Below are 114991 nucleotides of genomic sequence, written 5' to 3'. Positions count from 1 at the left end.
CGCGCGTCGCTTTCCGAGCTGTTTCACGCGCCGTATCGCTCGCGTCTCATCATGCTCATCGTCTTCAACTTCTGCCAGGCGATCGGCTATTACGGCTTCGCCAACTGGGTGCCGACGCTGCTGATCGGGCAAGGCATCAACGTGACGAAGAGTCTGCTGTATTCGTTCATCATCGCGTTCGCGCTGCCCATTGGTCCGATGCTCGCGATGTTTTACGCCGACCGCATCCAGCGCAAGTGGCTGATCGTCGGCGGTGCGCTCGTCGTGATCGCGAGCGGCATCGCGTTCGGACAGATGAAATCGCCTGCCGCGCTCATCGCGCTCGGCGTGTTGATCTCGCTGGCGGGGCAAACCATCTCGGTCTGCTATCACGCGTATCAGACCGAGCTTTTTCCGACGGCCGTGCGTTGCCGTGCCAGCGGCATCGTGTATTCGGCGAGCCGCGCCGGCGCGATGATGTCGGGTTTCATCATCGCGTTCCTGCTGAAGGACTTCGGCGTGCCGGGCGTGTTCACGGGCATTACCGTGTTCATGTTGATCGTCGCGCTCGCGATCGGCCTGTTCGGACCGAGGACCAACGGGCTGCGCCTCGAAGAGCTGAATCACTGAGCTTGACCACAGCGGCTTGCAGGTATGGTCCATGCTCCAGCGGCAAGGTCAGACGCCGTGTTTCATCGCCCATGTACACGGCGCGTACCTGGATAGCGGCGGAGTGATCCGATGATACGGTCGTACAACCACAAGGGCTTCGTGCTCGAAGTCGCGGTCGCGACAAGTGGCAGGCTCGTGCCGCCGCCCGGCGCGGTCCACTATCTGGCGAGCGTGACCATCAGCCGGTCAGGAAGGCCCGTCACCGCGTTTTCGCCGCTGTGCATGGACGGCAAGCACGCTTCGAGTTTCAACTCCGCCGAAGACGCGCTGATGTGCGCGCATACGGCGGCACGCGCGCTCGTCGACGATTGGATGCGAGCCGCGTCGTAACGGCCTGAGGATTCGGGGTCGAGCTAGGCGGCGGCGCGTCGGCTCTGTTGTCCTTCCTGAACATCCGCGGCGGACGAGGCCGTATTCAGCGCGTTGTCCAGCAACGCGAGCCTGCGTTGAAGCGAAGCGACGCGCTGGCTTTGCGACGGTACCAGATCGTATTCCGCATCCAGTTGCGCGACGCGCATGTCCCAATATCGGGTCGGCAAGCGGTCTGAAGTCGCGCTGCGTTCGACGAAATTCGCCAAGATCATTTCCAGATGTTGAAGCTCGCGCTCCGCGAGTTGAGCGGGGCGTCGCTGTCGAAATGCTGGGACGGTGGTTGCATTGGCGCTTCTCTTCATATCGCGATTTCCGGCTAGATTTACACAGACCTCTATTTAAGCAATTCATGTTCCGGACAGGCGATTCAAACCAATTCAAGATGTTTCGAATTGAAACGATGGTGTTCAAATTCGCGAAGTGCCCGTCCGCAAAGGTTCACAGGCCGGTAACATATTTTTGGTGCAGTGTCCGGCTGCGCGCTGAACGTTGGTGGATTCCGTGCGCGGCGCGCGTGAATACTGCGCAAACTTTTCAAATACATCGGGATATTCCGCGAAACATATCGCGTATCATGGCCATTTTAGCCTAAATGCGAATCGTTCCTACGCGAAAGACCTGCCTGCCGAAAGCAATTCGACAGCAGAGCGGGACGCCCTTTAATCGTTCGGAAAACTGAATGTCTTTCTGACGGGAGATGCGCGGCTTCATGGCGACGCGATCATAAAAACTCGGCATCGCTTATGAAAAGCGAATTGAAACGGAGCGGCCTCCTCTCGCGAAACCGCTCCGTGTCCTCAGAATAACTTCTCGGAGTTCTGTTGACGCGGGAAGCTTAACAACCACCTCGGCGGATATAAACCGCACGCCGCGCAATGGACTAATCCGCTATGCGCACTAATGACGTCGTCGATCCGCAACAGGCGAGACGCCATTAGCTATATGGAATTGCCGCTAAGCGATTGACCTTAAAAGACTATGAAGCGCTGAGCCCGCCGCTTCGCGGAATCAGCAAAAGATTATTGCGTGCGATACGCGGACACATTCGCATGCTCGTCGCATAAAGTGTGTCCCAGTTTCCAGAGGGTGAGCGCAGACCAGGATGGCCCGCCAAAACCCGGACGCTTTCGCATTAAACAGGACACTCAGAGAACCATGAAAAAAACTCTTCTCATCGCGGGCATTTTCGGCACGTTCGCAGCGGCAGCCCACGCACAGAGCAGCGTCACGCTGTACGGCACGCTGGACGCGGGTCTCGTCTATACGAACAATTCCGGCGGCCATAACAACTGGCAGCAAGGCAGCGGCGCGCTTTCCGATACTTACTTCGGACTGAAAGGCACCGAAGATCTGGGCGGCGGGTTGCACGCGCTCTTCAAACTGGAGAGCGGCTTCAACCTCAATAACGGCCGATATACCGAAAGCAATACGATGTTCAACCGCCAGGCTTATGTCGGTTTGCAACACGACCAATACGGCACGGTGACGCTCGGCCGTCAATATGATTCGATGGTCGATTATCTCGCGCCGCTCTCGGACACGGGCTCGGGCTACGGCAATAATCTCGCCGCGCATCCGTTCGATAACGATAACCTCGATCATTCGCTCTCGATCAAGAACTCGGTCAAATATCAAAGCGCGAATTTCGCGGGCTTCAAGTTCGGCGGCCTGTATGGTTTCTCGAACGACGCCGGCCAGTTCGCGAATAACCGCGCGTGGAGCGCGGGCGCTTCTTACGGCAACGGCCCGCTGAATTTCGCCGCCGCTTATCTGCAGACGAATAACTCGCGCAATAGCGCGAACGCGAATGGCGCGGTGTCGGCCGGTCAGGGCAACAACGCCAATCTGACGGCCGAGTTGCAACGCACGTTCGGCGCGGGCGTGAACTACACCTACGGCCCGGCGCAAGTCGGGTTCGTGTGGACCAACACGCACTACGACCAACTGCTGGCTGCGTCGCAAGGCGGCACGTCGATCGCGATTCCCGGCAACACCAACCTGCATCTGAACAACTTCGAGCTGAATGGCCGCTACGCGCTGACGCCGGCGCTCGCGCTGGACGCCGCGTACACGTACACGGACGGCAAGGTCACGGGCAGCAACGGCTCGGGCGATCCGAAGTGGCACACGGTTTCGCTGCAAGCCGATTACTCGCTCTCGAAGCGCACCGACGTGTACGTCGAAGGCGTGTATCAGCACGCGTCGGGCGATCTGGGCAACGCGGGCGCCAACGTCGCGATGATCAACACGCTGTCGCCGTCGTCGACGCAGAATCAGGTCGCAGCGACGGTCGGTCTGCGTCACCGCTTCTAAGCGCGGCGCTGTCCGCAAGCCACGCGAAACGGCCGCGATCGACGAGATCGCGGCCGTTTTTTTGCGTCTGCTTGCGTCTATTTCTTCTCCTGCTCCACGCGCTTCAAAAGCTGTCCGATATCGTGCCCCGCGCCGCCCGTGCCCGCGGCGAGACGCGCGAGCGCGGTCGCAGCCGTATCGCGCCGGACGCCGCTCTCAGGACGAAACTGCTTCGGCAGCGCCATATAGAAGGTCGCGCCGCTATCGGGCGTGCCTTCTGCCCACGCCTTGCCGCCATGCCGCTCGATGATGCGCCGCACGTTCGCGAGCCCGATGCCGGTGCCGTCGAACTGGTCGTTCACGTGCAGCCGCTGGAACACGCCGAACAGCTTGTCGACATAACGCATGTCGAAACCGACACCGTTGTCGCGCACCAGATACACGACGTGGCCGATCAGCTCGCCCGTGCCGTCATGCGCCGCGACTTCGATCATCGGCTGCTCGCGCTTGGCGCTGAACTTCACCGCGTTGGCCATGAGGTTCGCGAACGCCACGTGAAGAAAGACATGATCGGCTTCGATGGGCGGCAACGCGTCCACCTTCCAGTGAACGCGCGCCGACGCGTGTTCATCCATATCGTTCTGAATGACCGCGTGCACGAGCGCGTGGACGTCGACCTTGTGCGGACGCAGCGCCGCGCGGCCGAGTTGCGCGAACGAAAGCAGATCGTCGACGAGACGGCCGCCGAAACGCGCCGACGTGACGATGCGCTCCAGATAGCCGCGTCCGCGCTCCGATAACTTGTCGCCGTCGATCTGCTTCAACAGATCCGCGAAGCTCACGATATGGCGTAACGGCGCGCGCAAGTCATGCGACACCGTGTACGAAAAGCCCTCCAGCTCGTGATTCGCGCGGCCGAGTTCGGTCGCGAGCTGCGCGATTTCTTCCGCGCGCCGCAGCACGATGCCGAGCACCGCCGCGCGGAATTCGAGCGCGATCTCGCGTTCGGCGGCGCGCCACGGCAGCGAGCGGCCGCGCACGACATCGGTCCAGGTATCGAAGCTCTCGCGCGGCGAAAGCGAGGAAGCGAGTCCCGTCAGCTTCGCGCGCGGATCGCCGGCCCATTCGATCGTCTGCACGACTTCGCGGCGAAACCAGATCACGTAATTGCGATAGATCTTCGAGATCGACACCGCGAGAAAGCCCGCCACGTCCGGCGAGCCGGCGAGCGCGGGGCAATCTTGCGACGCGCGGTCGGACATCACGACGTCTTCGCTCTGATCGTCGAGCCAGTCGACGAGCGCGGTGACGCCGTGCTCGCCGGGCGTCATGCCGACGAGCGACGTGCGGCCTTCGAAGATCACCGCCGCGCCCGACGAGCGGGTGAAGCCGAGCAGATCCGAGGCATCGCCGACGAGCGCTTCGACGAAGCTGTCGGAATTCGCCATCGACGAAAGCAGTTTCGAAAGCATGCGGCGCAGTTCGAGCCGGTAATGCGATTCCGCCTGCGTCTCGCGCGCCTCGATTTGCAGCGACACGATCTGCGCGACATGCTCGCAAGCCGTGCGCACTTCGAACGGCGGCAGGCGCGGCGTCGCGTGATGACAGGAAATGAGGCCCCACAGCTTGTCGTCGACGATGAGCGACATCGACATGGATGCGAGCGTGCCCATGTTGCGCATGTATTGCAGATGCACCCCCGACACGCTGCGCAAGGACGCGTAAGTGAGATCGGTCGGGCGGCCGGTCGCCGGATGCAGCGCGGGAACGAGCGGCGCGGCTTCGTAGTCCGCGTTCGAGATGAGGCGGATGCGGTTCCTGCGATACAGCTCGCGCGCCTGCGCCGGAATGTCCGACGCCGGAAAGTGCTGATGCAGATACGACGGATAACCCGGCTCGACGGCTTCGGCGAGCACGTTGCCGTGACCTTCGTCATCGAACCGGTAGACGAGCGTGCGTCCGAATCCCGTGATGCGCGCGATCTCGGTCGCGGCGAACTGGCAAAGCTGCTCGACGGTGCGCATGGATTGCACTTCGGTGACGAAGGAGCGCACGAGCGGGTACATCGTCGAGAAGACGTCGGCGGTGTCCTGGGCGGGCTCGACTTCGACGAACAATAGCCCCTCATGCCGATGCACGACGATCGCGACCGGACCGCGCGGCGTCCATCCATCGAGCACGAGATTGCCGACGTGGATCGCGGCACCGTCACGCGTGAGCTGCTTCAGGCCCGCGCTCGCGCGTTCGGCCGCATGCTCGCCGAGCACGTCGGACAACGCGCGGCCGAGGCACGCGTCGGCCGCGATAGGCGCGAACTGCGCGACGTTCGCGCTCGCCTGCGCGATGTGGCAGTGCGCGTCCACGCTGAAGAGCACGCCGTGAGGCTGAATGCCGCCTGGAATGTGAATCGGCTCGCGTGCGCATGATGCATGCGCCGATGCCTCGGGCGTTGCAGTGTCCGCGATGTCTGCGGTTGAGGATTTGTCCATCTTCGTCCTGGCAATGCGGTTGCGGCTGCTCGTCGCGCCGGTCATCTTCGAATCATAGATGCGTTGAGCGTTCGGAAGGAAGGCTGGCGGCACGTCGTGACAAGCATCGTGCGCGAGCGGTGATTTCTACTGACTCGTGTGCTTGCGCCGGGTCATTTCTACGCGCGATAGAGAAGCGGCGGCGCGTCACGCGCACGTCTGCTGCATGAAGCGTTCCGCGGCGCGCGACGCGCTGATACCATGCGAAGCCCGACCACGCGAGACAACGCCGGAGCAGACATGGAACATGTTCGCCGCGCGCGCCTGAGCGATTGACACGCGCCCGACTCGCCGCGACGTTGTTGTCCGCGATCGTCGGCATCGTCGATGCACGCGATGCCGACGCGCAGTCGTATCGCGATGTCGCGCCGATCGCGCCGCCCGCACCCGGCGGACCGCGCGCGTCGCCATCGCCGCCGGAGCCGGGTGAGGGCTCGCAGGATATCGCGATTCGCGATCTGCGCGGCATCGCGTTCGTGCGGCCCGATGCTTCTTCTCCGATGCAGTCGGGCGCGAATGGCGCGATCACATCGAGCGGCGTTCCCTTGCTCACGCCGGAGTTTCTCGACGGCTTCTCGCAGGATCTTCACAAGCTGCTGACATTCGCGCGTCTCGCCGGGATTCGCCGCGCGGTCGTGCAGCGCTATCGCGATGCGGGCCAGCCGCTCGTCGATGTGTATGTGCCCGAGCAGGACGTGAGCAATGGGGTCGTGACTATCGCCGTCGCGGAGTTTCGCGCGGGGCGTGTGATGCCGAAGGGCAATCGCTATTTCTCCGACGCGCTGCTGATGCGCGAGATGCCGCTTGCGAGCGGCGAGCCGATCCGCGAAGCCGATGTTGCTTCAGGGCTCGCGCTGCTCAACGCGAACCCGTACCGGCGTGTCGATGTTGTCTACGCGCCCGGCGCCGCGCTCAATACGACCGATGTGGTGCTGCAAACCGAAGACCGCTTTCCGTTTCGCATTTACGGCGGCTATAACAACGATGGCGTGCGCGATCTCGGCCGCGATCGCATTCTCGCGGGCTTCGACTACGGCAATCTGTTCGGCATCGATGCGCGCATCGGCTATCAGATGACCGCGAGTAACGATCTGCTGAGCGGCAATCCGGATATCGAAGGGCGGCCGGATCGTCCGCGCTACATCGCGCACGCGTTCAATGTGGTCGCGCCGCTGCCGTGGCTCGATCGCGTCGAACTGTTCGGCGTGTTTGCCGAAAGCACGCCGCGTTTGCCGGACAGTTACGGGCAGACCGGTTTGAGTTCGCAGATCAGCTTTCGCTATGACTGGCGCTTGCCACCGCTCGACAACGCGGGCGCGTGGCAACAGCAAGTGCAGATCGGCTACGACTTCAAGCGCTCGAACAACGACCTCGAATTCGGCGGCTTTCAGGTGTTCAATGCGAACACGCATATTCATCAGTTCGTTTTCGCCTACGATCTCCTGCGCAGCGATGCCTCGGGCGATACGCATCTGAATGCGTCGCTCTTCGTGAGCCCCGGCTATTTCGACAGCAACAGCAACGACGCTGCCTACGATGCCGCGCGCCTCGGCGCGACGCCGCGTTATCAGTACATGCAGTTGTCGGCGCAGCGCGATATGCCGCTCGGGAAGTCGGGCTTTTCGGTGTCGGCGCGCGGGCTCGTGCAATGGACGGGCAGCACGCTTTTGCCCAGCGAAGAACTCGGCCTGGGCGGCGATGCCACCGTGCGCGGTTACGAGCCGTACTCCGCGCAAGGCGATCGCGGATGGAACGTGCAGACGGAACTGCGTGCGCCGGCGATATCGGCGGGCATCGCGGCGATGCAGCCGTTCATGTTCTTCGATGCGGGGCACGTGTGGAACCGGATCCCCGAATTCGGTGAGGTGAACAATGCTTCGCTGGCGGGTGTCGGAGTGGGGATTCGCGTGCAGGTGGGGCGGTTCGTCAGCTTTCGCGGGACGTATGGGTTTCCGTTGAAGGCGGTGGTGCCGAATGGATCGAAGGCGCCGGTGGGGGAGGTGTTTCTGGTGATTGGGAGTTAGGCGTGAGACGGCGCGTATCTCGCCGTCTCACGATCCGCTTTACGGCTGCGCCTGCTGCCACTGCAGCACCGGATGCGTCGCTCCCGCCGGCATCGCCCAGACCCCGCCCGCCGGGATATTCCAGTCGAGGTAATTCGACACGTTGCTCATCTGCGCGGTGGTCATCCCGTTCGCATCCGGCGGCACGGTCCCCGAGTTCGATCCCGCGGCGCTCGTGCGTATCGTTGTGTCCTTGTTCCAGTAGACGTTGTTATGAATCGCGCCCTGGTTGTACGCCGCAATGCCGCCGTACGCATCGCCCGGAGGCCCGCCGCCGCCGACCTGGCCGACCGCGAACGATTCGTTGATGACGCCCGTCGCGCCGTTGACGTACACGAGCCCGCCGCCGCCGAATCCGCCGACGCCGCCCGTCGCGTACGACTGCGTGATGAGGCCCGTGTTGAACGCGACGAGCCCGCCCGTCTCGCCATGCGTGCCGGCGAACGTCGTGCCGGTCGCATACGACTGCGCGATGGTGCCGTTGTTCACGCCGACGAGCCCGCCCGCCGGCGTCTGATAGCCGACATCCGCCGTGCTCGACGAGCGCTCGATGATCCCGTTGTTCACGCCCGCGACTCCGCCCGCGCCGCGGCCGCCGAAGCCGTTCTGACTGACTGAGCCCGTCGTATTGACGTAGGTGATCAGACCGTCGTTCTGCCCCGCGAGCAAGCCGAGCCCGCCCGATGAATAGCCGCTCGTCCTCGCGTTCGTGAGATTCATGTTGCGCACGACGCCGCTCGCGCCGATCACGCCGAACATGCCGTAGTAATCATCGTTGAGATTCGAAGTCGACGTGAGCTTGTCGATCGTGTGGCCGAAGCCGTCGAACTGGCCGGTGAACGGCGTCGACGTCGCGCCGATCGCCGTGAAGGAGTTCGGATACGCGGTCACGCTCGCATCGATATCCTTGCCGAGCGCATAGTTGCCCGCGAGGTCCTGCGGCACCTTTTGCAGATCGCCGAGCGTGTTCACGAGCCTGTACCCGATCGCCTGCGTGACGAGCCCGCTATACGGCGCGGCCGTCCATCCGCTGTTCGTGAGCAGCGTGCCGGGCGCGTACGTGCCGTTCATGTCGTAGAGCGCGCTCACGATGCCGCCGCTCTTCGACCAGTCGATCGTGCCGCCGTTCGTCACGCTGCCGCCGTTGTCGATGCCACCGGCATCCGCGCGCAACGTGAGATTGCCGTTGCCGGTGTTGGCGATGGTCGCGCCGGGAACGATGGTCACGCCATGCGCCGCGCCGAGCGTCAGCGATCCACTGCCGTTCCATTGGACGTTGCCGGTCACGGTGACATCGCCGCTGGCGGATTCGACATCGACCGATGTGCCGTTCGCCAGGCTGCGCGCGAGCGTGTCGCCGCTCGTCTGATCGACGGTGAAGGTCTGCGCGCCGAGCTTCCACGCGCGCGCCTGAACGTCCGCGCCCGCGATGTCGAGCGTGTTGCCGCGCGTCTCGACCGTGCCGCCGCTGCCGTCCGCGTTGGCCGCCACGATCGCGCCGTTCGCGTGCACCGTGCCCTTGTCGGCGACGAGCCACACGTGGCCGTCGCGCGTCGCGGTGCCGGTCGCGCGGATCGCGGCGCTGTTGCCCGCGAGCGCGTAGACGTTGCCGTCGGCGGCTTGCAGATTCGCCTGCGCCGCCTCGATCGCGCCGCCGTTCATCGCCGTGCCGCCGCTGCCCGCCTGCACGAAAACCTGCTGTCCACCCGAGGCGTCCCGCAGCAATACCTGATTGCCCGTCGCGATCTCGACCGTGCCGTTCGGCGCGCTGATGCTGCCGCCGTTCACCGCCGCCGTGCGCGACACGAGAAACACGTCGCCGCCGCTCGATCCGATCTTGCCGAGATTGATGACCATGCCGTCGCCGCCGCCCGAGAGCGTCAGCGGGCCGCCCTGCATGAACGCATCGCTGTCGATGTTCAACGCCGACGCGACGAAGCGCCCGCCCGTCGCGACGACACCGCCCGGCCCGACCAGCACGCCCTGCGGATTGACGAGATACACGCTGCCCGTCGCGTTGAGCTGGCCGAGGATGACGGAGGCTTCGCCGCCCGTCACGCGATTGAGCGTCGCGCCGTTGCCGTTGTTGAACGTGACCTGCCGCCCGCCGCCGATCGAGAAGCTGCTCCAGTCGATGACCCCGCGCGATGTCGTCTGATTGATGGTGAGCGACGCCGTGTCGCCGCCGATCGCACCGCTGCCCGCGACGAACTGGCCGCCGCTCGGCAAGGGCGGCGCGGCATCGGCGAGGCTCGCGCACGACAGGCCCGCGACGAGCGGCACGAGCATCGCGAGCGGACGCAGGCGCGCGCGGCGACGAATGCGGATTCGGGAAAGAAGCGGACGAATGTTGCGCTGCATGGGCCTTTCTCCGGTCAGTGTCGATCGTTCTGGTCGTTCTGGTCGTTCTGGTCGATTTGGCCGCTGACGGTGTAGCCGCTTGTCGCCCCGGCGATTCTGGAGTCACGGCCGGGAGGCGCGAACATCGACGTGCGAGCAGGCGCGCCGATGGTAGCGCCCGGCGTTACGCGTCAATGTGGGGTTCCGCACATTCATGCGGCTCAAAAAAATGCCAGTACGCGGACGCGAGACGTGCCGGGCCTCAAGCGCGGCGCGGCATGGAAATTGAGCGCGGCGGCGGGAGAACCTGAAGGGGAATTGAAAGCGCTGTCAATGCGAAGGCTTGCGCCGGCTGGATAGCTCGATCCAGCATTCGTGATAGATGCGCTGCACGAGCGCGCTTTCGTAGTCGAGGTCTTCGCCTTCGAGAATGCGCTCGATGTCGCCGCGCGAGGCGTCGGCGTCGAGCATCGCGGAGAAGCGTGCGGCGAGCGCCTGCGCTGCAACGGAAAGCCGCGCGGTTTCGATCCACTCCGCCGCGCGATGATGCCGGTCGAGCCAGCGATGCGCGGTGCGTACCTGAAACGACGCATCGGGCCAGTCGCCTTCGATGTAGTACGCGCCGAGCAATCCGCACGTGAGCCAGCACAGCAGATGAACCCGGTCGTCGGGCCCGAGGGGATAGCGCACTTGACTCATGATGGCGGCATCGAAATGACCCATCGGAATGACGCATCGACGATAGCATGCCGCGCGCGAGCGCGGCATGCGGCCCGCGTATGGTGCGGCGCGGCCGCCATGCGCGCTCGGGCAGCTCAAGACGAGCCGCCCGATTCGACAGCGGAAAGCGTCAGAACGCGTGCCGCAGCGCGACGCGCGCGACGAACTGCTTCGAGTTCGACGACAAACCCTGCGTGCCCGGAATGAAGGCCTGATCCATCACGGAATCCGTCGAGCTCCCCGCGATCTTCTGATAGGCGCCCTGCACGTACACGTCGGTGCGCTTCGACAGGAAGTAATCCGCCATCAGCCCCGCCGAGTGGATGTGCGGCTTCACGGTGCCGGCCGTCGAGTCGTAGGTTTCCATCGAATAGACATACTGCGCGCCGACGAAGAACGCCGGCGTGAACTGATATTTCCCGTTCACTTCGAAGTTCTGATATTTGAGGTTCTTGAGCGTGTTGCCCGGCGATGCGAGCGGCACGCCGATATACCCGTTCGTCACCGGATCGCGATAACTCGAATTCGTGTACGCGAATCCCGCGGTCGCGTTGCCGAACGTGTAGTTCACGCCCGCGCCGAAAATCTGCATGCGCGCCGCGATGAAGCTCGCGTCGTTCGTCGCGATCGCGCCGTTCGCGGTCAGCCCCGTGCCATCGGCGCGCAGATAAGCCGCGCCCGCCAGCAATCCGCCATTCGCATACGACGCGCCGACGCTGTACTGCCGGTTGTTCGCGAAGCCCGTGTCGTTGCTGAAACTATACGTGCCGCCGAACTGGAACCCGCCGATGGACGGGCTCGTGTACTTCACCGTGTTGTTCACGCGGAACGAGTTGTCGGTGTTGTCGTTGTCGAACGGATGCGCGAAGAGATAACCGGCCCAGTTGCCGTTGGCGGTCGTCGGCGCGAGATAGTCGACGACGGAATCGTACTGGCGTCCGAACTTGACCGATCCGAAGCGCTCGTTGCTCACGCCGACATAAGCCTGCCGCCCGAACATGCGCCCGCCCTGACCGGCCGCGCCGTTGCTCAGATTCACGCCGCTTTCGAGTTGAAACAGGGCCTTCGTTCCGCCGCCCAGATCTTCGACGCCGCGCAGGCCCCAGCGGCTGCCTGCCGCATAACCGCTCGTCAGTTCATACACGTGATTGCCGCCGACGTTGCTCGTGTAATCGAACCCTTCGTCGAGGATGCCGTACAGCGTGACGCTGCTTTGGGCATGAACGGACGTGGCGATGCACGCGAGCGCAGCCAGCGAGATTGCTTTGATTCTCATGAAAGTCTCGAATCTTTTACTTTTTGATTAAGAAGTCCAAACCGTCGATAAGGCGGGACCGCGAGCGACGGATTGTGAGCGATGCAAGGTGGACTGCAAAAGGATTTAGTCGAACAGCAATCGTGAGTTTTTTGAATGTTCATCCAGCGAATTCTTCGCTTGTCGTTGCAGCGCGACGCGCGGAAGAATGCGTCGCAAATGCGTTGCATTGTCGCGGCGCTGCCCGGTATGCGGGAGCCCGACGGAAACCCGCACTGCGATCAAGGAACCGCCAGACATGAAGCTAGAACGGAATTTTGTGAACGGACGTTTCATCGAGCCCGTGAACGATCAGGTCACCGCCATCCTGAATCCCGCGACCGAAGAGGTGCTCGGCCATGTTCACAACGCCTCGCGCGAAGAGGCGCTTCGCGCCGTCGATCAGGCCGCCGCCGCGCAACGCCTGTGGCGCGTGATGCCCGCCGCCGAGCGTGGCGCGCACATGCAGCGTCTCGCGGACGCCATCGTCGAAGCGTCCGCCGAAATCGGCGCCGCGCTCGCGATGGAATCCGGCAAAAGCCTGCTCGATGCGACCAACGAAGCCGTCTACGCCGCGCAGATCACGCGCTATCACGCGGAATGGGCGCGCCGTATCGAAGGCGAAGTCATTCCGAGCGATACGTCCGACGAGAACCTCGTCCTGCATCGCGAGCCGATCGGCGTCGTTGCGTGCCTGATCCCGTTCAACTTTCCGATCTACACGCTGATGCGCAAGATCGCGCCCGCGCTGATCGCGGGCAACACGGTCGTCGTGCGCCCGAGCAACAACACGCCGACGTCGGCGTTCGAGCTGGCGCGGGCGGTCGAACGCGCGGCGCTGCCCGCGGGCGTCGTCAATATTCTTTCGATGGATCACGCGACGGCCGAAGCCGTCTGCACGCATCCGAAGATCGGCATGATCACGCTGACGGGCAGCGTCAACGCGGGCCGCAAGGTGCTCGAATATTGCAAGGCGAACATCGCGAAACCTTCGCTGGAACTTGGCGGCAAGACGCCCGCGATCGTCGAGCCGGACGCCGACTTGCAGAAGGCCGCGCGCGAGCTCGTCGCGTCGAAGCTCACGCATAGCGGCCAGCTTTGCACGGCCATCGAACGCGTGTATGTGCACGAGAGCATCCACGATGAATTCGTCGGCTTGCTGCGCGAGCAGATGAAAGCGAAGCAAATCGGCAATCGCGATGAAGACGCGAGCCACATGGGTCCGCTCGTGAACAAGGCGTCGCGCGACGGCGTTCACGCGATGGTCCGGCGCGCGATCGAAGCGGGCGCCACGCTCGAAACGGGCGGCGAGGTGCCGAACCGCAAGGGCTTTTTCTATCCGCCGACGCTGCTGTCGAACTGCCGTCAGGACATGGAGATCGTGCAGGAAGAAACCTTCGGTCCCGTGCTCGCGGTGCTGAAGTACGCGACGATCGACGAAGCGCTCGCGATGGCCAACGATCATCAGTTCGGCCTTTCGTCGGTGCTCTACACCGAGAACTATCGCACGGCGATGAAGGTCGCCAATGCCATCGAAGCAGGCGAGCTCTATATCAACCGCACGCCTGCGGATCCGTATCAGGGTTTCCATGCCGGCTGGAAGCGCTCCGGCATCGGCGGCGACGACGGCAAGCACGGCATGCTCGAATTCACGCAAACGCGTCTCGTCGTCATGAAGTACTGATTCTCGCGGCCGGCGCGCGCCGGTCCGCACTCGATCCATCATCTAACAAAAAACACAGTGAAGGCGCGTCGTCGCGGCATGCGTTTGCCGTGACGCGGCCCTTTAAGGAGAGCACGTCCGTGTCATCGAATCCCGCTCAATCCGCTCAGAGCGTCGCCGCGCCGCGCGAAGCCTCGCGCACCGACCGCTATATCCAGCTCGCGCTGCTCGTGATCGCCGCTGGCGCCATCTATCCGATTCTGTATCTGCGGCAGGTCTACCAGCCGACGATGCTCGAAGTCTTCCATATCTCCGAAGCGCAGCTCGGCTATCTCTACTCCGCGCTCGGCACGATCTTTCTGGTGTGCTATCTGCCGAGCGGCTGGCTCGCGGACCGCGTCAGGCCGCGCGTGCTCATCAGCTTTTCGCTGATCGCGACGGGCGCGCTCGGGCTGTGGTACTCCACGGCGCCGTCGTTCGGTTCGCTGATCGTGATCTTCGGCGGCTGGGGCCTGACGACGGGCCTCACGTTCTGGGCCGCGATCATCAAGCGCGTGCAGATGATCGCCGCCGCCGACGAGCAAGGCCGCTTTTTCGGCTTCCTCGACGGTGGGCGCGGCCTGATCGAAGCGCTGCTCGCGACCATCGCGATTTCGCTCTTCGCGTGGATGACGCAGACGCGCGGCGCATCGACGGAAGCGGGCTTCCGGCTTGTCGTCTATATGTACGCGTTCCTGTGCATCGGGCTGGGCGTGGTGCTTGGTCTCGTGCGTGATCCGCAAGCCGGCCAGGCCGCCGCGACGGCGAAGCGCGAGAAGCGCAACGTGCTGCGCGACCTCGTTTCGCTGATGAAGAATCCGCAACTCGCGCTGCTCTCGGCGATCGTGTTCTGCGGCTATCAAGTGTTCTGGTCGACGTACAGCTTCTCCGCTTATCTGCACGAAAAGGAAATCGGCCTGACGGTGGTCGCGGCAGGTTTCATCACGACCCTCAAGCTGTGGATGCGGCCGATCGGCGGCATCGGCGGCGGCTTTCTCGGCGACCGCTTTTCGAAGACTTCCGTGCTGATCGTCGCGCTGTTCTCGGCTTCCGCCGCGCTGCTCGTGCTGATGGCCGCGCCGGGCATTTCGAGTCATGCGGTCGTTGCGGTGCTCGTGCTGTTCATCGGCGTGATGACGTATGCGATTCGCGGGCTCTACTGGTCGTTGCTCGATCAATGCAAGGTGCCGCCCGAAACGATGGGTCTCGCCATCGGTCTCGTATCCGTCGTCGGCTATTCGCCCGATGCGGTGCTGCCGCTCATCAACGGTTATCTCACGCAGAACTATCCGGGCGTGTACGGCTATCAGCTTTACTTCGGCTACATCGCCTTCATGTCCGCGCTCGGCGGCGTGGCGGCCATCATGTTCAAACTTCGACTCGGGAAGCAGGGAGCACAACAATGAAGATCGCCGCGCTGGAAACGCATATCGTCGCTGTGCCGCCGCCTCATATCGGCGGGATGTACTGGATCTTCGTGAAGCTGCGCACGGCGTGCGGCATCGAAGGCGTCGGCGAAATCTATTCCGCGACGTTCCATCCGAAAGCGATGACGCCGATCATCGAAGATGTCTTTCAGCGCTATCTGGAAGGCCACGATCCGCATCATGTCGAGCGCTTTTATCGCGAAGCGTATTCGAGCGGCTTCACGCAGCGCCCCGATCTCACGATGATGGGCGTCGTCAGCGGTCTCGAAATGGCGTGCTGGGACATCATCGGCAAGGCGGCGGGCAAGCCCGTCCATGAACTGCTCGGCGGCCGCGTGCATGAGCGCCTGCGTTCGTACACGTATCTGTATCCGAAGAATAGCCGCGGCGAGTACGACTACGACGATCCCGATCTCGCCGCCGAATGCGCCGCGCATAACGTCGCGAAGGGTTTCACGGCCGTCAAGTTCGATCCGGCCGGCCCGTACACCGCGTATTCGGGCCATCAGATTTCGCTCGAAGTCATGGACCGTTGCGAAACGTTCTGCCGCAAGGTGCGCGAAGCGGTCGGCAGCAAGGCCGATCTCCTGTTTGGCACGCACGGCCAGATGGTGCCGTCGTCGGCCATTCGACTCGCGCAGCGCCTCGCAAAGTTCGATCCGCTGTGGTTCGAAGAGCCGGTGCCGCCGGGACAGGAAGGCGCGATGGCGCAAGTCGCCGAGAAGACCAGCATTCCGATCGCGGCGGGCGAGCGCCTCACGACAAAATACGAGTTCTTCAAGCTGCTCGACGCGAAAGCCGCATCGATTCTGCAATTCAACGTCGGGCGCGTGGGCGGCTTGCTCGAAGCGAAGAAAATCGCGAGTCTCGCCGAGGTCTATTACGCGCAGATCGCGCCGCATCTCTACAACGGACCCGTCGGCGCGGCAGCGAGCATTCAGGTCGCCGCGTGCTCGCCGAACTTCCTGATCCAGGAAAGCATCGAGACGTGGGGCGGTTTCCACGCCGAAGTGCTCAAGACGCCGATCCGCTGGGAAGACGGTTACATCGTTCCGTCGACGGAGCCGGGTCTCGGCGTCGAACTGAACATGGACGTCGTGCGCGCGCATACGCCGTACACGGGCGAGCGGCTGCACTTGCAGATGGCGGCGAAACCCGCCGACGTGAAGGATCTCGCGCCCGCGAAGGGCTGAGCGCAAAAGGCGAACAGACACATCATGGAATTCGATTACATCATCGTTGGCGCGGGATCGGCGGGCTGCATCCTCGCGAACCGGCTGACCGAGTCGGGCGAGCATTCGGTGCTGCTGCTCGAAGCGGGCGGCGCGGACGATTCGTTCTGGTTCAAGATTCCGGTCGGCTTCACGAAGACCTACTACAACCCGGAATACAACTGGATGTATTACAGCGAGCCGGAAGCGCAATTGAAGGACCGCTCGCTGTATTGTCCGCGCGGCAAGGTGCAGGGCGGTTCCGGTTCGATCAACGCGATGATCTACGTGCGCGGCCAGCCGCATGATTTCGATGACTGGGCGCGCGCGGGCAACGCGGGCTGGAGCTATCGCGACGTGCTGCCGTATTTCCGCCGCCTCGAATCGCACTGGGCCGGCGACACCGAGTATCACGGCGCGCACGGCAAGATCGGCATATCGTCGATGAAGGAAGAAGCGCACCCGATTTGCGGAACCTTCCTCGAAGGCGCGCGGCAGGCGGGCTATCCGGTGACCGGCGACATCAACGGCGCGGATTACGAAGGCGCGACCGTCTACGATCTCAACGCACGCAAGGGCGAACGTTCGTCGAGCAGCTTCGAATATCTGCATCCGGTGCTCGGGCGCAAGAACCTGCGCGTGGAGCGCAAGGTCAGCGTGAGCCGCGTGCTGTTCGACGGCAAGCGCGCGATGGGCGTGATGGCGACGCGCAACGGCGAGTCGATGCAGTTCCGCGCGAAGCGTGAAGTGATCTTGTCGGCGGGCGCGGTCGATACACCGAAGCTGATGCAGCTTTCCGGCCTGGGCGATAGCGCGCTGCTCGCCAAGCACGGCATTCCTGTCGTGCATGAGTTGCCGGCGGTCGGCAAGAATCTGCAGGATCACCTGTGCGTGAGCTTTTACTATCGCGCGACGGTGAAGACGCTGAACGACGAGCTCGGTTCCCTCTTCGGCAAGGCCAAGGCCGCGATGCGTTATCTCATCTCGCGCAAGGGGCCGCTCTCGATGAGCGTCAACCAGTCGGGCGGTTTCTTCAAGGGCGATGACGACGAGACCGAGCCGAACCTGCAACTGTATTTCAATCCGCTGTCGTATCGCATTCCGAAGAGCAGCAAGGCGCAACTGGAGCCGGAGCCGTATTCGGGCTTCTTGCTGTGCTTCAACCCGTGCCGGCCGACGAGCCGTGGATCGGTCGAGATCGCATCGGACCGCGTGGAAGATGCCGCGAAAATCCGCATCAACGCGCTGACGACGCCGAAGGACATCCGCGAAGCCGTGCAGGGCAGCAAGCTCGTGCGCAAGATCATGAATTCGAAGGCGTTGCGCGCGATCACGGCGGAGGAAATTTCGCCGGGGCCGGACGTGAAGAGCGACGAAGCCATGCTCGATTACTTCCGCGAGCAATCCGGCTCGATCTACCACCTGTGCGGCTCCTGCGCGATGGGGCCGGACGCGGGCACGGCGGTCGTCGACGAGCGTCTGCGCGTGCACGGCATGCAGGGCTTGCGGATCGTGGACGCATCGGTGTTTCCGAACATCACGTCGGGCAATCTGAATGCGCCGGTGATGATGGTCGCCGAGAAAGCGTCCGACATGATCCTCGACGAAGCGCGCGCGATCGTCTCCCAGGTTTCCGCGCCGGCCGAGTCCGAAGCGATCGCCTGATCCGCGCGGGGCGTGAGGGCATCGCGCCGCTTTCGCGCCCCAAAGCGGCATAATTTGGCTCGATTCGTAAAATGCTGCCCGAGAGCGGCATGTTCCGGCGTCGATGCGTGCTAAAAGCGCGCGTCGAACGCGAGGAAAGGAGATCGACTTGAAGCGAAAGATGCCCGCCCTGAATGCGCTGAGGGCCTTCGAGGTGGCCGGACACACCGGCAGCTTCACGCGCGCGGCCGAGATGCTGCATGTGACGCAAAGCGCGGTGAGCCGGCAGGTGCGCCAGCTCGAAACGCAGCTCGGCGAGCCGCTTCTTTTGCGGCGGCATCATCACCTCGAACTGTCGGCGACGGGACGACTGCTGCTCCAGGCGCTCAAGATGTCGTTCGACCGCATCGAACTCACGGTGCGCAGCATTCAGGAAAAGACGCATCTGAAGCGCTTGCGCATCAACGCGCCGCCTACCTTTTCCAGCCGCTGGCTGATGCCGCGGCTCCAATCCCTGCGCGCCGCCGCGCCCGAACTCGAAATCACGCTGACCACGCGCCTGAGGGACGATCTCGTCGAATCGGGCGCGCTCGATTGCGCGATCCGCTTCGGCAACGGCGAGTGGGACAGTCTCGACAATCAATTGCTGATGAACGAGCGGCACATCGCCGTGTGCGCGCCTTCGCTCATCGGCGAGCGTGATACATCCGATATCGACCTGAACGCATTCACGCTGCTGCACGTGCTCGCGGCCAGCGACCAGCGTTATCTCACGTGGCAGCACTGGCTCAAGGCCGCGAATCTCGACAATGTCGATACGCGCGGCGGCTACGAGTTCGATCTGCTCGATCATGCGATCCGCGCGGCCGTCGACGGATTGGGCGTCACCATCGCGGATCGTCACATGATCTCGCACGAGTTGCGGCAGGGCACGCTCGTGCCGATCGTTGATGTCGAAGTGGACGGGCATCAGTCGTACTGGCTCGTCACGCGGACCGGTCAGGACGATTCGCCGCAAGTCGCGCTCTTTCGCGATTGGCTGCGCGAGGAGATCGAGAAGCAGACGCGCGGTCGTGGCGGGAAGCGAGCACGCGTCTAGAAGGAAAAGATCATGCGGCGACTGCCATCTCTGACCGCGCTGCGCTTCTTCGAAGAGAGCGCGCGCCATATGAGCTTCAATAAGTCCGCCGCCGCGTTGTGCGTGACGCCGGGCGCGGTGAGCCGCCAGATTCGGCTGCTGGAAGATGCGCTCGGCGCGAAGCTTTTCGATCGCGATCACAAGGGCATACGTCTCACGAAGCAGGGCGCGGAACTGCTCGCGTGCTTGTCGCAGGCGTTCGATTCGATCGAGCGCGTGACGCGTTCGCTCTCGACCGCGCAACGCGGCGCGCGCAGGCGTCTGACCGTGAGCGCGCCGCCGACGTTCGCGACGCGCTGGCTTTCGCCACGGCTCGGCTCGCTGATGGACGCGGTCCCCGACATCGATCTTTCCGTTCGCACCGATGCCACCGATGATCGTCAGTGCAGCATTCGCTTCGGTTACGAGGCGCGGGCGGATCATCGGTCGGAGTTGCTGTTCATCGAGCGGCATGTGCTCGTGGGCGCGATGAAGTTCGCGGGGCAATCGGTCGAAGCGCTGCTGGAGCGGTTGCCGGCGCTGCATGTGCTGCATAACGATGCGCGGCTTACGCTGTGGCCCAACTGGCTCGATGCGGCCGGCTTGCCGCGCGCGTTCGGCGAGGATGGCATCGAATTCTCGACGCTCGATCAGGCGATTCACGCGGCGCGCGCGGGATCGGGGCTGGCGGTGGTGGACCGGAACATGATCGCCGATGAGTTGCACGATGGGTCTCTCATGCTGCTGTCGGCGGTGGAATCGGCGGGGCCTTATGGGTACTGGCTGGATATCGCGGCTGAGTATGCGGGTTCGGATTGTGTGCAGGCGTTTGGGGAGTGGTTGCGCAGCGAAGGGGCGGAGTGAAGGCCTTCGCCGTGCGCCGCTTATCTGCAATTGATCTTCGTTGTGCCGGATGCGTCGACGCGATAGAGATATTCATCGGCCCTTTGAGAAAGTTCGAAGTCACGCGTCGTCCTGTCGGGAACTAACTGAGAGCGTCGCCATAGCTCATCCATACGCATAGCATGCCTGATCATTGAAAAAGCACAAGAGCGGGTGTGATTTTGTCCGAGTTGGGGCGCAATGGTCTTGTCAGGTCGGATGCGATTCGCTATCTTCGTTTCCCGAATAGATGGATCGAATCGCGGATGCCGCCAACGCTTGCTCTTTAGCAAGCTTCGATGGCACTGCTTAGGAAAGCGAGGTTATCAATGGCCGACGTGCTGGATAAAGCCCTGCAGCGGGTTGCAGGGCAAGTAGTGACCGGGCGGCAGGAATACCACCTGGAAGTCTTTGGCGCAGAAGAGAAGGCGCAGGGCTTTTCGGTCTTGTCGTGTAACGTGCGTGAACGCATGGGCGAGCCCGTGGTGGCCACCATCGTACTGACGCACCCGAACCGACTCTCGCGCAAGCATTTTCTAGGCAAGGATGCAAAGTTCTCGATGAGTCCGCTGGGCGGTATGCCTCACTGCTTTTCGGGGTTCGTCGCGTCGTACAAAACCCTCAAGACCACGGCCGAATTCACCAAGTATGAAATTGAGTTGAAATCTCATTTGGGTCGGCTTGAGGGTGTCAGTCGCTTTCGGATTTATCAGCATCAGACCGCGCCGGAAATCGTGGTGTCCAAGCTGCGCGAGCACGGCATTCCGGATCACCTGATCAGTGTCCGTTTGCGTGGTGCTCACCCCCAACACGCATTCCGGTTCCAGTATGGGCAGAGCGACCTTGCCTATATTCAGATGCTGTGTCAGAAGGCGGGCATCTATCTCTACATTCAAGAGACGGAATATGGCGACCAGATCGTGCTCGGCGACGACATCGATCACTACATCTACGATCCTGAGCTCAACCTGTCCTACCGCGAAGCGTCCGGGCAAAATGCCGCGCGCGCATCGGTGTACGAATTGTCGGTTCAAGCGACGACCGTAGCCAAATCCTTCGCGGTCGCGGAATATAACCCCGAGCAGGCCTACGAACGCTTTTTTGATGAAGCGAACGTCGCGCCCGAGGATCCCACCACGTACGGCACGCCCTATGTGTTCGGCACGGGGCATCGGGATTTTGCCGGAGCGAAGTTCGAAGCGCAACTGCGCCATGAAGAAGCGATCGCCTGGCAGGTTGTGATCGAGGGTAAGAGTACCGAACCGGCGCTGCAGACCGGCCGCGTTTTCCATACCGACGAGACACTCGATGATGCGCCCGACGGGCTGATGGTCATCGAAGTGACGCACACCGGCGCACGGGACCAGGCCTATACGAACGCATTCAAGGCCATTCCTGCGGATCGGCGTTTCCGGCTTCGACTCGACGCGACGTCGTGGCCGCGCGTGGCGGGTACCCTCAGCGCCCGTGTGACTTCACCGGACCGGTACAAATATGCCTTCCTGAACGCGGCAGGCTACTACACCGTCCGCTTCGACTTCGACTTCGATGGTTGGCCCAAAGGTGGCGAAAGTGTGCCGCTGCGTTTGATCAAGCCCTTTGCAGGCGCCTTGCAGACGGGTTTCCATTTCCCGGCGCTGGACAACACCGAAGCCGTCATCACCTTCCGTGATTCCGATCCGGATAAACCCGAGATCATGGGCTTTCATCACCATAGCCAGGCGGTGGACCTCGTCACGAGCGACCGGCGGTGGATCTCGCGCGGGATGATCCGCACGCAAAGCAATAACAAGCTGCGCTTTGAAGATTGGCAGGGACAGGAGGGCATCAAGCTCAGCACGGAGCACTCAGGTAAGTCGCAGCTGAATCTTGGTTATCTGGTTGACAACACACTTGAACAGCGTGGCGAAGGCTATGAGCTTCGAACTTCGGGTTACGGCGCCGTTCGCGGCGGTAAGGGCGTCCACGTTACGGCGTACGATCAGCCGGCGGCATCGGGCAAGCAACTCGACATGCAGCAGACCGTGGCGCAACTTGAGCAGGCGCTCGAGCTTGCGAGAGCGCTGGCCGACTCGGCCCGCGCGGCCAAGGCAGAGCCTGCTGATACCGACGCGCAGCAATCGGTAAATCAGCAACTCGATGGCCTGAAAGACGCCGGATTGCTCGCGAGCGCTCCGGCATCCATCGGACTGATCGCGGGACGGGGCGTTCAGGTGGCCGCTAAAGAGAGCATCGCCGCGGTGGCGGGGAAGAACGTCGATATCAGCGTGATGAAGCGTTTTGCCGTTGCGGCAGGCGACCTCGTATCAATCTTCGCGCAGAAGCTCGGCGTGAAATTGTTTGCGGCTAAAGGCCCTGTGGAGATTCAGGCGCAGAGCGATGCGATGTCGCTTGTGGCGGACAAGGACCTCACAATTTCAAGCGTCAATGGCAAGGTAACTGTCGCCGCTGCGAGGGAACTCATTCTCGAGTGCGGTGGTGCGTTCGTCCAGTTGAAGGACGGCAACATCACGCTAGGTGGACCGGGAGATCTTTTCTTTAAGACCATCACGATTCAAAAGCAGGGGGCGGCTTCGGTCTATTCGAAGCTAGGGCCTTTGCCGGCCCAACCTCAACAAGGACCGGTGAAGTTCAACATGCTGCTGAGTGACATGCCGGGGCCAAATGGTCATCCACATACCAACACATCGTGGCGCATAGTGCAAGCAACGAGTGCTGAAAGCGCGTTGATGTCGCCAGAGTCAATTCTAAGCGGCATGAGCAGTGAGACCGGGCAACTTCTCCTTTCCGATGCGGATCAGACAAAATTGCATGAGGCTTATAACAGCGGTCCCGGCCAAGTGTGGCTTACCTATGCCGGTCAGGCGCGCGCCCTTGTGTTGAATACTCGGGTTGATGCTTTGCCTGATAGCTCGAAGTTCTATGCCGCAATGGATGCGTTGGGCTATAGCGACCGAATGTTCATAGCGCAGCAAACCGACATCGATGAGACATCGCGCCTTGTGGCGTGTGAGGAACTCCAAACAAATGACGTGCAGGTCTTGTTCAGAAAACTTAAAGGAATGGCGTAGAAATGATCGTCAACGCTAAAGAAAATCCGACGGGCAATCTTTTCGATCATGAAGTGCCGACGATACGCCAACTTGTGGACAGCGCGTCAAATGCCTATAAGGCGTATGCGACAGAGAACGTCTGGGTGTTGAACGGACCGCAGCAGTTTGCCTTGCCTCGATATGGAAACAAAGTTACCCCCTTCACGTCCGGAGAGGACTACTTTGCGGATCTATGTGACGCTATCGCCACGGCGCAAAGCACCATCTATATCGCCGATTGGATGATCAACTGGGACGCTCAAATGAAGCCCGGCGGCGACGGTGCAAACGTACGGCTATTCGATGTGTTGCTGGCGTCCGTGAAGTCCAATGCGGAACTCAAGATCTACGTGATGCCTTGGGCACATGCGGTGCCCGTGCAAACATACGACAAGTCGACCAAAACAGTATTTGAAGCAATCAATAAACTCGCTGGTAGGGAATGCGTGTGGGTGACGCTAGCGGGTGCGCTCGCTGATGATGATTCCGGTTTCTTTAGCCACCATCAGAAGTTTGTCGTAATCGATGAAAAGATCGCATTCGTGGGCGGAATGGACTTGTGCTACGGTCGTTTTGACGATGCGACCTTCGATCTGAAAGCTGACGCAAAGGGACGAGCTGGGATGAACCGTTACAACGGTTGCGCTCCGCACCTTGGCGCCGTGCGCCCGGACCAGGTAGTCAATCCCTTCAAGTTTGATGCGTGCATGCTCAAGCGGGTTGAAGCGGGCGCTTTGCAGGTCGAGTATCGGGGCGAACTACCGGGCTTGTCTTCGATAAGCTCTCCCGGGCCAAGCTATATGACATTGGATTCTACGATCCAACCGCGTATGCCTTGGCAAGATGTAAATGTGCGAATTGAGGGACCATCTGCTTACGACGTTGCTCGCAATTTTGTGATGCGCTGGAACAGCGAGGGTTATCACGTAGAGAGTCAGTCTGTGCACAGAAACGCGGGCAGCACAGTGCCGTCGAGGCGTGTACGCGGTAACAAAATTCTGCTGAGTTTTCCTCCGGAGCCCGACCAGGAAACGGGACATTGCGGTGTTCAGGTTCTGCGCAGTGCGCCGGAAAGAATGAGGAAGACTGAATATTCTTATTCAACTTTTGCCGATCGAGCAAACCTGCGACCCCCTTCGGGCAAGCAGTGTGAAATTGCATTGGCGATGCGCAACCTGATTCGTCAGGCTACGTCTTTCATCTACATTGAAAATCAGTTCTTCGTGTCTGGGTTCGTCTCAGAGCTTGCGCATACGAATCTACAAGCTAGCGATATCGTGACATCGCAACCTCTGTCCGCGCCGGCGGCGTTGATTGCGGGAAAAGGGATGGCGCAGTGGGCGACCAGAAAGTTGGCGAGTCATGCGTTCGAGGCACCGAAAAATTTCATATGCGAAGAATTAGGAAATCGTATCGGACGCACCATCATGGCGGGCGTGAAAGAGCATTTTCACGTCATCATTACCTTGCCGGTCCACCCGGAAGGCATGCTCAATGATGGCACGATCATGACGCAAGTTCATTGGACCATGCAATCACTTGTGTTTGGTTCTTTTAGCTTGCTCAACCGAGTTCGCCGATTTATTAAGGCCAAACAACTCTTCGATAACAAAGTAGAAGATTGGAAGAAAGTCTTAAGTGACGTAAATGATCTGCGCTATCAGGATGTCGACATGGATGATTGTCGAGAATACGTGACGTTACTCAATCTGCGCAACTGGGAGAAGTTGGGTGATCGATACGTCACCGAGCAGATCTACGTGCACAACAAAACGATGATCGTCGATGACCGGTATGCAATCGTGGGGAGCGCTAATATCAACGACCGGAGTATGCTAGGTTCGCGGGATTCCGAATTGGCTGTGTTGATTGCAGATACAGAAGCTGAACAGTACGACATCGATGGCAGCGGACAAACGAAGATCACGCGCAAATTTGCCCGCACATTGCGCATGGCGTTGTGGAACAAGATCTTCGGCGTAACTGGAAATGTAAGGCCGGCGGATTCGTTGAGGCAGGCGGTCGAGCAACCCGCAGATCCGAAAAGCTGGAAGGCTATTCAGCAGGTAGCAGATGCGAACACGGCTCTGTATGAGGCGGCGTTTCCGTTTATCCCGAGAAACAATTCCTATGGTGCCGAAGATGATCCCAAATATGCGTCGATATGGCCATCGTTTGATTCTTCAAATGTTAATCCTGAAGAGGCGGCAAGGCGCGCATCACGGTCGATGCCGTTCGACTCCAATTTTTGGAATGAGTCGCAACATATGCCCAAAGCCTCGTCTTTAGCAGGTGTTCGAGGCTTTGTTACGTCTTTGCCGATTTTTTGGACTAAGGGGGAAAATAACAATATGCGATATGCAACATCTTTGGTCGCAGAGAGCGAGCCAGAAAGGATGCCGACTGATGTTTCAATGGCACTGTCGCATAAAAAAAGTGAAGAGGATTCGGCATGAAAGCAGCAAGTGCGATTCAGCCAAATTTAAGACGATTGTGGCGTGCTACTTTCCTTTTTGGATTTCTCGCTTCACCTGTTCTGGCCAATCAATTCGAAGAATGTGTCGGGCGTTACCAGTTGGCGTTACCAGGAATCGCGCAACCGGCTACTGTGACGCCGCGGGTGGTTGACAGAAAATATGTAGAAGAGCCAATCCAGTTTCCGGACGGTCAACCTGCCAATCTTTCAACATTTCGTGTAAATGGTCGATTTGAGATTACAAGAGAATTGACTTTGGCTGAGTATGTAGCTTTCAAAGACGTTCTAAAAAGGCGGATTGACGAAGCTGGCAGAGACAATAAGGATCTGCTCAGGATTGAGATGTCAACAGACCGTCCTCATGCCTACGCCTACTTCGGTTCTGCTTCATCCGGGTTCAGTATTTATGCAGACGGTCAAATGGTCACATTCCGCACCGCTGGATATGGAGATAATGCAGAAGCAGGAAAAGCGAAGATCCAGAAAATTTTGAACGGGTTAGCCTTTAGAAAAGATTTCGAAGTTCCAAGAGGCGCTGGTGTCTGTCTACCTGGGGTTTTCGTCGCATTAGAGGAGAACGATCATCGGGATGTTGGTGTCACGTACCGGCTAAAAGAACATCCTGATGTTACAATTCTATTCAAGGACAAGACCAGCGCCAAGCCGATCGAAATGGTTGACGTCCATAACATGCCAGTCGGGCGACGAACGAACCTCACGTCACGCGAGCAAAACGAATTCGTCTGGAAGTACTCCGGTTTGGGAAGGGCTGTCAAGCTTGATCATGATCCGCTGCCTTTTCAGAACGTTGAACTGGACGGTCGCAAAGGGGTGTCGAGTTTCGGCACTATCACGCGAGACGACGGCACGATTGATTTTGCCTACCTTGCCACGGTACAGGGCGACCCGAATGCTGCGGTCGATACGCCCGACCTGATGCTTCTGGTTCAACGTACAGCGAAGTACGCAAAAGGAAGCCCACCGGTTTCAAAAGATGAGCTTAAGAAGATTGCGAAGGACATCGCCGCGTCCGTCATACGCCGGCCTGTGCAATGACAAAGTGGTGATCGCCACAGGGATGCGTTGACGCTGCCCGTTGAGCAGTGTCAACGCACTTTCTTCACTTAACGTCCGCAGCTGCATTGAACAGAAATGGACTTCTATCATAAAGCGACATAAAGACGCAGACCATCAGAAGCGTTTTATAGTTCGAATCAGTCCACGTCCCGATGTAGAGCGCGATATGCAGAAATGCATCATTTATCTCTCTGCTGCCCTTGATGACGCTGCTCGAAAGATCGAACAAGGTGCCAAGTCCATTGATCTGCTCTCTTGATCGAACACAATCTTCCGCATAACGCATATGTCTCCGACGAAATCGAGAGCGATTCGTGTGCTCGTTTTTGTTGCACTGGTCTTCAGTCCTCCGCTTGCGATGTATTACTTTTTCCTTCCTATCGTTGTTTGCATCAGAGAGTGGGGCGAATTCGCCAGCGATTGCCGTGATACGCTGTTTCTAACATTGATGATTCCGATGCCGATCTTCGCTCTAATTTGGTTCCTATCGCTCTTGGGTTTTTTACCTTGAATCGATTGGTCGCGCGAAAGTAATCTCAGAACTTCGCTTCCCGATCGGACAAGCTTCGACGGTACGCTTTTCCGGAGTTCATTCGTAGGACGATGCGGCTAGAACAAAAGCCGGATCGTCCCCCAAACCTCACCCCCCACTCGCCTGGCTCAACGTCAGATGCTTCGTCTCCGGCGCCCACGCGATCGACACGATCATCCCGACGAGCAACACCGCCGCGAGCGCCATCATCGTCACCTGAATGCCGGCCTGTGCGATACCGATCGGCAGCAGGAACGTCCCCACCGCCGACCCCAACCGGCTGCATGCGATCGACAACCCGACGCCGCACGCCCGCGCCTCGGTCGGAAAGCACTCCGGCGGAAACACGCCGACGAGATTCGAGAAAGCCGACATCGTCAATGTGAAGATGCCGAACGCGACGATCATCCCTACATTCGCCGATGACGGCAGCACGCTCAACGCAAACAGCGAAAGACAGCACACCGCAAACGACCCGATGAGAAACGAGCGCCGCGAAAGCCTGATCGTGAGCCAGATTCCGAGCAGCGCCCCCAGCACGAGAAAGGCGTTGAGCAGCAGATCCGCGCCCGAGCCTTCGGGCAAGCGAATCGCCGTGAGAATGCTCGGCAGGAACGTATAGATCGCGAAGTAGGGAATCACGAGGCACACGAAGAACGCGCAATTGAAGACCGTGCGGCGAATCAGATCGGGCTTGAAAAGCCGCGCGAAGCCGCCTTTCCCGGCGAAGTGCTCGCCCGTATCGGCTTCGAGCGTGACGTTCGGGCCGAAGTGCTTGCGCACGATATGCATCGCTTCATCTTTGCGGCCTTTGCCCAGTAGCCAGCGCGGCGACTCCGGCGTGCCCATCCGCAAAATCAGCACGAGAAACGCAGGCACCCCAGCGGAGGCGAGCAGCCAGCGCCACGCATCGGGCGACGCGTCCGCGTAATGCATGCCGAGCACGTTCGCGATCACATAGCCGATCGTCCAGATCACGCTGAACGAGCCGAGCAGCGTGCCGCGATGCTTGCGCGGCGAGAACTCCGCGAGGATCGCATGACCGACCGCGAAATCGCCGCCCATGCCGAAGCCGATCAGCACGCGCAACGCGACCAGCATCGCGGGTGTCGTCGCATAGAACTGCGCGAACGCGGCCGCGGTGATGATGATGAAGCTCAACAGGAAAATCTTCTGCCGGCCGACTTTGTCGGACAGCCAGCCAAACACGAGACTGCCGAGAAAAATGCCGATCAGCGCCGATGAACCGAGCAGGCCCATCCAGAATGCATCGAGCGGAATCTGCTTATTCAGCGACGACAACGCGTATCCGATCGTGCCGAGCGCATAACCTTCGGTGAAATGCGCGCCGAACGTCAGGCCCGCGATCTTCACGTGAAAGCGGTTCAGCGGCACGTCGTCGAGCGCGATGCGCTCATGCGCGGCATTGACAAGCGCGACGGTGCGCGGAGCGAGCGTTTGCGCGCCCAGGCTTTGCGTATCCAAGAGTTTCTCCTCCACTTCCGAGTGGAGCGGCGCATCGTACGCCGCTTGAAAACCGCGCACGCGAGTAGCTTTATCGTTCGTGCGTGCGCGGTGAATCGATGAATCAGCGACCGAGTCCCGCCATCATCAGGTACTTGAGCTCCATGTATTCATCGAGCCCGTACTTCGATCCTTCACGGCCCAGTCCCGATTGCTTCACGCCGCCGAAGGGCGCGACTTCCGTCGAGATGATGCCTTCGTTGATGCCGACCATGCCGCTCTCCAGCGCTTCCGCCACGCGCCACGCGCGGCCCAGATCGCGCGTGTAGAAGTACGCGGAAAGGCCGAAAGGCGTGTCGTTCGCGGCGGCGATGACGTCGTCTTCCGTTGCGAAGCGCAAGCATGCGGCCACCGGACCGAAGGTTTCTTCATCGGCGATCAACATGGACGGCGCCGCATCCGCGAGCACGGTCGGCTCGTAGAACGTGCCGCCGAGGGCATGCGGCTTGCCGCCCGTCAGCACCTTCGCGCCCTTGCTCACGGCATCGGCGACATGGGTCCGCACTTTCTTCAGCGCGGCCTCGTTGATGAGCGGTCCCTGATCGAACTCGCCTTCGAGACCGTTTCCGACGCGCAGCTTGTGCACCGCGCGCGTCAACGCCTGCGTGAACGCATCGTAGACGCCGTCCTGCACGTAGAAGCGATTCACGCAGACACACGTCTGCCCGGTATTGCGGAACTTCGACGCCATCGCGCCCTGCACGGCGGCGTCGATATCGGCGTCGTCGAAGACGATGAACGGCGCGTTGCCGCCAAGCTCAAGCGATAGCTTCTTGAGCGTATCGGCGGATTGCTTCGCAAGCAGCTTGCCGACGCGCGTCGAGCCCGTGAACGACAGCTTGCGCACATCGGGCGATTCGGTCAGCACCGCGCCGATGGCGGCAGCATCGCCGGACACGACGTTGAACACGCCCGCCGGAATGCCCGCTTCTTCTGCCAGCACCGCGAGCGCGAGCGCGGAAAGAGGCGTTTCTTCCGATGGCTTCAGCACCATCGTGCAGCCCGCCGCGAGCGCGGGACCGGCTTTGCGCGTGATCATCGCGAGCGGGAAGTTCCACGGCGTGATGGCCGCGACGACGCCCACCGGCTCGCGCGTCACGATGATTTTCGAGTTCGGCTTCGGACTCGGAATCACGTCGCCATAACTGCGCTTCGCTTCTTCCGCGAACCATTCGAAAAAGCTCGCCGCATACGCGACTTCGCCGAGCGCTTCAGCCAAAGGCTTGCCTTGCTCACGCGTGAGCAATTCCGCAAGCGTGTTGCGATTCGAGAGCATCAGCTCACCCCAGCGTTTCACGCGTGCGCCGCGTTCCTTCGCGGTCAGCGCGCGCCATGCGGGGAATGCGTGCTTCGCCGCGTCGATCGCCTGCCGCGTCTCTTCGCCGCCGCCGCGCGCGACGTTCGCGATCACATCGCCTGTCGCGGGATTGCGCACGGCATACGTGCTGGCGCTCTCGCGCCATGTGCCGCCGATGTAATGATCCGATTGGAGCAGATTGGTCATGCCGCGCGCTCCAGTGCGTTGTCGAAGACGCCTTGTGCAGCACGCGCCTCGCGCGCGATGCGCCGTCCCGCCGTGTAATCGTTGATGAGATCGCACGGCGTGTAGTTGCGCTCGAGTTCGTGCAGTTCGTCGTCGTCGAGCTTCGTGTCGAGCGCGGCGAGCGCGCTGTCGAATTGCGCCACCGAATCCGCGCCGACCAGCATGCTCGAAATGCCGGGCCGGCTCAGCACCCACGCCTGCGCGATCTGCGCCGCCGGCAGACCACGCCGCGCCGCCACGTGCGCCACCGACGCCGCGATCTCCAGCGACGCGCGATCGCCATACATTTGCGCGGTGAAGAAGTCGGTCTGATTGCGCGTGGACTTGGCGTCCGATGTCAGAAGGCCGCGCGCGAGCGGGCTGAACACCGACACGCCGACGCCCTGATCGATGCAGTACGGCACCATCTCGCGCTCTTCCTCGCGATACGCGACGTTCAACTGCAACTGCATGTTGATCGGCTTGTGCCAGCCGTTTCTCTCGCACGCCTGCATGATCTTCGCGAATTGCCACGTGTACATCGTCGAAACGCCGATATAGCGCGCCTTGCCCGCGCGCACGATATCGTCGAGCGCGCTCATCGTTTCCTCGACGGGCGTGTTCACGTCGAAGTAATGCAGCATGTAGATATCGACGTAATCCATGCCGAGACGCGAAAGCGACCCGTCGATGCCATCCATGATGTGCTTGCGTGAATGGCCGCCCGCGTTCGGATGGCTCGCCATGTCGTAGCCAACCTTCGTCGTGACGACGACTTCCTCGCGGCGCGCGACGCGCTTCAGAATGCGGCCGACGACTTCCTCGCCGACGCCCGTCGAATAGAAGTCCGCCAGATCGATGAAGTTCACGCCGCGCTCGATGGCGTGCTTCACGATCGGCTCGCTTTGCGCCTCATCGAAAATCCACGGCTTCCATTGCGGCGTGCCCATGTTCATCGTGCCGAGGCACAGGCGCGAAACCTTCAGACCGGACTGGCCGAGACGCACGTATTCCATTTGCCAGTCTCCTTACTTTTTCGGCGTATAGAACGGGTTCGACACGTCGCGCGCCGCCCTGAACACGGTTTCCTTGCGCGGCAGGCCTTCCATCGCGGCGATGATCGCGTTCTTGCACGCGCGATAGTTGTTCTCGAAGACGGCGTCGAGATCGTCGGTCTTCGGATTGACCCAGTTCGCCGACACGACGACCCAGTCGTTTTCCGCTTCGGGCGGCAGCGTGCCGTTTTCGAGCGATTCCGCCACCGCCTTCGCGATGCCCGCCTGCGATGCGCCCCAGGTCGCGTTGCCGTGGAAATCGCCGCCGATCTGCGCCTTGTTGACGTAGAGCGTGAGCGGCTTGGTAGGCACGCCGGGCTGCGCGATCACCACGAACGGCGCGTGGCCGGCGGACGGCGTCGCGAGCGCGGTCGCGAACGCCTGGCCCGCGGGGCCGTTGCGCGGCCCGACCAGCACGTTGATGTGGGCGAGGTTCACGCCCGGCCCTTCGAAGCCTTCGCCGATGAAAAGCGTTTTTTCCATTTGTCTCGTTCCTTGTGTCCGATGGCGCCACCGATGCGGTGGATGTCGGGCATTCTGCGGCGGGCTTCGCGCGAGGGGGAATCGAGGATTTCTGAGGATGGCGTTGATGAAAGCTCAACTCGGGAATCACCCGTAGGCCGGATCGTTGCGGTTTGCTTGCAGCTTTCAATCTCTTAAGCGACCCATAAGGTTCGAATGCCGAGAATGGTGTTTTGTCCCTGAATGCGGAGCATTCCGGCGAGTCCAGCCGCCTCCGCCGTCTCCGCAGACGCGCATGCCCGCCACAGAGCCCATTTCCCTGCCGCAGGCCACCGACGTCGCCTGGCGCTATTTCGATCTCGCCAAGGCGCGTGTGCAGATTCACGCACCGCCCGCGCCGGGCGAAGTCTGTCTTTGGCTCGTGCCGACGGAATTCCGCTTCGCGTCGGCCTCGAATATCGGTAACTGGCTCAGTCCCGCCGAACGGCGGCGCGCGAAGCTGCATCCGAATTCCGCACTCGGCCGGCGCTTCAGCGTCGCGCGCGCGACGCTGCGTCTCGTGCTGTCGCACATGCTCGGCTGCGCACCGCAAGACGTGAATATGAACGATGAGCCCGATGAGCGCATCGTCGTCACGCATTCGTCCGGCGAACGCACGGTTCATGTCGATGTCGCGTATTCGGGCGTCTGGATCGTGATTGCGGTCGCATCGGCGAGAATAGGGCTCGGATTGACGGTCGAGACGACCGGCGCGTCCGATGCCGCCGCCAGAAAAGCCATGTGGGACGAGGCGGCGCACATCGGCAGGACACGCGGCGAACGCGCCGACGCGCGCGACGATGCGCCAGAGCCGGACTGGCACGGCCTTACGCTGCCGATGCCCGGCGGTTTTTGCGGCGTGCTCGTCATGGACGCGCCCGTCGCGCGGGTGCAGGCGTTCGGCTGGGATCGGCCGCTCGAAGCGGAGAGCAGCGCGCAAGCGTCCTGAGCCCGCGAGCGGCGGGCGACATGGGAGAACCGGGACATCATGGATTACACGGCGCTCGCGCAACGCCATGCGGTCGCGATCATCGCGATCGTGCTCTTCATCGTTCCTTTGGGCGCGGCTTGCGCGTGGACGCTGGCGGCGCGTGAACGCCGCGTATCGGGCTCGACGATCATCGTCGCGGCGCTGGCGACCGTCGTGCTCGGCGCGGCCGGGTTCATCGCGATCGCGACGCGCATCGCACAGGGCACGGCGTTTTCAGCGGCGGATCAGCGGCTGGTCGACGCCGTGCGCGACGGCATGCCCGCTCCTGTCGCGCGAGGGTTCGCCATTCTCACGCATCTCGGCGATCCGTGGTTCCTCACGCTGCTGTGCGCGCTCACGTGCGCCGCGCTCGTCATCGCGCGCCGCTTCGGTCTCGCCGTGTACCTCGCCGCGGCGACGAGCGCGGGCGGCCTGCTCAATCAGGCGCTCAAAGCGATGATGCGCCGCGACCGCCCCACCGGCTCCTCCGTGCCACTGCCCGAAAGTTTCGCGTTTCCGAGCGGGCACACGTTCGGATCGATCGTCTGCTACGGCATGTGTGCGTACGTGCTGCTGCGTCTCGCGCCGACGCGCCGCGATCCGCTCATCGTTGCAATGGTGTGTTTCATCGTGCTCGCGATCGGGACGAGCCGTATCGTGCTCGGCGTGCATTTTCCAGGCGATGTGATCGGCGGCTTCGCGTCGGGCGGCGCGTGGCTCGCGGCGTGCATCGGCGCGGCGGAATGGGTGCGCCAGCGACGCACGGGCGCACTTTCAGACTAGTTCGATTGAACCTTACGTTCGATGCCCGTAGCTTCTAGCCTTTTGCGAAAGGCTGAGGCGATGATCAAATCGAAACTGTTTCTGGCATTGGCACTGCTCGCTGTCCTGCTCGGTCTGAACGGCTGCGCGGCCTTCATCCCCGACCCAAACCCGCAGGAATACATGAGCCGCGTGAAGATCGGCATGACGCGCGCGGACGTCGAAGACAATCTCGGCCCGCCCGATGGCAACTGGGGTCCGTGGCATTCGCTGTGCACGGAATACGCTTTCGGCAAGAACGGCGTCGATCGTTACGCTGTCTACTACAACAATCAGAATCGCGTGGTATTCACCGAACACGCGGGCTGCAACGTAACGCGCGCGAAGCAAGTCGGTCTTCGCTGAGCGCCGTAAAACGCAAAACCCCACGCAAACGCGTGGGGTTTTCGTTTGGGCGAACGCTTCGGCGCGTCAATGCGCCGCGGGCCGCCACTTCAGCAAACGCTGCTCGACCGCCGTGAGCAGGTAATCCGCCGCCAGCGCGACCACGGCCAGCACGATCATCGCCGCGAACACGCCGCTCGCATTGAACGCGCCTTGCGCCGTCGAGATCAAAAGGCCGATGCCCTGCTTCGAGCCTAGAAACTCGCCGACCACCGCGCCGACCAGCGCGAAGCCGAAGCTCACGTGCAGGCTCGCGAGAATCCACGACAGCGCGGACGGAATCACCACCGACGTCGTCACTTGCCGCCGCGACGCGCCGAGAATCTGCGCATTCGCGATCATGTAGCGATCCGCCTCGCGCACGCCCTGGAACGCATTCGCGAAGACGACGAAGAACACCATCACGACGGCGAGCGCCACTTTCGACGCCATGCCGAGGCCCAGCGCGATCACGAACACCGAGCCGAGCACGACGCGCGGAATCGAATTGGCGATCTTGATGTAGAGGCTGAACACATCCGAGAGCAGCTTGTTGCGGCCGAGCACGATGCCGCAGACGATGCCGCCCACGGAGCCGATGAGAAAGCCGAGAATCGTCTCCTCCAGCGTCACCCAGACTTGCGTGAGCAACGGCCCTTGCGAGGTGCCCTCGACGAACCATTCGATGATTTGCTCGAAGATCGCGGACGGCATCGAGAAGAAGAACGGGTCGATCCAGTGCAGGCGCGCGGAGAGTTCCCAGCCGCCGAGCACGAAGACGAGCACGGCGATGCGCAGCCCGATCACGAGCGCGTGGCGCTGCTTGATGCGCTTCTGCGCTTCACGTTCGACCTGCGCGAGCGCGGCCGGATCGATGCCCGCGGGCATCGCTTGTTGAGGCGTGGACATATTCGATGTTCCTCGTGGGCAAGTTCAACCGATCTGCACTTCTTCGCGCAGGTCGTGCCAGATGTCGCGCGAAATTTCGATGAAATGCGGGTGATAGCGGATTTCCGACGTGACGCGCGGACGCGGCAGGTCGATCTCGTAGACCTTCTTGAGCGTGGCGGGCCGCGCGGTCAGCACGAACACGCGGTCGGCCAGCGCGATCGCTTCCTCCAGATCGTGCGTGACGAACACCACCGAGCCCGCATTGCCCGACCACAATTGCAGCAGCTCGTCCTGCATCAGCGTGCGCGTCTGCATGTCGAGCGCGGAGAAGGGCTCGTCCATCAGCAGGATTTCGGGCTTGTTGATGAACGTCTGCGCCAGCGCGACGCGCTTTCGCATGCCGCCCGACAACTGATGCGGATAGTGCTTGCCGAACTTCTCCAGCCCGACGCGGCGCAGCCATTCGTTGGCTTCGTCGTAGGCCGCGGATCTGGAGCGGCCGCGATACAAGGGACCGGCCGCGACGTTGTCGAGCACCGAACGCCACGGGAACACCGCATCCGCCTGAAACACGAAGCCGATGCGCGGATCGATGCCATCGACCGGCTGGCCCATCACGCGCACGGTGCCCGTCGTCGGCTTGAGCAGGCCGGTGATCATGCTGAGAGTCGTGGATTTGCCGCAGCCCGTCGGACCGACGATCGCGACGAATTCGCCCTTCGCCACCGACATGCTGAAATCGCGCAACGCGACGGTCGCGCGGCCATCCGGCGAGATGAAGCGGCACGACACGTTGCGCAGTTCGATCGCGGGTTGAGCCGATTGTGTGGATTGATTCATCGTGCGAGCCTCACTTCGATGCCGTCGCCGTGCCCGACAGGTATTCGTTCGAATACGTGCGCGCGAGGTCGATATGCTTGCCCTTCACCGACGGATTGAACGCGGCGAGCACCTTCAACACCGTCCCGGGACCATCGGCGGGCATCTTGCCGTCCTTTGTGAACATCGGCAGCGAGGCCTTCAGCGCGCCCACGTACAAGTCCTTGTTCTTCGCGTAATAGTCCTTCGGCATCTTCTCGGTGATCTCTTCCGCGCTGTGCGTCGCGATGAAGTTGAGCGTCTTCGCGAACGCGCGCGAGAGCTTCGCGGCGTCGGTTTTATGCGATTCGGCCCATGCGCGCTGCACGTAGAAGCTCGATGCCGGATACGTGCCGCCGAGCGCCGCGCGCGTGCCTTCGAGCGTGCGCATATCGACGAGCACTTTCGCCTCGCCGGTCTTGAGCAGTTGCGAGACGGTCGGCTCGGTGGTCATGCCCGCGTCGATGCGCTCCTGCTTGATCGCCGCGATGAAGCTCGCATCCGCGCCCACCGGCAGGAGCGTGTATTCCTTCGAGGTCACGCCCCCGCGCTGCGCGAGATATTGCGTGAGAAAGCTCGTCGATGAACCGAGGCCCGTCACGCCGAGCGTCTTGCCTTTGACGTCGGCCATGCTTTTGATTTTGTCGGCCTGCTTCGTCGACACCATTTCCACTTCGCCCGGCACCTGGCCGAAGATCACGAGCGCCTGCACTTCCTTGCCCTTGCTTTGCAGGTCGATGGTGTGATCGTAGAAGCCGACGACGCCTTGCACCGCGCCCGCGAGCAACTCGTTTTCGGCATCGACGCCGGCGGGCTGCGAGAGAATTTCGACGTCCAGCCCTTCGTCCTTGAAGTAGCCAAGCTGCTCGGTCAGCTTCGCGGGCAGATAAATGATCTTGGTCGCGCCGCCGACCATGATGGAAATTTTCTCCGCATGCGCGGACACGGAAGCGGCTGCGAGTGCGAAGGCAATACCGGACAAAACGGCGATCTGGCGCAGAGTACGCATCGGGAGTCTCCTTGGTGTGGGCCGTTGAATAGCGAAAGGCCCGCTTTTCGAATGTGTGCGGCGATTATAGGAACGGGAAACCTTCTGTAAGCTTTCTGCGCCGATGGCAAAACATGGGTGTTAACCCGATGCTTCATCGTTCGTCGAAGCCCTACAATCGCGCCACCATGAAGCTGCTCCTCATCGAAGACAATCCGACGCTCTCGCTCTGGCTCGCGAAGATGCTGGAACAGGAGTCGTTCGCACTCGAAGCCGTGCAGGATGGCGAATCCGCCGATCAACTGCTGCGCACCAATCAATACGATGTCGTGCTGCTCGATCTCAACCTTCCGCGTCTGTCCGGCAAGAACGTGTTGCGCCGCCTGCGTCAGCGCGGCGATGCGACGCCGGTGATGATCCTGACCGCGAGCGGTTCCATCGACGAGAAAGTGGAGTTGCTCGGCGCTGGCGCGGACGATTACCTCGTGAAGCCGTTCGAGGTGCGCGAGCTCGTCGCGCGCGTGAAGGTGATGATCCGGCGGCGCACGTCATCGACGGCCAATGAGGTTGTGTGTGGCGATCTCGTCTTCGATATCGACACGCATCAGTTCACGCTCAAGGGTGCGCCGCTCAACGTGACGCCGCGCGAGCGCAGCGTGCTCGAAGCGTTGATCTTGCGGCTCGGCAAGACGGTGTCGAAGGCATCGCTTCTGGACGCGATCTTCACGCATGAAGATCAGCCCAGCGAAGACGCGCTCGAAATCTATGTGTCGCGGCTGCGCAAGAAGCTCGATGGCAGTTCTGCCGCTATCGTCACGCTGCGCGGGCTCGGTTATCTGCTGCGCAAAAAGGACGATGACCAATAGTCTTCGCGTCCGTCTCCTGTGGTGGCTGCTGGTGCCGCTCGCGATCTACGTGTTCGTGACCGGCAAGGCGGCCTACGACAACGCACGGCACACCGCCGATCTCGTTCAGGAGAACACGCTGCTCGCGTCCGCGCGGATGATCGCGGGCGAAGTGGAATGGTCCGATGGCCGCCTGCTCGTCGATATTCCGCCTGCCGCGCTGGAAGTGTTCGCGTCGCCGCAAGGCGATCAGGTGTTCTACAACGTGAGCGTCGACGATGGCCGTCTGCTCGCGGGCGTGCCCGATTTTCCGGCGCGTCAGGCGGCGCGTCACGACTCGCCCATCTATTACGACGCCGATCTGCACGGCAAGCCGATACGCGCGGTCGGGATCGTGCGCCAGATGTACGACAACGGCGCGATCCGGCGCGTGCTCGTATCGGTCGGCAAGACGCAGGCTTCGCGCGATGCGATGCTGCGCGAGCTGTGGCGTCCGCAACTCGTGCGGCAGATCGAGATGGTGTTGCTCGCCGTGGCGCTGGCGTGCATCGGCCTGACATTCGAACTGCGGCCGTTGCTGAAGGTGAAGGAAGAAGTGATGGACCGCGATCCGATGCAACTCGAGCCATTGCGCGTCGAGCGATTGCATACGGAGTTGCGGCCTATCGTCGAGGCGATCAATCAGTGCATCGCGCGGCTCGGGCTTCAGGTGGCGGCGCAGCGGCGCTTCATCGCGGATGCGGCGCATCAGTTGCGCACGCCGCTCACGCTGCTGGAGACGCAGTTGCAGTTCGCGCGGCAACATCGCGATATCGAGCCGACGCTTTCAGAAGCGCTGGCGGCGATGCAGCGAAGCAACCGGTCGATGGTAGGTCTCACGAACAAGCTGTTGCTGCTCGCGCAGGCGGAAGCGGCGGACTATACGCAGCTTGCGAGACAGAAGGTCGATCTGGCTTCGATCGCGCAGGACGTGGTCGAAGATCTGGCGATGTTCGCGCAAAAGCGGGACATCGATCTCGGCGCGGAGCTGGTGGAATCGGCGTGGATCATCGGGCATGAAGCGTTGTTGTCGGCGCTGGTTTTCAATGTCGCCGAGAACGCGATTCGCTATACGCAGCCGGGCGGGCATGTGACCGTTTGCGTCGCACGTGATGCGCAACGTGTGACGCTGACCGTCACCGACGACGGTCCCGGCATTCCCGCCGAAGCGCGCAGCCGCGTGTTCGAGCCGTTTTATCGCGCTTCCTCCGATACCGAAGGGACGGGACTCGGGCTCGCGATCGCGAAGGAAATCGTGCAGGCGCATCGGGGGGAGATTGCGCTCAAGCATCGTGAGCCGCCGAAGCGCGGCGTGATCGTCACGGCGGCATTTTTCGTCGATCTTATGTAATGACCATTTCATTTTCATGGTGGATTAGAAAATATACTTTCCCGTTGATGCATGGCGATCGAAGCGGGGAAGAAGATGACGCGATTCGGGCTGGGGATATTTGCATTATTGTTAGGGATGCTGCTGAGCGCATGCAGTGGAAGCGATAGCGGCGCCGATACCGCGAACGCCAGCGCTCAGGACAGAACCACGGTCAAGGGCTATGCGTTATCGACTGTGATGTGGAAGCAGGTTCCCATCGGCGTCTGCTGGGACATGAGCAATGCCGATTTCGCGACGTATACCACTCAACGCAACTGGAGCCGCCTCGCGGTCGAGGCGAGTTGGGAGGCGCACTCGGGCGCCACGTTCACCGGCTGGCAGCAGTGCACGAACGATCCGAACTATTACGGCATACGGATTTCGATCGATGACAACGCCGCAAATGGCCCGCATACGCAAGGCCTCGGCACTAATTTAAACAACGTGGTGGGCGGCATGGTGCTCGACTTCACCTTCCGGAACTGGAGTCCCAGTTGCGCGGGCCGCGAAGAGTATTGCATCCGCAATGTCGCCGCGCACGAGTTCGGTCACGCGCTCGGTTTCGCGCACGAGCAAAATCGGCCGGACACGCCATCGACATGCAACGAGCCTGCGCAAGGCACCTATGGCGACATGGTGATCGGCGCGTGGGATCTCGCATCGATCATGAATTACTGCAATCCTGACTGGAACGGTAATGGGCAACTCAGCGCGACGGATATCGTGATGGCGCAGATGTTTTATGGGGCGCGGTGAGGGGCGAGCGACATAGACGACGCATTCTCGCTGCCTATCGGATCAGCTCACTGTCTTGATGCAATGATTTTTGTCAACGCTATGTAATGTACATTCTATTTTGATTTCGCTTCAAAAATATACTTCTCCTGCCATTGCGCCAGATGCATGGCCGTGATCATGGAGAAGAAGATGAGACGAATCATAGCGCTGATAATTGCTTTATTGTTAGGAATGCTGCTTAGTGGGTGCGGTGGCGGCGATAGCAGCACCGCTGCGCTTAGCTCTACTACCAAGAGTTCGGTCGAGGAGGCGAGCGCGCAGGATAAGAGCACGGTCAAGGGCTATGCGCTATCGACCGTCATCTGGAAGCAGATTCCCATCGGCGTTTGCTGGGACATGAGCAGTGCGGACTTCGCGCAGTACGCCAAGGAGCGTAGCTGGACTCGTCTCGCCGTCCAGGAGAGCTGGGAGGAACATTCTAGCGTGGAGTTCGCCGGATGGCAGCAATGTACGAACGATCCGAGCTTCTATGGGATTCGGATATCGGTCGAAGATATTGCAGGGAGCGGACCGCATACCCGCGGCCTCGGGGCGATGTTGAATAACGTAGTCGGAGGGATGGCGCTCAATTTCACGTTTGCGAACTGGAGCCCGAGTTGTCGGGGCCGCGAAGAATACTGCATTCGCAATGTTGCCGCACACGAATTCGGACATGCGCTGGGCTTTGCTCATGAACAGAATCGTCCGGATACGCCGTCGACGTGCAAGGAGCCTGCGCAAGGCACCATTGGCGATACGATGATCGGCGCATGGGATCTTGCCTCAGTCATGAATTACTGCAACCCGGAGTGGAACGGTAATGGAAAGCTGAGCGCGACGGATATTGCTATGGCACAGAAGTACTATGGGGTGCCGCTACTAAAGGGAAGCTTTTATGTAGGGAAGACGTGGACCTCTGCTCCGGCCAAAGTCGTAGCTTATGATGCATCGACGCTTGCGGAAAAGGCCACGTTCGAATTTCCTGATCACTCGTTTGCTGGCATATTCTCGAGCGGTGACGGAACGCGCGCGCATGTGGCTCTTCGCAAAGCGCTGAACATGAGTTACTACGTGGCAACCATCGATACAGCGACCAATAAGGTCCTGAGCATGACGGATGAACTGATTACATCCAGCTCGGCGGACAATGATCTTCTGCCTTCGCTGGATGGGCGTCAGTTCTACGTCGCTGAGAGCCGAGATTCCGCGATTGGAATTATCGACACGGATTCTGGAAAGGCAACGAAAAGGATCGTGCTGTCGGGATACAGTCCGCGCAAATTCGCGACCGCAAAGGACGATCGCGGAAGCCTTTACGTCTTGGCCGACAACAGCAACACATGGCCACGTATGCGCGAGATTTTGCGCGTCGATCTCGCGAGTGGGGCGATTACACGATCATATCCTGCCGGCTTTACTCCACTGGGAAATCCGAGTACTTATTATAAAAAGCCTGAACTCGCCGCGACACCTGATGCGAAGAAAGCCTATTTCGTTCTCTTTACGGCGCCAGCCGAAGGCAATCTGACCGAACTTGATTTGGCAAGCGGCACTATGCGCACGTTAACCGACTTGCCAGTCATAAAGCCGACCTTCCTCTCGGCAGCCACTAACGAACAAATCCTGTTTGGCGACGACAGCAGTGGAAATCCGAACTTGATCACGCTCTATGACGTGAGCAAACGAAAAACGACGCCTCTCCTTACGGCGACTTATTTGCAGCAGGTTCAATACGAACCCAGAACACGGTCGATCTTTCACGCTAACGGCGTATCTAGTTATGTGAATCAGTTGCGGCCACTGGCAACAGGCGATGGCTACAGCAATACGGATCTTCGCCTATTTGCTCCCGTGCATCCTCAGACAATTTCCTTCGTGTTCGCCCGCCGTTAGCCTCCAGGAGCTAAAGATGAGCGGCAAGCTTCGAAACCTTCAAGGCTTGCCCGGTCACCTTTTACGGAGTGGTCTCTGTCAGCTATTTTTGGATCCAAAATCCTTGATTCAATTTTGAGATAAGCGCACAATCCCCCGGTCAGCATCCCACAGTCACCGGAGGGAGCCACCATGACCGACCGCGCCAGCCCCGTTGCAAACCCCTACACCGCAACCGACGCCCCCCGCGCCGCATCCAAATCCAGCCGCGCCGTCACGGCCGCGGTCGTCGGCAACATTCTCGAATGGTTCGATTTCGGCACCTACGCGTTCCTCGCGACCGTCATCGCCAAAGTGATGTTCCCGACCGGCGACGATTTCGCCGCGATGCTCGGCACCTTCGGCGCGTTTGGCCTGGGCTTCGCGGCGCGTCCGCTTGGCGCGATCATCTTCGGCTGGCTCGGCGACAAGAAAGACCGCAAGTGGACGCTCACCTTCGTCATGCCGCTGATGGCCGCCGCCACGCTGTTCATGGCGCTGCTGCCGACCTATGCGTCCATCGGCATCATGGCGCCGATCCTGCTGGTGGCCGCGCGCATGCTGCAAGGCATCTCGGTCGGCGGTGAACTGGGCAACGCGGTCGCGTTTCTCGTCGAGTGGGCGCCGCCGAACAAGCGCGGCTTTTACGGCAGCTTCCAGCAATGCAGCACGCTCGGCGGCATGTTGCTCGGCTCCGGCGCAGCCGCGCTCATGACGACGCTGCTCAGTCAGCAAGCGATGCTCGACTGGGGCTGGCGCGTGCCGTTCATCGTCGGTGCGATCGTGATCGGGCCGATCGGCTGGATCATCCGCAAGCGCAGCGAGGAAACGCCCATCTACCAAAGCGCCTCCGACGAAGCGCCCAAGTCGAAAGGCCGCGCGCCCGCGCTGCTCGGCCTGCAAGCCTGCGGGCTCGTGATTGTGTGGACTGTCTCGCTCTACGTGCTGCTCAACTACCTGCCGTCGTTCACGACGAAATACGTCGGCATTCACGCGTCGACGGCGCTGTGGCTCAACACGGCCGGGCTCGTCGTGATGACGATATCGATTCCCTTCTGGGGCGCCGCCTCGGATCGCTTCGGCCGCAAACCGATCTACGCCATCGGTTGCATCGCGTTCCTGGCGCTGCCGTATCCGATCTTCCATTTGATGCTCGAATACAAATCGGCGGCAATGGTCGGCGCGGTGCAGATTCTGGGCGGCGTGATCATCGGCATCTTCTCGGGCGTCGGTCCCGCCGTGCTCTCCGAACTCTTTCCAACGAAAATCCGCACGACGTGGATGTCGATCGGCTACGGCATCGCGAACGCGGTATTCGGCGGTTTCGCGCCGATGATCGCCATCGGGCTCATCAAGGCGACCGGCTCGCCGCTCTCGCCCGCGTATTTCGTGATGCTCGCCGCGCTGCTTTCGACGCTCACGGTCCTCACCATCAAGGAGACGGCGCACGCGCCGCTGCAATGACCAACGAAGCAATGGCGGATGTCGTGGTGGTCGGCGCGGGCATCGTCGGGCTGGCCTGCGCATGGGCCGCCTTGCGTGACGGCGGCGACGGTGCGCGCGTGACCGTCATCGATCGGGATTTCGAAGGCGATCGCGCGTCGCACGGCAACGCGGGCGGCATCGCGGTGACGGAAAGCACGCCGATCGCCGTGCACGGCATGTTCACGAAGGCCGCGAAATGGCTGATGGACCCGCTCGGTCCGCTCGCGCTCGACTGGAAGCACGTGCCGAAGGCGTTGCCGTGGTTCATTGCGTTTCGGCGCGCGAGCGAGCCGGCGCGCTTTCACGCGATTTCGCACGCACTGGCGCTGCTGAACAACCGCGTGTACGACGACATCGTGCCGATGTTCGACGATATCGGCGCGAGCGCGATGCATTATCGCCGTGGCGCGCTCACCGTCTACGAAACCGATGAAGCCTTCGCCGCTGATCAAACCGAATGGGCGTTCAAGCGCGAGCTCGGTGCGCGCTGGCATGCGCTGAACGCGCAGCAGGTCCGCGAATGCGAGCCATCGCTTGCACCGGTGTTCAGACATGGCGTGTTTCTCGACGACTGGTCGCATATCGGCGATCCGCGCCGCATCGTCACGCTGTTGCGCGAGCGTGTGCGTTCGCTCGGCGCGCGCTTCGTGACGGGCATCGCGCGCGCGGTCGAATCGCCGGATACGGTCTTGTTGGCGAACGATGAGCGTGTGCAAGGACGGCGCATCGTGATCGCGGCGGGCGCGTGGTCGGCCGCGCTGGCGAGATCGATCGGCGACAACGTATTGCTCGAAAGCGAGCGCGGCTATAACGCGACGCTGCCGCGACATGGCATCGAACTGACGCGCGAAGTGATCTTCGCGGAGCGCAAGTTCGTCGCGACGCCGCTCGACGTGGGCTTGCGCATCGGCGGCGCGGCGGAGTTCGCGGGCATCGATGCGCCGCCGAACTATCGTCGCAGCGACGCGTTGCTCGCGCTCGGCAAGCGCTTCATTCCCGGCATCGACGATACGGACGCCGCGAAGTGGATGGGCCATCGCCCCGCGACGCCCGATTCACTGCCGGTGATCGGCGCATCGCCGCGCGCGCCGTCCGTCGTCTATGCATTCGGCCACGGTCATCTCGGGCTGACGCAATCGGCGACGACCGCCGCGCTCGTCGCCGATGTGCTCGCGTGCCGCACGCCGCGCGTGCCGCTCGCGCCGTATTCGATCTCGCGTTTCGATAACTGAACCCCCTGAAGGAGCAACCATGCAAGTGAACTGGAATGGCGTGTTTCCCGCAGTCACGACGAAGCTGAAACAGGACGGCTCGCTCGACCGCGATGCCATCGTGAGCGGATTGAATCGGCTCATCGAGAACGGGGTGGGCGGCGTCGTGATGATGGGCATGGTCGGCGAGAACGCGCAGCTCACGCCCGAAGAAAAGCGCACGGTGCTGAAGATCGCCGTCGAAACGGCGAACGGGCGCGTGCCCGTGATTTCCGGCCTCGCGGAACTGAACACGGCGAACGCGACACAATTTGCAAAGGATGCCGAAACAATCGGCGTGCAGGGATTGATGGTGTTTCCGGGCCTCACCTACCGCTCGGACGATCGCGAAACGGTCGAATACTATCGGTCGATTGCACGTTCGACGAAGCTCGGCTTGATGATCTACAACAACCCGCGCGGCTATGGCGTCGACATGCGCCCCGATCTGCTCGCGCAACTCGCGGATGAACCGAACGTCGTTGCGATCAAGGAAGAGACCTACGACACGACGCGCGTCACCGATCTCTATGCGCGTTTCGGCGATCGCTTCGTCGTGTTCTGCGGCGTCGACGATCTCATCGTCGAATCGGTCGCGCTCGGCGTGAAGGGCTGGGTCTCGGGCATGGCGAACGCAATGCCGAAGGAATCCGTCGACTTGCTGAATTACGCCGTGAACGGCGAGTACGACAAGGCGCGCGCGCTGTATCGCGCGTTGATCGACCTCTTCCATCTCGACACGCACGTGAAGCTCGTGCAATACATCAAGCTCGCGGAAAACATCACGGCGGGCTATCCGGAATACGTGAAAGCGCCGCGCCTGATGCTCGAAGGCGATGAACGGCAGCGGACCATCGAGATCGTCGAGAAGGCGATCGCCAATGTGCGGGCGCTCGCGCAATGAAGTCGACCTTCTTCTGCATCGACGGACACACGTGCGGCAATCCGGTGCGCGTTGTCGCGGGCGGCGCGCCGACGCTCGAGGGGCGCGACATGATCGAACGGCGCGCCCATTTCCTGCGCGAGTTCGACTGGATCCGCACCGCGCTGATGTTCGAGCCGCGCGGCCACGAGGTGATGTCCGGCAGCATTCTCTATCCGCCGACGCGTCCCGACTGCGATCTGGCGATTCTCTTCATCGAAGTGAGCGGCTGCCTGCCGATGTGCGGGCACGGAACCATCGGCACGGTGACGACCGCCATCGAACATGGACTCGTGCGGCCGCGCGAGCCTGGCGTGCTGCGGCTCGACACGCCCGCGGGTCTCGTCGTCGCGCGGTACCGGATGAATGGCGAGCATGTGGACTCGGTGCAGCTCGTCAACGTGCCGTCGTTTCTGCATTCGCAAGACTTGGTCGTAGAAGTCGATGGCATCGGCGAGATTCGTTTCGATGTCGCATACGGCGGCAACTTCTATGCGATCGTCGAGCCGCAGCGCAATTACGCCGGTCTGCATGCGCTGAAGCCATCGGATATCCAGCGCCTGAGCCCTGTTTTGAGGCAAAAGGCCAACGAGAAGTACACGTTCGTGCATCCGGAAAACGACGCGATACGCGGCCTCAGTCACGTCATGTGGACGGGCGAGCCGACCGTCGATGGCGCCAGCGCGCGCAACGCGGTGTTCTACGGCGACAAGGCCATCGACCGTTCGCCGTGCGGCACGGGCACGTCGGCGCGCATGGCGCAGCGTGTCGCGAAGGGGCAACTGAAGATCGGCGAGCGCTTCGTGCATGAAAGCATCATCGGCACCTTGTTCGATGGCGTGCCGATGGAAGCCGCGCGCGTCGGCGAATTCGACGCAATCGTGCCGGCCATCGAAGGATGGGCGCGCGTGACGGGCCATAACACGATTTTCGTCGACGACCGCGATCCGCTCGCGCACGGATTCCTGCTGAAATAAACGGAGACTCACGTCATGCTGGTACTGAAGAACGCACGCGTGCTCGACGTCGATCACGAACGCGACGACGGCCGCTATTCCATCGTCATCGACGGCGACACGATCCGCGAAGTCACGCGCGAGCCGGTGCACGCGGACGGCGCGCAGGTCATCGATGTCGGCGGCAAGACGGTGATGCCCGGCATGATCGACTGCCACGCGCATGTGATCGCATCGGTCGCGCATCTCGGCAACAACAGCCGCCTGCCGAACACCTTCGCCATCTTGCGCGCGGTGCCGATACTCGCGGGCATGCTCGATCGCGGCTTCACGACCGTGCGCGATGCGGGCGGCGCGGACTACGCGCTCTCGCGTTCGATCGAGGATGGCGTGATCGCGGGGCCGCGTCTGTTCGTCGCGGGCAAGGCGCTCTCGCAGACCGGCGGCCACGGCGATTTTCGCGAGCGCTTCGACAACTCGGACCCCGATCCGTGCGGCTGCAATCGGAACATGGGCGCGATCGGGCGCGTGGTCGACGGCGTCGATGAAATGCGCCGTGCCGTGCGCGAGGAAATGCGCGCGGGCGCGCATCACATCAAGATCATGGCGTCGGGCGGCGTGGCGTCGCCGACCGATCCCATCGGCAATCTGCAATTCTCCGTCGATGAAGTGAAGGCCGCCGTCGAGGAAGCGGAATCGCATCAGACGTATGTGATGGCGCATGCGTACACGCCGAAGGCGATCGCGCGCGCGGTGAAGCTCGGCGTGCGGACGATCGAGCACGGCAATCTCATCGACGAAGCAACCGCGAGCGTGATGGCCGAGCACGGCGCCTATGCCGTGCCGACGCTCGTCACGTATGACGCGATGTCGAAGGTCGGCGCTCAGATGGGGCTCGCGAAAGACACGCTCGACAAGAACGAATCGGTGCGCAAGCGCGGCCTCGAAGCGCTCGCGATGCTGCACGCGCGTGGCGTGAAGATCGGCCTCGGCACCGATCTGCTCGGCGACATGCACCAGTACCAGAGCGATGAACTGTCGATTCGCGCGGATATCGTCGGCGCATTCGAAGTCATTCGTCAGGCGACGGCGCTGGGCGCGGAAATCGTCAATATGAAGGGCAGGCTGGGCGTCGTCGCGGCGGGCGCGTATGCGGATTTGCTCGTCGTCGATGGCGATCCGCTGAAGGATATTCGCGTGCTGACGGGGCAGGGGGAGCGCATCGCGGGCGTGATGAAGAACGGCGCGTGGGTGCGCCAGACTTTGCTGTGAAACTGCGTGCTACGATGCCCCAACCTTACGAATAGCACCGAAAAAGCCCATGTCTCCCGTCGCCACGAATCCGAACGCAAGCGACTCCACGCACAAGATCGTGCGCACGACGACGGTCGAACTCGTCACGACCGCGCTTCGTCAACGCATCCTGTCGGGCGATCTCGCGCCCGGCGAAGTGCTGCGCCAGGAAGCGCTCGCCGATGAGCTCGGCGTGAGCCGCGTGCCGATCCGCGAGGCGATCACGCGGCTGACCGGCGAAGGCCTGCTGACGAAGGAGCCGCACAAGGGCGCGTATGTCGCGGAGCTTTCGATAGAGGAAGTGCAGGAGACGTTCGAGATTCGCTTGCGGCTGGAGCCGTGGCTCTTTTCGCAGGCGATTCCGCATATCACCGATGCCGAAATCGCGAAAGCCGCAAGACTCGTCAGCGAAATGGACGACGCGGAATCAGCGCTCTGGGGTCAACTGAACTGGCGGCTGCACGAGACGCTCTATCTTCCCGCGCGGCGCGATATCACGCTGCAGATGCTGCGCGTGCTGCACGATCGCAGCGACCGCTATTTCCGCTTTCAGGTCGTGCAGGTGCCGATTCGCGAGCAATCGCACGACGAGCACATGAGCCTCATCGATGCATGCCGCAAGCGCGATGCGAAGCGCGGCGCAAAGCTGCTCGAACAGCACGTGAAGACAGCGGGGCAGCAGATCATATCGGTCGTCGAGACGATCATGGCGCGCTGAAGCATCGGATCGGCTTCATTCCATCCACCCGCGCGGGGTGGTCCCGCGTAGTGATGTATCGGGCTTACTGACGGATCTATCAAACCGGAGGCAAGCCGTCATGGGCGTATTGAGCGGAGTTCGGGTTCTGGAATTCGAGGCGATCGGTCCTGCGCCGTTCGGCTGCATGTTGCTGGCCGACATGGGCGCGGATGTCTTGCGTGTCGACAGGCCGGTCGCGGCGGGCGATCTCGGCCCGAAGATCAGCGGCAAGCACAAGAACGTGACGGGACGCGGCCGGCGTTCCATCACGCTCGATCTGAAAGAGCCCGCTTCGGCCGATACCGTGCTCGAACTGATGTCGAAGGCGGATATCGTCGTCGAAGGATTTCGTCCGGGCACGATGGAGCGGCTTGGCATCGGTCCTGACGCGGCGCTCGCGCGCAATCCGAAGCTCGTGTACGGGCGCATGACGGGCTGGGGGCAGACGGGGCCGCTCGCGCATCGCGCGGGGCACGACCTGAACTACATCGCGCTGTCGGGTGTGCTGTCGGCGATCGGGCGCGCAGGCGAAGCGCCGGTTCCGCCGCTCAATCTCGTCGGCGATTACGGCGGTGGCGGCATGCTGCTCGCGCTCGGCGTGGTCGCGGCGCTGGTCAACGTGCAGCGCGGCGGCGCCGGACAAGTGGTCGATGCCGCCATGATCGAAGGCGCCGCGCAACTCGGCACGACGATCTTTGGCCTGGTCGCATCGGGGAACTGGCGCGAGGCGCGCGAGAGCAATCTGCTCGATGGCGGCACGCCGTGGTACGACAGTTATCGCACGCGGGATGGGCACTACATGGCCGTCGGCGCGGTGGAGTCGCGGTTTTATGCGGAGCTGCTGGAAAAGCTCGGGCTGGCCGATGCCGATTTGCCGGCGCAGCATGATCGAAAAGGATGGCCGGTTTTGAGGCAACGCTTTGCGGCAGCCTTCGCGGAGCGGACGCGAGACGAGTGGTGTCGCGCGTTCGACGGCAGCGATGCCTGCGTGGCGCCGGTGCTGGGATTCGCGGAGGCGCCGGAACATCCGCAGAATCGCGCGCGCGGGAGTTTCGTCGAATTCGACGGCGTCGTGCAGCCCGCTCCGGCGCCGCGGTTTTCGGGGACGCCGTCGGAGATATCGCGGCCAGCGCCGCAGCGAGGCGAGGGCGGGCGTGATGCGTTGCGGGAATGGGGGTTTGACGACGAACGCATCGCGGGATTGTAGGGCTTGCCGCGCAAAACTGAACCGTGTTCCGAAGGCCCCGCGAGCAGTTGCCGATGACGAGTTTCCGTTTCGTCATCGGCGGGGAACATGCATTCCAGGCGTATCTCTTGCGAAGCGACGTTCTGTGGCGCGCCGACAGTCGTGACCATCGAAAAATATCGAAGCACGATTCCGTCGATGACGAAGCCCATCGGGATGACCGGCACGGTCGGCGCGACCGGCCCGCGATGCGCTTTCCAGTCGTGCGGCGCATCCGGATAAGCGAGCAGTTCATCGAGCAGACGCGTGGTGCCGGCATCGACCACATGGCCCACGGATTCGCGATACACACGTTGCAGCAGGCTTCGTGCGACCGTGTCCCAATCGGCCACGAATGGACGCAGGCCTTTCGGATCGAACATCAGATGCAGCATGTTGCGCGGACCTTCGCGCGCGGCCATGTCGATGAAACAGCCGAAGAAGCGGGGCGCTGCGTCGTTGGTCATCAGCACGTTCCAGTGCCGGTCCATCACGATCGCCGGAAACGGGTCGTGCTGGCGAACAACCCGCTCCAGCGCGCGAATGACCCCATGCATTTCCTGCGCGTTCCACGGCGCCTCGGAATACACGGGTGCGTAGCCCGCGGCGAGCAGCAGCGCATTGCGCTCGCGCAGCGGGACATCGAGCGTCTGCGCGAGCGTCAGGAGCGTGTCACGGCCCGGCACGCTGCGCCCGCTTTCGATGAAGCTGATCTGGCGCTGCGAAACGCCCGCTTCGAGGGAGAGATCGAGCTGACTCACGCCACGCACATCGCGCCAATAGCGCAATAGATCACCGAGTTCGCCCGGCGGCGCTTTCGATTCGGACGTGATGGCGGTCATCGAATTTCCTCTGACGAGTTGGACGTATCGATAAGACTCACAAAGCGGGCGCCTTCCAGACGAACGCTTCGAACTGCGCTTCGAGCGGCGGCCGGGTGATGCTGCTCGCATAGTTGGTGATCGTCGATGCCGCCACCACGGCGACGACTTCGAGCAACTGCTCCGCGCTGAAGCCCGATTCGATAAAGCGTTCGCGATCCGCTTCCGTGATGCGCCCGCGCTGCCCGATCAGCTTCCGCGCCAGCGAGGATAGCGCCGCCAGTGTCGCATCATGAGGCAAGTCGCCGCGGCGGATCGCATCGACATCGGCGGGATGCACGCCTTCGTTCAACGCGAGCGCCGTATGAAATGCTACCGGCCATTCGCTGGCGTTCGCGACCGCGTTCGTGAGCAATAGCGTCTGAATCTGCGGCTCGGTCAGACTGCTTGCATGCACGCGCTCGAACAGGGCGATGAAACCGCCGATCAACACCGGCGATGAAGCCATCTTCGCCGCAACGTTCGGAACCGTGCCGAACAGCCGTTGAAGTTGCTGGAGCGCGGGCTTCGATTCGGCGGGCGCGGATTGGATCGTATGAACGGGATAGCTCGACATGATTCTCTCCTTCGACGAGCGCTGCCGAAACGGCGGCGCGACAGACGAAGATTAGAACCGGCCGATCATCGCGCCAATTACATCGCATGTAATCGGACGCGACTTGACGGCATCGCAAGCCCCGAGTGGCTTCGACGCATCAATTCCTCGACATCGAAACCACTGGAAAGTATTTCGATATCCAAAATGACAAACAATGAAAAGAGCCTTTACGACTTGAAACAAAAACGGCACGCCCAGCTTGCGCTGCGGCGTGCCAAATGAAACAAGCCAAACGACCAACTCAAAGGAGCAATCAAAAAGCCTTACTGCAGATTCCCCGCCACCGCCACCGTCTGCCCGGTGATGTAATTCGACTCCGGCGAGCAGAACAGATAGACACCGCCAGCCGCTTCCTCCGGCGTACCTCCGCGGCCCAGCGAATTACGCTGCGCATGCGCTTTCAGCATGTCCGCATTCAGGCCGACACGAATATCGCGCCCATCGATCTTCACGGACGCAGCGACTTCCGTACTCACCGTCATGCGCGTATGGATCAACCCGAACGCGACGCAGTTCACATTGACGTTGAAGCGTCCCCATTCGCGGGCCAGCGCGCGCGTCATGCCGATCACACCCGCCTTAGCCGACGAGTAATTCATCTGCCCGGCATTGCCATTCAGCGCCGACACCGACGAAATATTCACGATCTTCCGATAGTTCTCGCGCCCGGCTTCCTTGTCCGCCGCATGCAACGCCTTGATGTGCGGATACGCGGCGCGCAGGATGCGAAAGGGCGCCGTCATATGACAGTCGATGACCGCGTACCACTGTTCATCGGTCATCTTCTGCACGACGTCGTCCCACGTATAGCCCGCATTGTTGACGATGATATCGATGCCCTTGAACGCGCTCATCGCGGTGCCGATGAGCCGGTCCGCGAAGTCCGGCGCAGTCACGTTGCCGACACACGCCACCGCTTCCGTGCCTTGCTTCTTGAGCAATTCGACGGTTTCCTGCGCGGGCTCCGCGTCGAGATCGTTGATGACGAGCCGCGCACCCTCGCTCGCGAGCTTGAGCGCGATCGCCTGACCGATGCCGCGCCCCGAGCCGGTTACCAATGCCACTTTTCCTTCGAGCTTTCCCATGATGATGTCCTGATAGATAAAGTCAAAGCGCGACGACCGCGTCGCCCAGCACGCGCGCTTCGCCATACTGATTGACGGTCTGGATCTCGAGCCGCACGCGGCGCTCGCCCTCTGCCTCGAACTTCTCGGTGACCTTGCCCGTGCACGTGATGACATGCCCGAGTTGCGTAATGCCGACGAAGCGCACGCCGAACGCGCGCAACTGCCGCTGCTCGACCCACGACGTGAGCAGACGCCCGAGCCACGCCATCGACAACATGCCGTGCGCGAACACGTCCGGCGCGCGGGCACGCCGCGCATAGTCGGTGTCGATATGAACGGCGTTGTGATCGCCCGACGCGCCCGCGAACAGCGCGAGCGTCGTGCGATTCACCGGCGGCAGCGTGAGCGGCGGCAAAGTGTCGCCAACCTGGATCGAATCGAAACTGATGGTGTTCATTCGCGTGTCCCCCGCTTATCGCTGAACGATGATGCTGCGCAGATCCGCAACATGCTCGCCGCGCTGGCTCGTCACGCGCGTCTCACGCACGATGAACCACAGCGCGCCGTTCTTCTTGTCGTAGATATCCGCGACGCGGCTCTCGTAGCGCAGGACATCGCCGGCATACGCCATGCGGTGGTACGTGAACGATTGCTCGCCATGCAGGATGCGCGACGGCACGATGCCCAGCTCGTCGCGCCAGGCCGTCGACGGCTGCTCGAATTCGAGCGAGAACAGGAACGTCGGCGGCAGCGGGAGCGTGGGATAACCCGCGTCGCGTGCGGCGGCTTCGTCGAAATAGACCGGGTTCGTCTCGCCGGTCGCCTTCGCGAAGAAGCGCAGGCGCCACGCGTCCGCGCTTGCCGTGTAGACCGGCAGACGCATGCCGATATGCTTCTTGTCGATGCTCATCACACAGCCCGCTTGAAGATGGTGACGACGCCCGCGCCGCCGAGGCCGAGGTTGTGCTGCAACGCGAGCTTCGCGCCCTTGACCTGACGATCGCCCGCCGTGCCGCGCAGTTGATGCGTCAGCTCGTAGCATTGCGCGAGTCCCGTCGCGCCGAGCGGATGCCCCTTCGACAGCAGGCCGCCCGAGGGATTGGTCACCCACTTGCCGCCGTAGGTGTTGTCGCCATCCAGCACGAGGCGCTCGCCTTCGCCTTCCTTGCACAGGCCGAGTCCTTCGTAGGTGATGAGCTCGTTCTGCGCGAAGCAGTCGTGCAGCTCGACCACATCGATGTCCTCGGGGCCGACGCCCGCCTGCTCGTAGGCCTGCTGCGCCGCGGTGCGCGTGATGTCGAAGCCGACGACGCGAATCATGTCTCCCGATTCATACGTGCTCGGCAAATCGGTGGCGAGCGACTGGCCCGCGATCAGCACGTCGGTGCGCAGTCCGTGCTTGCGCGCGAAGGCTTCGGACACGACGATGGCCGCCGCGCCGCCGCACGTCGGCGGGCAGGCCATGAGGCGCGTCAGCACGCCTTCCCACAGCACCGGCGCGTTCATCACGTCTTCCGTCGAGACGACGTTGCGGAACACGGCGAGCGGGTTGCGCGCCGCATGCTCGCTGGCTTTGGCGCGGATGCGCGCGAAGGTTTCGAGCTTCGTGCCGTACTTGCGCATGTGCACCAGGCCCGCGCCCGCGAACTGGCGGATCGCGGTGGGAATCTCGGTATGGCCGACGAGCTTGTTCGTCAGGTCGAGTGCGCGTTCGAGCGCGGGCGCGCGGTCATTCCACTTCGACGACAACGCGCCCGGCTGCATGAACTCGAAGCCCACGGCGAGCGCGCATTCGACCGCGCCGGATTCGACCGCCTGCCGCGCGAGATAGAGCGCGGTGGAACCCGTCGCGCAATTGTTGTTGACGTTGATGACCGGAATGCCCGTCATGCCGACGCGATAGATCGCTTTCTGTCCGCTCGTCGAGTCACCGTAGACATAGCCGGCATACGCTTGCTGAATGGCCTTGTAATCGAGCCCGGCGTCGGCGAGCGCATCGCGGATGGCGGTTTCGCCCATCACGTCGTATGTTTCGCTCGCACCCGGCTTCTTGAACGGAATCATGCCCACACCCGCGACAAACACCTTGCGACTCATGTCCTTCTCCTTCAGTGATTGAGGGTTCGATTGCCTTACAGCTTGCGCGAGATGAGATCGCGCATGACCTCGCTCGCGCCGCCGTAGATGCGTGTTACGCGTGCATCGACGAACGCGCGGGCGACGGGATACTCGAGCATGTAGCCGTAGCCGCCGTGCAACTGGACCATCTCGTCGAGCGCCTTGCCGAGCGACTCGGTGGCGAAGAGCTTCGCGATGGCGGATTCCTCGAGCGTCAGACGGCGCCGCATGTGCGCGTCGAGGTAGTGATCGATCATCAGACGCACGGCGATGGCCTGCGCCTTGATATCGGCGAGCTTGAACTTGGTGTTCTGAAAGTCCCACACGGTCTGATTGAACGCGCGGCGGTCCTTCACGTAGTTCAGCGTGTGTTCGAGGCACACTTCCAGCCGCGCCGCCGCGCTGATCGCAATGCTCAGGCGCTCCTGCGGCAATTCGGCCATCAGATAGGCGAAGCCCTTGCCTTCTTCGCCGAGACGGTTCTCGACCGGCACGCGCACGTCGTCGAAGAAGAGTTCCGCCGTGTCCTGCGCATGCATGCCGATCTTTTCGAGCTTGCGGCCGCGCCGGAATCCCTCGCGCGTCGTCTCGACGACGATCAGGCTCACGCCCTTCGCGCCCGCCGACGGGTCCGTCGTGCAGACGACGACCACGAGATCCGCGTTTAGGCCGTTCGTGATGAAGGTCTTGCTGCCGTTGATGACGTAGTGATCGCCGTCGCGGCGCGCGGTGGTGCGCACCGCCTTGAGGTCGCTGCCCGTGCCGGGCTCGGTCATGGCTATGGCGAGAATCTGCTCGCCCGTGCAGATACTCGGCAGCCAGCGCTGCTTTTGTTCTTCACTGGCGATGCGCGCGATATACGGCGCGACAATATCCGAATGCACCGCGAAGCCCGGGCCGCTCACGCCCGCGCGCGTCATTTCCTCGTTGATCACGGCCACGTGCCCGAAATCGCCGCCGCCACCGCCGTGTTCGTCCGGCAGCGACACGCACAGCAGGCCTTGCTTGCCGGCTTTCAACCACGTCTCGCGGTCCACGCAGCCGGCCTTGTCCCAGGCCGCCTGGCGGGGAACGCATTCGCGCTCGAAGAAACGGCGCGCAGTAGTACGAAGCATTTCATGATCGTCTCGAAAGACGGTGCGATCGATGTGCATTGCAGGTTCCTGGGAGGTTGGGTCTTAGTTTTTTGCGTGTCGCGACGAAGCGCCGATACACGCGACATGCGAAACCGGATCGGGGTGATAGAGCGCTTCGATCAGATGCGCGCGGCGCGCTCGCGTCGTGGCCTGATTGACGTAGCCCTTGTCGGCGATTTCGTTGGCGTCGAGCGAAGGCGGCTCGGCCATCAGCATCAGTTTCTCGATGACGAGCGTTGCGCCGCCTGCCTTCTGCTGCGCAAGACGCCGGCTCAGTTCGGCGACGACGAGTGGATGCGTGACGAGCACGTTCGCGTCGAGCGATTCGAGTTCGGGCGCGATGCGCCGGCACGCCGCGACGTTCGGCCACGCGAGCGCGGCCAGATGGTCGCGGTCGTGCCCGCAGATCACGGCGTCGGACAGGAGCGGCGCGCAGCAGTCGATGAGCGCGAGCCGCAGCGCGCCCGTGCGCACCCACGTTCCGTTCGCGAGCTTGAAATCTTCGGCCGTGCGTCCGGCGAAGATCATGCCTTGCGCCGGATCGGCGGGATCGGCGAGACGCACGGCATCGCCGAAGCGGAAGAAGCCTTCCTCGTCGAACGCGGCCGCGGTCAGTTCCGGCTGGCCGACATAGCCGCCGAACACGTTCGGGCCGCGCATGCGGAATTCATAGCGTCCGTCGCCGCCTTCGAGCGGCAGGAGCTTCACTTCCGAGCCAGGTACGGGTGTGCCGATATTCCCCGGCGTATCCGTCGCCCAGCTGCAATGCGTGCCCATGCCGGTCGTTTCCGTCGATGCAAGGCCCGTGCAGAACATGATGCGCTCGCCGATGGTCTGCTCCGCGATGGTCTGGATGCGCTTCCAGACTTCCGTCGGCAGGCTCGCGCCGCCGTAGCCGAAGAAGCTCGCGTTCGACAAGACGCTTTGCGCGAGATTCGGATCGCGCTCGAGCTCGGTGGCGAGCACCGCCCACGCGGAGGGCACCGTCGTGAGAATGGTCGACGATACTTCGCGCAGATTGCGCACCGTGCGCTCGATCATGCCGGGCACGGGCCGGCCATCGTCGATGTAATGCGTCGCGCCGAACTGGACCGCCCGGCCGAAGTTCAGCACGCCGCCCAAACCGTGATGCCACGGAAGCCAGTCGAGGAACACCGGCTGCGTTTCGTGCAGCCACGCGAAGCTGTCCGAAAAATAGGCGGCGACCGCGCTGAAATTGCCGTATGTGAGCCGCACGCCTTTCGGCAGTCCGGTCGAGCCGGACGTGAAGAGCACGCGCGCGGTGTCCTCGCTGCGGACGGCGGCGTGCGCGCGGTCGATCGCGCGCAGCGTGGATTCATCGAGCGGGCCGCGGATGAGCGCTTGCCACGCGAAGTGTTCTTGCTGCGCACCGTCGACCGCGATGACGGGCACACTCTCGATTTCCAGTGCCGCGAGGGCGCGCGCATAGGGCGTCGCGGACTGCACGAATATCGCGCCCGGCGGCACCATCCCGCAGATGGCCTTCAGGCGCGCGAAGTCCTTGCTCATCAGCGCATAAGGGGGCGACACCGGCGCGGTTGGAATGCCGACATATTCCGCAGCCAGAAGCACGACGGCCTGCTCGATGGAATTGCCCGACAGCAGGATGAGCGGACGCCGTGCGTTCAGCCCCATCTCCAGCAGCGCGCCCGCCACGGCCCGCACTTGCCGCCACAGTTCGCTGTAACTGAGCGAGCGCCATTCGCCGTTTGCGTCGCGCTCGCAAAACGCAGGTGTGTCGCCGCGGTTTACGGCCCAAAGCGGAACGAAGTCCGCGAACGAACGCTGTTCGATGCGCGGCAGCGCGCGAGCGCTACGGAGAATCAGCGTGCCATCCGCGCGGCGCTCGACGAGCGTCTTTCGCTCGGGAAACCGCACAGGACGATAGGACGGTGCCACCTTGCCGCTTGCTTCGAGCGTGCTCATTACATCTGTCTCCCGAGCATGGATGTGTGTTGCCGGATGCGGCTGCGACGCCGCGCGCCTTCTCCGGCTCTTGATTTGTCGATTTCACCGTGCGGCGAGATCGTTTGCCCTTGGACAGAGAATAGGGGAGGCGCACCGGTGCGTGACCACCCGAGGTGGGTGGCGGTTCGGCGCGCAGAGCCGCGTATGGTGAAGCTGTGAAGGGGCCCGTCATAACGAGGAAGTCAATGAACCTGAGCTATTCGAACGAAGATCTCGCGTTTCGCGATGAAATCCGCGCATTCATGCGGGACCGTCTCCCGCACGATCTGCGCGACAAGGTGCTGAATCATCGTCATCTGGAGCGCGACGACCACGTGCGGTGGCAGCGCATCCTGCATTCGCACGGCTGGGGCGCGCCCGGCTGGCCGAAGGCCTCCGGCGGCACGGGATGGACCGCGCTGCAACGGCTGCTGTTCGATATCGAATGCGGCATCGCAGGCGCGCCGCGTCAGCTTGCGTTCGGCCTCACCATGATTGCCCCGGTGCTGATGAAGTTCGGCAGCGCCGCACAGCAAGCGCGCTTCCTGCCACGCATCCTCACCTTGGAGGACTGGTGGTGTCAGGGGTATTCCGAGCCGGGGGCAGGCTCGGATCTCGCGTCGCTCAAGACCCGGGCGGTGCGCGAAGGAGACCACTACATCGTGACCGGGCAAAAGACCTGGACCACATTGGCGCAGCACGCCGACTGGATGTTCTGTCTGACCCGCACCGATCCCGAGGCGAAGCAGCAGAGCGGCATTTCGCTGCTGCTCATCGACATGAAGTCGCCCGGCATCACCGTGCGCCCGATCCCCACGCTCGAAGGCGTCGCCGATATCAACGAGGTCTGGCTCGACGGCGTGAAAGTGCCTGCCGGGAATCTCGTCGGCGAGGAGAACCACGGCTGGACCTACGCGAAATACCTGCTCGGCCATGAACGCACGGGCATCGCCGGCATCGGGCATTGCCGGCGCGAGCTGCGTTACGTGAAGGCGCTGGCGCAGCGTGAGCGCAGAAACGGCAAGCCGCTTGCGGAAGACGTGCGCGTGCGCGAAAAGATCGCGCGCATCGAAGCCGAAGTCATGGCGCTCGAAATGCTGCTGCTGCGCGTTGCGTCGGAGGCGGGCCAGCGTGGCGCGGGCGTGGAGTCGTCGATTCTCAAGATCCGCGGCTCGGAATTGCAGCAGGCGTTGTCGTCGCTGCATATCGATATCGCCGGGCCGAACGCGTTGCCGTTCGCGCCCGAGTGGCTCGCCGACGGCTTCGACGGCTGGACGCCCGAGCCCGGCTATGGCGCGAGCGTCGGCAGCTTTTATCTGGACATGCGCAAGCCGACCATTTTCGGCGGCACGAACGAAGTGCAGAAGGAAATCATCGCGAAAGCGGTTTTCGACATGTGAGGTGGCAGATGGACTTTTCATACAGCGATGAGCAGCGCCAGCTCGCCGACAGCCTGCGGCGCTTCACCGACGAGCGCTATCCGATCGACGCGCGCCGCAAAGCCCTGCGCGCTCCGGACGGTTTCAGCCGCGACGCGTGGCGCGCCTACGCGGAATTCGGCCTGCTTGGGTTGACGATCTCATCGGAGCACGGCGGTTTCGACGGAAACGCAACCGACACGTTCGCCGTGCAGTTCGAAGCCGGCCGCGCGCTGCTGTGCGAACCGCTGATTCCCTGCGCGGTGATGGCAGCCGGCCTGATTCAGCTCGCAGGCACCGACGCGCAGCGGCAAGCGCATTTGACCGCGATCGCGGAAGGCCGCGAGATCGTGGCGCTCGCGTATCAGGAGCAGGATAGCCGCTATGACTTCGCGCGCCCGTCGACCGTCGCGCGGACAGACGGCGACAGCTTCGTCCTGGATGGCCGCAAGGTGCACGTCTGGCACGGCGAGGCCGCGCATACACTGATCGTGTCGGCGTGGAACGCGTCGGCGGAGGCGCTGTCGCTGTTCATCGTGCCGGCGTCGGCGGCGGGCGTGTCGGTCCGCGCGTATCCCATGCTCGACGGCGAGCGTGCCGCCGAAATCACGTTGCAAGCGGTGCGCGTGCCGCGCAGCGCGATGCTCGGCGATGGCGCGCGCGGCGAAGCGATGCTCGAAGCGGCCCTCGAACGCGGCATTGCCGCGCTGTGCGCGTCGAGTGCGGGCGCGATGGGGCGTCTCATCGAAATGACCGGCGAGTATCTGCTCACGCGCAAGCAGTTCGGCCAGGCGCTCGCCCGCTTCCAGGCGTTGCGTCATCGCGTGGCGGACATGCTCGTGCAGAAGGAGCTCGCGTTGTCGATGGCGCATCTGGCCGCATCGGCGATCGATGTCGCCGACGCAACCGAACGGCGCCGCATGATCTCGTCCGCGAAGCTGATCGTGGGCCGCGCGGCGCGCTTCGTCGGCGAGCAGGCCGTGCAGTTGCACGGCGGAATGGGCGTCACGGCGGAGCTGGCGGTCGGTGACTACTTCAAGTATCTGACGGCGTCGTCGCTGCGTCTCGGCGATGCGGACTATCACGCCGATGTGCTCGCAAGCCTGCCGATGGATCCGGGTACGCGCGCGCTCGTCGCCTGATACGCGAGACGCGACCGGCGCGTGCGTTCACGCGCCGTCGCCCAGCGCGAGGTCACGCGAGCGTGCAACGGCTTCGTCGCGGCTCGACACGCCGAGCTTGCTGTAGATGTTCTTCAGATGCCATTTGACCGTCTCGGGCGAAATACCCATCGTCCGGGCGATCTTCTTGTTTGGGAGGGCCTGCGCGAGCAGGCTCAGCACCTTCGATTCCCGCGCGCTCAGAATGTCCTGAGTCTTGCCGTCTGCCGAACGCGCGCCGGGTTTCGTCGCGGCGGGCATTGCGGTGGCGCGAGCGTGCGTATCGCGCAGGCGATCCGCATAGAACTGCAGCACAGCATCGTGCGGCTCGTCGCTGGCCACGCTCGTGATCAGGTCCACCGCGGCGGGATCGGCATCGAGGAGCGTACGGACGAGCCCGAGACGATGCCCGAGGCGCATCGCCGAGCGCATCAGCTTGCGCGCGGACACGGCGTCGCCGCGGCCGTGCGCTGTAACGGCCTTTTGCGTTTCGAAAAAGGCGAGACGCCGCTGCCAGCCTTGTGCGCGGCACAGATCGATGAGCGGTGACAGCGCGTGCGCCGCCGCGTCGTAATCTTCGTGTGCGAGACGCCAGTCGATGTGCGTCCGTTGCGAGATCACCTGAAAATCCGCCGACGCCTGCACGCCCGCGCACGCGGCCAAGGCGTCGATACGCGCGATGTGCGCCCGCGCGGAGTCGAACTGGCCGCGTTGCAGATCGCGCCGCACACGCTGCGCCAGGCAATGCGCGAGCACGCGGCGCAGTTCGGGTCGCGCGGCGTAGTCTTCGAGCCGATGCAGGCACGCGATCGCATCGAGCCGATGACCCGCTTGCCAATGCGCCGACGACAGCACCGTCAGCACGCTCATCACCGTATCGGGAAACGAGACGCGCTCGATCACGTCGACGCGTTCCTCGAGCAGCTTGCGCGCCTGCTCGGTCTCGCCGGATTCATAGAGCACTTCGCCGAGCAGCGCGGCAGCGAGCGCCGACGCTTCGGCCGCCGCGCTGCCGCGCTGTTCGGCTTCGTAAAGCACGTCACGGCAGACGCGCTCGGTTTGCAGAAGATCGCCTTGCAGCAGATGGCTGAATCCGGCGAGCGCGCGACCACTCAACACGCCCGCGGACGTGCCCATGATCGGCGTGCCATCGGCAAGCGCGGGCGGGCGGTCCATCTGCACGCGGCGCGCTTCGTCGAAATCGCCGCGCTGCGTGTGAATCCACGAAAGCAGATTGTTGCGCGCGCCGACGACCACGCCCTGCGCGTCGTGAGGCAGCGCGCACATGCGCGGCAACAGGTTGCAGGCGGCGTCGAGATCGTCGCGCTGGACCGCGAGCGCGCCCTCCAGCAGCATGAGGCGATAGCGGGAATTCGTATCGTCGCGGGAAAGATCGCAGCGCAGCCGCTCGATCGCGTCCGCACACGCGCCGAACTCGCGCGCATACAGATGCAGATGGATCATCCACAGCCGCAGGCCGACGCGCGCCTGAATCTCGGCCTCCGGCAACAGGCGCATCAGCGCGACGACCTTGCGCAAGTCGCCGCGTAATTGCAGGCTGCGCGCAATACGCGCGACGAGATCCGCCGCCGCGGCAGGCTCGCCGGCGAGCACGGCGTGGCGCACGGCTTCATCGGCGTGATCGTGCTCGCGGAACCACTGCCACGCCGCGTGATGCACTTGCCGCTGCTGCGTCGCGCTGCGCTTGCGGAAGCGTTCCAGCAGTGTTTCGCGGAAGAGCGGATTGAGCCGATACCAAGCGTGGCGCGCATCGTGACCGGCAGGCGCGAGAAAGAGGTTGTCGCTTTCGAGACGCGCGATCAGCCTGAGCACGCTGTCCGCGTGATCCGTGCCGCCGAGCAGCGCTGCGCACAGTGGCGCGCACAGCCGCTCGCACACGGCCATGCGCACGAGCAGTTCGACCTCGTTCGCGGCAAGGCTCGACAGCACTTCGCGCTCGAAATATTCAGCGAAGGTGTTGGCGTCGAGATGTTGCATGCCCGCGAATGCATCGCCCGTTGCGAGCGCCGTCGGCGTTGCTTTCCTGCGCTTGGCGCCGACCACCATCAGTTGCAGGCCGGCGACCCAGCCGTCGGTCATTTCGTGCATCTGACGGGCATCGCGCGAATCGATTTCGGGGAACTGCGACTTCAGGAAAGCCTTCGACTCGGCCATCGAAAAGCGCAGATCGCGCATGTCGAGCTCGAGCAGCAGGCCCGCATCGCGGATGCGCCCGACCGACAGCGGAATCGCCCCGCGCGACGCGAGCACGATGTGCAGATTCGGCGGCGCGTAATCGAGCAGCCATTGCAGCGATCGATGACAGCGGCCGTCCGTCAGTCGATGCAGATCGTCGAACACGAGCACGAGATCGCCCTGACGGCTCGCGATGCCGCGCACGAGCGCGATGATCGTGCGCTCGATCGCTTCGTCGTCCGTGCCGCGGCCGCCGAGCAGCGCGGCGTCGCGCGGGATCGACGGATCGACTTGCGCGAGGCTCGCGGCGAGCGCGTCGAGAAAGGGCGCGGGGTCGTCGAGTTCATCGGCGAGCGTGAGCCACGCGACCTGGAACGCGAGCGGATAAAGCGCCTCGCGCCACGCAATGAGCGCCGTGGTCTTGCCATATCCCGCCGGGCCCTGCATGACGATGCAGCGCTTGCGGCGCGCCTCGACGAGCTGCGCGACGAGCCGCTCGCGGCCCACGACGAGTGCTGACGCGCGCGGCGACGCGCACCCGGCCGCCGGCGCTGCGTCATGATCGACATGATTCGGATTGCGAAGGACGATCGTTTCAGTCATCACACACCTGCGTCGTTCATTGGGCTTCATCGATTTTAGCGGTCAGCGGGCAAACCGCCCGCTAGGGAACATGTGTATGTGTGTCTCCAAATAATTCGGAGTAAAGCGCTTGTCTGCGGATCGCGTGAGTGATAGGCGGCGCACCGATGGCGGACGCGATTCGGGTATTCCCGCGCCTACTCGCTTCGGGTAGTGGTGCGTTCGGGATCGCCTGCAACACTGCATCGGAAGGGGCGGTGCGGCGTCGGCGCGCGTCGATCGAACGCACCGGACAGCCCAGATTCCCACAACGAGGAGACACTCATGCGTTTCATCAGGAAAGGCGTCGTCGGCGTGACACTCGCGATTGCGGCCGGCAGCGCGGCGGCGCAATCGAGCGTCACGCTTTATGGCGTCGCCGATGCATTCATTCAGTGGTTCAACAACGGCGGAACCCAATCCTGGTCGATGCGCAGCGGCGGCAACACCGGCTCGATGTTCGGCCTGAAGGGCACCGAGGACCTCGGCGGCGGCCTGAAAGCCTTGTTCACCGTCGAAAACGGCTACAACCTCAACAACGGCACGTTCCTCGCCGATTCCTCCGCGATGTTCTATCGCCAGGCGTGGGTCGGCCTCACGCACGAGAAGTACGGAACGCTGTCGCTCGGCAGGCAATATCAGCCGACGTTCTGGGCGCTTTATCCGGCCGATCCGTTCCGCGCAAACGAAGTGCTTTCGCCGATCGCGGCCATGGCGACGAGCTTCGACCGCAATACGATGGCCACGGCCACCGCCGGCGGGCGCTCGAGCAACGCGATCGTCTACAAGTCGCCCCAAGTCAGCGGCTTCCAGCTCTGGAGCATGTACGCGCTCGCGGCGACGGTGACGCAGCCTTACCCGCAGTCGGTCGGCAACCTGTTGGATATCGCGGGAACGTACTCCGGTTACGGGCTTTACGTCGGCATGGCGTATCAGTTCCAGCATCCGGGCTCGAAGAGCATTCCGGGGCTGCCCACCGCGGTGAACACGGTTTCCGTCCAGCACTTTACGGGCGCGCTGGCGTACCGCATCGGCATCGTGAATCTGCAGTTCACCTACGCGTACCACAAGCCGCAAGATGCAGCCGCGGGCTCGGTTGCCGCGCGCCTCAATGCGGCGAACCCGTTCAGCGTCGCCCAGGTCGGCGCGACGATCCAGGCCACGCCCGCCGACGCAATTGAAATCTCCGGCTTCCAGCGTCTCGTGCGCGGCGTTCACGACAACACCTGGGGCATCCAGGTGGGTGAGGATCACGCCCTCTCGAAGCGCACGTCCCTCTATGCGCGCGCGGGCTACATGAAGAACAACGGCCTCGCGACCACGTCCTGGCCCGGTCTCTCGGCGGTTGGGCCGGGCGAGAAGCAGATACTCGTCGGCGCGGGCGTCTCGCATCGCTTCTGAGTTGCATCGTGCGCGCTTCGTTGCTGCTTGCGGGCGCGGCGGAGTGCGTGGTTCAGGTTACAACGATCATGGCAGCAAACAACACTATGAAATTTATTCGCATCCTACGACTGACGATCGGCGTCGCTGCCGTCAGCGCTTCGTTTTATGGTTATGCACAAAATGGTGCGTCGGCGCCTGTCGGTGCGTCGTCTGCGGCAACGGCGGCATCGACGACGCCGGGCGCTGCCAAATCCGCGAAAGCCGCCGACCGCGCGTTGCGCCGGCGCATTCTTACCGCGCTTGCCGATGCAAAAGGGATGCGCGCGAGCGGCATCACGGTGCGCGTGACCAATGGCGACGTGCTGCTGGAAGGCTGGGTGCCCGAGCAGGCGCAGATGGATCAGGCGACGCGCGTGGCGCAAGGCGTGCAAGGCGTGAAATCGGTGCGCAATACGCTGACGCTCTCGACGTTCTGAACTTCTGATTCGCCATTTCATCGCCCCGCGCCGGTTGATATCGGCGCGGGGCGATTGTCGTTATACACAGCCCGCGACCAGCCTCGTTTCGATCCGCGACACGCCGCGCGCGCCGGGTTCGCCGACGCTACATGAACGGTGTGACTACGGTTTGTATCGTTGGGTCCTTCCTCGTATGCGGGGTCATCACGACCACCGGCGCGCCGAGCGCCCCGCGCGTCCGCGTTCGCCCATTGAATGGACGATCAGACCGGACAGTCTCCGATGATCGTTGCTCGCAGCTTCACGGCGCGCCGAGCGCCGAGGATCTCAAGACGAACGACCTGAAGAGTGACACATACGGAAAAGCCGGACGCGCCGCTTCCGCGCATCCGGCTCACACCATTCGACATCCCGAACTGCTGCTTGGCGGCTATCGAACGACGACGTCGCGCCAGCCGCCTTCAGGCGGCGCTCGTCGCGACGTGCTCGCCCGCCCCGCGCCGCGAGCGCTCGGGATGCAGCCAGCGCAACGCAACGAGTGCGGCGACGATCAACATGATCGCGCTCGTCGCAAAGCCGAGTTCGTAAGCATGCGCGCTCACGCCGCCGTTCGCCTGCACGATCCGGCCGATCAGCATCGGCGCGATGGCCGCTCCGGTGCTGGCGAGCGCCGTATGAATGCCGATGAGCGCGCCGCGCTGCGTATCCGGCACGAGTTCAGAGAGCAGCGCCGGCGCGAGCGCGAAGCAGGCGGTCGGCAACCCGCTCGCGAGAGCGAACACGACGACTTTCTGCACCGGCGCGAGTCCTGGCAGCATCAACACGAAGAACAGACACGCGCCGCCGATGAACGCCGCGCACAGCAAGCGCACGCGCGCATTACGCGACGACGCCCCGCGCACCAGCATGCGCTGCGACAGCCAGCTCAGCCCGAGGCTGAACGGCGCCGCCGCGGCGATCACGAGCGCGAACCAGCGTCCCGAAACGATGCCCGAGAAGCCGAGCGCCTTTTCCAGATACGTCGGCAGCCAGGTCATGTTCGCGCCCATCATCCAGTAGCCGGCGAAGCCAAGGAGAAACACGCAGAGCACCGTCGGATTGCTGAGCAGCTTGCGGTACGGCACTCGCTGAACCGTCGCATCGGTTGCGCCGGTCAGCGTTCGCGGATGTTGCACCAGATTGCCTTCGCGACCGACGCACAGCCACAGCACGCTCCACACGGCGCCTATGCCACCGAGCACGACGAAGTTCATGCGCCATCCCCAGTGATGTGTGACGAGCGGAATGAGCAGGCCCGCGAGAAGCAGACCGACGAGCGCGCCCTGATTCACGAACGCGACCGGCATGTTGCGCTTCTCGTTGGGGAACCACTTGTAGAGCGCGTGGACGGACACCGGATAGAACGGACCCTCCGCCGCGCCGAGCACGACGCGGCAGACGAGAAACGCGGCCATGCTGCTGAAGATTGCCTGAGGGACTTGCAGGACCGCCCATATGACGCCCATGCCGAGCAGCAGCCAGCGTGTCTGAATCCGGTTTGACAGAAATCCCACCAGCACCGTCGATACGGCGAAGAGCCAGAAGAAACTTCCCGCGACCACGCCGAATTGCGCCGGCGATAGGCCCAGTTCGCGCATCAGCGGCACGGCGACCATGCCGAGCACGATCTTGTCGAGAAAATTGATGAGGGCGAGCGCCATCAGCATCAGCGTCGTCATCCACGCCGCGCGTGGCCTGTAACCGTCGAGTGAGTTCATGGTCTGGTTCGGCTCAAAGATGCGGCGCGCTTGTTCCACGCTCATTTCACGCTTCTTTCACGCCGCGGGGTGAAAGTCTGGCCGCGCTCGCTCGCACGAAACGAGGCCGCTCGCTTGTCACGTTAAGTGCGCCGTGTGAGCTCAAGCCCCACCCGAAACAGGGAGGACAGGGAAAACGCCGTGCCGCGCAATGTGTCACGCCGCGCGGACAGTGTGTCTTCGCGCGACCGGCGGATGCGGCGTCACGGCCTTGTCCGCGTGAGTGGCATCGTCCTTGCGTGCGGATGTCCCTTCGGTCTTTCGAACCATCGTTCAATCCTTGAAGGAGAGTGCTCATGAGTCTGGATCTGACGTTCCGCGCAGGCGAAGCAACCGTGCTGGCCGCGCCGGGCCAAGCGACCGATGCGATGCCGGAGATTCTGATCGGCCGCGTGGATGGGCCAGTTGGCCACGCGTTCGCGAACATGATGGCGCAGTCGAAAGGACACACCGCCATGTTCGCGATTCGGGCGTGCAATCAGATGGTCCGCCCGGCGACGATGATCGTTCCAAAGGTGACGCTGAAGGACATGGCGAACATCGACCTGTTCGGCGGCGTGGTGCAATCGGCGACCGCCGATGCCGTCGTCGATTGTCTGATCGAAGGTATCTTGCCGAAAGATCGGGCGAACGAGCTGTGCATCATCAGCCTCGTGTGGATCGATCCGCGTTGCGCGACGGACGCGAACCTCGACAAGAAGGACATGTACCGCACCAATTACGAAGCGACGAAGCTTGCCATTCAGCGCGCGATGAACAACGAGCCGAGCGTCGAGGAACTCATCGCGAACCGGCACGGCATCAAGCACGATATGGACGACTGGAGCTGATCAGCGGGCCTCCCGCCGGACCCGGTTCGCGTTTTCCCTGCGCCGCGCGTCGGCGCGGGCCGCGCGGTCTGCCACGCGTGCAAGACGCTGCTAGACTGAAAGACCTTGTCTCGCCAGCCGAAGCACGTACGATCCGCAAGAAGTTTTGATGACCGATCGAAGTCGATCACGCTCGCCTATCGCGCGCTGACACATCGCCCGTCATTCTGCACTGCAGCAACCGCGAGCAAGACGCAGGCGCGTTCCGTCTTATAGCCGTCTGCTATCGGCGGCATTGCAAAAATCGCATTCTATTGAGGGTTGCGCTCGCGTATTTTTAAATTGCGGAAGGCCTGCCTCGACGATTCACGCATCGCCCGATGCATGCCGCAAATTCTCTTTGGTAGTCAGTAGCAGAACAACTAGTGGGTACGTCCTCGCAAGGAGATAACGCATGTCAAGCGAATCGAAATGTCCGTTTACGCATGCCGCCGGCACCGGCACGACGAACCGTGACTGGTGGCCGAAGCAGCTACGGGTGGATCTGCTGAGCCAGCATTCGAGCAAGTCGAATCCGCTCGACCCCGGCTTCGACTACGCCGAGGCGTTCAAGCGCCTCGATCTCGCCGCGGTCAAGAAGGATCTCGCGGCGCTGATGACCGACTCGCAGGACTGGTGGCCTGCCGACTTCGGTCACTACGGGCCGCTCTTCATCCGCATGGCGTGGCACAGCGCCGGCACCTATCGCATCGGCGACGGCCGGGGAGGCGGTGGACGCGGCCAGCAGCGGTTCGCGCCGGTCAATAGCTGGCCGGACAACGTCAGCCTCGACAAGGCCCGTCGTCTGCTGTGGCCCGTCAAGCAGAAGTACGGCCAGAATATTTCCTGGGCCGATCTGCTGATTCTCGCCGGCAACGTCGCGCTGGAAACGATGGGCTTCAAGACCTTCGGCTTCGCCGGCGGCCGCGAAGATACTTGGGAGCCGGATCAGGATGTCTACTGGGGCAATGAGAAAACCTGGCTTGGCGGCGATGTCCGCTATGGCAAAGGCGCCGCCGGCAACGATGAAGATCAGGGCGTGATCACCGCCGACGAACAGAAGCACGGCGAAGAAGTCAGCCGCACCGACAACGGCCGTAACCTGGAGAACCCGCTCGGCGCGGTGCAGATGGGTCTGATCTATGTCAACCCGGAAGGCCCCGACGGCAATCCCGATCCGCTGGCGGCGGCGCACGATATCCGCGAGACCTTCGCGCGCATGGCGATGAACGACGAGGAAACCGTCGCGCTGATCGCGGGCGGCCACACGTTCGGCAAGACGCACGGCGCGGGCCCGTCCGACAACGTCGGTCCCGAGCCCGAATCCGCCGATCTGGAAAACATGGGCCTCGGCTGGAAAAACAGCTACGGCAGCGGCAAGGGCGCGGATACGATCACGAGCGGCCTGGAAGTCACCTGGACCACGACGCCGACGAAGTGGGGCCAAGGCTTCTGGGAGAACCTTTTCGGCTACGAGTATGAATTGACGAAGAGCCCGGCGGGTGCGAATCAGTGGGTGGCGAAGGATTCGGGCGAAACCGTCCCGCACGCGTACGATCCGTCGAAGAAAATCAAGCCGACGATGTTGACGACGGACCTGTCGCTACGCCTCGATCCGGAATACGCGAAGATTTCGAAGCGTTTCTGGGAAAACCCGGATCAGTTCGCCGATGCGTTCGCCCGCGCGTGGTTCAAGCTGACGCACCGCGACATGGGTCCGAAGGCGCGCTACCTCGGCCCGGAAGTGCCGCAGGAAGAATTGCTGTGGCAGGACCCGATTCCGGAAGTCGATCATCCGCTCGTCGACGATCAGGATGTCGCGGCGCTCAAGCAGAAGGTGCTGGCGTCGGGTTTGTCGGTAGCCGAGCTCGTATCGACGGCATGGGCGTCGGCATCGACGTTCCGTGGCTCCGACAAGCGCGGCGGCGCGAACGGCGCGCGCATTCGTTTGGCGCCGCAGAAGGACTGGGAAGCGAACGAGCCCGAGAAGCTCGCGAAGGTGCTGACGACGCTGGAAGGCATTCAGAGCGGGTTCAACGGCGCGCAATCCGGCGGCAAGAAGATTTCGATCGCCGATCTGATCGTGCTGGCAGGCGGCGCGGCCATCGAGCAGGCGGCGGAGAAGGCGGGCCAGAAAGTGACCGTGCCATTCACGCCGGGTCGCATGGACGCGACGCAGGACAAGACCGACGTGCTCTCGGTCTCGGCGCTCGAACCCGTTGCCGATGGCTTCCGCAACTTCGTCAAGACCAACGTGCGCGTGCCGCCCGAGGCGCTTCTGATCGACAAGGCGCAACTGCTGACGTTGACCGCGCCTGAGATGACGGCGCTCGTCGGCGGATTGCGCGCGCTGAAGGTGTCCGCCGGAAGCAACGCGCACGCGCACGGCGTCTTGACCGACCGTCCGGAAACGCTGACGAACGACTTCTTCGTCAACCTGCTCGACATGAACACGGAATGGCTGCCGCTGTCGTCGAGCCGCGATCTGTTCGAAGGACGTGACCGCAAGACGGGACAGAGGAAGTGGACCGGCAGCCGCGTCGATCTGATCTTCGGTTCGCACTCGGTGTTGCGCGCGCTTGCCGAAGTCTATGCGAGCAGCGACGGGCAAGCGAAGTTCGTCAAGGACTTCGTTGCGGCCTGGACCAAGGTGATGAATCTCGATCGCTTCGATCTGAAGACGAAGTAGCCGCCGCGCGTTCAACGACCGCCAATGCGGCTCCGGTTCTGCCGGAGCCGCATTTTTTTTGCGGCACGGCCTATCGCTCGCGCCTATTGCGGTCATCGACGCTAAATGATTTGATGCAAACGAGCCGTTCCGATCGCGAGCGCGCCCGCGCGAACTCGAAAAAAATAAACGGAATGGCGCGGAGAAGAACAAGATTACAACGGAGAGCAAAATGAAAAAGACGTGGACGGAAGACGAAATCACGCTTGATTGCCTTGCAACACATATCGCTGACTCGGGTCTGGAATGTGTCACCGAGACGCAGCAAATCGTGTTGCATACGCATTCTGGAATTGGCTATCTCGTGTCACTCGAACGCGAAAGGAAGTTCGTTCGCTTCGTCACGTATCTGCCCGCGGCGAAGGAAGCCATGCGCTGGCGCAAACGCGACTTCGAGCATCGGCTGAACTCGGAAGTATTCATGGGCTCGTTCTGGATCGACGGCGAAGATGACCTCGTCGCCGAATACCTGATGAGCTATCGGCTCGGACTGATCGCGGGACAGTTCATGGCGATCCTGCACCGGTACGCATCGATGCTGGAGCACGTGATGGCTTCGAAGAACGGCGAAGGGCTCGTCGCGTTCGGGCAAACGCCGCAGCTGACCGGCGACGATGACGTGTGCATCGCGAACCTGCGGTTGCTGGGCTGATTCAATCGGTCGAAGCGTCAGGACAACGCATCGAGCAGCGCATACCACGCGACGCCCGCGCTGATATAGAAGCGCTGCAACGCGTGCAGCGGGATCGGCTCGATGGACGCGGGCGGCAGCGGCAAGCCTCGTGCGACGCCCGCCAGATGCGCGGCGAGATGCTTGCCGATCGTGGTCGCCATCGCGATGCCGCGGCCGTTGTACCCGAGCGCGATGGTCAGGCCTTTCGCTGGCAGATGCACATGCGGCAGGAAATCGCGCGTGATCGCGATGCGTCCCGCCCATCGGTATTCGTACTCGATGTCCTTCAACTGCGGATAAAGCAGCCGCGCGGCGCGCTCGAGATGCGCCCAGTCGGCGGCATCGCGCGGTTCGCGAAACGGCCCGCGTCCGCCCATCAGAAAGCGGCCGTGCGCGTCGCGCCGGAAGTAGAGCAACAGGCGACGCGAATCGGAAGCTACTTCTCTTCCAGGCAGAATGCGCGCGCCGGTCTCGTCGGGCAGAGGCTTCGTCGCGACGATGAAGCTGTTCGCCGCGATCACCGATTGCGCGAGACGCGGCCACAGCGCATCCGTATAACCGTTGGTCGCGATCAGCACTTGCCGCGCATGAATGTGCGGGCCGTGCGCCGTATCGATGCGCCAGCCGCTCTCCGATGCTTCGAGCTTCGTCGCGCGCGTCGCGCCGTGAATCGCGACGCCGTGCGCGATCGCCGCCCGTGCGAGACCGCGCGCATAGCTGAGCGGCTGCACGCTGCCCGCGCGCAGGTCGATCCATCCGCCGATATAAGCATCGGTGCCGAGCCGCTTCGACACTTGCGCGCGATCGAGCAATTCGACCGGCGCGCCGCGGGCCTCCCATTGTCGCGCGCGCGCGTGCAGCACGCCGATGAGCTTCTCCGAATGCGTCGGCTGGATCCAGCCGTTGCGCGTGGCATCGCACGCGATGTGATAGCGCGCGATCAGATCGAACACGGTATCGGCCGCGCCGCCGATCATGCGCACGATCGCTTCGCCATCGGCCATGCCGAAGCGTCGCAGCAAGTCGTCGGGATCGTACTTCAGGCCGGGAATCACCTGCCCTCCATTGCGGCCCGATGCGCCCCAGCCGGGCTCGTTCGCGTCGATCACGCAGACGGAGGCGCCGCTTTGCGCGAGATGCAGCGCGCACGACAAGCCCGTGAACCCCGCGCCGACGATCGCGACATCGACCGCTTTCGAATCCGCGAGCGGCGGCGCGGCGACGGCGGGTTCAGCGGTGGCGGCCCACAGCGACGGCGGCAAAGGCAGCGCGGACGTGTTCAGGTGCGGATTCATTTGTCCGCGCTCTCGCCGTCGTTCCCGCCGTTGTTCGATAGCATGCGCCGCAGAAAGTCGCGCGTGCGCGGATGTTGTGGACGTTCGAGCACGTCGGCGGCGCTGCCTTCTTCGCAGATCGTGCCGTCGTAGAGAAAGCACACGCGATCCGCGACTTCGCGCGCGAAGCCCATTTCGTGCGTGACGACGATCATCGTCATGCCGTCGCGCGCGAGCTGACGCATCACGCCGAGCACTTCACCGACGAGCTCGGGATCGAGCGCGGAGGTCGGCTCGTCGAAGAGAATCGCCTTCGGTTCCATTGCGAGCGCGCGCGCGATGGCCACGCGCTGCTGCTGACCGCCCGAGAGTTCATCGGGATACGCATCGATGCGATGCGACAAGCCGACCTTCTCCAGCAGTTCACGCGCGCGCGCACGCGCCGCGTCGCGCGGCTGCTTCTTCACATACAGCGGTCCTTCGCAGACGTTCTCCAGCGCCGTGCGATGCGGAAACAGATTGAAGCGCTGAAACACCATGCCCACGTGCGTGCGCAATTCGTGAATGCGCTTGCTCTTCGCATCGACGCGCTCGCCTTCGACCGTGATCGTGCCCGCGTCGTGACTTTCGAGTCCGTTGATGCAGCGAAGCAGCGTCGATTTGCCCGATCCCGAAGGACCGATCAGGCACACGACTTCGCCCGCATCGACACTGAGGCTCACGCCTTTCAGCACTTCCTGGTCGTGAAAGCGTTTGTGAATGGCGTCGATATCGATCATCGCTTGCCTCGCATGCGTTTTCTGAGCGTGAGCCGGCGTTCGAGCAGACGCAGCGCATACACGAGCGGCAGGCTCAACGCGAGATAAAGCAGCGCGACGAGCGTGAACACGGTCATGTTCTGGAATGTCGATGATGCGATCAGTTGCCCGGCGCGCGTCATCTCGGCGACGGTGATCGTCGATGCCAGCGACGAGTCCTTCAGCATCATCACGAGCGTGTTTCCATACGGCGGCAGCGCGATGCGAAACGCCTGCGGCAGCACCACGCGCCGCATGATGAGCCCGCCCTTCATGCCGATGGACTGCGCCGCTTCAATCTGCCCGTGATCGATCGCCTGAATGCCCGCGCGGAAGTTCTCCGCCTGATACGCGCTATACGCGACGCCGAGCCCGATGAAACCCGCCTCGAACGCAGAAAGTTGCACGCCGAGGTCGGGCAGCACGAAGTAGATGTAGAAGAGCTGCACGATGATCGGCAGCCCGCGTATCACGTTGATGACGAGCGCGGCGAAATGCGAAAGCGCCTTGTTGGACGATACGCGCATCAACGCGAGCACGAGCCCGAGCAGCGAGCTCAGGATGAACGAACAGACCGTGATTTCGATCGTGACGATCGCGCCCTTGAGCAGGATCGGCAGGAAATCGAGCGCGTTCTGGATGAACATGGCGGCGCCTCTATCTATGCGCCGTCATTCCACCTGCCACTTCTTGACGATCTGCGCGAGCTCGCCGTCGGACTTGATCTTCTTGATGCCCGCGTTGAGCTTGTCGAGCGTGTCCTTGTCGCCCTTGCGCACGACGAAGCACACTTGTCCGGTGACTTCGGGCTTGTAGCCTTCGACGAGGCGCAGTTGCGGATTCGGGTTCTTCTGCAACTGATACGCGATGATCGGGTGATCGCCGAAGCCCGCCTTGATGCGCCCGAGCGCGACGTCGCGCATGATGTCCGCGACGGAATCGTAGGTGCGCACTTCCTTGAAGATGCCTTTCTTGTTCAGCGCATCGACGAACGCGGTGCCCACTTGCGCGCCGACGACCTCGCCCTTCAGATCGTCCATCGACGTGTACTTGCCTTTGTCGTCCGCTTTCACGATCAGGCCTTCGCCATAGCTGTAAACGGTGTCCGAGAAATCGACGACCTGTTCGCGCGCGGGCGTTTTCAGCATTGCGGCGGAAATGATGTCGATCTTCTTCGTCGTCAGCGACGGGATCAAGGCGGAGAAAGTGGTTTGCTGGACCTTCACGTCGAAGCCCGCGGCTTTGCCCGTCGCGGTGATCGCGTCGACGAGCAAGCCCTGGATTTCGTTCGTCTTCACGTCGAGAAACGTGAACGGCACGCCGGTGGCCGTTGAGCCGACGGTGTACGTGGTATCGGCAAACGCGGCGGGCGCCGCGGCGATGATCCATCCGGCAGTGACACCGGCTGCAATGCGCTTCAGTGCTCGAATCATGAGGCTTTCTCCCGATGATTGAATGAAACCGCGGAACGACATGACCGCATGACAAGCGAGTCAAAAATATCGAACATCAAACTTTGCGTATCGAATATCGATATGCTAGTTTCGATTCAGGGACATCCACAATCGGGATTTTCATGAACGACGAGCCGGTCGGTGAAACCAGCGGCGAAGCGGCTGATGCGCTCTTCAACCAGTCGCTGGAGAAGGGCATCGCGGTGTTGCGCTCGTTTTGCGCGCAGCGGCGCACGATGAGCCTGCCCGAACTCGCCGTAGCCGCGGGCATCACGAAGAGCAGCGCGCAGCGCATGATCTACACGCTGGAAAAACTCGGCTACGTGAGAAAGCATCCGCGCACGAAGCGCTATCAGCTGACGCCGCGCGTGATGCAGATCGGCTACAACTATCTCGCGGCGGACACGTTGATCGACGTCGCGAATCCGTTTCTCTCGGAGCTCACGAACGTCGCTGGCGAAACGTCCAATCTCACCGAGCCGGACGGCGACGAGATGATCTACGTCGCGCGTTTCGTCTGCATGAAGTTCGTGCCGATCCATATGCCGATCGGAAGCCGCATTCCGATGTATTGCACGGCGTCGGGGCGCGCCTATCTCAGCGCGTTGCCGGTCGATGAGGCGCGCGCGATCATCGAATCGAGCGAGCGTATCGCGCATACGCAATACACCGTGACGGACGCCGGTGAGCTCGAAGCGATCCTGGAGCGCGGGCGGCGCAAAGGTTACACGAGCAATCGCGAGGAATTGTTTCTCGGCGACATGACGCTCGCCGCGCCCGTGCTCGATGGCGAGCGCCGGCCTGTCGCCGCGGTGCACGTCGTCGCGCCGACGAGCCGCTGGACGCTCGCGGAAGCGGAGCAACGGCTCGCGCCCGCAGTGATCGAATGCGCGCGCAGCATCAGCAATTCCATTCGCACGCTCGGCTGAGAGACGCTATCCCGGCGAATCGCGTATCGTCTGCTTTCCGACTCGTTCATCGACAGGAGACACGCCATGCCCCGCACCGTCGCCGAGAAACGCGCCGCCTTTCGCGCGCTGCACGAATCTGGTTGCTTCATGCTGCCGAATCCCTGGGATGCCGGTTCCGCGCGCTATCTCGCGACGCTCGGCTTCAAGGCGCTCGCGACCACGAGCTCGGGCTTCGCATGGTCGCAAGGCCATGCGGACAATCACGTCACGCGCGATGCCGTGCTCGCGCATCTACGCGAGATCGTCGAGGCAACCGGTTTGCCCGTGAACGCGGACTTCGAAAGCGGCTTCGGCTCGACGCCGGACGAAGTCGCCGAAAGCGTGAAGCTCGCGGTGGCGACAGGCGTCGCGGGATTGTCGATCGAAGATTCGACAGGCGATGCAGCGTCGCCCTTGTTTGCCGTCGATGTCGCCGTGGCGCGCATGAAGGCGGCGCGGCGCGCGATCGATGCAACGGGTGGCGATACCTTGCTCGTCGGCCGCGCGGAAAACTTCTTCGCGGGCAAGCCCGATATCGACGATGCGATCGCGCGTCTCAAGGCCTATTCCGATGCAGGCGCGGATTGTCTCTATGCGCCCGGCATCAAGACGCGCGAGCAGATCGAGGCCGTCGTGAAGGCGGTCGGGCCGAAGCCTGTGAATCTGCTGATCGGCGGTGTGTCCGAATTCACGTTGAGCGATGTGGCCGCGCTCGGCGTGCGGCGCGTGAGCGTCGGCGGAGGGCTCGCGCGCGCGGCGTGGGGCGGATTCATGCGCGCGGCGCAAGGTCTCGCCGATGGTCGCTTCGACGGATTCAAGGACGCGGCGGCGGGAAATGACCTCAATGGAATATTCGTGGACCGCGCGTAGTTCCTCACTTCAAGGGAGACGATGAACATGACCCGCGAGATCATCCGTGTCGAACCGCTTTCTACGTGGCTCGAACGATTCAAGGCGCCGACTTCCGCCGTCACGCGCCACGGCGATACGGTCTATGTGTCCGGCTTTCCGCCGTTCGATCCGCAGACGGGGGAAATCGTGGCGAATGCGACCATCGAACGGCAGACGGAACTGGTGCTTGAGCAGTTGAAGCTGTGCGTCGAAGCGGCGGGGTCGTCGCTCGATCAGGTGTTGAAGTGCAACGTGTATTGCACGTCGGTCGATGCGTTTCCTGTCGTCAACGCGGTGTATGCGCGGTTCTTCGGAGCGAATCCGCCGGCACGCATTTTCATCAACGTGCCGGCGTGGCCGGGCGGGTTTGATATCGAGATCGATTGCGTGGCCGCGGGGGGGTGAATCAGTCCGCGTGCGCGCGGTCGAACGCCCAAACCTCCGGAAACCCCATCAGCGTGCACATATCGGCAAACGGATACATCGCGCCTGAAGCGCCTTCCGTGCCCTTCTGCGCGAGGATCTCGCCGTACATATCCTTGAGCGCCTTCGCCACGACCAGGAACCCCGACGCCGGATAAATCGCCAACGAAAACCCGAGCTTCTGCAACTCCGCGGGCGGCAATTGCGGCGTCCTTCCGCCTTCGACGACATTCACGAGCAGCGGCATATCGAACGCACGCCCGATCTTCTCCAGCTCTTCCACACTCTCCGGCGATTCGATGAACAGCACATCGGCGCCGGCCTTCGCGTACGCTTCGCCGCGACGCAACGCTTCGTCGAGCCCGAGCGATGTCCGCGCATCCGTTCTCGCGACGATCTGAAAATTCGCGTCGCTACGGCTTTCCACCGCGACCTTGATCTTGCGCACCATGTCTTCGAGCGGAATCACGCGGCGTCCCGGCGTATGGCCGCATTTCTTCGGGAATTCCTGATCTTCCAGTTGAATGCCCGCCGCGCCCGCCTGCTCGTAACCCCGCACCGTGTGCGCGACGTTGAGCAGGCCGCCGTAGCCGGTATCGCCGTCGCAGATCATCGGCGTGTTCGTGCCGCCGCAAAATGCCGTGACGCGATTGACCATGTCGGTGTACGTGGCAATCCCCGCATCGGCCACGCCGAGATACGACGCGACCGTGCCGAAGCCCGTCATGTAGAGGCAATCGAAGCCCATCGAGTCGGCCATCTTCGCGGAAATCATGTCGAAGATGCCGGGCGCGGTGACGATTTCCTTGCGCGCGAAACGCGCCTTCAACGCCTGACGCTTGTCCTGATGTGAAACGCTCATAACCCTGTCCTCTAGAAGTTTCAACGATGCGATTCCCGCGTCAAGGCCGACGCCGCGAGCGCGCCATCGGCATCGGACGAAGGTGCGATGTCTTCCAGCGAGCGCTTGTTCGTCTCGATGCCGAACACCGCCAGCACGACGGCCATCACGGCGAGCGCGCCGATGGTCATCGAGAGCACGTCCTTCACGCCGCCCGTGGCGTACATCACGACCACGAGCTGCGGCGCGAAAATGCCGGTGATGCGCCCCGCACAACCGGCGATGCCGTTGCCGCGCATGCGGTTCTCGGTGGCGAAAAGCTCGGGCACATACGTCGCGACGCCGAGCGCGACCATCAGATAGGTGAGCGTGAACAGCAGGAAGCCGAGCAGCGTCGCCATCGCGACGCCGGTGGAATGCCCGTACAGCCAGCCGACCACCGCCGCGAGCACCGAGACCGCGATCAGCCCGTTCTTGCGGCCGACCTTGTCGGCGATCAGCACGCCGACGAGCGCGCCCGCCGGTCCGCCCAGCGACATCAACGTCGAATATCCGAGCGACGACGCCATGCCGACGCCCTGCTTCATCAGGAACGTGGGCACCCAGACGATGAAGCCGTAGATCACCATGTTGATCGCGATCTGCACGACGATCGCGACAAACGTGCGGCGAATCTGCGAAGGCGAGAAGAGTTCGAGCAGCGTGGTCCTCTTCGTCGCGATGCGCGGCGCGTCGTCGAGGGGCGGCAGCGGCGCCTTCTTCGCCGATTCCTCTTCGGCGGCGCGCAGGATCGCTTCGGCTTCCTCGTAACGGCCTTTCGATTCGAGCCAGCGCGGCGACTCCGGCATCTTCTTGCGGATGACCCACACGATCAGCGCACCGATGCCGACGATCGCGAACATCGCGCGCCAGCCAATCGACGGGATGATGAGATAGCCGAGGAACGTCGAGAAAAAGAGCGCCGAGTTCGTGATCAGCGACAGATACGCCGACCATTTCCCGAGCACCGCGGGCGGCATGAATTCGCCGACCGAGCCATACCCGACGACAATCTCCGCGCCCAGCCCCAGCCCCATGAAGAAGCGGCACACGATGAGCCACGTCATGTCCGGCGCGAACGCGCCTGCGATCGACGCGAGGCCGAACACGGCGAGATTGAACTGATACGTGAACTTGCGGCCTTTCGCGTCGCCGAGCACGCCCGCCGTGAACGCGCCGATCAGCATGCCGATGAACGTCGACGAGAGGAACGCTGCGTTCAATTGCATCGTCGACCAGCCGGTTTTGGCGAGCGCGCCGAGCACGCCGCCCGCCAGATAGATATCGAAGGAATCGAGGAACATGCCCGCGCCGATCAGCCACAGCACGCGCTTGTGAAAGCCGGAAATCGGCAGCCGGTCGAGCCGTGGGCCGGCGCTCACGGTGCCTAATGTGCTTACGGTGCTCATGGCGCTTACGGTGGTGCTATCGGTGCTCAGCATGTCGTGTCTCCAGTCGACTTCGTCGTAATGCTGTTGCGGCCCGGACCGCCGCGCGCTCAGGGCGCGCGATGCTCTCGGTCGTAGCGGTCGAGCACAGCCTTTTCGGCGGCGAGGATATGGCAGCGCGTGACGGCTTCCGCCCACGCGGCGTTGCGCTGTTCGAGCGCGAGAACGATTTCGAAATGCTGGCGCGCGCTGCGTTCGCGGTCTTCGTCGCTATAGGTGTCGAAGGTCCACTTGATGAGCGGCGTTTCCTTCATCGACCTGAGCGAGCGGTCGAGGCGCGCGTTGTTCGCGGCGGCCGTGATGATCGCGTGAAATTCGCCGTTCGCGGTGAACCACGCTTCGCAGGATTCGGGCGTCGATGGATGTTGCGTGATCGCGAGCATCGCATCGGCGAGCGCCTTGAGGCGCGCGATATCCGATGCGCCGATGAGCAGCGCCGCGCGTCCGGCGAGATAGGGCTCGACGAGCAGCCGCGCTTCGAAGATCTCGCGCGCGTCCTGCAACGTCCACGCTTTCACGCGCACGCCGTAGTTCGGGCGCGTTTCGACCCAGCCTTCCGCATCGAGCCGTCGCAGTGCCTCGCGCACCGGCGTGCGGCTCACGCCGAGGCTTTTCGCAAGCTGTTCCTCGCGCAGATATTGGCCCGCGCCGTATTGGCCGCAGGCGAGCGCGTCCTTGATTGCGAGATAGACGTCGTCCGCCGAGCGCGCCGGTTCGGGCGCGATTGTATGCAAAGCGGGTTGAATCTGTGGCATTGCGGCTCCGTTTCAAGCTGCTGACGGAGACATTGTATGCAAAGTTCGCGTGATGAAACGTGGGGATTTCCCTCGGTGTCTGCTTACTTCTCTTACCCCTGCGCCGCTTCCGAACGCTTGTCAGGAAGCGGCGCTCAAGCCCGTTGATTGCCCGGGATCGACCGGACTACTTGACGCGGAGCACCTTCATGGAGGTGTCTGCGCCCGCGGGAAGCAACTCGCCCTTGCCAACGGCGAAGTTGAGAAGTACGTACTCTTCGTCATGGTTTGTGCCGAAGGTAGTCGTGCACGAGTCTCTCGTGATGAGGGCTGTTCGCATTCCAGTCGGTGTAGGGATGAGATTGGAGTACGTGCGCCAGTCCGTTTCACCGATGACTTCGAGGGTTTCGGAAGAAAGCACGAAGGTGCCCGCGTGATCTCCGTAAATGTACGGAAGCGCAATGACCTTTTCACCACTAGCGGTCTTTTGAGCAGTCGCCCCGGCAATGTTGAACGGCGTCGGAACGGTGCCGCCCGCAGCTAGCGGCGTCCAGCGACCCAGATAGTTGGTCAACTGAGTGCGCTGCCAACTGCCGCAGGTCGTGCGCCACCGGGCAACATAGAACTGGCTGCTGCCGGATGACGGATCGTCGAACTTTACATAGCCGATCATTGGCTGGCCGTCATGGTCGAATCCGAGGGAGACGAGACCGTTGAGGGCTCCGCCGTTTTCGGGCACATCGTCGACAATGGCTGCTTCGTCGTCGTAGGTAATGGAGTCGCTGATTTCCCCGTTGGCAATGATCTCGCCCGAGGCCGAGCGCCATGTACGAAGGTTGGCGCTGTATGCGTAGCAAATCCTCGAGTTGCTGCCAGGAAATTCCGTCGAACGCCAGATCCACGCCACATGGAAGTTACCGTCGGGTCCAAGCACGGGTGCGCGGGTGGCCGGGTAGGCGCTGTGGGTGGTTCCGCTCTTGCTCGACCCAGCGAAAAGGAAGCCCGCGAGATAACGGGACCATTTGCCGTCGACATATTGGTTGAAAATCCAGTCGCCGTCGCCACTGCCTCCTGTCCGATACAGGAACAGCAGCCGGTCTTTTGCGTCGATCTGGACCCGCATGAACTCAGGGTAAGTGGTCCTGGTTTCGACGTCGCTGGACACCATGAAGTTCTGCAGTGTCAGTGTCGAGAGATTTTGGGCGATGCCCGTCTTGTAGTACACCAGTTTCGAAGCCCACACGTTCGCGACGACGTGAACGTGGCCGTCGGCGCTTTCTCCGATGGTAATCCGGTAGTGCCCGTCCCCTTCGGGCAGCTTTGTGGCCAGGACGACGGACGGTTCGAACGGCGACCACGTGTTATCGCTTTTCGACCAGGAACGCTTCGTTATGGCAACGGCTCCGCCGGCGGCGTAGTAGCCGACATACTGCCGGACCGGACTACCGCTCTCGTCCACGACGGTATACAGGCATTGCTGAGGGTCGCCTATGCAGTTGTTGGACGCACCATCGACCGGTTTGTTGTCGAGCAGCGTAGGCGCGCTTACCTTGTATGGCGAGCTCCAGTAAGTCGCGTTCGGTGTCCAGTAACTGCTCCACTTCGGCGGCGTTCCGCTTTGTTCTATGGCCGGCGGTGTGTCTGGCCGCAGCATGACGGGCGCAGCCGCCGCCTGCGTGAAAACGTTGCGCGCGCTGCTCGAGAAGAGACCGAACCGCGCACCGCTCGGTGTCGGGTCGAGGGCAACGAGTTGCTCTTTCAGCACGACGTTTCCGTTTTGCGTCACGGACACTCGCACCTGTGTTGCGGAATCGAACTGCACGCGCAACCGGTAGGTTGCGCCGGCGGTAATGGTCAGGCCGCTATCGGCTTGAGCCAGTACGGTGCTCGCGCCGGCCTGTACCCGATGGATGACTTGCCACGCCCCGGATTTGATCTGGAATGCGAAGTAGTTATCTGGATGGATGTTGTAGCGTGAATCACCCGCACGGGCAGTGTTGTTCTTCGCACCGAACACAAGCCCGGTCCATGAGCCCGTGTCATCCATTTTCACGTCCGCGCTCAGGACACTCGACGCTTCCAATGTCGAATCAACGACGAGGGGCTGGGCGTGAAGCAGTATCGCCTCCTTGACAGCGCCGGCGAGGACAGCACGCGCGCTCCCGTTCCCTACGATCCAGTCGTCGAGATCTTCCTGCCATCTGCCCGCGAGCTGCTGGGCCTCAAGCGTTCCCGGCACGCCGGTGCGCTGAAATGCGTCGAACACGCCGGATGTCGACGTCGCCTGAAAACTGCTGAACGACGTGTTGCCGCCCATGTAACTGTAGACGCCCACGCGCGCATCATTCGCCCATTCGATCGGCTTGGCCGATGGGATAGGGCCGGACCCAATGACTTTCCCTTCCTGCTCGACGCTATATTGCAGCACGCGGTTGAGATCGGCGGACAAGGTCACCTTGACGGCCTTCGATGCTTGCAGATCGCTCAGTGGCCCACTGCCAATCACATTGTCCGCGGAGTCATCCTTCGTTGCCGTATCCACGACCAGCAACTGCCACGAAGGAGGATTGCTGCCCCCTCGGCGAACACGCAGGGTAAGAAACTCATTGCCGTTGCGCGCACGGTTCGGCCGGAAATTCACCACGACGCCGTCCCACGACTGCGTTTCGAGATCGGAAAGCTTCAACTCTGCCGAAATCGAGAAGGGTCCCGACAAACGCAGCGTTTTGTGAATGAGCTGGGACCGGAAGTTCTTTCCGGCCTTGACGTTCCCAGCCGAGTCGATGGTCCATGAGCCGACCTTGGCCTCGAAGTTCTCGATGTTATTCCCTGAACCCGAAAAGCCGTTCACTGCAGTATCAAATGTTGAAGTCATTTACGCCTCCCTTGCGAGTAACCTCACGTCCAGTGTGTGATCTGAGGCGCGCAGGAAGAATACGTTTTCTCCTAATATGGCATGTGGCGAAATTTATTTCGAATTGCAAATTAAAGAGACGCGATATGTCCCGTTCAAGGAATATGCGACCGGTGCTCTGCGGAGGCGGCACGCATCAGTCAATCCTGCTCTGCCATACCGCGAACACGCTCGCACACAGCGCGACGCCGATGATGTAATAAAACCCATCGAGTGAACCGAGAAAGCTCGCCTGTTGCACGACAAGACGATCGATTTCGACGAACGCAAGACTCTTCGCTTCGGCCGCGCTGTGGCCCATGCGCGCGAAGCCATCGAACAAGCCTTGATAGGCGCTCTGAAAGACCGGATTGAACGGATTGACCGCTTCGGCGAGCCGCGTCTGATGCAACGCCACACGATGTTGTTCGAGAATGATGATCGTCGCGGTCGAGAACGAGTAGGTCAGTTGCTTGACGATATTCTTGAAGCGGTAACCGTGACTGTATTCATCGATGGCGAACACGCGGAACGTCAGGTTGGCGACCGGCAGCGCGATAAAGAGCAGCAACATGCCGCGCAGGACCATCGGCGCGATGAGCCACGGCATGCTGACATCGGGCGGCATGTTGATCATCCAGGTGCCGATGAACGCCGCGATCAGGAAGCCCGTCATGATCAGCCACTTCTTGTGCCTGATGCGCGACGAAAAGCGGAAATAGACGACGGCCATCGCGAGCGACGCCATCGACGTGAAGCCGACGAGCCGCCCCGCATTCTCCACCGGATAGTTCAGCCCGCCTTCGAGCAGACGCGAGACGAGAAAGCTCATCGCGTTGTTGATGTAATAGAACGCGATATACAGCACGATGCCGACCTGAAACGTCTTCTCGCGCAGCGCGTGAAGCCGCAGCAGCGGCTTCGGATGATGCCACTGCTGCCACACGAACCAGCCGAGCGCGGCGAGGCCGGCGACGGTCAGCACGATCAGTTCCGGCGATGTGCTGAAGAGCTCGAAGCGCACTTGCTGCATGACGATCTGCAACGCGCCCTGCGCGAACGCGAAGATGATGTACGGCCAGAAATGCGTGTCGCCGCGCGCTTCGGGTTGCACGCGGCCAGAAGAAGGCACGGCGAAGAATGCGAGCGCGCCGAGCGCGACGCCCGCGAACGCGGTGCATGAGAACAGCGCGCGCCAGCCGACCCATGCGACGAGATAGCCGCCGCACAACGGCGCGAGCGCGGTGCCGAGCAGGATCATGTTCAGAAAGCGGCGCGTCGCGGCGGAGCGCTCTTGCGGCGTGAAGCGCGTCTGAATCAGGATGCGCGCGGCGCTCATCATCGGGCCGATGAAATAGCCTTGAAAGCCGCGCGCGAGCGCCAGTTCGATGGCCGATTCCGACAACGTGGCCGCGACCGCGCCCGCTGCGAACAAGAAAAGGCAACCGGCGATATACCGTCGATTGCCGAGCCGCTCGATCCACCATTGCTGCTGCAAAATGCCGAGCACGGACGCGACTGCATAGGCGCTCGAGGCCCACACGAGTTCATCGGACGATGCATTGATGCCGCCCGCGATCGTGCCCGTGAAGAACGAAAAGACGGAGTTGTCGAAGTAGTCGAGACCCGTGGCGAGCGCGATGGCCCACGGAAAAAGATCGCCGCGCAAACGTTTGACGATTTGCTTCGGATAGCGAAATGAAATCGGGATCATTCGACATCCTTGCGCTGCTTGCGCGCGGTCATGCGTTCCCGAAGCAGCGTTTCCTTGCTTTCGCCCGCGATTCTGCGCCGCAAATAATCGAGATCGCTTGCCAGTTCGGTGCGCACCGCCTGCGCTTCCTTCAGCTCACGGCGCACGGCCGCGATGCGCGCATCGACTGCTTCGATCTGTTGCGACAACGCTTCCTCGATTTCACGCAAGGACGACGCCGAGTAACCCGTGCGGCCTTCGCCGAGCGTTTCCATCGGCCGCTTCAGCATTTCGACGATGCCTTGCAACGAGAACCCGAGCGAGCGCAGCCGCAAGATGCGCGCGAACAGTTCCAGATCCTGCTCGCTGTAGAGCCTGTAACGGCCTTCGCTGCGCGATGGCGTGACAAGGCCGCGTTCTTCGTAATATTTGAGCGTGCGGGGCGTGACTTGCAGCCGTTCGGCGGCGTCGCGGATGGTGAGGAGCGCAGGCTTGGCGGCTGGCATGACGGGCGTCGGAAGCACGAGGTCGATGCCGCGTAGTATAACGCAAACCTGTACGTACGCGTTCGGGTTTGCCGGGCATGCGACGTGCTGCGAAAGAGGGCGCGATGATAGACTCGAATGATTCGCGGCGCCGGTATTCGGCGCCGCCAGAACGTCACGAAAACAGAAACGAATGAAACGATTCTCGATGATCCGCGATTTCCACCTGGCCGACTGGTTCACGCTGGGCAACGCGGTGTGCGGCACGGGCGCGCTTTTCTCGTCGATGTCCTATCTCGACGACTCCGACGTGCTGCATATCTATCTCGCCTGCGCACTCGTGTTCGCGGCGCTCGTCTTCGACGTGCTCGACGGGCGCATCGCGCGCTGGCGCCAGAAGGCGTCGCTGCTGGGCAAGGAACTGGATTCGCTCGCCGACGTGATCTCGTTCGGCGTCGCGCCGGCGATCATCGGTTACGGATTCGGCATGCGCGGGCTCTATGACCGCGTGATTCTGGCGTATTTCGTCGCGTGCGGGGTGTCGCGGCTGGCGCGCTACAACGTCACGACCGAAGAAATGTCGGGCGCGAGCGGCAAGGTCACGCACTTCGAGGGCACGCCGATTCCCACGTCGTTCGTGATCGTGCTGCTGCTGACCATCGGCGCATGGTCGGGCGCGATCGGCGAAAGCATGTGGCTCGGCGCGTGGCGCGTCGGCGGATTCACGCTGCATCCGCTCGTGCTGATCTACGCGATTTCCGGCTCGCTGATGATCAGCCGCATCCGCATTCCTAAGCCGTGACTTCCTGAGCCACGACGCGCGGCGCGCTGGTCGCAGGCGCCGCATCGAACTTGTCCTTCAGCGACGCCGATAAAAACTCCACGAACGTGCGGATCTTCGCGTCTACGTGCTGGCGGGACGGATACACCGCGTACACGCTCGCGCCTTGCAGCGGATAGTCCGGAAACAGATCGACCGTCACTCGCGGATGCGCGCGACGGTACTCGACGATCGTCGACATCAATTGCGCACGGCTCAGATCGGGCGCCGCATGCACGCGCAGCCGGCCGCGCGGGATCGCGGTGGCGTCGCTGGCTGCGAGCGGAATCCGACATTGGAGGTTCCTTGGGCGCAGTTCGCGACTATACGGTGCCCGCGCATAACGCGCTCGGATCACACTTGGCGCACGCATTTCCGTGATACGAAATGTCCCAATATATACGTACATATGATTTCGCCGCCGCCCCCGCGTGCGTACTATGAGTTCGTGAAATTCAGGACAACGCCCGTGCAACCGCCTTCCAGAGTCTCCGTGATCGACGATGACGAGTCCGTCCGCCTCGCCTCTTCCAGCCTGCTGCGCTCGCTTGGCTGGGAGGTCAGCCTGTATCCGTCGGCTGAGTCTTTTTTCGATGCCGATCCGCTCGACGGCCTCGCGTGCGTCATCACCGATCTCAACATGCCCGGCATGTCCGGCCTGCAACTCCAGCAGCGCCTGCGCGCGGTGAAACCGGACGTGCCGGTCATGTTCATCACCGCATTCGCGTCCGATGCCGCGCGCCGTCAGGCCATCGACGGCGGCGCGGTCTGCTTTCTCGGCAAGCCTGTCGATGGAACCGCCGTCGCCGATTGCCTGGAACACATCAGAGCAAGCTTTTTGAAGGATTAGAATGCAGTGCGTCATCCGGCCCGCACGTTGTTCGTCAGCCGTGCGCGAAGCCGCGATGTTCTCAGCGAACGCTTTTTCGAACGCCCCATGACCCTGCCGCTCGTTTCGTTCGTCGTTCTTTTCCACCCGCCGGCGTCAGACCGGCCGTGATGGAGACATTTCAAAGCGCGCCGCGTCCGGTGCGTCACGATATCCGCATCGTGTCCATGCTCGCGGCGGCCATCGCGCTCGCCGTGTTTCTCATCGACGCGCTCACGCCGCTCGATATCGCCATCGCGGTGCTGTATGTCATCGTCGTGCTGCTGGTGGCATCGACAGGCAATCGCGCCGCGACCGTCACCACGGCGTGGGGCTGCGTGATCCTCACGCTCGTCGGCTTCATTCTTTCGCACGACGAGAACGTCTCGGGCGGCGCGCTCGCGCGATGCGCCGTCAGCCTCCTCGCGATCGGCACGACGGCCGTCCTCTCGCTGCGCAATCAGGCCACGACGACAAAGATGCAGGAGCAGCTCGAACTGCTCAATCTCGCGCACGACGCGATCGTCGCGCACGACATGAACGATCGCATCACGTTCTGGAACCGCGGCGCCGAAGGGCTCTACGGCTTCCCGGCGAACGAGGCGATCGGCCAGCCCATCCAGCGCATGACGCAATCGACATCGCCCGTGCCGCCCGCGCAGATCCACGCCGAACTGCTGCGCTCGGGTCGCTGGGACGGCGAGATCACGCGCGTGCGCCACGACGGCAGCGAGATCGTGATCGCCAGCCGCGCGGCCTTGCTGCGCGACGCGAAAGGCCTGCCGCGCGCGGTGCTCGCGACGAGCAACGACATCACGCAACGCAAGCGCATGGAAGCCGAATTGCAGCGCCAGCGCGATGCGTTGAAGCGCAGCGAGGCGTTCCTGCTCGACGCGCAGCGCCTGTCACGCACGGGCAGCATCGCGACGCGCCTGCCCGCCGGCACGATGTGGTGGTCCGACGAGGCGTATCGCATCTTCGATTACCCGCGCGACATGACGCCGTCCATCGATGCGATTCTCGCGCGCGCGCATGCCGACGACATCGAGATCGTGCGCGGCGCGCATCAGGCAGCGGAAAGCGGCGTGTGCGAAATCGACGTGGAGCATCGGCTGCTCTTGCCGGACGGATCGGTGAAGCACGTGCATTTCGTCGCGCATCGCGCATCGACGGAAAGCGACGGCGACGAATACGTCGGCGCGCTGATGGATGTCACCGAGACCAAGCTGGCGCAGGAAGCGCTCGCGCGCTCGACCGCCGAGCTCGCGCACGTGACGCGCGTGACGATGCTGGGCGAGCTGGCCGCGTCGATCGCGCATGAAGTCACGCAGCCGATGGCCGCGATCGTCACCAGCGGCGGCGCCGGCCTGCGCTGGCTCGATCGCGCGCAGCCGGAGATCGCGGAGGCGCAGCAATCCATCACGCAGATGATCCGCGACGCCAAGCGCGCGAGCGAGGTCATCGCACGAATTCGCGCGATGGCGAAGAAGCGCGACAGCCAGCCCGCGAGGCTCGACGTGAACGAGATCGTCGGCGAGACGATCGAGCTCGTGCGGCGCGAGCTGGCGCGTCATCGCGTGGACGTGCGCACCGATCTCGCGACGCCGTCGCCGACGGTGCGTTGCGATCGCGTGCAGTTGCAGCAGGTGCTCATCAATCTGATCATGAACGCCGCGCAGGCGATGTCCGGCGTGAACGCGCCGCGTGTGCTGCGCATCGCGACGGGCGCGAGCGTCAGCGACGCCGGTCATGTGCAGATCACCGTGCAGGATTCGGGCACCGGTATCAGCGAAGACAACGCGCGGCGGCTCTTCGACGCCTTCTTCACGACGAAGGCCGAAGGCATGGGCATGGGTTTGTCGATTTGCCGTTCGATCATCGAGGCGCACGGCGGCAGGATCTGGGCGGAAGCGCCCGATGAAGGCGGCGCGCGCTTGTGTTTCGTGCTGCCCGAAAACGAAGGGGACGACGATGAGCTTTGAGAAGGACGGCGCAATGGTCTACGTGGTCGACGACGACGAATCGATGCGCGATGCGCTGCGCATGCTGCTGCGCTCCGTCGGCCTGAACGTGATGACGTTCGCATCCGCGCACGAGTTCCTCGCTCACGACATGCCCGAGGTGCCGAGCTGCCTGATTCTCGACGTGCGGCTGAAAGGGCAGAGCGGTCTGGCCGTGCAGGAGCAGATGGCCGCGAGCCAGTTGGGGTTGCCGATCGTGTTCATGACCGCCCACGGCGACATCGCGATGACCGTGAAGGCGATGAAGGCCGGCGCGAAGGATTTTCTGGCGAAGCCGTTCCGCGATCAGGACATGCTCGATGCCGTCGCCCAGGCTTTGGCGGCCGACGAAGAGCGGCGCGCGGCGAGCCGCTCGGTCGCGGATTTGCGGCGCTCGTATGAATCGCTGACGCCGCGCGAACGCGAAGTGATGGCGTTCGTCGTGTCCGGTCTGATGAACAAGCAGATCGCGGCGGAGATGAGTCTGAGCGAGATCACGGTGAAGATCCATCGCGGCCAGGCGATGAAGAAGATGGCGGCACGATCGCTCGCCGATCTCGTGCTGAAGGCGGAGGCGCTTGGCGTGAAGATGCCGCACGGGGCATCGACGCCGTCGCGCGCGCAGCGGTCGTAAGTCAGCGAAGTCAGCGAACGGGTCGTGCCTCGTCGACGGCAATCCTCTCCAGCGGCAATTGCGTGTCGCAGACGGCGCGATCCAGCGCATTCCAGTCATGCGGATGCGGCGCACTGAACGAATACCACGTGCCGAACGCCAGCAGGGCGGCGCAACCCGATAACAGCCTGCGTGTCGATGTATCGCTCATGATGCGCTCCCGGTGCGTGACCATGACGTCAGCTTAGAGAAGCGCCCGCGCGCCGGCCATTCTACGAACGGCTCGGCGCGCTCATACGAACGTTTGATGCGATCTGATTGGTAATTACCCCTCGAACGGGTTGCCGGTGTCTTTTGTTTCGGTACTGAGGTTGTATTCCGCGCGTACTGCCTTCAGCACGCCTTCGATGTCGCGCTCGAAGCCAACCGCGTTGCCGAAGTGAGCCATATTCCAGTTGCAGCCTGTCTTGTCCGGCTCCTGCAACTGGGGCCGCGGTACACGAATCTTCACGCCATCATCGACGATTTCCTGCAGCCGATGAATTCGACGGTCGACCTCTTGCTGAAGCCGCGAGGCATTGAGCGTCTTGCGTATCATCCAGGTCTCCTTCCGCTTTGCCCGGCTCAGCGACTACGCGGGAACTTGTCCGGGCGCACCGTCGAGGATACGCAGCTTCTCGCTCACATCCGGAACGTCATGGCCCGCAGCACGAAGCGATTCGACGAGCCGACGCGCCGATACGCGGCAGGTGGCAAGCGTCTCGTGAAGGCGCGGGTCGGCCTGCATGCACGTAACGGCTTTTTCGACGTCGCCGGGCGGTTCGCTCAAAAGCGCGGGCACGATTTCGTCGGACGGTATAAGCGAGCCTTGACTGAATAGCTGAGCGGTCCAGTCGGAATCGATGAGCATTGCACGGCGTTCGGCCCTTCGAGCCTCTTCCTGATCGAGTGCGGTGAGGCTTTGACGATTCTTCTGGATGGCGCCGCGCCAGGCGTCGAGAACATTTCGGCGGACTTCGGCAATTGCGTCGCCGAGCCCGTCGTTTGCTCCGCCAACGATGACCCGGCGGTCTTCCAGCAGATCCAGTCGCTCGCGGAAATCCTCCAGGAACGAGCGCCAGTTCAGAGGGAGGTCGTTGGTCGAGTAAAACTCGCGAGCAAGGTCGTTGAGCTCGTGCCGGATATCCTGGAGCGCACGATTGTCGGCAACACGCGCTTCGTGAACATCGTGAGCCGTCACCATCTGCCGGTGCAAAGGAAAGAGCGGATTGTTATAGCGACGTCGCAGATGACGTTCGGCCGCGCCAGCTTGAGCGCTCCACTTCCAGTTGGGCAATGAAGTGGCGTTGAATTCGACGGCCTGAATCATCGGCCGAAACACCGAGAGGGCCTGCTCGGTCGCGTGACGGAAGCAGGCAGCCAGCTTATAGTCATCACCCTGCATGTCCGAGGCGTGCTCCGCTGCGTAAGGTGAATTCGGGGCAAGTTTGAAGTAGGCAGAGGCGAGGAAATAGTCCATCGGCAACTGCACGGTCAATCCTTCCTGTTTGAACGTGCGCTGTTCCGCGGAAGTGGTCTCGAACACATGGGCGATGCGATTCTCGAGGTCGAGAAGTTGGTCGACGGAATCACCGCTTCCTTGATGCCTGGCATCCGCAAGTAAGCAAAAACTTTCGCGCGCCATTCGGGCCGCGAGCGCGCCGTGTTTCTCCGCAAAAAGCCAGAACCAGAGTGCGAGCTGGTAACCGCGTGCACCGCTCTGGGCGGCGTCCCGGACGTCTGGCGAGAATTCGATGCCCGGAGCCGCCCAGCTCGAGAAGGGAAGCGCGTCGGCGCGCTCGTACAGGTCCAGGAGGTGTCGCAGGGCCGCGTGGATGTCGACTGGCCAGTTGGCGGCCGGCTCGCCAGGATGCTTCTCGGGTTTCCAGAACTTCCAGTCCATATGCCAATCCTCGAGCACGAATTTCGGGCCGCATGGGGTTCGCCTGTCGCGGGCTGGAAGCGATGGTTGCACACTCTATTCGAGGCGTAAATGGGCGATGAAAGGGCGGCGCGCACGTCCTTGATTTACTTGACCTCACAATGATCCGACAAATTTCTCCTTGTCAACGCACGGGCAGTTGCAGCCTTGCGATCTCGGCGAAATATCGCGAGCCGACTGACAGGATTTCGTCGTTGAAATCGTAGGTCGCGTTATGGAGCGAATGTCCCCTGCGGCGCCGTCCGTTCCGTTGCCTATGAAAATGAAGTTGCACCCAAATCCTTCACCTGAGGAAGGCGGTGCCTGCGGTTGGCGTGGAGAACGACGACTTGAATCAATACCGCGCTCAGATGACGGCGGCCTCACGCGTGGCGAATATTCCCGCGCCGCTCGATAGCGTCACGACATGTATCGACGAAGTTGCCGTCATCCAGCGCGACACGCTGAACGGTAAGCGCTGGGAATTCGCCGGCAAGCTTTGCATTCATCCGAAACAGGTGGCGATTGTGAACGGGTGCTGCGCGCCTTCGGCCGTGGACGTCGCGTGGGCGAAGCGCGTGCTCGATGCGTCGGGCAGGGCTAACAGCGCAGCCCTGTGCGTCGACGGAAAGATGGTGGACAGGCCAGTCGTTTTGCGTGCTCAACGCATCGTGGAATTGGCGTCTAGCGCGTCGGCTGCGCGAATGGATTGATGGGCTGCACCTTTTGCGGGTCCTTGACCGTCTCGAGCATTTGCACCCGGTCCCAGTTTGCGACCATCGCTTCGAGGCCACGCACGACGTTGGCCTCGATCGCCTGCAATCCAGCGTCTCCCTTGAATCCCGCGCTGAATGCAGCGTGCCATCGATACTGAAGGAATGCGGATGTTTCCTGAATATGCGCTGGCGTGCCAGCGTCCGTGAACATGACGGACTCGGGCGAAAACGGGTCGTAGTGAATGACGTTGCGGTAGTCCGTGTTCACTGCAACCCTGGGTTCATCGCTGACCAGCAGCGATGCGAGCAACTGTACCGAGCCCTTCATCCCTTTGGGCGTTTTGAAAATCCACAAGCGCTTTGGTAGCCGCTCGGCGAGTTCACGAATCTTGCCACTGTTGGAACCAATGAGACCGACCTGACCGTTCTTGACGTTCTGTTCGAAGTTGTGCGAGTAGTAAAAGATATCCATCAGGTGCTTTCCGTTCGTTATTCACGCGATAGCGCAATGGTACCAATTTCATCGGAAGGCTCGGTGGCGAACGCCCGGTCACGAATTCCGTGATCGCCGAGCGAACGAAAATGAATCAGGTGGAAAAGACCACGGCCGCGATGTCGTCGACGAGCGTGAACGTGCGAACAAAGCGGTAGATCTGGCCGTTGATTTCCATGCGATTCGCCCCGGACGTCGTCGATACGAGCATGTCATCCGCCAACGACGTGGAGATCTTCCCGATTCTCCGAAGCTCTTCCCTCGGACCAGAGGGGTCGCCCATGTACACGCTGCAGACGCCCGGCGCATGCCGCATCATGACGATGCTCGTAGCGTTGTCGAGCGATCGTTCCAGCAATTCTGCGAGGGCTTTCAACGGTTCAGAAACGCGTTCGCGACTGCCGTTGTCCGGCATATCGGTGTCTTCCGCCATTGCGACCTCCTGTACTTGGCAGCCCGTCATCCTCGGCATGAGAGTACCAGTATAAGTTCACCTCGGAGTGCTGTATCCCGGCTGGCCGCACTTCCGCCGGCCTTCTTATGTGCGGTGCCCGGCACTGGAATGCGACAAGGGACTCGCATAATCACGTCTTCAAAAGCAACGTTCGACGCGGGGAGGTTGGATGGTGACCGAGCAATGGAACTGGACCCAGCGGCCACTTAAGCATTTGGCGCGGGTACTCATCGTCGACGACTATCGAGGCGCCGCGGTTGCTACCGCTGAATGTTTGTCGTTGGACGGAATTCAGACACGCGTCGCCGGAAGCTGCGCCGAAGCGCTCGAGATCGTCCGGCACTGGGTTCCGGACGTGATCTTGCTGGACCTCATGATGCCGCAGCGCGACGGATTCGATACTGCTCGTGCTATTCGTGAGAGCGCTGCGGCATCGGGCGCTTTCATCTGCGCGTACACCGCGAAGCATGACGCTTTCATCACGCGAAGCCCCGACAGCGCCCTTTTCGACGGATATTTCAGAAAAGGCGCGTCGCCCGACCGCCTCGTCGCTTTTCTCCGCCATTTGTCTTTCTGCGATTCGAAGGCCGCGGAGGCACATTGATGTATCACCGCTCTCTTCGCGATAACGAGAATGGACTACAGTTGATGCTTGTGGCGCTTCTCCAGGTGGACAGCGGAGAGCGCCGAAACTGTAAAGCCGCGAAATGGCTGGGAGGGTGATGAAGGTATGGAAGACAAGTCAAAGGCGCGCTACTTGATTTCGTCCAGGACAGCGGAGGAAAAGGCCGGGTTTCTGCAGGAGCTTGCCGGTGGCAAGAACGCGTTGCGCCTGAATCAAGCGCTTGAAGCAGTGGCTTTCGGTTGCGGATTCAATGAATGGCGCGAGCTGGTGGCTATCAACGCGAAGCTGGAGGCAGGCGAGGCCAATTCGCTTGGTATTTCCGCGCTGATGCTGGCCAATGACCAGCACGTCGACGCGGACACACTATCGGCGCGCCATGCGCTGCAGATGGAAGCCGTTCGAGGGGTCATCACATGTTCTCATGCCCGAGCGCACGAGCTCATGATGCAGTGGGCGCTCTCGCGCTCAACGCATGGCTCTGAAACATTTGCCGCCGAAACGCACTCCGGCGAGGGTAACGACGAGGCAGGCCGTTCCCTCCCGGGTGGCGATTCAGAACCGGCGCTTGAAGCAGCGCTAGACGATGCGCTCTTCGCGGCGGCACAGGAGTCGCGTCCTGACGAAGCTCCGTACGCGCAACCTTCTATTCCCGCTGCACCGGTCGCGGTGACTTACAAGAAGCGTCGCCGCGCGTGAAGCTCAGTTACGATGGCCTCTTTCGAAAACGTCCCGATTGGCCCTCACGAATTCCTCGACGGTTTGCGGAGCTTTTCCGGTCACTTGTTCGATAACGCTATCGGTTCCTTCGAAAACACCGTTCTGATAGTCGACCGCCACTTCGATGAAGTGCTGAATCGTAAATTCCGGCAAGTCGTAGTGGTTCAAATGCTCCCGATATCCATCGAGCGTCGCCGGGCTGTACGCAATTTTCCGGTTCAACACTTCGCTCATGACCTCGGCGATCTCCGATTGAGTCATCTGGGCCGGCCCACAAAGCTCGTAGGCTTTCCCGATGTGGCCATCCGGGTTCGCGAGCACCGCGGCGATGAACCGTGCCTGATCTTCCGCCGCGATCGGCGCGTGCTTGCCATCGCCGAATGGCAGCGCAATCTCTCCGTCGCGCACGATCGTGTCGCGCACCCACGGAAACACGAGCCACTCCGAAAAGAACGTCGGCCGGATATGAACAGTCGGCACGCCCGACCAGTCGAGGACGCGCTCCGCGATCCAGTGGTCACGCGCCGCGTGACTTCTTGCGTTCTCCCTTGCCGATATCTGCGACATGTTGACGACCGCATCGAGGCCGGCCCGACGCGCAGCATCGGCGAAATAGGCAGTCGCTTGAATGAAGCCGGGACGCACGGGAAAACAGAGGTATGCGGCATCCATGTTCGTGGTGGCCCGTATCGCGTCGTCATGCGATAGCAGGTCTCCCGTAACGACTTCAGCGCCGGCGCGACGCAGCGCCTCGCTGCGCTCGTCCTCCTTGCGCACGAGCGCGCGAACGGAATGGCCTCTGCCGAGCAGGTTTTGGACGACGTGTACGCCCGTCTTTCCGGCCGCTGCGGTAACCAGAATCTTGCGTTGCTCCATGATGCATCTCCTTGAGAATGACGAAACGCCGAGCGCTGGAACGGATCGTGTAAGTGCATATGCACAAATATGATCGTCCAATTTCCGCGCTTGACTGTCGTTGAGGAAGATTATAGGCGTAATCCTCATGTGGGTAGCCATGTGGCAGAACAAGCGAGAATTGTCAGATCCGTACGAATCGCAGCGACGTTGAGGATTACACTCGCTTACCAACGCAAATCCGAGGTGAAACGTGGGACGCTCTCAAGTCGAGAAGTTGGAAACGCATCAGCGCATCATAGATATCGCGGCGAAGCGTTTTCGCGAGAGGGGAATTGATGGCGTGAGCATCGCTGACGTGATGAAGGAAGCCGGCCTCACGGTCGGAGGGTTCTACAAGCACTTTGCGTCGCGCGACGAACTCGTAGTGGAGGCGTTCAAGCACGCTTTGCACGACATCGAGTCGTGGGAGGCAGCCATTCCGGTTTCTCCGCGTCGGGCGATGCGCTCATATCTTTCCGAATCTCATCGGGACAATCCTGAAACCGCATGTCCGCTATCCGCCCTGGCTAATGACATGGGACGAAGTTCCGATGCCGCAAGGGAACTCGTTTCTAGCGAAGTGAGGAAGATCGTCGACTTGATTTCACGGGCGTCACGCGCCGAGCATGCAGCAACGAAGCGCAACGATGCGCTGTTCATTTTGAGCGCATGTGTCGGCGCCGTGGCGTTGTCGCGTGCTGTATCGGACCGTCGACTTTCGAAGCAAATCCTCGATGGCGCCCTGACGGGGGTGCTCGACAAGCTGTCTTGAAGCGTCTCGCACGCAAATACTTACGAACGACCGTCAAGTCCACGCGCCCGCCGCCGTTTACCTGTGAATGACAAGGCGCGTCCTATCCAGCACGCGCTGCTCCCGGGCGTCCGGCTCGTCGCGTGTACGACACGCGGCATCCCGCGGCGGCATGCGGGAACCTTTTCCACCCGTTCGAATGCCATCGCAATGCGCTTGACCCGCACCAAGACGCGCCGCGCCGGCCTCGCTGCCGCGGCCGCCGCGCTCGTTTCGTTCTCGTTGGCCGCCCAGGCCGACGATCCGCCCGCCGTGCCGCTCACCGGCGGCAAGCTGCTGCTGACGGGCGGCGTGTCCGAAATCGAAGGCGCGGCCGGCGGCGGCCTGACGCCGTGGGCCGTCATCGGCGGCTACGGCACCGCGCGGCAGTTGGGCGCGAACGTGCACGGCACCTATATCCACACGCAGGACTACGCGCTCGGCTCGTGGGGCCTGACGGTCGGCATCGCGAATCGCGTCGAGCTCTCGCTCGCGCGCCAGAGCTTCGATACCCGCGATGCCGGCGCGCAACTCGGTCTCGGCGAAGGCTTTCGCTTCAACCAGAACATCTTCGGGATGAAGGTGCGCCTCATCGGCGACGCGGTGCTCGATCAGGACACGTGGATGCCGCAGATCGCGGCGGGCGTGCAGTTCAAGCACAACGAAGAGGGCGACATCGTGAAAGCGATCGGCGCCGCGAGCAATTCAGGCACGGATTTCTATCTCTCGGCGACCAAGCTGCTGCTCGCGCAAAGCCTTCTGCTCAACGGCACGCTGCGCTTCACGAAGGCGAACCAGTTCGGCTTGCTCGGTTTCGGCGGCGATAAATCGAACGCGTATCACCCGGAGTTCGAATCGTCGGTGGCGTATCTGTTGTCGAAGAACGTCGCGATCGGCGGGGAGTACCGGATGAAGCCGAACAATCTCTCGTTCGCGCGCGAGCAGGACGCGTACGACGCGTTCGTCGCGTGGGCGCCGAACAAGCACGTCTCGCTGACGGCCGCGTATGTCGCGCTGGGCGATATCGCGACGATCAGGAATCAGCGCGGCCTCTACGTTTCCTTGCAGGCGGGGTTCTGATGATCAAGATGCGCCATGCCGCTTTGTTGGTTCTCACGTTCGCCTGCGCCAACGCCCGCGCCGACGACGCGCTCTACAAACAGTTCGGCGAGAAAGACGGCCTGACGAAGATCGTCGACGACATGTACGACAACGTGCTCTCGGATCCGCGCACCGCGCCCTGGTTCGATAGCGCGCCGGTCGTGCGCATCAAGCAAAAGCTCGTGGAGCAACTGTGCGTGCTGCTCGATGGTCCGTGCGTCTACACCGGCCGCGACATGAAGCGCACCCACGCAGGCCAGAACATCGACCGGGTTGCGTTCAACGCGCTCGTCGAGGATCTGCAGGCGGCGATGGACAAGAACGGCGTGTCGTTTCACGCGCAGAACAAGCTGCTCGCGAAACTCGCGCCGATGTACCGCGAGGTGCAGGACCGCGAATGAAAAAGCTCATCTCCATTCTTTTGGCGGCGTGCGCGCTGACGGCATCGTGCGCGCACGCGGCGACGATCCGCGCGCAGATCGTGGATGACGCCGGCGCGCCCGTGCAGGACGCCATCGTGTACGCGCTGCCCGCGAGCGGCAAGCTGCCGGCTGCGAAGCCCGCCGGCGCCATCATCGATCAGATAAAGCGCCGCTTCGTGCCGATGGTTTCCGTCGTGCAGACGGGCGCCTCGGTGACGTTCCCGAACAAGGACAACTTCGAGCACGATGTCTATTCGTTTTCGCCGCCGAAGCGCTTCGAGCTGAACCTGTATCACGGCGTGCCCGCGAATCCGGTCGTGTTCGACAAGCCCGGCCTCGTCGTGATGGGCTGCAACATTCACGATTCGATGGTCGCGTATCTGCTGATCGTCGATACGCCGTGGTTCGCGAAAACCGATGCGAACGGCGCCGCGGTCATCGAAAACGTGCCCGCCGATTCGTACAGGCTGATCGCGTGGCATTTCCGCCAGCGCGATCCGAACGCGCAGCCGACGCAAAAACTGAGCGTCGCCGCCGACGCCACGGCGAAGTTCGCCCTGCCTCTGCGGCCCGCCGAATAGGACGCCCGACGCCATGCTCCTTCACAGCCTGCGCGCGCGGATCGCGCTCGTCTTCGTGATCCTGATGCTCGTCGCGCAGGCGGCGGCGTTCGTCGTCATCAACTCGGTGATTCTGAAGAACGCGCATCGCAACGCGGAAGAGCAGTTGTCGGTGGCCGAGCGCGTGTTCGCGCAGGTTCTGCACGGCAACAGCGAACGGCTGACGCAGGGCGCGAGCGTCGTCGCCGCGGATTTCGGCTTTCGCCAGGCAGTCGCGACGCACGACGGCAAGACTGTCGCGTCCGCGCTGCAGAATCACGGCGACCGCATTCACGCGGATGTCGTGATGCTGGTCGATCTCGACGGCAGGCTGATCGCCGACAGCGGCGGCGTCGGCCGCGAGGGCATGGCGTTTCCGTTTCCGGAGCTCATCAGGACCGTCGCGACGAAGGGCGACGCGTCGTCGTTCGGCATGATCGGCGCGCGCGCGTATCAGCTCGTCGCGGTGCCGGTGAAGGCGCCGATCCCGATCGCGTGGGTCGTGATGGGCTTCGCCATCGACGACGCCCTCGCGCGCGAAATGAGTTCGCTGACGTCGCTCGACGTGTCGTTCATCACCGTCGGCGAACGCGGCGGCCCGGGCGTGCTCGCGAGCTCGCTGCCGCAAGACGCGCGCGCCGCGCTCGGCGATCCCGCGAAACTCGCCGAAGAGGGCTACGCGACGCGCATCCTGCGGCTGCATTCGGAAGGGCAGGCGGTCGCGGTGTTGCTCGAACGCTCGCTCAACGAAGCGCTCGCGCCGTTCCATCGCCTGCAGTCGACGCTCCTGCTCATCACGATGCTCGGCGTCTTGGTGTCGATCGTCGGCAGCGTGCTGACGGCGCGCTCGGTCACGCGTCCGATCGCGGCGCTCGCACAGTTCTCGCGGCGCATCGGACAGGGCGATTACGCGGAACCCATCGCGATTCGCCAGAACGACGAGATCGGCCAGCTCGCGCGCGCGTTCAATCAAATGCAGGAAGGCATCTCGGAACGCGAGCGGCGCATCACGGAGCTCGCGTACATGGACCGGCTGACGGGGCTGCCCAATCGCGCGCTCTTCAACGACCGTCTGCATCAGGCGATCACCGCCGCGCTGCCCGGCAACCGCCCGCTTTCCGTGATGATGATGGACCTCGACCGCTTCAAGTACGTGAACGACACGCTCGGGCATCCGATCGGCGACATGCTGCTGTGCGAAGTGGCGAAGCGTCTGCGCGCGGCGCTGCCGCGGCGGACCGATACCGTCGCGCGTCTGGGCGGCGACGAATTCGCGGTGCTTCTGCCCAGCGACGATCTGCCGGCGGCGAAGCTGCTCGCGTCACGCATGCTGCACGCGCTGGAAGAGCCGATCACCATCGAAGGACAGCTCGTCGACGTGGGCGCGAGCATCGGCATCGTCACGTTCCCGGAAAACGGCACGGACATGAACGTGCTGTTGCGCCGCGCCGATATCGCCATGTACGTGGCGAAGCGCTCGAACCTCGGCTTCGCGCTCTATGACGAGCGTCACGACAAGAACAGCGCCGAGCGTCTCTCGCTGATGAGCGAGCTGCGGCAGGCCGTCGAACACGATCAGTTGACGCTGCACTATCAGCCGAAGGTGGATCTCGCGACGCATCGCGTGAAGTATGTCGAGGCGCTCGTGCGCTGGGATCATCCGACGCGCGGCTTCGTCGCGCCCGACCAGTTCATTCCGTTCGCGGAGCAGACGGGCTACATCAAGACGATTTCGCGCTGGGTCGCCGACAAGGCCATCGCGCAGTGCGCGGCGTGGCGCGAGCGCGGCATCGAGCTCGCGGTGTCGGTGAACGTGTCGGCGCGCGAGCTGATCCAGTCGACGCTGCCGGAGACCTTCCAGAGCCTGCTCGACAAGCACGGCGTCGCGCCCGAATGGATCTGGATCGAGATCACCGAGAGCGCGATCATGGACGACCCGAACCACGCCATCGACACGCTCGACCGGCTGCATGCGCTCGGCATTCGCCTGTCCATCGACGATTTCGGCACGGGCTATTCGTCGCTTTCATATCTGAAGCGCATGCCGGTCGATGAACTGAAGATCGACAAATCGTTCGTGATCGGCATGGCGCAGCACAAGGACGACGAGACCATCGTGCGTTCGACCATCGACCTCGGGCACAACATGGGCCTGAAGGTGGTGGCGGAAGGCGTCGAGAACGAAGCGATGCTGGAGCGGCTGAAAGCGCTGCGCTGCGATCTCGCGCAGGGCTTTCATCTGAGCCGGCCGCTGCCGCCCGCGAAGCTGGAGGCGTGGCTCGACGAGTGGTGCGTGACGAGCGGGCAGGAGGCCTGAGCGCGTTCGAAGCGCGTTACCACGCGCGTCCGCGGTCGGCGATCGCGGCGACGGCGTGCTCGTCGTTCGCCACGGATTCGCTATCGCCCGCCGAGAACCGGTAGCTGCCGCGCTCTTCCGATTTCGCTTCGTAGAGCGCGGCGTCGGCCCGTTTCAGCGCGCTTTCGAACGGCTCGCCCGGACGCGCCAGCGCAATGCCGACGCTCACGCCCACGCGCAGCGTCAGCCCGCAGGCAAGCGCGTAGGGCACCGACAGCTCGCGGATGATCGTGCGCGCGAAGGCTGCGCTCGACGCGTGCGCGATATACGTCGCGACGATCGCGAATTCGTCGCCGCCCAGACGCGCGGCCAGCTCGCCGCGGCGCATCACGTTGCGCAGGCGGTCGGCGACGCGCTTGAGCAACTCGTCGCCGGCGTTGTGGCCGTGCGTGTCGTTCACGCGCTTGAAGCCGTCGAGATCGACGTACATCACCATCACTTTTTCGCGGCCGGCGCCGCTTGCCATCAGGCGCTCGGCGTGATCGCCGAGATAGCGCCGGTTCGGCAGGCCCGTGAGCGAATCGTGATGCGCCCAGTGCAGGATTTCCGCCTCTGCTTTGCGGCGCTCCGTCACGTCCTCGATGATGATGACCGCGCTGCCGTCCGGCACCGGATTGCGGCTCAGTTCGAGATGCCGCCCGTCGCGCAAGGGCAGATCGAGCGGCAGGTCGCCGTCCTTCAGCCATTGCGCGCAGCGCTCGGAAAACTGAGCGCGCAGCGTTTCGCCGAATTTCGCGAGCCCCACGTAGCCGATGAATTCCGGCAGGGGCACGTTGAGCCGCAGCATTTCGACCGTCGCGCCGAACAGCTCCGCCGCCTTGCGATTCGCGATGACGACCTTGCCCGACGCATCCACCGTGCAAAGGCCGTGCGGCATGTGCGCGAGCGCCGCGTCGAAGCGCGCGGCGATTTCGGCGTGGCCTTGCTCGGCCGTCATCAGCGCGACGAGGCCGCGGTAGTGGCGCTGCACGACCGCGCACATCGCGGCGCTATAGAGAAAGAGCGGCGGCACGAGAATCCAGTAACCGGGCGGCCCGAACAGCCCGCCGACGCCGATCGGCAGCGCGCCTAGGCACACCTGCCCGATCGCCAGATGCGGCGTGCCCGCGTTGCGCGACGCAATGCCGCCGAGCAGTCCCGCCGTCACCATGATCGCGAGCGACGCCAGCACGGCGTCGCCGGAAATCACACAGGCCATCGTGCCGAGACCGGTCACGAGACACGCCGCGAGCGCGAACGGCGCATAGCGCGCGGCCCATGCGCCGGGATGCGGCGCGTTCGGCTGGGAGCGCGCCCGATAGCGGCACACGATGGAAACGCGCACGGCGAGCAGAAGCAGGTCGCACGCGACCCAGATGAGCGTCCACAGCGCCTGCTGGCGCCCGAGCGCGATGATCGTGACGAACGCGCCGGAGATGCCGGACAGCACAAGCGGGCGGATGTCCTCGACCAGCGTCGACAGCAGCGACGCACGGATGGCGGGCGTGATGCGCCCGTCCTCTGTCGCCGGCGTGGCCAGAATCGAATCGATCAGGGACGGGTTGCCTGACATACGGAGGACCGACGGATGCAGTGAAAAAGACGGCGGCAATGCTGTCACCGCTGGTGTTCGTATTTACGGCGCGGCCTGCACAAACTTTAGGCAGCCGCGCGCCGGTCAGTCCGAGAGCACTGATTATTCACCGATAGCGCATTCTGACTTTCCCGCGGGCCAGATTATGTTTTTCCGACGACATAGTAATTTATGGCTCGGTCCTTTTACTTCGGGCGTACGCGCGGGTTTTGCCTCATCGAAAGCTTTGGGTTCACCGACGATGATGAGTGGATGTCCGTGCCCGCCGCATGCCGGATGCCGGATGCCGTCGAGTGGAAATGAAGCAAGTGGAACTGTGAGATCGATGTAAGGACATTAAAAGGAGACATCATGGACACGAACTCTCTCACCCCGCCCGGTGCAAAAGGCGCGTCGCACGCCGAACACCACAAGCAGACGAAGAAGGCGACCGCGAGCGGCTGGATCGGCTCCGCGCTCGAGTACTACGACTTCTTCATCTACGCGCAGGCCGCCGCGCTGATCTTTCCACAGCTTTTCTTTCCGTCGGGCAATCCGAAAGTGGCGATCGTCGCGTCGCTCGCGACGTACGGCGTCGGCTATGTCGCGCGGCCAATCGGCGCCTTCGTGCTGGGCCATCTGGGCGATACGCATGGACGCAAGAACGTGCTCGTGCTGTGCATGTTCCTGATGGGCTTCTCGACGATGGCCGTCGGCTTGCTGCCGACGTATCACAGCGTCGGCATGCTCGCGCCGACGCTGCTCGTGGTCCTGCGTCTGGTGCAGGGCTTCGCGGTCGCGGGCGAAATCTCCGGCGCAAGCTCGATGATTCTCGAGCACGCGCCATTCGGGCGTCGTGGTTTCTTCGCGAGCTTCACGCTGCAAGGCGTGCAGGCCGGGCAGATTCTCGCGGCGGCCGTGTTCCTGCCGCTCGCGTACTACATGCCCGAGGACGCGTTCAATTCGTGGGGCTGGCGCATTCCGTTCCTGCTGTCGGCATTCGTGCTGGTCGCGGGCTACATCATCCGGCGCGAAGTGCACGAGACGCCCGCGTTCGAGAAAGAAGGCGAAAAGGGCGCGGTGCCGCGCTCGCCGATCGTCGATGCCTTCAAGTACAACCTCCCGGACATGATCCGCGTCGTCTGCATGGCGCTGATGAACGTGATTCCCGTGGTCGCGACCATCTTCGGCGCCGCGTACGCGGTGCAGCCGGCCTACGGCATCGGCTTTCACAAGAGCGTGTATCTGTGGATTCCGGTGGTCGGCAATATTCTGGCCGTGCTGGTGATTCCGCTCGTCGGCAATCTGTCCGACAAGATCGGGCGCAAGCCGCCGGTGATCGTCGGCGCGCTGGCGTCGGGCGTGCTGTCGTATCTGTATCTCTACGCGATCAGCATTCACAACCTCTGGCTCGCGATCATCGCGTCGCTGCTGATGTGGGGCATCGTCTATCAGGGCTATAACGCGATCTTCCCGAGCTTCTATCCCGAGCTCTTCCCGACACGCACGCGCGTCTCCGCAATGGCCATCTCGCAGAACGTTGGCACGACGATCACGGCGCTGCTGCCCGCGCTGTTCGCGACCGTCGCTCCGCCGGGATCGACGAACATTCCGTTCACGATCGGCTCGATCACGCTCGCCGTGACGATCATCTCGGCCATCGCCGCGTGGAGCGCGCGGGAGACGTATCGCATCCCGCTCAGCCAGCTCGGCGAGGCCAATGCGCGGCCCGTCGAGAAGTCGGAGTACGAGCGCCTGCGCGCGGAATCGGTCGCGAACGCGCGCGCTTCCTAAGTTTCCTTTCTCCCTTTTTGCTGCCCGGCGGCGCGTGAAAGCGCGCCGCCGGGGTGAACTCACGCTTTTTTTCAACACGGTGGAATCGAAGTGAACACAGACTCAGGCAAGACGCGCATCGCAGTGGCCGGTGCGGGCTATATCGGTCAGGCGCACATGGGCGTCGCGCAGGCGAGCGCGACGTGCACGCTGTCCGCAATCGTCGATCCGGCGCCGGCGGCCGTCGCCATCGCGGAGAAGGCGGGCGTGCCGCTCTACCAAACGCTCGATGAACTGTTCGCGAAAGACCGCCCCGACGGCATCGTGCTCGCGACGCCGAATCAGCTCCATGTCGAGCATGCGCGCATCTGTCTCGCGGCGGGCGTGCCGATGTTGCTCGAAAAGCCGATCGCGCCGACCGTCGAGGAAGCGCAGGCGCTCGTCGACGAAACCGAACGCTCGGGCGTCAAGGTGCTGATCGGGCATCATCGCGCGCATAGCCCGATCATGGCGCGCGCGAAACAGGTGATCGACGAAGGGCGGCTCGGCAAGCTCGTCGCGGTGATGGGCAGCGCCGTGTTCTTCAAGCCCGACGAGTATTACGCCAGCGCGCCGTGGCGGCGTGAGCCGGGCGGCGGCCCGATCCTGCTCAACATGATCCATGAGGTGCACAACCTGCGCATGCTGTGCGGCGACATCGTCGCGGTGCAGGCGTTCGCTTCGCACGCGACGCGCGGCTTTCCCGTCGAGGACACCGTCGCGATCAATCTGCGTTTTGCGAGCGGCGCGCTCGGCACGTTCATGCTCTCCGATACGGCCGCGTGCCCGCGCAGCTGGGAGCAGACATCGCAGGAAAACAAGGCGTATTCGACCTATCCCGACGAAGACTGCTACGTGATCGCGGGCACCTTCGGCTCGCTCTCCGTGCCGACGATGCGCCTCAGGTCCTACGCGAAAGCGGAGGATCGCTCGTGGTGGAAGCCGTTCGAGGAAAACTTCGTGCCGATGCAGCGCGACGATCCGCTCGCGCTGCAGATGGCGCATTTCTCGCGCGTGGTCCGCGGCGAGGCCGAGCCTATTGTCAGCGCGCGCGACGGGCTGCAGAATCTGCGCATCACCGAGGCTATCGTCGAGGCCGCGAAGAGCGGCGAGATCGTCGAAACCGTCTGAATCACCCATCCATCAAGGACAAGTCATGGCAAAGATCCTGACGCTGCACGGCGTCAACCTCAACATGTTCGGCAAGCGCGACCCCAAGCAGTACGGCACGGCGACGCTCGCGCAAATCGACGAGCAGATGACCGCGCTAGGCAAGGAGCTGGGCGTGGAAGTGGAGTGCTACCAGACGAATATCGAAGGCGAGATGTGCTCGCGCATTCATCGGGCGTTCGAGGAAAAGGTCGATGCGATCGTGATCAACGCGGGCGCGTGGACGCATTACAGCTACGCGATCCGCGATGCGCTCGCCATTCTGACGGCGCCGGTCATCGAAGTGCATATGTCGCACGTGCATGCGCGCGAGGAGTTCCGCCACAAATCGGTGTTCGCGGAAATCGCGAAGGGACAGATTTCCGGGTTCGGCGTCGAAAGCTATCTGCTGGGCCTGCGTGCGGCGGTGTCGGCCATCAACGCGGGCAAGTAACTCATGCAGTAAAGCAAGCGGCGAGGCGCGGTTCGCGTCTCGCCGGGTCCATCGAGTCAGGCCGGACGGCTGAAATCCTGCGAGCGGCCTGCGCCTGGTTCGCGTTCGGCTTGCGGGCGCAACGGTTCCTGATTGCGCTGCGCCGCGCCACGGATGAACAACACCGCGCAAATCGCGCAAATTCCCCATACAGCGGCGATGATGCTCACGTAGCTCATGTTCACTTCCCCGATGAACGCGGGCGGCGTACGGCCGCTTTCGCGCTTGGTCCTGTTTCCGTGCCTGTGACGCCTGTTACGCCTGCGACGCCGGCATCGCCAGCAACCGGCCGATCAACTGTTGCGCGAGCGCATGTTGTCCGGTGATCGCGTCGGCGTCGTCGTCGGTTGCGTCGCGTCCGGCGTGCAGCTTGCCGGCGAGGCGCATGATGTCGTCCGACACCGACTGCAGCCTGCTCAGCAGTTCGGCTTGCGTGGCGTCCTGCAATCCTTCAGCGAAACACTCGGCCGTACGATGCGGCCTGGCGTTTCCTTCCATCGTCTGATACATGGCGACCCCCGTGAGTGGATGATGCGATTGTCACGCCGTCGCGCTCCTTTCAATCCTCCGAATAACACCCGATTTCGGTCTCAAATCGTTTGATGTTCGCTCTGAAGATTCGCGCGCGGCTGCGGCGGGTCCACCCATCAAGGTCTGCGGGCCGCCGGGCGGTAAAATCGCAGATCCTCAGCGAGATAGTGAGCGTTTTTTCCGCCGGCCAATATGACCATCCGCACCAAAAAACCACACTTTTACCGCGGGTGGTGATGTCCCTATGTGGTCGAAACGACATAAAAAAGCGAACCACTTCTCCACGGCGGTAATTTTTGCGATTCAGAAGGCATCGACATCGACATGGTTCAAGGCAAGACCAACGAAGCACTCCCACACGAAAGCCTCAGGCGCGGACTGAAGAGCCGCCACATCCAGTTGATCGCGCTCGGCGGGGCGATCGGCACCGGGCTATTTCTCGGCGTCGCGCAGACGATCAAGCTCGCCGGGCCGTCCGTGCTGCTCGGTTACGCGATCGCGGGGCTCATGGCGTTTTTCATCATGCGTCAACTGGGCGAAATGATCGTCGACGAGCCGGTCGCGGGCTCGTTCAGCCATTTCGCCGATAAATACTGGGGCCACGCATCCGGCTTCGTGTCCGGCTGGAATTACTGGGCCATCTACATTCTGGTCAGCATGGCCGAGCTTTCGGCGATCGGCATCTACATGCAGTACTGGTGGCCGGGCCTGCCCACCTGGGTATCGGCGCTGGCGTGCTTCGTCATCGTCAATGCGATCAATCTGACGAGCGTGAAGTCCTACGGCGAGACGGAATTCTGGTTCGCGATCGTGAAAGTGGCGGCGATCGTCGGGATGATTCTCTTCGGCGGCTATCTGCTCGCGTCGGGCAAGGCGGGGCCGGAAGCGAGCGTCGCGAATCTGTGGCAACTCGGCGGCTTCTTTCCGAACGGCGTGAGCGGGCTCGCGATGTCGATGGCCGTGATCATGTTCTCGTTCGGCGGGCTGGAACTCGTCGGCATCACGGCGGCGGAAGCGGAAGAACCGTCGAAGAGCATTCCGCGCGCGACCAATCAGGTCATCTACCGCATTCTCATTTTCTATGTCGGCGCGCTCGGCGTGCTGCTTTCGCTCTATCCGTGGGACAAGGTCGCGACCGGCGGCAGCCCGTTCGTGCTGATCTTCCGTGAAATGAACAGCACGCTCGTCGCGAACGTGCTCAACGTGATCGTGCTGACCGCCGCGCTCTCGGTGTACAACAGCGGCGTCTATGCGAACAGCCGCATGCTCTTCGGTCTGGCGCAGCAAGGCAACGCGCCGCGCGTGTTCGCCCGCGTGAGCAATCGCGGCATTCCGTTGACGGCGCTGGGCGTGTCGGCGCTCGTCACGGGCGCGTGCGTCGTCATCAACTACGTGATGCCGGGACGCGCGTTCGGCCTGCTGATGGGGCTTGCGGTCTCGGCGCTTCTCATCAACTGGGCGATGATCAGCATCATCCACCTCAAGTTCCGGCGGCAAAAACGCGCTCGCAACGAAGCGACGTCGTTCCGCAGCTTCGGTTATCCGCTCACGAACTATGTCGTGCTGGCGTTTCTCGCGGGCATCGTCTGGGTGATGTTCGAAACGCCGGACCTGCGCCTGTCCGTGTATCTGATTCCGGTTTGGCTGGCCGTTCTCGTAATCGGCTACTATCTCAAAAAAAGGGGCGGTGACGCGCAGCGCGCGAGCCGCCTCGAATCTCGCTGATCTCTCGTCCTGACACCCACACCATGTTCGAACATATCGATGCCTACCCCGGCGACCCGATCCTCTCGCTGAACGAAAACTTCCAGAAGGACCCGCGCACGAACAAGGTCAATCTGAGCATCGGCATCTACTTCGACGACGAAGGCCGTCTGCCCGTGATGCAGGCGGTGCGCGAAGCGGAGCTGTCGATCCTGAAAGATCTCGGCCCGAAGCCTTATCTGCCGATGGCCGGTTTCGCGCACTATCGCGATGCCGTGCAGCAGCTCGTGTTCGGCAACGACAGCCCCGCGCGCGCGGACGGCCGCATCGCGACCGTGCAGACGCTCGGTGGATCGGGCGCGCTGAAAGTGGGCGCCGATTTCATCAAGCGCTACTTTCCGCAATCGAAAGTGTGGGTGAGCGATCCGACGTGGGAAAACCATCGTTTCATCTTCGAGCGCGCGGGCTTCGAGGTGAACACGTATCCGTACTACGACGAAGCCACCGGCGGCCTTCGTTTCGACGCGATGCTCGAAGGCATCGACAAGCTGCCCGCCAAGAGCGTCGTTCTGCTGCACGCGTGCTGTCATAACCCGACGGGCGTCGATCTGGATTCCGCGCAGTGGCTCAAGCTCATCGACGTGCTGCAAAAGCGCGATCTGCTGCCCTTCGTCGATATGGCGTATCAGGGCTTCGGCGCCGGTCTCGACGATGACGCGTTCGCCGTGCGCGAGCTCGCGCGCCGTGGCGTGCCGGCGTTCATCGCCAATTCGTTCTCGAAGAATTTCTCGCTGTACGGCGAGCGCTGCGGCGGCCTGCATGTGATCTGCGACGACGCAGCCGAAGCCGATCGCGTGCTGGGCCAGTTGACGAGCGCGGTGCGCGCGAACTACAGCAATCCGCCGACGCACGGCGCGAAGATCGTCACGCATGTTCTGAACACGCCGGAGCTGAAGCAGTCGTGGCAGGCCGAACTCGCGTCGATGTGCCAGCGCATCGCGCGCATGCGTCAGGCGATCCACGACGGCCTGAAGGACCACGTGAAGGGCGAAATGCTCACGCGCTACGTGAAGCAGCGCGGCATGTTCACTTACACGGGCCTCGTCGCGGAACAGGCGGACCGGCTGAAAGAGGAATTCGGCGTGTATATCCTGCGCTCGGGCCGCATGTGCGTCGCGGGCCTGAACGAGCGCAACGTGCAGGTCGTCGCCGATGCGATCGGCAAGGTGCTCGCAGCAAAGTAAGCGCTAAAGGTCGGGGCAGGACAGCACGTTCTGCTTCGGCAGGCTGCCCGGCCCTACGTCTACTTTCGTTCCGCGCGTCGGCGTCAGGATGAGCCGCACGCTCTTCGTGCCTTCGTTCGCGAGCACGTAGACGTCGCTGCTGCCTTCCGGCTGCCAGTACACGCGATACACCTCGCCGTCCTTGTACACATGCAGCGCGCCGTGTCTCACGACGCCGCCGCGCCAGAAATTCACGCTTTCCCCCTCGCGCAGCGCGAACATGCCGTCCTGCCCGTTCGTGGCGCTTTCGAGCGTGCCGCACACGGCATCGTCGGCGCGTGCGTGCGCGCTGACGGCGAGCGCCGCCGCGCACAGGATGATCGATCCGCGATTCATCGGTATTGCCCTCCCATCGGAAATAATCGGCACGCGCGTTCATCGCAAGCGCGTGCGCCCTGCCGCGCTCGTCGCAAGATATGCGCCGACGTTCCGCCGCGCGTGTGCTACTTTGAATGAAAGCAGCGTTTCGATCGGGAGGGCGCCATGACCGTGATCGCACCGGACGAAAGAGCGGATTTTCTGGCGATCCTCGCACGCCATCGGCTGGACGAAAGCGACTTTCTCGTGCAGGAAGGCGGCGCGTCCGACGTGGTGGACGATGTTTATCCGTTGCAGGGCCAGGTCACCATCACGCGACGTTCCACGCTGAAGGAACGCGAATATCGCATCGGGCACGGCACGGAATGGACCGCCGCGTTCGAAAAGGACTTGAACAAGGGCGTGTTCGGCTGAAGAGGCACGCCGCAGGCAGGTTTTTACGCACTTTTTGAAGCGGAGCAGGCGATGAGACTGACCGAATTCGAATCGTTCAAGGCGCATGTCGCGATGCTGCTGCGCGATCTGCCGCGCGGCATGACCGCCGATCTGACCGATGTCGCCGTCGCCTACTGGAACGGCAGGCAAGTGGTCGGCGCGTATCTGCGCGACAACGGCCGCATCGACGAGGATTTCGATTTCGACGAAAACGCGTGGGCCAACTGGCGCGACGAATTTCTGCTGTGGTTCGAAGCGCCGCGTTTCTCCGAACGCGCCGATCTGAAGGCGGCGTTCGTCGCAGGTGTCATTGCCGTGACGCCGCCCGGCGGACTGTGGCCGCGCCCGCTCTGACTGGAATGCACATCGCGCCTCTTTGAGGAAGTCATCTGTAAGCACGCCTCGCACGCCGTCGATGCTGCAGAGCGGCACAGCGATTGCTCCCTCCCACGACGCCCAAGCGTCCGATCCACGACCGTTCGACGGCCGTGCTCCGACGTTCATCGTCACGGAGGAATTTCAGCATGGCTGGCAACGGCAGACTTCATTCGCCCACGTTCTTCACGGCCATCGTGTTCATCGTCATCGGCATCGCGCTGGCGGCGGGCGGCGCGTATCTCGTGACGCTGAAAGGATCGTGGTACTACGTGATCGCGGGCGCGGCCATCGTCGTGACCGGGCTTTTGCTGTTGATACGGCGGCGTTCCGCGCTTCTGCTCTTCGCGCTCGTGCTGTTCGCGTCGACGATCTGGGCGGTCGTCGAAGTGCATTTCGATTTCTGGCAATTGATGCCGCGCCTGTGGATCTGGGTGCTGCTCGCGATCTGGCTGCTGATCCCGTTCGTGCATCGCGGTGCGCTGTTCGGTCCGCCCGCGACCGCGCGCGCCGCGCGAACGCCGCTTGCCGCCGCCATCATCGTCGCGCTGCTGCTCGGCATCGGCACGTTTTTCAATGATCCGCACGACCGGCCCGGACGCATCGACGTGGATGTCGCCGCCGATGCGAATCAGCCCGATGTGAATGCCGCGACCGGACGTCAGCCTGGCGACTGGATCGACTATGGCGGCTCGCCGCTCGCGCAGCGCTACGCGCCGCTTGCGCAGATCACGCCGCAGAACGCGCATCAGTTGAAAGTGGCGTGGACGTATCGCACCGGCGACATGCCCGGCGACGACGATCCCACCGAAACCACCGACGAGAACACGCCGCTCAAGGTCGGCGACACGATTTTCCTGTGCACGCCGCACAGCAAGGTGATCGCGCTGGATGCAGCGAGCGGCAAGGAAAAATGGCGCTTCGATCCGCAGCTCCAGAGCCCGGTCGGGTTCAAGCACTGGGAGCACATGACCTGCCGCGGCGTGGCTTATTACGATGCGTCGATGCATCCGATGCCTTCAGCGGCGGCGTCCGAGGTGGCCGCGGCTTCCGCGCCTGCCGAAGCGAGCGCGCCGGCCGCATCGTCCGGTGCGCAGGCCGCCGCCGCCAGTTCCCCCGACGTGGCCGCCGCCGCAAGCGCCGCATCCGAGCCCGCCGCGCCCGCGCAGACGCCCGCCCAGACGACCGCGCTGGCCGAATGCCCGCGTCGCCTGTTCCTTCCGACCGCCGACGCGCGCCTGATCGCCCTCGACGCGGACAGCGGCAAGCCGTGCGCGAGCTTCGGCAAGAACGGCGCGATCGATCTGCGCGCGAACATCGGCCCGTTCACGCCGGGCGGCTATTACTCGACGTCGCCGCCGGCCGTGTTCCGCAATCTCGTGATCGTCGGCGGCCATGTCACCGATAACGAATCGAACAACGAACCGTCGGGCGTGATCCGCGCGTTCGACGTCAACGACGGCCATCTCGTGTGGAACTGGGATTCGGGCAATCCGGACGCCACCGAGCCGATCGCGCCGGGCGGGACTTACGTGCGCAACTCGCCGAACATGTGGTCGATGTTCAGCGTCGACGAGAAGCGCGGCACGATCTTTCTGCCGATGGGCAATCAGACCCCCGACCAATGGGGCGGCGAGCGCACGCCGCAGGCCGAGAAGTTCGCCGCGGGCGTCGTCGCGCTCGACGCCGCGACGGGCAAGCTGCGCTGGAACTATCAGTTCACGCATCACGATCTGTGGGACATGGATGTCGGCGGACAGCCGACGCTCGTGGACTTGCAGACGCCGCAGGGCGCGCAGCCGGCGGTGATTGCATCGACGAAACAGGGCAGCATCTACGTGCTAAATCGCGAAACCGGAAAGCCGATCGTGCCAATCAGCGAGGTGCCGGTGCCGCAAGGGGCGGCGAAGGGCGATCGCGCCGCGCCGACGCAGGCCGTCTCCGCGCTCAATTTCAATCCGCCGCGCGTGAAGGAAGCGGACATGTGGGGCACGACGCCGTTCGATCAGCTCTGGTGCCGCATCAAATTCAGGAGCCTGCGTTATGACGGGCCGTTCACGCCGCCATCGGAGCAGGGCACGCTGGTGTTTCCGGGCAACTTCGGCGTATTCGACTGGGGCGGGATTTCCGTCGATCCGGTGCGGCAGATTTTGATCGCGAACCCAGATTACATGGCGTTCACGTCGAAGCTGATTCCGCGCGAGCAAATCCCGGAAAGCAGAGGCGAGAAGAAGGGCAGCGAGACGAGCGGCATCAAGCTCGCGCTCGGCACGCCTTTTGGCTACGAGATCAGCGCGTTTCTTTCACCGCTCGGCATTCCGTGCCAGGCGCCGCCGTGGGGCTATATGGCGGGCGTCGATCTGCGCACGAACAAGATTGCGTGGATGCACAAGAACGGCACGATCCGCGACAGCGCGCCCTTGCCGATTCCGATGCCGCTCGGCGTGCCGAGCCTCGGCGGGACGATCGTGACGGCGGGCGGCGTCGCGTTTCTGACGGGCACGCTCGATCAATACGTGCGCGCGTACGACGTGCGCGACGGCAGGAAGCTGTGGGAAGCGCGGCTGCCGGCAGGCGGACAGGCGACGCCCATGAGCTACGCCGATGCCAGCGGCAAGCAGTACGTGCTCGTGACAGCGGGCGGACATGGCTCGCTCGGTACGAAGGCAGGCGACTATGTGATCGCCTATGCGTTGCAATGAAGCGCGATGGCGCGGGGAATACTCCCCGCCCCGTGTGTTACGCCCGGCGATAGGCCTCGGCCATCAGCGCGCTGACCTTCGCGCGGGCGTTGAGGGCGTCGCGCGCGGCGGTGCGCAGCTTGGCGGCGATGAACGAAACAAAAGCGATAGGCGTGGCGGCGATGATTCCCATGACTGACTCCGTGCTAGGGGTAACTAACTAGGTATTAACACCTAGGTTAGCACACTTGACGCATTGCAACAAATTCCTTTCGGGAAATTGACTGTGCGCGCAAGTGAATCGTCGAAACGCTCACGCTCAGCCGATGGCATCACGCCGACGATCGGGAACGGCAAGGCGAAACAGAAGATCTGGTGTGCCAAAACTAGACCGGTGGATAAACCTTCGGCGGGACGGCGTCGAGTTGCCGGAATACGCTCAGCCAGTCTTCGAGATGCCAGGTCTTCGAAACGCGGCCGTCGCGCAGTTCGTGGAACGAATGAATGGCGAAGCGGATCGGCTTCTTCGTCGCGGCGATGCCCATTAGCGGGCCGGACTGCGTGCCGCTCACTTCCGCGCGCGTGCCGACGCGATTGTCCTGTATCAGCATGTCGAGAATCTGGATGTGCATGTCGGGCAGCGCGGCCGCGAGATCTTCGAAGATGCGGATCATCTGATCGGGGCCGGGCTGCTGTCCGGGCGGCTCGGGGAGGTATTCCCAGTCAGGCGTGACGGCCTCGCGCAAGAGCGCGACGTCCTGCGTGGCAAACGCTCGATAGAGACGCTCGACCGCTTCGCGCGCGGCCGACTGGGTCGGGTGAGCTGCCTGCATGGTGCCTCCTTGAACGCGGTGAGGGCGCGGCACTGCGGAATCACTGTATCCCAACGGCTCTGAGCGCGCAGGAACGGTCGCCAGGCCGTGTTAAGCTCACGTTTCTTCGCTGGGGAGTAGCCGGCTTTTCCGCACAGGAAAGGCGCTCATGTCAACACGCTCGGCCGTTCAAGGCCGTGGCATGAGCAACCGTCACAGGTTGGCAAGACCATCGACAGGATTCGCGACGGGTCGGGCGCGCGTTCTGTCGTTCCGTCTTGCCCGACCAGAGCGCTACTCGATGAACCTCGCTTCCACAATATTTCTCGCCTTCGCCATGTCCACCGACGCCTTCGCCGCCGCGGTCGGCAAGGGCGCAACCCTGCACAAGCCGCGCATCGCGGAAGCGCTGAAGACCGGCGTGATCTTCGGCGTGATCGAAGCATTGACGCCGCTCGTCGGCTGGGCGCTCGGCAGGGCGGCCGCGCAATACGTGACGGCCTGGGATCACTGGATCGCGTTCGGCCTGCTGGGACTGCTCGGCGCGCGCATGATCCGCGAAGGGCTGAGCCCGGCGAGCCATGACGAAGAAAAGCCCAACTCGCATTCGTTCTGGGTGCTCGCGCTGACCGGCTTCGCGACCAGCATCGATGCGATGGCGGTCGGCGCCGGCCTCGCGTTCATCGACGTCGATATCTTTTCGACCGCGGCGACCATCGGTTTCGCGACGATGCTGATGGTGACGATCGGCGTGATGGTCGGCCGGCTCGTCGGCGCGACGATCGGCAAGCGCGCGGAGATCGTCGGCGGGCTGATTCTGATGGGCGTCGGCTGTGTGATCCTGGCGGAGCATCTCGGGTATCTGAGCTGAGTTTGCGGGAGGGTGGACCGCAGGCATTTCGACCAAAAATAAGCGAGAATACATAAACAACAACTGGCATTTGGCCGATACGATCGCTCTATCCACTGCCTTATACTCAAAATCCAGAACGCCATGCCACGTCCGATTTCCGCGCGCATCCATCTCGACGCCGTTCGTCACAATCTCCAGCTCGTCAAATGCGCCGCGCCGTCGTCGCGCGTGTGGTCCGTCATCAAGGCGAATGCGTACGGTCACGGAATCGAGCGCATTTATCCGGCGCTCGCGAGCGCGGACGGCATCGCGCTGCTCGATCTCGACGAAGCCGTGCGCGTGCGTGAGCTCGGCTGGACGAAGCCTGTTCTGCTGCTCGAAGGCGTGTTCGAACCGGACGATGTCGAGACGGCGGATCGTCATCGGCTGACGGTCACGGTGCATTGCGACGAACAGCTCGCGTTGCTGAAAGCCGCGCGGCCGCGCGAGCGCATCGACATCCAGCTCAAGATGAATTCCGGGATGAACCGGCTGGGCTTCCGGCCGGGCGACTTCGAGCGCGCGTTCAAGCGCGCGGCGGATATGGAGGCGATCGGCTCGATCGGTCTGATGAGCCACTTCGCGAACGCGGACGATGGCGCCATCGACTGGCAGATCGACGAATTCGACGCCGCCACGCGCCGTCTTCCCGGCACGCGCTCGCTGTCCAATTCGGCGGCGGTGCTGTGGCATCCGCGCGCGCATCGCGACTGGGTGCGGCCGGGCACGATCCTCTACGGCGCGTCGCCGACGGGCTGCGCGCGGCACATCGAAGGCGTCGGTCTGCGCGCCGCGATGACGCTCTCGAGCCGCATCATCGGCGT

Annotated in this window: 103 protein-coding genes, 2 pseudogenes and 1 riboswitch (2 of these 106 cut by a window edge); of the genes and pseudogenes, 59 read left to right on the top strand and 46 right to left on the bottom strand. The window is 62.7% G+C overall.

The window, feature by feature from the left end; translation table 11 throughout:
- Both AWB75_RS11565 and AWB75_RS11560 read left to right on the top strand, forming a co-directional pair.
- Positions 1 to 609, top strand: the final stretch of a protein-coding gene (locus tag AWB75_RS11565; protein WP_061124213.1) for an MFS transporter. It extends 831 nt beyond the left edge of the window; 609 of the gene's 1440 nt are visible here — the last part of the coding sequence; the start codon falls outside the window, past its left edge; it ends in the stop codon at positions 607 to 609.
- Positions 610 to 720: 111 nt separating this feature from the next.
- On the top strand, positions 721 to 981 hold the full coding sequence (locus tag AWB75_RS11560) for a hypothetical protein (RefSeq protein ID WP_061124212.1): 261 nt from the start codon (positions 721 to 723) through the stop codon (positions 979 to 981).
- A 23-nt stretch (positions 982 to 1004) separates the two neighbouring features.
- Here the strand turns inward: AWB75_RS11560 and AWB75_RS11555 are convergent, their stop codons facing one another.
- Positions 1005 to 1229, bottom strand: coding sequence for a hypothetical protein (locus tag AWB75_RS11555; RefSeq protein WP_235012070.1), 225 nt, complete (start codon positions 1227 to 1229; stop codon positions 1005 to 1007).
- 949 nt (positions 1230 to 2178) lie between these two features.
- On the opposite strand from AWB75_RS11555, the gene AWB75_RS11550 reads away from it, so the two are divergent.
- Positions 2179 to 3336: a porin gene (locus tag AWB75_RS11550; protein WP_061124210.1), complete on the top strand. Its 1158-nt coding sequence runs from the start codon at positions 2179 to 2181 to the stop codon at positions 3334 to 3336.
- A 77-nt stretch (positions 3337 to 3413) separates the two neighbouring features.
- On the opposite strand, the gene AWB75_RS11545 is transcribed toward AWB75_RS11550, so the two are convergent.
- A complete protein-coding gene (locus AWB75_RS11545; RefSeq protein WP_061124312.1) occupies positions 3414 to 5804 on the bottom strand; it encodes an ATP-binding protein in 2391 nt (796 codons plus the stop codon).
- Between the two features lie 311 nt (positions 5805 to 6115).
- Between AWB75_RS11545 and AWB75_RS11540 the strand changes: the two genes are divergently transcribed.
- Complete coding sequence (locus AWB75_RS11540; protein ID WP_061124209.1) at positions 6116 to 7867, top strand: ShlB/FhaC/HecB family hemolysin secretion/activation protein; 1752 nt, start codon at positions 6116 to 6118, stop codon at positions 7865 to 7867.
- A 39-nt stretch (positions 7868 to 7906) separates the two neighbouring features.
- Here AWB75_RS11540 and AWB75_RS11535 read toward each other — a convergent pair whose 3' ends face one another.
- From AWB75_RS11535 to AWB75_RS11525, 3 genes are all read right to left on the bottom strand, one after another.
- Complete coding sequence (locus AWB75_RS11535; protein ID WP_061124208.1) at positions 7907 to 10267, bottom strand: beta strand repeat-containing protein; 2361 nt, start codon at positions 10265 to 10267, stop codon at positions 7907 to 7909.
- A 309-nt stretch (positions 10268 to 10576) separates the two neighbouring features.
- Positions 10577 to 10945 carry a hypothetical protein gene (locus AWB75_RS11530; protein ID WP_061124311.1) on the bottom strand — a complete coding sequence of 123 codons (369 nt, stop codon included), beginning with the start codon at positions 10943 to 10945 and terminating at the stop codon, positions 10577 to 10579.
- 151 nt (positions 10946 to 11096) lie between these two features.
- A complete protein-coding gene (locus AWB75_RS11525) occupies positions 11097 to 12242 on the bottom strand; it encodes a porin (protein WP_061124207.1) in 1146 nt (381 codons plus the stop codon).
- Between the two features lie 277 nt (positions 12243 to 12519).
- Here AWB75_RS11525 and aldA point away from each other — a divergent pair, with 277 nt between their 5' ends.
- The 9 genes from aldA (at position 12520) to AWB75_RS11480 (ending at position 26867) form a co-directional block, all read left to right on the top strand.
- Positions 12520 to 13944, top strand: coding sequence for an aldehyde dehydrogenase (gene aldA / locus AWB75_RS11520; RefSeq protein WP_061124206.1), 1425 nt, complete (start codon positions 12520 to 12522; stop codon positions 13942 to 13944).
- Positions 13945 to 14063: 119 nt separating this feature from the next.
- Complete coding sequence (locus AWB75_RS11515; RefSeq protein ID WP_061124205.1) at positions 14064 to 15368, top strand: MFS transporter; 1305 nt, start codon at positions 14064 to 14066, stop codon at positions 15366 to 15368.
- Positions 15365 to 16582, top strand: a complete 1218-nt coding sequence (locus tag AWB75_RS11510) for a mandelate racemase/muconate lactonizing enzyme family protein (RefSeq protein WP_061124204.1) — start codon at positions 15365 to 15367, stop codon at positions 16580 to 16582. Before AWB75_RS11515 ends, AWB75_RS11510 begins: the two co-directional genes overlap by 4 nt.
- Before the next feature lie 24 nt (positions 16583 to 16606).
- Positions 16607 to 18265: a GMC family oxidoreductase gene (locus tag AWB75_RS11505; RefSeq protein WP_061124203.1), complete on the top strand. Its 1659-nt coding sequence runs from the start codon at positions 16607 to 16609 to the stop codon at positions 18263 to 18265.
- Between the two features lie 160 nt (positions 18266 to 18425).
- Positions 18426 to 19343 carry a LysR substrate-binding domain-containing protein gene (locus AWB75_RS11500; RefSeq protein ID WP_061124202.1) on the top strand — a complete coding sequence of 306 codons (918 nt, stop codon included), beginning with the start codon at positions 18426 to 18428 and terminating at the stop codon, positions 19341 to 19343.
- A 12-nt stretch (positions 19344 to 19355) separates the two neighbouring features.
- Positions 19356 to 20225: a LysR substrate-binding domain-containing protein gene (locus AWB75_RS11495; RefSeq protein ID WP_061124201.1), complete on the top strand. Its 870-nt coding sequence runs from the start codon at positions 19356 to 19358 to the stop codon at positions 20223 to 20225.
- Between the two features lie 347 nt (positions 20226 to 20572).
- Complete coding sequence (locus AWB75_RS11490) at positions 20573 to 23314, top strand: type VI secretion system Vgr family protein (RefSeq protein WP_061124200.1); 2742 nt, start codon at positions 20573 to 20575, stop codon at positions 23312 to 23314.
- 2 nt (positions 23315 to 23316) lie between these two features.
- A complete protein-coding gene (locus AWB75_RS11485; protein ID WP_061124199.1) occupies positions 23317 to 25791 on the top strand; it encodes a phospholipase D-like domain-containing protein in 2475 nt (824 codons plus the stop codon).
- Positions 25788 to 26867, top strand: coding sequence for a T6SS immunity protein Tli4 family protein (locus tag AWB75_RS11480; RefSeq protein ID WP_143746424.1), 1080 nt, complete (start codon positions 25788 to 25790; stop codon positions 26865 to 26867). The genes AWB75_RS11485 and AWB75_RS11480 overlap by 4 nt, the downstream gene beginning before the upstream one ends.
- A gap of 661 nt (positions 26868 to 27528) precedes the next feature.
- Here the strand turns inward: AWB75_RS11480 and AWB75_RS11465 are convergent.
- From AWB75_RS11465 to fae (AWB75_RS11450), 4 genes are all read right to left on the bottom strand, one after another.
- Positions 27529 to 28890, bottom strand: coding sequence for an MFS transporter (locus tag AWB75_RS11465; RefSeq protein WP_061124310.1), 1362 nt, complete (start codon positions 28888 to 28890; stop codon positions 27529 to 27531).
- 118 nt (positions 28891 to 29008) lie between these two features.
- Complete coding sequence (locus AWB75_RS11460) at positions 29009 to 30448, bottom strand: NAD-dependent succinate-semialdehyde dehydrogenase (RefSeq protein ID WP_061124195.1); 1440 nt, start codon at positions 30446 to 30448, stop codon at positions 29009 to 29011.
- On the bottom strand, positions 30445 to 31482 hold the full coding sequence (locus tag AWB75_RS11455) for an aldo/keto reductase (RefSeq protein WP_061124194.1): 1038 nt from the start codon (positions 31480 to 31482) through the stop codon (positions 30445 to 30447). Before AWB75_RS11455 ends, AWB75_RS11460 begins: the two co-directional genes overlap by 4 nt.
- Positions 31483 to 31494: 12 nt before the next feature.
- Entirely contained in the window at positions 31495 to 32004 is a 510-nt protein-coding gene (gene fae / locus AWB75_RS11450; RefSeq protein ID WP_061124193.1) for a formaldehyde-activating enzyme, read from the bottom strand.
- A gap of 274 nt (positions 32005 to 32278) precedes the next feature.
- Here fae (AWB75_RS11450) and AWB75_RS11445 point away from each other — a divergent pair, with 274 nt between their 5' ends.
- Genes AWB75_RS11445 through AWB75_RS11435 form a run of 3 tightly spaced genes read left to right on the top strand, consistent with a single transcriptional unit; the run spans position 32279 to position 34159 of the window.
- Positions 32279 to 32971: a 4'-phosphopantetheinyl transferase family protein gene (locus tag AWB75_RS11445; protein WP_061124192.1), complete on the top strand. Its 693-nt coding sequence runs from the start codon at positions 32279 to 32281 to the stop codon at positions 32969 to 32971.
- Between the two features lie 39 nt (positions 32972 to 33010).
- A complete protein-coding gene (locus tag AWB75_RS11440) occupies positions 33011 to 33775 on the top strand; it encodes a phosphatase PAP2 family protein (protein WP_061124191.1) in 765 nt (254 codons plus the stop codon).
- 60 nt (positions 33776 to 33835) lie between these two features.
- On the top strand, positions 33836 to 34159 hold the full coding sequence (locus AWB75_RS11435) for an outer membrane protein assembly factor BamE (RefSeq protein ID WP_061124190.1): 324 nt from the start codon (positions 33836 to 33838) through the stop codon (positions 34157 to 34159).
- A 66-nt stretch (positions 34160 to 34225) separates the two neighbouring features.
- On the opposite strand, the gene AWB75_RS11430 is transcribed toward AWB75_RS11435, so the two are convergent.
- Genes AWB75_RS11430 through AWB75_RS11420 form a run of 3 tightly spaced genes read right to left on the bottom strand, consistent with a single transcriptional unit; the run spans position 34226 to position 36935 of the window.
- The gene (locus AWB75_RS11430) at positions 34226 to 35086 is read right to left on the bottom strand and encodes an ABC transporter permease (RefSeq protein WP_061124189.1); all 861 of its coding nucleotides are present in this window, start codon (positions 35084 to 35086) and stop codon (positions 34226 to 34228) included.
- A gap of 24 nt (positions 35087 to 35110) precedes the next feature.
- Entirely contained in the window at positions 35111 to 35908 is a 798-nt protein-coding gene (locus tag AWB75_RS11425; protein ID WP_061124188.1) for an ABC transporter ATP-binding protein, read from the bottom strand.
- 10 nt (positions 35909 to 35918) lie between these two features.
- Positions 35919 to 36935, bottom strand: a complete 1017-nt coding sequence (locus tag AWB75_RS11420) for an ABC transporter substrate-binding protein (protein WP_061124187.1) — start codon at positions 36933 to 36935, stop codon at positions 35919 to 35921.
- Positions 36936 to 37102: 167 nt separating this feature from the next.
- Here AWB75_RS11420 and AWB75_RS11415 point away from each other — a divergent pair, with 167 nt between their 5' ends.
- From AWB75_RS11415 to AWB75_RS11365, 11 genes are all read left to right on the top strand, one after another.
- Positions 37103 to 37780 (top strand): response regulator, encoded by a 678-nt coding sequence (locus AWB75_RS11415; protein WP_061124309.1) that lies wholly within the window; start codon positions 37103 to 37105, stop codon positions 37778 to 37780.
- Positions 37770 to 39149, top strand: a complete 1380-nt coding sequence (locus tag AWB75_RS11410) for a sensor histidine kinase (RefSeq protein WP_061124186.1) — start codon at positions 37770 to 37772, stop codon at positions 39147 to 39149. Before AWB75_RS11415 ends, AWB75_RS11410 begins: the two co-directional genes overlap by 11 nt.
- Positions 39150 to 39368: 219 nt before the next feature.
- Positions 39369 to 39926 carry a M12 family metallopeptidase gene (locus AWB75_RS11405; RefSeq protein ID WP_235012069.1) on the top strand — a complete coding sequence of 186 codons (558 nt, stop codon included), beginning with the start codon at positions 39369 to 39371 and terminating at the stop codon, positions 39924 to 39926.
- A 159-nt stretch (positions 39927 to 40085) separates the two neighbouring features.
- On the top strand, positions 40086 to 41840 hold the full coding sequence (locus AWB75_RS36995; RefSeq protein ID WP_235012068.1) for an ATPase: 1755 nt from the start codon (positions 40086 to 40088) through the stop codon (positions 41838 to 41840).
- A 171-nt stretch (positions 41841 to 42011) separates the two neighbouring features.
- Positions 42012 to 43322 (top strand): MFS transporter, encoded by a 1311-nt coding sequence (locus AWB75_RS11395; RefSeq protein ID WP_061124184.1) that lies wholly within the window; start codon positions 42012 to 42014, stop codon positions 43320 to 43322.
- Positions 43319 to 44575, top strand: coding sequence for an NAD(P)/FAD-dependent oxidoreductase (locus AWB75_RS11390; protein WP_087086579.1), 1257 nt, complete (start codon positions 43319 to 43321; stop codon positions 44573 to 44575). Before AWB75_RS11395 ends, AWB75_RS11390 begins: the two co-directional genes overlap by 4 nt.
- 19 nt (positions 44576 to 44594) lie before the next feature.
- Positions 44595 to 45497, top strand: a complete 903-nt coding sequence (locus tag AWB75_RS11385; RefSeq protein ID WP_061124183.1) for a dihydrodipicolinate synthase family protein — start codon at positions 44595 to 44597, stop codon at positions 45495 to 45497.
- Positions 45494 to 46492, top strand: coding sequence for a 4-hydroxyproline epimerase (locus AWB75_RS11380; protein WP_061124182.1), 999 nt, complete (start codon positions 45494 to 45496; stop codon positions 46490 to 46492). Before AWB75_RS11385 ends, AWB75_RS11380 begins: the two co-directional genes overlap by 4 nt.
- Positions 46493 to 46507: 15 nt before the next feature.
- Positions 46508 to 47743 carry a metal-dependent hydrolase family protein gene (locus tag AWB75_RS11375; protein ID WP_061124181.1) on the top strand — a complete coding sequence of 412 codons (1236 nt, stop codon included), beginning with the start codon at positions 46508 to 46510 and terminating at the stop codon, positions 47741 to 47743.
- 49 nt (positions 47744 to 47792) lie between these two features.
- A complete protein-coding gene (locus AWB75_RS11370) occupies positions 47793 to 48482 on the top strand; it encodes a GntR family transcriptional regulator (RefSeq protein ID WP_061124180.1) in 690 nt (229 codons plus the stop codon).
- A 100-nt stretch (positions 48483 to 48582) separates the two neighbouring features.
- The gene (locus tag AWB75_RS11365; RefSeq protein WP_061124179.1) at positions 48583 to 49710 is read left to right on the top strand and encodes a CaiB/BaiF CoA transferase family protein; all 1128 of its coding nucleotides are present in this window, start codon (positions 48583 to 48585) and stop codon (positions 49708 to 49710) included.
- Positions 49711 to 49748: 38 nt separating this feature from the next.
- Here AWB75_RS11365 and AWB75_RS11360 read toward each other — a convergent pair.
- The 8 genes and pseudogenes from AWB75_RS11360 to AWB75_RS11325 form a co-directional block, all read right to left on the bottom strand.
- Positions 49749 to 50570 (bottom strand): annotated as a pseudogene (locus AWB75_RS11360) (helix-turn-helix domain-containing protein); the annotation flags it as partial.
- Between the two features lie 37 nt (positions 50571 to 50607).
- Positions 50608 to 51165 carry a carboxymuconolactone decarboxylase family protein gene (locus AWB75_RS11355; protein ID WP_061124177.1) on the bottom strand — a complete coding sequence of 186 codons (558 nt, stop codon included), beginning with the start codon at positions 51163 to 51165 and terminating at the stop codon, positions 50608 to 50610.
- Between the two features lie 305 nt (positions 51166 to 51470).
- Positions 51471 to 52292, bottom strand: a complete 822-nt coding sequence (locus tag AWB75_RS11350; RefSeq protein ID WP_061124307.1) for an SDR family NAD(P)-dependent oxidoreductase — start codon at positions 52290 to 52292, stop codon at positions 51471 to 51473.
- Between the two features lie 22 nt (positions 52293 to 52314).
- On the bottom strand, positions 52315 to 52731 hold the full coding sequence (locus AWB75_RS11345) for a MaoC family dehydratase (RefSeq protein WP_061124176.1): 417 nt from the start codon (positions 52729 to 52731) through the stop codon (positions 52315 to 52317).
- Positions 52732 to 52746: 15 nt separating this feature from the next.
- Positions 52747 to 53184: a MaoC family dehydratase N-terminal domain-containing protein gene (locus AWB75_RS11340; protein ID WP_061124175.1), complete on the bottom strand. Its 438-nt coding sequence runs from the start codon at positions 53182 to 53184 to the stop codon at positions 52747 to 52749.
- Entirely contained in the window at positions 53184 to 54371 is a 1188-nt protein-coding gene (locus AWB75_RS11335; RefSeq protein ID WP_061124174.1) for a lipid-transfer protein, read from the bottom strand. Before AWB75_RS11335 ends, AWB75_RS11340 begins: the two co-directional genes overlap by 1 nt.
- 35 nt (positions 54372 to 54406) lie before the next feature.
- A complete protein-coding gene (locus AWB75_RS11330; protein ID WP_061124173.1) occupies positions 54407 to 55546 on the bottom strand; it encodes an acyl-CoA dehydrogenase family protein in 1140 nt (379 codons plus the stop codon).
- Positions 55547 to 55570: 24 nt separating this feature from the next.
- On the bottom strand, positions 55571 to 57475 hold the full coding sequence (locus AWB75_RS11325) for a feruloyl-CoA synthase (RefSeq protein ID WP_061124172.1): 1905 nt from the start codon (positions 57473 to 57475) through the stop codon (positions 55571 to 55573).
- A 227-nt stretch (positions 57476 to 57702) separates the two neighbouring features.
- Here AWB75_RS11325 and AWB75_RS11320 point away from each other — a divergent pair, with 227 nt between their 5' ends.
- Complete coding sequence (locus AWB75_RS11320; RefSeq protein WP_061124171.1) at positions 57703 to 58896, top strand: acyl-CoA dehydrogenase family protein; 1194 nt, start codon at positions 57703 to 57705, stop codon at positions 58894 to 58896.
- Between the two features lie 8 nt (positions 58897 to 58904).
- Positions 58905 to 60056 carry an acyl-CoA dehydrogenase family protein gene (locus tag AWB75_RS11315; protein WP_061124170.1) on the top strand — a complete coding sequence of 384 codons (1152 nt, stop codon included), beginning with the start codon at positions 58905 to 58907 and terminating at the stop codon, positions 60054 to 60056.
- A gap of 27 nt (positions 60057 to 60083) precedes the next feature.
- On the opposite strand, the gene AWB75_RS11310 is transcribed toward AWB75_RS11315, so the two are convergent.
- Complete coding sequence (locus AWB75_RS11310) at positions 60084 to 62873, bottom strand: LuxR C-terminal-related transcriptional regulator (RefSeq protein ID WP_061124169.1); 2790 nt, start codon at positions 62871 to 62873, stop codon at positions 60084 to 60086.
- Positions 62874 to 63176: 303 nt separating this feature from the next.
- On the opposite strand from AWB75_RS11310, the gene AWB75_RS11305 reads away from it, so the two are divergent.
- On the top strand, positions 63177 to 64292 hold the full coding sequence (locus AWB75_RS11305) for a porin (protein WP_061124168.1): 1116 nt from the start codon (positions 63177 to 63179) through the stop codon (positions 64290 to 64292).
- An 86-nt stretch (positions 64293 to 64378) separates the two neighbouring features.
- Positions 64379 to 64750: a BON domain-containing protein gene (locus AWB75_RS11300; RefSeq protein WP_061124167.1), complete on the top strand. Its 372-nt coding sequence runs from the start codon at positions 64379 to 64381 to the stop codon at positions 64748 to 64750.
- Positions 64751 to 65193: 443 nt separating this feature from the next.
- Here the strand turns inward: AWB75_RS11300 and AWB75_RS11295 are convergent, their stop codons facing one another.
- Positions 65194 to 66534, bottom strand: a complete 1341-nt coding sequence (locus AWB75_RS11295; protein WP_407642144.1) for an MFS transporter — start codon at positions 66532 to 66534, stop codon at positions 65194 to 65196.
- 290 nt (positions 66535 to 66824) lie between these two features.
- Here AWB75_RS11295 and fae (AWB75_RS11290) point away from each other — a divergent pair, with 290 nt between their 5' ends.
- The 3 genes from fae (AWB75_RS11290) (at position 66825) to AWB75_RS11280 (ending at position 70756) form a co-directional block, all read left to right on the top strand.
- Entirely contained in the window at positions 66825 to 67358 is a 534-nt protein-coding gene (gene fae, locus AWB75_RS11290; protein WP_061124166.1) for a formaldehyde-activating enzyme, read from the top strand.
- 433 nt (positions 67359 to 67791) lie between these two features.
- Positions 67792 to 70065: a catalase/peroxidase HPI gene (gene katG, locus AWB75_RS11285; RefSeq protein WP_061124165.1), complete on the top strand. Its 2274-nt coding sequence runs from the start codon at positions 67792 to 67794 to the stop codon at positions 70063 to 70065.
- Between the two features lie 211 nt (positions 70066 to 70276).
- The gene (locus AWB75_RS11280; RefSeq protein WP_061124164.1) at positions 70277 to 70756 is read left to right on the top strand and encodes a YbjN domain-containing protein; all 480 of its coding nucleotides are present in this window, start codon (positions 70277 to 70279) and stop codon (positions 70754 to 70756) included.
- Between the two features lie 17 nt (positions 70757 to 70773).
- Here AWB75_RS11280 and AWB75_RS11275 read toward each other — a convergent pair whose 3' ends face one another.
- The 4 genes from AWB75_RS11275 to AWB75_RS11260 are packed head-to-tail and all read right to left on the bottom strand — an operon-like array spanning position 70774 to position 74281.
- Positions 70774 to 72072, bottom strand: a complete 1299-nt coding sequence (locus AWB75_RS11275) for an NAD(P)/FAD-dependent oxidoreductase (RefSeq protein WP_061124163.1) — start codon at positions 72070 to 72072, stop codon at positions 70774 to 70776.
- A complete protein-coding gene (locus AWB75_RS11270) occupies positions 72069 to 72830 on the bottom strand; it encodes an amino acid ABC transporter ATP-binding protein (RefSeq protein WP_061124162.1) in 762 nt (253 codons plus the stop codon). Before AWB75_RS11270 ends, AWB75_RS11275 begins: the two co-directional genes overlap by 4 nt.
- Complete coding sequence (locus tag AWB75_RS11265; protein WP_061124161.1) at positions 72827 to 73495, bottom strand: amino acid ABC transporter permease; 669 nt, start codon at positions 73493 to 73495, stop codon at positions 72827 to 72829. Before AWB75_RS11265 ends, AWB75_RS11270 begins: the two co-directional genes overlap by 4 nt.
- A gap of 24 nt (positions 73496 to 73519) precedes the next feature.
- Positions 73520 to 74281, bottom strand: a complete 762-nt coding sequence (locus AWB75_RS11260) for an ABC transporter substrate-binding protein (protein WP_061124305.1) — start codon at positions 74279 to 74281, stop codon at positions 73520 to 73522.
- A 143-nt stretch (positions 74282 to 74424) separates the two neighbouring features.
- On the opposite strand from AWB75_RS11260, the gene AWB75_RS11255 reads away from it, so the two are divergent.
- The 3 genes from AWB75_RS11255 (at position 74425) to AWB75_RS11245 (ending at position 76548) form a co-directional block, all read left to right on the top strand.
- Positions 74425 to 75231: an IclR family transcriptional regulator gene (locus AWB75_RS11255; protein WP_061124160.1), complete on the top strand. Its 807-nt coding sequence runs from the start codon at positions 74425 to 74427 to the stop codon at positions 75229 to 75231.
- Between the two features lie 66 nt (positions 75232 to 75297).
- Positions 75298 to 76122: an isocitrate lyase/PEP mutase family protein gene (locus AWB75_RS11250; protein ID WP_061124159.1), complete on the top strand. Its 825-nt coding sequence runs from the start codon at positions 75298 to 75300 to the stop codon at positions 76120 to 76122.
- A gap of 27 nt (positions 76123 to 76149) precedes the next feature.
- Entirely contained in the window at positions 76150 to 76548 is a 399-nt protein-coding gene (locus AWB75_RS11245) for a RidA family protein (RefSeq protein WP_061124304.1), read from the top strand.
- 1 nt (position 76549) lies between these two features.
- Here AWB75_RS11245 and AWB75_RS11240 read toward each other — a convergent pair whose 3' ends face one another.
- From AWB75_RS11240 to AWB75_RS11215, 6 genes are all read right to left on the bottom strand, one after another.
- Positions 76550 to 77428: an isocitrate lyase/PEP mutase family protein gene (locus tag AWB75_RS11240; protein WP_061124158.1), complete on the bottom strand. Its 879-nt coding sequence runs from the start codon at positions 77426 to 77428 to the stop codon at positions 76550 to 76552.
- A gap of 20 nt (positions 77429 to 77448) precedes the next feature.
- Positions 77449 to 78888, bottom strand: coding sequence for an MFS transporter (locus tag AWB75_RS11235; RefSeq protein ID WP_061124157.1), 1440 nt, complete (start codon positions 78886 to 78888; stop codon positions 77449 to 77451).
- A 56-nt stretch (positions 78889 to 78944) separates the two neighbouring features.
- Positions 78945 to 79649: a GntR family transcriptional regulator gene (locus AWB75_RS11230; RefSeq protein ID WP_061124156.1), complete on the bottom strand. Its 705-nt coding sequence runs from the start codon at positions 79647 to 79649 to the stop codon at positions 78945 to 78947.
- 166 nt (positions 79650 to 79815) lie between these two features.
- A complete protein-coding gene (locus AWB75_RS11225) occupies positions 79816 to 82503 on the bottom strand; it encodes a BNR repeat-containing protein (protein ID WP_087086578.1) in 2688 nt (895 codons plus the stop codon).
- A gap of 175 nt (positions 82504 to 82678) precedes the next feature.
- Positions 82679 to 84235: an MFS transporter gene (locus AWB75_RS11220; RefSeq protein ID WP_061124154.1), complete on the bottom strand. Its 1557-nt coding sequence runs from the start codon at positions 84233 to 84235 to the stop codon at positions 82679 to 82681.
- Positions 84232 to 84720, bottom strand: a complete 489-nt coding sequence (locus AWB75_RS11215) for a MerR family transcriptional regulator (protein ID WP_061124153.1) — start codon at positions 84718 to 84720, stop codon at positions 84232 to 84234. The genes AWB75_RS11220 and AWB75_RS11215 overlap by 4 nt, the downstream gene beginning before the upstream one ends.
- A gap of 172 nt (positions 84721 to 84892) precedes the next feature.
- Here AWB75_RS11215 and pssA point away from each other — a divergent pair, with 172 nt between their 5' ends.
- Entirely contained in the window at positions 84893 to 85501 is a 609-nt protein-coding gene (gene pssA / locus AWB75_RS11210; protein WP_061124152.1) for a CDP-diacylglycerol--serine O-phosphatidyltransferase, read from the top strand.
- On the opposite strand, the gene AWB75_RS11205 is transcribed toward pssA, so the two are convergent.
- Positions 85491 to 85721 (bottom strand): hypothetical protein, encoded by a 231-nt coding sequence (locus AWB75_RS11205; RefSeq protein WP_235012067.1) that lies wholly within the window; start codon positions 85719 to 85721, stop codon positions 85491 to 85493. The two genes, pssA and AWB75_RS11205, sit on opposite strands and share 11 nt — an antisense overlap.
- Positions 85722 to 85988: 267 nt before the next feature.
- On the opposite strand from AWB75_RS11205, the gene AWB75_RS11200 reads away from it, so the two are divergent.
- The 3 genes from AWB75_RS11200 to AWB75_RS11190 all read left to right on the top strand — a co-directional run bounded on the left by AWB75_RS11200 (position 85989) and on the right by AWB75_RS11190 (position 89021).
- Positions 85989 to 86369, top strand: coding sequence for a response regulator transcription factor (locus tag AWB75_RS11200; protein WP_061124303.1), 381 nt, complete (start codon positions 85989 to 85991; stop codon positions 86367 to 86369).
- A gap of 149 nt (positions 86370 to 86518) precedes the next feature.
- The gene (locus AWB75_RS11195) at positions 86519 to 88369 is read left to right on the top strand and encodes a PAS domain-containing sensor histidine kinase (RefSeq protein WP_061124150.1); all 1851 of its coding nucleotides are present in this window, start codon (positions 86519 to 86521) and stop codon (positions 88367 to 88369) included.
- Entirely contained in the window at positions 88359 to 89021 is a 663-nt protein-coding gene (locus AWB75_RS11190) for a response regulator transcription factor (RefSeq protein WP_061124149.1), read from the top strand. The genes AWB75_RS11195 and AWB75_RS11190 overlap by 11 nt, the downstream gene beginning before the upstream one ends.
- A 10-nt stretch (positions 89022 to 89031) precedes the next feature.
- Here the strand turns inward: AWB75_RS11190 and AWB75_RS11185 are convergent, their stop codons facing one another.
- The 4 genes and pseudogenes from AWB75_RS11185 to AWB75_RS38445 form a co-directional block, all read right to left on the bottom strand.
- Complete coding sequence (locus AWB75_RS11185; protein WP_235012066.1) at positions 89032 to 89211, bottom strand: hypothetical protein; 180 nt, start codon at positions 89209 to 89211, stop codon at positions 89032 to 89034.
- 114 nt (positions 89212 to 89325) lie between these two features.
- A complete protein-coding gene (locus tag AWB75_RS11180; RefSeq protein ID WP_061124147.1) occupies positions 89326 to 89598 on the bottom strand; it encodes a hypothetical protein in 273 nt (90 codons plus the stop codon).
- A gap of 33 nt (positions 89599 to 89631) precedes the next feature.
- Positions 89632 to 90942, bottom strand: coding sequence for a hypothetical protein (locus AWB75_RS11175; protein ID WP_061124146.1), 1311 nt, complete (start codon positions 90940 to 90942; stop codon positions 89632 to 89634).
- A 163-nt stretch (positions 90943 to 91105) separates the two neighbouring features.
- Positions 91106 to 91251: pseudogene (locus AWB75_RS38445) on the bottom strand (amidohydrolase); the annotation flags it as partial.
- Positions 91252 to 91310: 59 nt separating this feature from the next.
- Between AWB75_RS38445 and AWB75_RS37685 the strand changes: the two are divergent.
- Positions 91311 to 91673 carry a hypothetical protein gene (locus AWB75_RS37685; RefSeq protein WP_159462778.1) on the top strand — a complete coding sequence of 121 codons (363 nt, stop codon included), beginning with the start codon at positions 91311 to 91313 and terminating at the stop codon, positions 91671 to 91673.
- On the opposite strand, the gene AWB75_RS11165 is transcribed toward AWB75_RS37685, so the two are convergent.
- Both AWB75_RS11165 and AWB75_RS11160 read right to left on the bottom strand, forming a co-directional pair.
- Positions 91645 to 92148, bottom strand: a complete 504-nt coding sequence (locus tag AWB75_RS11165; protein ID WP_061124144.1) for a hypothetical protein — start codon at positions 92146 to 92148, stop codon at positions 91645 to 91647. The two genes, AWB75_RS37685 and AWB75_RS11165, sit on opposite strands and share 29 nt — an antisense overlap.
- Positions 92149 to 92263: 115 nt before the next feature.
- On the bottom strand, positions 92264 to 92602 hold the full coding sequence (locus AWB75_RS11160) for a hypothetical protein (RefSeq protein WP_061124143.1): 339 nt from the start codon (positions 92600 to 92602) through the stop codon (positions 92264 to 92266).
- Between the two features lie 190 nt (positions 92603 to 92792).
- Here AWB75_RS11160 and AWB75_RS11155 point away from each other — a divergent pair, with 190 nt between their 5' ends.
- Both AWB75_RS11155 and AWB75_RS11150 read left to right on the top strand, forming a co-directional pair.
- Positions 92793 to 93227 carry a response regulator gene (locus AWB75_RS11155; RefSeq protein WP_061124142.1) on the top strand — a complete coding sequence of 145 codons (435 nt, stop codon included), beginning with the start codon at positions 92793 to 92795 and terminating at the stop codon, positions 93225 to 93227.
- A 126-nt stretch (positions 93228 to 93353) separates the two neighbouring features.
- Positions 93354 to 93944: a hypothetical protein gene (locus AWB75_RS11150; protein WP_143746423.1), complete on the top strand. Its 591-nt coding sequence runs from the start codon at positions 93354 to 93356 to the stop codon at positions 93942 to 93944.
- 3 nt (positions 93945 to 93947) lie between these two features.
- Here the strand turns inward: AWB75_RS11150 and AWB75_RS11145 are convergent, their stop codons facing one another.
- Positions 93948 to 94841, bottom strand: a complete 894-nt coding sequence (locus AWB75_RS11145; RefSeq protein ID WP_061124140.1) for an NmrA family NAD(P)-binding protein — start codon at positions 94839 to 94841, stop codon at positions 93948 to 93950.
- 256 nt (positions 94842 to 95097) lie between these two features.
- Here AWB75_RS11145 and AWB75_RS11140 point away from each other — a divergent pair, with 256 nt between their 5' ends.
- The 5 genes from AWB75_RS11140 (at position 95098) to AWB75_RS11120 (ending at position 100091) form a co-directional block, all read left to right on the top strand.
- Complete coding sequence (locus AWB75_RS11140; RefSeq protein WP_235012065.1) at positions 95098 to 95634, top strand: TetR/AcrR family transcriptional regulator; 537 nt, start codon at positions 95098 to 95100, stop codon at positions 95632 to 95634.
- Positions 95635 to 95823: 189 nt separating this feature from the next.
- Positions 95824 to 96732, top strand: coding sequence for a DUF3034 family protein (locus tag AWB75_RS11135; RefSeq protein WP_061124138.1), 909 nt, complete (start codon positions 95824 to 95826; stop codon positions 96730 to 96732).
- Complete coding sequence (locus tag AWB75_RS11130) at positions 96732 to 97154, top strand: group I truncated hemoglobin (protein ID WP_061124137.1); 423 nt, start codon at positions 96732 to 96734, stop codon at positions 97152 to 97154. The genes AWB75_RS11135 and AWB75_RS11130 overlap by 1 nt, the downstream gene beginning before the upstream one ends.
- Complete coding sequence (locus tag AWB75_RS11125; RefSeq protein ID WP_061124136.1) at positions 97151 to 97756, top strand: methylamine utilization protein; 606 nt, start codon at positions 97151 to 97153, stop codon at positions 97754 to 97756. Before AWB75_RS11130 ends, AWB75_RS11125 begins: the two co-directional genes overlap by 4 nt.
- Positions 97757 to 97769: 13 nt before the next feature.
- Positions 97770 to 100091, top strand: coding sequence for a putative bifunctional diguanylate cyclase/phosphodiesterase (locus AWB75_RS11120; RefSeq protein WP_061124135.1), 2322 nt, complete (start codon positions 97770 to 97772; stop codon positions 100089 to 100091).
- 16 nt (positions 100092 to 100107) lie between these two features.
- On the opposite strand, the gene AWB75_RS11115 is transcribed toward AWB75_RS11120, so the two are convergent.
- Positions 100108 to 101682, bottom strand: coding sequence for a sensor domain-containing diguanylate cyclase (locus AWB75_RS11115; RefSeq protein WP_087086576.1), 1575 nt, complete (start codon positions 101680 to 101682; stop codon positions 100108 to 100110).
- Positions 101683 to 102054: 372 nt separating this feature from the next.
- Here AWB75_RS11115 and AWB75_RS11110 point away from each other — a divergent pair, with 372 nt between their 5' ends.
- The 3 genes from AWB75_RS11110 to aroQ all read left to right on the top strand — a co-directional run bounded on the left by AWB75_RS11110 (position 102055) and on the right by aroQ (position 105097).
- The gene (locus tag AWB75_RS11110; RefSeq protein ID WP_061124134.1) at positions 102055 to 103476 is read left to right on the top strand and encodes an MFS transporter; all 1422 of its coding nucleotides are present in this window, start codon (positions 102055 to 102057) and stop codon (positions 103474 to 103476) included.
- A gap of 90 nt (positions 103477 to 103566) precedes the next feature.
- Positions 103567 to 104625 carry a Gfo/Idh/MocA family protein gene (locus AWB75_RS11105; RefSeq protein WP_143746422.1) on the top strand — a complete coding sequence of 353 codons (1059 nt, stop codon included), beginning with the start codon at positions 103567 to 103569 and terminating at the stop codon, positions 104623 to 104625.
- Between the two features lie 25 nt (positions 104626 to 104650).
- A complete protein-coding gene (gene aroQ / locus AWB75_RS11100; protein ID WP_061124133.1) occupies positions 104651 to 105097 on the top strand; it encodes a type II 3-dehydroquinate dehydratase in 447 nt (148 codons plus the stop codon).
- Positions 105098 to 105153: 56 nt separating this feature from the next.
- Here the strand turns inward: aroQ and AWB75_RS38085 are convergent, their stop codons facing one another.
- Positions 105154 to 105315 carry a hypothetical protein gene (locus AWB75_RS38085; RefSeq protein WP_200822964.1) on the bottom strand — a complete coding sequence of 54 codons (162 nt, stop codon included), beginning with the start codon at positions 105313 to 105315 and terminating at the stop codon, positions 105154 to 105156.
- A gap of 76 nt (positions 105316 to 105391) precedes the next feature.
- Complete coding sequence (locus tag AWB75_RS11095; RefSeq protein ID WP_061124132.1) at positions 105392 to 105646, bottom strand: hypothetical protein; 255 nt, start codon at positions 105644 to 105646, stop codon at positions 105392 to 105394.
- A 345-nt stretch (positions 105647 to 105991) separates the two neighbouring features.
- Here AWB75_RS11095 and AWB75_RS11090 point away from each other — a divergent pair, with 345 nt between their 5' ends.
- Both AWB75_RS11090 and AWB75_RS11085 read left to right on the top strand, forming a co-directional pair.
- A complete protein-coding gene (locus AWB75_RS11090) occupies positions 105992 to 107392 on the top strand; it encodes an amino acid permease (protein ID WP_061124131.1) in 1401 nt (466 codons plus the stop codon).
- A gap of 23 nt (positions 107393 to 107415) precedes the next feature.
- Complete coding sequence (locus AWB75_RS11085; RefSeq protein ID WP_061124130.1) at positions 107416 to 108615, top strand: amino acid aminotransferase; 1200 nt, start codon at positions 107416 to 107418, stop codon at positions 108613 to 108615.
- Between the two features lie 3 nt (positions 108616 to 108618).
- Here AWB75_RS11085 and AWB75_RS11080 read toward each other — a convergent pair whose 3' ends face one another.
- The gene (locus tag AWB75_RS11080; RefSeq protein WP_061124129.1) at positions 108619 to 108990 is read right to left on the bottom strand and encodes a hypothetical protein; all 372 of its coding nucleotides are present in this window, start codon (positions 108988 to 108990) and stop codon (positions 108619 to 108621) included.
- A gap of 147 nt (positions 108991 to 109137) precedes the next feature.
- Here AWB75_RS11080 and AWB75_RS11075 point away from each other — a divergent pair, with 147 nt between their 5' ends.
- From AWB75_RS11075 to AWB75_RS11065, 3 genes are all read left to right on the top strand, one after another.
- Positions 109138 to 109386 carry a hypothetical protein gene (locus AWB75_RS11075; RefSeq protein ID WP_061124128.1) on the top strand — a complete coding sequence of 83 codons (249 nt, stop codon included), beginning with the start codon at positions 109138 to 109140 and terminating at the stop codon, positions 109384 to 109386.
- A 51-nt stretch (positions 109387 to 109437) separates the two neighbouring features.
- The gene (locus AWB75_RS11070) at positions 109438 to 109761 is read left to right on the top strand and encodes a hypothetical protein (RefSeq protein ID WP_061124127.1); all 324 of its coding nucleotides are present in this window, start codon (positions 109438 to 109440) and stop codon (positions 109759 to 109761) included.
- 170 nt (positions 109762 to 109931) lie between these two features.
- Positions 109932 to 112484 carry a glucose/quinate/shikimate family membrane-bound PQQ-dependent dehydrogenase gene (locus AWB75_RS11065; protein WP_061124126.1) on the top strand — a complete coding sequence of 851 codons (2553 nt, stop codon included), beginning with the start codon at positions 109932 to 109934 and terminating at the stop codon, positions 112482 to 112484.
- A gap of 37 nt (positions 112485 to 112521) precedes the next feature.
- On the opposite strand, the gene AWB75_RS39140 is transcribed toward AWB75_RS11065, so the two are convergent.
- Positions 112522 to 112656, bottom strand: coding sequence for a hypothetical protein (locus AWB75_RS39140; RefSeq protein ID WP_268807827.1), 135 nt, complete (start codon positions 112654 to 112656; stop codon positions 112522 to 112524).
- 193 nt (positions 112657 to 112849) lie between these two features.
- The gene (locus tag AWB75_RS11060; protein ID WP_061124125.1) at positions 112850 to 113296 is read right to left on the bottom strand and encodes an ester cyclase; all 447 of its coding nucleotides are present in this window, start codon (positions 113294 to 113296) and stop codon (positions 112850 to 112852) included.
- A gap of 99 nt (positions 113297 to 113395) precedes the next feature.
- A riboswitch (yybP-ykoY riboswitch) is annotated at positions 113396 to 113568 on the top strand.
- A gap of 8 nt (positions 113569 to 113576) precedes the next feature.
- On the opposite strand from AWB75_RS11060, the gene mntP reads away from it, so the two are divergent.
- Together mntP and alr are read left to right on the top strand one after the other, a co-directional pair.
- A complete protein-coding gene (mntP, locus tag AWB75_RS11055) occupies positions 113577 to 114146 on the top strand; it encodes a manganese efflux pump MntP (RefSeq protein WP_061124124.1) in 570 nt (189 codons plus the stop codon).
- 123 nt (positions 114147 to 114269) lie between these two features.
- Positions 114270 to 114991, top strand: partial view of an alanine racemase gene (gene alr, locus AWB75_RS11050; RefSeq protein WP_061124123.1) — the 5' portion only. 367 nt of this gene lie beyond the right edge of the window; the window shows 722 of its 1089 coding nt (coding positions 1-722); it begins with the start codon at positions 114270 to 114272; its stop codon lies beyond the right edge, outside the window.

Origin of the sequence: Caballeronia catudaia, from assembly GCF_001544755.2 — a bacterium.
Taxonomy (GTDB): domain Bacteria; phylum Pseudomonadota; class Gammaproteobacteria; order Burkholderiales; family Burkholderiaceae; genus Caballeronia; species Caballeronia catudaia.
The sequence above is the reverse complement of the archived record's forward strand: the minus strand, read 5'-3'. Positions and strand labels throughout refer to the sequence as shown.

Coding starts and splice junctions, on each gene's coding strand:
- AWB75_RS11500 (WP_061124202.1), top strand. CDS start 18,426: ATGCCCGCCCTGAATGCGCTGAGGGCCTTCGAGGTGGCCGGACACACC.
- AWB75_RS11075 (WP_061124128.1), top strand. CDS start 109,138: ATGACCGTGATCGCACCGGACGAAAGAGCGGATTTTCTGGCGATCCTC.
- AWB75_RS11435 (WP_061124190.1), top strand. CDS start 33,836: ATGATCAAATCGAAACTGTTTCTGGCATTGGCACTGCTCGCTGTCCTG.
- AWB75_RS11375 (WP_061124181.1), top strand. CDS start 46,508: ATGCTGGTACTGAAGAACGCACGCGTGCTCGACGTCGATCACGAACGC.
- AWB75_RS11175 (WP_061124146.1), bottom strand. CDS start 90,942: ATGGACTGGAAGTTCTGGAAACCCGAGAAGCATCCTGGCGAGCCGGCC.
- AWB75_RS11310 (WP_061124169.1), bottom strand. CDS start 62,873: ATGACTGAAACGATCGTCCTTCGCAATCCGAATCATGTCGATCATGAC.
- AWB75_RS11060 (WP_061124125.1), bottom strand. CDS start 113,296: ATGCAGGCAGCTCACCCGACCCAGTCGGCCGCGCGCGAAGCGGTCGAG.
- AWB75_RS11300 (WP_061124167.1), top strand. CDS start 64,379: ATGAAATTTATTCGCATCCTACGACTGACGATCGGCGTCGCTGCCGTC.
- AWB75_RS11390 (WP_087086579.1), top strand. CDS start 43,319: ATGACCAACGAAGCAATGGCGGATGTCGTGGTGGTCGGCGCGGGCATC.
- AWB75_RS11110 (WP_061124134.1), top strand. CDS start 102,055: ATGGACACGAACTCTCTCACCCCGCCCGGTGCAAAAGGCGCGTCGCAC.
- AWB75_RS11490 (WP_061124200.1), top strand. CDS start 20,573: ATGGCCGACGTGCTGGATAAAGCCCTGCAGCGGGTTGCAGGGCAAGTA.
- AWB75_RS11550 (WP_061124210.1), top strand. CDS start 2,179: ATGAAAAAAACTCTTCTCATCGCGGGCATTTTCGGCACGTTCGCAGCG.
- AWB75_RS11345 (WP_061124176.1), bottom strand. CDS start 52,731: ATGAACACCATCAGTTTCGATTCGATCCAGGTTGGCGACACTTTGCCG.
- katG (WP_061124165.1), top strand. CDS start 67,792: ATGTCAAGCGAATCGAAATGTCCGTTTACGCATGCCGCCGGCACCGGC.
- AWB75_RS11415 (WP_061124309.1), top strand. CDS start 37,103: ATGAAGCTGCTCCTCATCGAAGACAATCCGACGCTCTCGCTCTGGCTC.
- AWB75_RS11265 (WP_061124161.1), bottom strand. CDS start 73,495: ATGTTCATCCAGAACGCGCTCGATTTCCTGCCGATCCTGCTCAAGGGC.
- AWB75_RS11130 (WP_061124137.1), top strand. CDS start 96,732: ATGATCAAGATGCGCCATGCCGCTTTGTTGGTTCTCACGTTCGCCTGC.
- AWB75_RS11225 (WP_087086578.1), bottom strand. CDS start 82,503: ATGACTTCAACATTTGATACTGCAGTGAACGGCTTTTCGGGTTCAGGG.
- aroQ (WP_061124133.1), top strand. CDS start 104,651: ATGGCAAAGATCCTGACGCTGCACGGCGTCAACCTCAACATGTTCGGC.
- AWB75_RS11395 (WP_061124184.1), top strand. CDS start 42,012: ATGACCGACCGCGCCAGCCCCGTTGCAAACCCCTACACCGCAACCGAC.
- AWB75_RS11180 (WP_061124147.1), bottom strand. CDS start 89,598: ATGATACGCAAGACGCTCAATGCCTCGCGGCTTCAGCAAGAGGTCGAC.
- AWB75_RS11165 (WP_061124144.1), bottom strand. CDS start 92,148: ATGGATATCTTTTACTACTCGCACAACTTCGAACAGAACGTCAAGAAC.
- AWB75_RS11530 (WP_061124311.1), bottom strand. CDS start 10,945: ATGAGTCAAGTGCGCTATCCCCTCGGGCCCGACGACCGGGTTCATCTG.
- AWB75_RS11230 (WP_061124156.1), bottom strand. CDS start 79,649: ATGCCACAGATTCAACCCGCTTTGCATACAATCGCGCCCGAACCGGCG.
- AWB75_RS11215 (WP_061124153.1), bottom strand. CDS start 84,720: ATGCCAGCCGCCAAGCCTGCGCTCCTCACCATCCGCGACGCCGCCGAA.
- AWB75_RS11505 (WP_061124203.1), top strand. CDS start 16,607: ATGGAATTCGATTACATCATCGTTGGCGCGGGATCGGCGGGCTGCATC.
- AWB75_RS11420 (WP_061124187.1), bottom strand. CDS start 36,935: ATGCGTACTCTGCGCCAGATCGCCGTTTTGTCCGGTATTGCCTTCGCA.
- AWB75_RS11380 (WP_061124182.1), top strand. CDS start 45,494: ATGAAGTCGACCTTCTTCTGCATCGACGGACACACGTGCGGCAATCCG.
- AWB75_RS11495 (WP_061124201.1), top strand. CDS start 19,356: ATGCGGCGACTGCCATCTCTGACCGCGCTGCGCTTCTTCGAAGAGAGC.
- AWB75_RS11270 (WP_061124162.1), bottom strand. CDS start 72,830: ATGATCGATATCGACGCCATTCACAAACGCTTTCACGACCAGGAAGTG.
- AWB75_RS11085 (WP_061124130.1), top strand. CDS start 107,416: ATGTTCGAACATATCGATGCCTACCCCGGCGACCCGATCCTCTCGCTG.
- AWB75_RS11320 (WP_061124171.1), top strand. CDS start 57,703: ATGAACCTGAGCTATTCGAACGAAGATCTCGCGTTTCGCGATGAAATC.
- AWB75_RS11260 (WP_061124305.1), bottom strand. CDS start 74,281: ATGATTCGAGCACTGAAGCGCATTGCAGCCGGTGTCACTGCCGGATGG.
- AWB75_RS36995 (WP_235012068.1), top strand. CDS start 40,086: ATGGAGAAGAAGATGAGACGAATCATAGCGCTGATAATTGCTTTATTG.
- AWB75_RS11195 (WP_061124150.1), top strand. CDS start 86,519: ATGGAGACATTTCAAAGCGCGCCGCGTCCGGTGCGTCACGATATCCGC.
- AWB75_RS11365 (WP_061124179.1), top strand. CDS start 48,583: ATGGGCGTATTGAGCGGAGTTCGGGTTCTGGAATTCGAGGCGATCGGT.
- AWB75_RS11080 (WP_061124129.1), bottom strand. CDS start 108,990: ATGAATCGCGGATCGATCATCCTGTGCGCGGCGGCGCTCGCCGTCAGC.
- pssA (WP_061124152.1), top strand. CDS start 84,893: ATGAAACGATTCTCGATGATCCGCGATTTCCACCTGGCCGACTGGTTC.
- AWB75_RS11185 (WP_235012066.1), bottom strand. CDS start 89,211: ATGAGCGATACATCGACACGCAGGCTGTTATCGGGTTGCGCCGCCCTG.
- AWB75_RS11485 (WP_061124199.1), top strand. CDS start 23,317: ATGATCGTCAACGCTAAAGAAAATCCGACGGGCAATCTTTTCGATCAT.
- AWB75_RS11440 (WP_061124191.1), top strand. CDS start 33,011: ATGGATTACACGGCGCTCGCGCAACGCCATGCGGTCGCGATCATCGCG.
- AWB75_RS11460 (WP_061124195.1), bottom strand. CDS start 30,448: ATGACCAATCTGCTCCAATCGGATCATTACATCGGCGGCACATGGCGC.
- AWB75_RS11095 (WP_061124132.1), bottom strand. CDS start 105,646: ATGTATCAGACGATGGAAGGAAACGCCAGGCCGCATCGTACGGCCGAG.
- mntP (WP_061124124.1), top strand. CDS start 113,577: ATGAACCTCGCTTCCACAATATTTCTCGCCTTCGCCATGTCCACCGAC.
- AWB75_RS11370 (WP_061124180.1), top strand. CDS start 47,793: ATGTCTCCCGTCGCCACGAATCCGAACGCAAGCGACTCCACGCACAAG.
- AWB75_RS11250 (WP_061124159.1), top strand. CDS start 75,298: ATGCCCCGCACCGTCGCCGAGAAACGCGCCGCCTTTCGCGCGCTGCAC.
- AWB75_RS11405 (WP_235012069.1), top strand. CDS start 39,369: ATGTGGAAGCAGGTTCCCATCGGCGTCTGCTGGGACATGAGCAATGCC.
- AWB75_RS39140 (WP_268807827.1), bottom strand. CDS start 112,656: ATGGGAATCATCGCCGCCACGCCTATCGCTTTTGTTTCGTTCATCGCC.
- AWB75_RS11385 (WP_061124183.1), top strand. CDS start 44,595: ATGCAAGTGAACTGGAATGGCGTGTTTCCCGCAGTCACGACGAAGCTG.
- AWB75_RS11090 (WP_061124131.1), top strand. CDS start 105,992: ATGGTTCAAGGCAAGACCAACGAAGCACTCCCACACGAAAGCCTCAGG.
- AWB75_RS11350 (WP_061124307.1), bottom strand. CDS start 52,292: ATGGGAAAGCTCGAAGGAAAAGTGGCATTGGTAACCGGCTCGGGGCGC.
- fae (WP_061124193.1), bottom strand. CDS start 32,004: ATGGAAAAAACGCTTTTCATCGGCGAAGGCTTCGAAGGGCCGGGCGTG.
- AWB75_RS11535 (WP_061124208.1), bottom strand. CDS start 10,267: ATGCAGCGCAACATTCGTCCGCTTCTTTCCCGAATCCGCATTCGTCGC.
- AWB75_RS11325 (WP_061124172.1), bottom strand. CDS start 57,475: ATGAGCACGCTCGAAGCAAGCGGCAAGGTGGCACCGTCCTATCGTCCT.
- AWB75_RS11205 (WP_235012067.1), bottom strand. CDS start 85,721: ATGTCGACGATCGTCGAGTACCGTCGCGCGCATCCGCGAGTGACGGTC.
- AWB75_RS11430 (WP_061124189.1), bottom strand. CDS start 35,086: ATGTCCACGCCTCAACAAGCGATGCCCGCGGGCATCGATCCGGCCGCG.
- AWB75_RS11065 (WP_061124126.1), top strand. CDS start 109,932: ATGGCTGGCAACGGCAGACTTCATTCGCCCACGTTCTTCACGGCCATC.
- AWB75_RS11275 (WP_061124163.1), bottom strand. CDS start 72,072: ATGAATCCGCACCTGAACACGTCCGCGCTGCCTTTGCCGCCGTCGCTG.
- AWB75_RS11245 (WP_061124304.1), top strand. CDS start 76,150: ATGACCCGCGAGATCATCCGTGTCGAACCGCTTTCTACGTGGCTCGAA.
- AWB75_RS11125 (WP_061124136.1), top strand. CDS start 97,151: ATGAAAAAGCTCATCTCCATTCTTTTGGCGGCGTGCGCGCTGACGGCA.
- AWB75_RS11160 (WP_061124143.1), bottom strand. CDS start 92,602: ATGGCGGAAGACACCGATATGCCGGACAACGGCAGTCGCGAACGCGTT.
- AWB75_RS11455 (WP_061124194.1), bottom strand. CDS start 31,482: ATGGAATACGTGCGTCTCGGCCAGTCCGGTCTGAAGGTTTCGCGCCTG.
- AWB75_RS11425 (WP_061124188.1), bottom strand. CDS start 35,908: ATGAATCAATCCACACAATCGGCTCAACCCGCGATCGAACTGCGCAAC.
- AWB75_RS11410 (WP_061124186.1), top strand. CDS start 37,770: ATGACCAATAGTCTTCGCGTCCGTCTCCTGTGGTGGCTGCTGGTGCCG.
- AWB75_RS11305 (WP_061124168.1), top strand. CDS start 63,177: ATGCGTTTCATCAGGAAAGGCGTCGTCGGCGTGACACTCGCGATTGCG.
- AWB75_RS11235 (WP_061124157.1), bottom strand. CDS start 78,888: ATGCTGAGCACCGATAGCACCACCGTAAGCGCCATGAGCACCGTAAGC.
- AWB75_RS11525 (WP_061124207.1), bottom strand. CDS start 12,242: ATGAGAATCAAAGCAATCTCGCTGGCTGCGCTCGCGTGCATCGCCACG.
- AWB75_RS11295 (WP_407642144.1), bottom strand. CDS start 66,534: ATGAGCGTGGAACAAGCGCGCCGCATCTTTGAGCCGAACCAGACCATG.
- AWB75_RS11255 (WP_061124160.1), top strand. CDS start 74,425: ATGAACGACGAGCCGGTCGGTGAAACCAGCGGCGAAGCGGCTGATGCG.
- AWB75_RS11135 (WP_061124138.1), top strand. CDS start 95,824: ATGCGCTTGACCCGCACCAAGACGCGCCGCGCCGGCCTCGCTGCCGCG.
- AWB75_RS11220 (WP_061124154.1), bottom strand. CDS start 84,235: ATGATCCCGATTTCATTTCGCTATCCGAAGCAAATCGTCAAACGTTTG.
- AWB75_RS11445 (WP_061124192.1), top strand. CDS start 32,279: ATGCCCGCCACAGAGCCCATTTCCCTGCCGCAGGCCACCGACGTCGCC.
- AWB75_RS11190 (WP_061124149.1), top strand. CDS start 88,359: ATGAGCTTTGAGAAGGACGGCGCAATGGTCTACGTGGTCGACGACGAC.
- AWB75_RS11330 (WP_061124173.1), bottom strand. CDS start 55,546: ATGCACATCGATCGCACCGTCTTTCGAGACGATCATGAAATGCTTCGT.
- AWB75_RS11145 (WP_061124140.1), bottom strand. CDS start 94,841: ATGGAGCAACGCAAGATTCTGGTTACCGCAGCGGCCGGAAAGACGGGC.
- AWB75_RS11355 (WP_061124177.1), bottom strand. CDS start 51,165: ATGTCGAGCTATCCCGTTCATACGATCCAATCCGCGCCCGCCGAATCG.
- AWB75_RS11335 (WP_061124174.1), bottom strand. CDS start 54,371: ATGAGTCGCAAGGTGTTTGTCGCGGGTGTGGGCATGATTCCGTTCAAG.
- AWB75_RS11240 (WP_061124158.1), bottom strand. CDS start 77,428: ATGAGCGTTTCACATCAGGACAAGCGTCAGGCGTTGAAGGCGCGTTTC.
- AWB75_RS11545 (WP_061124312.1), bottom strand. CDS start 5,804: ATGGACAAATCCTCAACCGCAGACATCGCGGACACTGCAACGCCCGAG.
- fae (WP_061124166.1), top strand. CDS start 66,825: ATGAGTCTGGATCTGACGTTCCGCGCAGGCGAAGCAACCGTGCTGGCC.
- AWB75_RS38085 (WP_200822964.1), bottom strand. CDS start 105,315: ATGAGCTACGTGAGCATCATCGCCGCTGTATGGGGAATTTGCGCGATT.
- AWB75_RS11280 (WP_061124164.1), top strand. CDS start 70,277: ATGAAAAAGACGTGGACGGAAGACGAAATCACGCTTGATTGCCTTGCA.
- AWB75_RS11480 (WP_143746424.1), top strand. CDS start 25,788: ATGAAAGCAGCAAGTGCGATTCAGCCAAATTTAAGACGATTGTGGCGT.
- AWB75_RS11150 (WP_143746423.1), top strand. CDS start 93,354: ATGGAAGACAAGTCAAAGGCGCGCTACTTGATTTCGTCCAGGACAGCG.
- AWB75_RS11510 (WP_061124204.1), top strand. CDS start 15,365: ATGAAGATCGCCGCGCTGGAAACGCATATCGTCGCTGTGCCGCCGCCT.
- AWB75_RS11070 (WP_061124127.1), top strand. CDS start 109,438: ATGAGACTGACCGAATTCGAATCGTTCAAGGCGCATGTCGCGATGCTG.
- AWB75_RS11120 (WP_061124135.1), top strand. CDS start 97,770: ATGCTCCTTCACAGCCTGCGCGCGCGGATCGCGCTCGTCTTCGTGATC.
- aldA (WP_061124206.1), top strand. CDS start 12,520: ATGAAGCTAGAACGGAATTTTGTGAACGGACGTTTCATCGAGCCCGTG.
- AWB75_RS11560 (WP_061124212.1), top strand. CDS start 721: ATGATACGGTCGTACAACCACAAGGGCTTCGTGCTCGAAGTCGCGGTC.
- AWB75_RS11115 (WP_087086576.1), bottom strand. CDS start 101,682: ATGTCAGGCAACCCGTCCCTGATCGATTCGATTCTGGCCACGCCGGCG.
- AWB75_RS11155 (WP_061124142.1), top strand. CDS start 92,793: ATGGTGACCGAGCAATGGAACTGGACCCAGCGGCCACTTAAGCATTTG.
- AWB75_RS11340 (WP_061124175.1), bottom strand. CDS start 53,184: ATGAGCATCGACAAGAAGCATATCGGCATGCGTCTGCCGGTCTACACG.
- AWB75_RS11315 (WP_061124170.1), top strand. CDS start 58,905: ATGGACTTTTCATACAGCGATGAGCAGCGCCAGCTCGCCGACAGCCTG.